We start from the raw sequence: 113,559 nt of genomic DNA, 5'->3' as shown, positions 1-113,559 counted from the left end.
TGCGCCTCCTGCCCATCGCTCCATTGCCCGGCTTCCTTCAACGCCTTCACGGCGCCGGGATGCACGGGCACCACCCAGTTCTTGGTCTGGCGGTCGGCGGCAAGTCCTCCTGCGCCCGGCGCGGAGTCCTTGTAGGCGTCGTAATTGACGATCATCGCCTTGGTGATCGCATAGACCTGGTCCGCCGGTTGCGAGGCATAGGCGACGAAGATCGGGTAGGGGTAGTTGCCGAGCTCGACCGGCTTCTCCGGCGAAATGCCGGCGCCGCAGGTCGCAAGCTGCGGGAAGAAGAATGAGCCGACCTTCTGCATCCGCGCCCAGCCTTCCTTGTCCTTGGCGGGCAGCGGCGGCCAGATCAGCCCGCGCGGCGAGGTCTCGGCTTCCTTGGCGGGGCCGGTGATGGTGGTGCCGAAGGCGGCATCGACGTCGTTGTTGATCAGCCCCTTCCACATCGCGCCGTAGCTGGCGAACTCGACCGCCTTGACGTCCTTCTGCGTCAGCCCGGCGAAGGCGAGCACTGCGAGCGAGTTCTGGTTCAGCGCGGGCGAGCCGACCACGAAGCCGACGCGCTTGCCCTTGAGGTCCTTCAGCTCCTTCACGCCAGTGTCGGCGGCGACCCCGATCGAGGCGCAATTGCAGTCGACGGTCGAGAGCAGGGTCTGGAGCGGCTGCGGACCCCATTCCTTCGAGCCGAACTCGAACACACCTTCCTGCGCGAAGTAGGTGCCTGATCCCATCGCCGACGAGGCCGCGCGCTTGGCGCGCAGCGGCGCGAGGCGGGCGACGTCGTTGCCAGCGGGGAGCACGCGAACGTCAGTGCCGTACTTGTCCTTCATCATCTTGCCGACGCCGACCGCGATGTTGAAGCCGGCGGTTCCGGTGTCATAAGCCGTGAAGGTCAATGTCGCCGGAAGCTTGATGTCTTCGGCGAACGAATAGCGTGTAGACGCAAAAGAAATGCCTGCCACCAAGGCAGGCGCGAGCACGAGCAGCCCACGAAGCATGTTTCCCTCCAATGATCCTCGCTTTGCCGCGAGGATTTTCTTTCTTTGTTTGAAACAACGTTTTGTTTGCAACAGATCATGTCACCGCGATCAAGCGATGGCAACGCCGTACCGTGCATGCAGGAATGCGGCTGACAGATTGTCGCGGAACTAAAGCACTCAACTCGTGACGATCGCTATCGCCTGTCCCTCGGCAACCACGTCGTCGAGCTTCACCAGAAGCGATGTGATCGTGCCGTTCGCCGGTGATGGCACTGGTATCTCCATCTTCATCGCTTCGACGACCACAACGTCATCGCCATCCGCGACGGTTCCTCCAACTTGCACGGGAGTTGCGCAGATGCGTCCCGCGACCTCCGTCACGATCTTAATTTCTGGCATGCCATCGCCTTTTTGTTGTCGTCGCAAAATGCCTGAGGTAGCGTCGTCTGCAAGCGGAATTTAATTCCGCAGAGCGGAACATACGGTAGGGAACATGGGACGACGATCGGAGCGGTTGAGCAGGCAAGGCGCGCTCGCTGGCGATGCCGGTGAGGGTGATGTCATCCAGGTGGTCTCGCGCGCGTTCGACGTGTTGCGATGCTTCGAGGGCCACGAGGCGAGGCTCGGCAATCTCGAGATTTCAAACCGTTGCGGTCTGCCGCGCTCGACGGTATCGCGGCTCACGCACACGCTGACCCGCATGGGGCAGCTCGTGTATCTCCCGCGCGATCAGAAATATCGCATCGGCCCGAGCGCGGTGGCGATGAGCGCCTCGATGATGAAGGGCGCGCAGCTGCGCAGCATGATCCGGCAACGGCTCCAGGAAGTGGCCGAGCAACTGCCGGGCACCGTCGGCTTCGTCGTGCCCGATCGCTTCCATCTCGTCTATCTCCTGTTCGCGCGCTCGGCGAGCGCGCTCGGCCTGCACGAGGGCACCGGCAGCCGCATCTCGATGGCGTCGACCGCCGCGGGCGCGGCCTACACCGCGGCGCTGGCGCCGGAAGTCGGCGATGCCTTCGTCGCTGACATGGAGCGGGAAGCCCCCGAGGCTGCAAAGATCCTCAAGCCCCGCATCGAGGCCAACCGGCAGTCGCTGCGCGAGCGTGGCTATGTCGTGGCCTGCGGCCTGTGGAGCCCGCACATCAACGGCCTCGCGGTGCCGATCTGGTCGCCGCAATACCAGACCTTCGTGGTCATCACGATCGGCCTGCTCTCGGCGATGTACGACGAGCAGCGTCTGCATGACGAAGTCGCTCCGCTGATGCTCGCGCTCGGCCGCTCGCTCGGCAGCCTGATGGAAGGCGCGGAAGGCGACGCCTTCAACAACCGTATCTCGCGTAAGCCGGTCGCGATGGCCGTGCACAACAATAACAAGCCGATCAATTCGGAGGGAGTGAATGAACTGGAAGCCGGAACTCGACGAGCTCGCCCGGCGCGAAGCCTTCGCGCGGGAGATGGGCGGCGTTGACAAGGTCAAGCGACAGCATGACCAGGGCCGGCTGACTGTTCGGGAGCGTATCGACAAGCTGATCGACAAAGGCAGCTTCCACGAGATCGGTGCCGTCTCCGGCATCGGTGAGTACGATTCCAGCGGCGAGCTGCAGAAACTGACCCCGGCGAACTGCGTGTTCGGCCGCGCGCGCGTCGACGGCCGCACCGTGGTCGTGGTCGGCGACGATTTCACCGTGCGCGGCGGCTCGGCCGATGCGTCGATCTCGGCCAAGCCGCTGATGGCCGAGGAGATGGCGCACGATTTTCGTCTGCCCATCATTCGCATCATCGAGGGCTCCGGCGGCGGCGGCTCGGTCAAGACCATCGAGACCAAGGGCGCGGCGAACCTGCCGGGTGGCATCGGCGGCACGCGCTGGTATCGCTTCACGACGGAAAATCTGTCGCGCGTGCCGGTGGTTGCGCTCGGCCTCGGCTCGGTAGCGGGCTTAGGTGCCGCGCGTCTTGCCGCCAGCCACTATTCCATCATGACCCGAAAGTCCGCGATGTTTGTCGCGGGCCCGCCGGTGGTGAAGGCGCTGGGGCAGGATCTTACGAAGGAAGAGCTCGGCGGCGCCGATATCCAGACTCGCGCCGGCGCAATCGATCACGCGGTCGATACCGAGGAGGAGGCGTTCGCCTGCGCGCGCCGCTTCCTCTCTTACCTGCCGTCATCGGTCCACGAGCTGCCGCCGACCTTGCCCCGTACGGACAATCCCGAGCGCAGCGACGAAGCGCTGATGAATGCGGTGCCGCGCAACCGCAAGCAGGTCTACAAGATGCGCCCGATCATCGAGTCCGTCGTCGACAAGGGCTCGTTCTTCGAGGTCGCCAGGAATTTCGGCAAGCCGATCATTGTCGGCCTGGCGCGACTCGAGGGCAGGGCGGTGCTGCTGCTCGCCAGCGACAGTTTTCACTATGGCGGCTCCTGGACGGCGGATGCCTGCCAGAAGGTGGTGCGCTGGGTCGACTTTGCAGAAACCTTCCATCTGCCGATCGTCTATCTCATGGACTGTCCCGGCTTCATGATCGGCCTCGATGCCGAGAAGGCGGCCACCATCCGGCACGGCGTTCGCGCCATGGCGGCGGTGAACCAGACCACCGTGCCCTGGTGTACCGTGATCCTGCGCAACGCGTTTGGTGTTGCGGGTGTCGTGCATCAGCCGGCCGACCGTTTCTCGATCCGCTACGCCTGGCCGTCGGCCTATTGGGGCTCGCTGCCGCTCGAAGGCGGCATCGAAGCCGCCTACCGCGCCGACATCGACGCGGCGGAAGACAAGGCGGGCAAGCTGAAGGAGATCGAGGAGCGCCTCAATAAGCTGCGCTCGCCGTTCCGCTCGGCCGAAAAATTCTGGGTCGAGGAGATCATCGATCCCAGGAAGACGCGGTCGCTCTTGTGCGAGTTCGCGCGCCTGGCCGAGCCGCTGCGCAAGCCGGGGCCGCCGGAGAACTTTTCGATCAGGCCGTAGGCGCGGCTGAGGCACAACTCCATCACCGTCATCCTGAGGCGCTCGTCCTGCAACGCAGGACGAGCCTCGAAGGACGACGGCCCGGCTGCATCGAGGCCGTGCATCCTTCGAGGCTCCCCGCGCGACGCGTTGCGTCCCGCGGCTCGCACCTCAGGATGACGGGTTGATAGCGAGCGTATCGACGTGATCTGGAATCTCTCCCCGTCGACGCAACAACGCGCTAATCTCCTCCAACAAGAACAAGAGGAAGCGCCAATCGTGTACGACTTCATCATCGTGGGCGGCGGCTCGGCGGGGTCCGTGCTGGCCCACCGGCTTTCCGCAAGAAGCGCCAACAAGGTCCTGCTGTGCGAGGCCGGACAGGACACACCACCCGGCAACGAGCCGGCCGAGATCAGGGACAGCTATCCGGGCACGGCCTATTTCGATCCGCGCTTTCACTGGACCGAGCTGAAGGTCACCACCCAGGTCGTCAGCCACAACAATCCGAATGAATCGCGTCCGCCTTTGCGCAAATACGAACAGGCGCGCGTGCTCGGCGGCGGCTCCTCGATCAACGGGCAGATGGCCAATCGCGGTGCGCCGACCGACTACGACGAATGGCAGGCGCGGGGCGCCGAGGGGTGGAGCTGGAACGACGTGCTGCCGTTCTTCAAGAAGGTCGAGCGCGATCTCGACTTCGACGGACCGTATCACGGCAAGGACGGCCGGATCCCGGTCCGCCGCATCCCGCGGGAGCACTGGACGCAGCATTCGGAGGCGTTCGCGCAAGCCTTCCAGCAGGCCGGTCACCAATTCCTGCCGGACCAGAACGGCGAGTTCGTCGACGGCTTCTTCCCGGTGACGCATTCCAACCAGGCCGAGCAGCGCGTCTCCGCCGCCATGGGATATCTGGATCGCGACACGCGCAAGCGGACGAACCTCACGATCTCCACCAACACGCAAGTGCGAGAGCTGCTGTTCGAAGGCACGCGCTGCGTCGGCGTGAAGGCGGTGGTTGACGGACGCGAGCAGGAATTCCGCGGACGCGAGATCATTCTCTCCAGCGGCGCCATCCATTCGCCGGCGCATCTGCTGCGCGCCGGTATCGGTCCGGTCGGTCACCTCAAGGACTTAGGGATTCCCGTGCTGATGGGCTTGCCGGGCGTCGGCCAGCGCCTGATGGATCATCCCTCGATCTCGCTGTCGTCCTTTGTCCGCCGCGGCGCGCGCATGAACGGGCACACCAGGCGTCACATGCAGCTCGGCCTGCGTTACTCGTCCGGGCTGCCTGATGTGCCGAAAGGCGACATGTTCGTCGTCGTCATCAGCAAATCGGCCTGGCACGCCGTCGGCGCGCAGATCGGCTCGCTCCTGACCTTCGTCAACAAGACCTATTCCGAGACGGGGCAGGTCAAGCTTGCCTCGCCCGATCCCTCGGCAGAGCCGATCGTCGAGTTCAACCTTTTGTCCGACCGGCGCGACCTCGATCGCCTGATGAGCGGCTTCCGCAAGATGGCGGCCGTGCAGATGAGCGAAGTGGTCAGGAAGGTGACGGACAAGCCGTTCCCGGCCGCCTACACCGATCGCGTCCGCAAGATCGGCGTGGTCAACACCAGGAACAGGATTCTCACCGCGATCGCCGCGGCCTTGATGGACGGTCCCGCGGCGCTGCGTCACTACATGATCGACAATTTCGTGGTGGAAGGCTTCACCTTCGATCAGGTGATGAACGACGACGAGGCGCTGGAAGCCTTCGTGCGCAAGGCGACGATCGGCGTGTGGCACGCCTCGTGCTCATGCCGCATGGGCCGCGCCGACGATCCGATGGCCGTGGTCGACAATCAGGGCCGCGTCAAGGGCGTGCAGGGCCTGCGCGTCGTCGACGCCTCGATCTTCCCGGTGGTGCCATGCGCCAACACCAACTTCCCGGTCCTGATGTCGGCGGAGAAGATTGCGGCCGCGATGATGCAGTGAGTGGCAGCCGCTTGTGGCGATCCGGGGCAGTGCAGGGAAGCGGAGCGCAGATCCGGGATCCATGTCTGGCGCGAACCGGATTCGATTGCATGCCGCAAGCTTGACGCGCTGAGCGGGCATTCGTGCGCTGCGCGTTAATCATCTCGGTCGCTACGTGTAGGCTATGCGGCGATTGCAGCTCGTGTCGCGCAATGCAGCCATTTTCAGCCGCTCTTTAGGCCCATTTCAGCCAAACTGTTATTGGTTTCTCGCTTTCCGGGGCAGGGTCTCTCATTTGGAGTCCTGCAATGTTCAAGCGAGTATTTTCTGCGTGCGTCTTCGTTGTCCTAAGTTCTGTCGCCTCGGAAGCACGGCCTTATCGCATTCATCAAGCTCCTGAATGCAATGTCACAATGCCCTGCGACTTCTCATATTCGCAGACGCGAGGCGAGCGGACCTCCAGGTCTTCACTGGCGTCCAGATCTTCACTGATTTCCAGGTCCTCACTGCAAGCCTACCGCTCGACACAACTGACAGTGACTGATGCAGGGGGCACCGCCGCGCCGGCGACCATCTCCGGTGTCTCCGGCGCTCGCGTTGTCGGTGGCCGTCCGGCCGGTTGCCCTTCATCCTTCTGCGGCTGCGGCGCGGCTCTGCGTGTGTTCGGCCGTATCGTGCCGGAATTGAATCTTGCGTCCAACTGGCTGCGCTTTCCGCGGACATCACCCGCACCAGGAATGGTTGCTGCGCGACGAGGGCACGTTTTCGTCCTGGAGCAGCACGTCGGGGGTGACGTCTGGATGGCCTATGACGCCAACTCGGGCGGGCGCGCGACGCGAATCCACGCGCGTTCATTGCGAGGGTATACGATCGTCAATCCGCGCGGCGGTTCGATGGCTTGAGGACAGCGGACACCACTCTCGACAAGACCGTGGACGGGTCGCAACATCTTTGCGACCCACCCACGCTGGACCAATTATTGGCGCCGGGCGCGGCATCGGTCACAGCCGCAGTACCTTGCCGGGATTCATGATGTTCTGCGGATCGAGCGCGCGCTTGATGGTGCGCATGATGTCGAGCTCGGTCTTGGATCGGTAGTGGCTGAGCTCGTCGAGCTTGTCGATGCCGATGCCGTGCTCCGCCGAGATCGAGCCGCCCATCGAGGTGATGAGATCGTTCACGGTCCGCGTGATGGCGCCCTTGTATTGGGCCAGCGTCTGCTGATCCATGCCCACCGGCCCCATGAACGAGAAATGCAGATTGCCGTCGCCGATGTGTCCGAGCGGGTAGGGCCTGATGCTCGGGAGAATGTCGAGCACGGCCCTGGTGCCCTTGTCGATGAACTCCGGTATCCGGGAGATCGCCACCGACACGTCGTAGCTCAGCCCGGGTCCTTCGGCCCGCGAGGCCTCGGCGACAGCTTCCCGGATTCGCCACATGTTGCGCGATTGGCCGACGGTCTGAGCGATCGCGGCATCGAGCACGCGGCCGGCCTCGAGCTGATCGGCGAGAAACTGCTCAAGCTTCTCGGCCATGCCCTCGGTCCCGTCCCGGCGTGGGCGCGCAGACGACCATTCCATCAGGAGATACCATGGCGTCTCCGCCTTGAGCGGATCCTGGGTGCCGGGAATATGGCGGAGCACCATGTCGATCGCGCTGCGGCTCATCAGCTCGCAGGAGCCGACATTGTCTTCGGAAGCGCTATGGGCTTCGGACAGGATCTCCAGGGCCGCGCGTGGATCCCGGATCGCCAGCCATGCGGTGCAGACGTCCTTCGGTGCAGGCCATAGCTTGAGCACGGCCTTGGTGATGATGCCGAGCGTCCCTTCGGCGCCCATGAACAGATGCTTGAGGTCGTAGCCGGTGTTGTCCTTCTTCAGCGCGCGCAATCCGTCCCAGACCTCGCCGCTCGGCAAGACGACCTCGAGACCCAGCACGAGGTTGCGGGCATTGCCATAGCGCAGCACCTGCACGCCGCCGGCGTTGGTCGAGAGGTTGCCGCCGATCATGCACGAGCCCTGGGCGCCGAGACTGAGCGGCAGGAACCTGTCGTGCTGGCTTGCTGTCTCCTGCAGCGTCTGCAAGACGCAGCCGGCCTCGACCGTCATCGAATAGCCGACGGGGTCGACCTCCAGCACGCGGTTCATGCGGCCGAGCGACAACACGATGCCGGTGTGCGCAGGCCAGGGCGTCGCCCCGCCCATCAGGCCGGTGTTGCCCCCCTGCGGCACGATCGCGATGCCGTGCTCATGGCAGAGCCGGACCACCTTCGACACTTCCTCGGTGCTCCCGGGACGAACGACGGCGCCGGCACCGCCAACCAGCAATCCCCGCCAATCGGTCACGAACGGCTGCTTGCCGTGCTCGTCCTCGATAAGACCCTTCTCGCCCACGATCGCGCGCAACGCATCGCGCATCTCGGCGGTCAAGGGAGCGGTCGGGATGATGGGTTCGGAGGACGGAGCAGGCATTTGTTTCCCCTGGGTACATCTTGGCGTGTACTCGATGTGCCGATCCCGGCAACGTTCAGGCAATCTTTGCAACATTTCTAGACATCTTCGTCAACATCCCGCGGCTGTTCGAGCCTAGAACGCGCCCAGATTTACGGATCAGGATCGGCAGAATGCTTTTGAAGTTTTCGGCGGCGCGTATCGGCATTGGCGCCGCCTGCCTCGCGCTCGTCGGCATCAGTCCGCTATGCGCAGAGCCGGTGTTCGACAGTTTGGCCGGCGCATGGTCGGGCATCGGCACGATGAAGCCGTCCGACGGTCCGCGCGAGAAGGTCCGCTGCAAAGTGTCATACAACGTCACCAGGCCCGGACGGTCGCTGACGCTCGATCTGCGCTGCGCCAGCGATGCGTACAAGATGGTCCTGTCCGCGAACATCGAGCAGAGCGGGACGGAGCTTTCCGGTAACTGGTTCGAAAGCGAATACCGGCAGGGCGGCAAGGTCTACGGCACGAACAAGGACGGATTGATCGAGGCGCGAATAGAGGGAAACACAGTGGCCGCGCTGGTGACGATCCAGACCAGGAGCAATCATCAATCCTTTCTGATGGAGGCACCGGGGTCCTGGATGTCCGAGGTCGCGATCGAATTGAACAAGGAAGCGAAGTGACCCCGATCTTCGCTCATGCGCAACAATTCTCCATACGCAGCAATTGTTCTTCGCTTGGTGGAGCGGCATCGCAACCGCTATCGTTGCCTTCAGGCCCTAGAACTCCCCAAGTTCTATAGCCTGAGGACCGCCGCCTCGGCCCTGGACGTTGACACTCCCCGAGCAGCCGGCGGCGGTCCTCTCTCCTGTCTCGGCTGCTCTCCGATTTGTAACAGCCGATTGCTGAGCGGGCCGAGCCGAGGCGAACGACCTGCGGACCCGCTAAGTCATTGATCCGCCAAGCCCCGGCTACTGTGCATGGGGTTGTTTTCGCGTTTTTGTTTGAGAGGGGCTGCCTCAGCCCAAGAAATTCGCTTTACAAGAATTCGGATATCCCGTATGCTTTGCCCATCCCGGCCCGCCACAAGGGGCGTTTCGCGATCGTCACGAGACGCGGGCCGGGAGGCGGTGGCCGCGACGGCGTCGTCGCGCGAGGCAGGCTGCAGGGCGGGAAGCCCCCGTGAGCAGCGGTGCGCGCGGTACGACACGGCGCTGACAGCGTCCTCGTTGGGCCGCGGTGGTGAGCGCACGCCAGCTATCGCAGACAGGGGCGGGGATGTGCGCGGAGGCAAAATCGTGTGGTCCTGACGCCCGGGGTCTGTGCGTCAAGTGTTGCGGTGATGTGTGTTGCCCGACCGGGCACGCGCATCAGTCATCCGCAAGGCGACGGGGGCAATAGTGCATCGCTCCCCGGGGAGAGCGCGACATAAGCCGTAAGGCCGGACGATCGGCTTCACCTGTTGTCCACCCGTGCGCGTCTTGTTCGCACACGGGACCGCGGGTGCCAGCCGGCGCCCGGCCTTCCCTGCGCCCTTTCTGAACAAGAGGGGCAACGAAGAGAGCAAAGCTCGGGCGAAACGAGTCGCGAGAATGCGAAAGTGTGTCTACAAGCGGAATGCGAATTGGTGGTGGAGACGACGCAACTTGCTCCGTCATTGCGAGCGCAGCGAAGCAATCCAGCCGGTCTCCGCGGAGGGTTACTGGATTGCTTCGCTGCGCTCGCAATGACGAGGAAGACAGAGTTACGCCCACTCCGTCTCCCGGTGCACGTCGTGCACCACGAGGCCCATGCCTTCGTCCGGCATCTTGATCCAGTCGCGGCGCTTCAGCGTGCGCTTGGTGTCCTCATAACCGCTGGTCCAGTGCTCGCGCATCGAGGTGCCCGAGAACTCGTGGTCCTTGGCGTCGCCCTCGTAGGCCTTCTGCTGGTAGATCAGATGCAGGATCGCGATCTCCGGCATGTTGCGCAGGCTCGTCTTGAGCTTGCGCTCCTCCTCGGAGAGCTGCTCGTCCGGCAGCTTCGCCAGCGCCTTGTGGAGCAGGACCTTGAGGTTGTGCGTGCGGCGGTAGACGTCGGTGTTGTGGCGCGTGCGCGAGGAATACATGATGTCCTTGTGGCGGGCCATCACGTCCTGGATCGAGCGCGGCAGCACGCCGCGTGCGCTGAACAGGTCGACCTGGAACACCAGCGAATTGAGCGAATCCTCCTGGTCGAGCAGATGCTGCAGCGGCGTGTTGGAGACGATGCCGCCGTCCCAGAAATGATCGGTGCCGATCCGCACCATCGGCAGCGCCGGGGGCAGGGCGCCGGAAGCCATCACGTGCTCCGGCCCGATCTCGTCATGGGCGTTGTCGAAATAGATGAAGTTGCCGGAGAGCACGTTGACCGCGCCGACCGCGAAGCGGACCTTCTTCTCGTTGATCAGGTCGAAGTCGACGAGCTCGTTGAGGCTCTCCTTGAGCGGCATCGTGTCGTAATAGCTGGTCGCGGTCCGCGCGCCGACAGGGCTGAACCAGGGATTGACCTGGTGCGGGGTGAAGAAGCCCGGCTGGCCCAGTGCGGACGTCATCCACGCGCTGGTGAGATTGCGCCACTGGCGGAAGACGTCGCCGTCGGGCGTGTAGTGCCAGATCTTGCGGTTGGTGATGCGCTCCCAGAAGATGCGCAGCGCCTCCAGCCGCTTCTCCGGCCTGTTGCCGGCGATGATGGCGGAGTTGATCGCGCCGATCGACACGCCGCAGACCCAGTCCGGCTCGATGCCGGCCTCGTGCAGCGCCTGGTAGACGCCGGCCTGGTAGGCGCCGAGCGCGCCGCCGCCCTGCAGCACCAGTGCGACCCGGTCGCAGCGCTCGGGCCGCCAGCCCCGCAAGGGCGGCTGATGTGTCGAATGCATCGGTTGCGACGTGCGGGCGTCCATGCTGTGCCTCCCTCGCGTATTCCCGAACGATTGCGTCCCGCGGTGACGGCGTGATGACAGAGTTGGCGCCGATGCATCGGCTGCATGCACTGGCTCAGCAGGAATGGCAGCGGTCGCGTGCCTGACGGAAATCCTTCACATCGCAGTCAATGAGGCCGGCTAGCACTTTGCATCACCGCACGACGCTGCCGGGCAGGCACTAGAGACATCACACAGCAGGAGACAACCGATGCGCAGGGAAGACGTGCTGAGACTTCCGTCCATGCCCGCGGCCGGGCCGAGCTATCCCGCCGGGCCCTATCGCTTCGTCAACCGCGAATTCCTCGTCATCACCTACGAGACCGATCCGGAGCTGATCCGCGCCGGCCTGCCCGAGCCGCTGGAGCCGATCGATCAGCCGATCGTGCATTATGAATGGATCAAGATGCCGGACTCCTCCGGCTTCGGCAGCTACACCGAGTCCGGGCTGGTCATCCCGGCGCGCCTCAACGGTGAGGAGGTCAACTTCGTCTCGCAGATGTATCTGGACGACGATCCGCCGATCGCCGCCGGCCGCGAGATCTGGGGCTTCCCCAAGAAGTACGCCCATCCCAAGCTCGAGATCGTCAAGGACACGCTAACGGGCACGCTGGAATATGCCGGCCAGCTCGTCGCCATGGGCACGATGGGCTACAAGCACGAGAGCATGGCCGGCAATGGCGATCTCACCCGCGCCACGCTGTCGAAGACGCAGGTCAACCTGAAGATGATCCCCGGCGTCGACGGCCGGCTCGAAGTCTGCCAGCTCGTCGCTATCAACCTCGTCGACATCGTGCCGAAGGGCTCGTGGATGGGGCCCGGCCGCTTGCATCTGGTACCGCATGTCAATGCGCCGGTCGCAGATTTCCCGGTCCGGCGCTGCCTCGGCGCGCACCATTACATCGCCGACCTGACGCTGCCGTTCGGTCGCGTCGTCCATGACTACATCAGGGAAGCCGAGGCCGCCGCGACCGAGCTGGCGGCGGAGTAGGGGCCAACATCAAACTGTAACACTGGCGTAATTGAGTACCCGCGTGGGTCCGGAAGATGCCGTCAGCCATCTTCCGGATACGGGGCATTGTCGACGGTTGGGGTTGGCCATGGCTGAGCCGGCAAAGCTTGTCAGCGCGATAACGAATGCCGAGCCTGCCATTCCCGGTCTCGTCTGGGCGTTCCGCCTGCATAGCGACGGCAGCGCCGAGGCGCTGCCGATCGACCAGCCGATCGAGTTCAGCCATGACGGCCGGCTCTGGCTGCATTTCAACCTGACGGATGCGCGGGTGCGGCCGTGGATCGCGGCATCAACGCTGCCGCCGCTCGCGCGCGAGCTTTTGCTGTCGAACGACACGTTCCAGCAGCTCCACGTGATCGATCACTGCGTCTACGGCGTGTTCTCCGACCTCGTGCGCGAGATCGATAGTCCGACGGAGGAGGCCGCGTTCCTGCGCTTCGCCATGACCGAGCATCTCCTGGTCAGCGGCCGCCATCACGCCCTGTGCTCGGCGGAAGCGACGCGCCGCGTGCTTGAAGGCGGCTACCGCGTCGACAATGTTGCCCATCTCCTGGAGAAGATCGTCGACGAGGTCGCAGACACGCTTGACAGGATGACCGACAAGCTCGGGCAGGAGATCGACGAGATCGAGGAGCGGATTCTCGCTGACGATACTAGGCCGGAGATGCGCCGCAATCTGGGCCGGCTGCGCCGGACCTGCGTCAGGTTGCATCGTCAGCTCACCGGCCTGCGCGTGCTGTTCCACCGCCTCGACCAGAAGGACACCGATCACCTCGCGCCGGCCTTGCGCATCCACGCCGGCAAGCTGGCGCAGCGGCTGGACGGCCTCGATCACGACATCGTCGAATTGCGCGAACGCAGCCGCCTGCTCGAGGAGGAGCTGCGTTTCAAGAACGAGGAGGAGAGCAATCGCCACCTCCATACGCTGTCGATCGTGACCTCCATGCTGCTGCCGCCGACGCTGGTCACCGGCATCTTCGGCATGAACACCAAGGGCCTGCCGCTCACCGATGTCGAGACCGGATTCCTCTGGGCGGCGGTGCTGATGGCCTCCTCAGTCGGCGCGGCCTACCTGTTCATGCGACGGACGGGCATATTCAAGTAGCGTATCGATCGTGAGTTGGCGTGCCCAGAGATCTCCGTTGCGACGCGCGGCCACGATTGCGCTGGCGTGCACGGCCGGGAGCACCAACGGGTTTGCGGGCGCCAAGGACGAGAACGCGGCCGGATGGCTGTTCCCAAGATGGTTCAACGAGTGGCATGACGGCCTCGCCAACAAGGGCCTGAATTTCGGTGCGATCTATATCGCGGACAATATCGCCAACACTTCCGGCGGCGTGAAGCGCGGCGCCATCCATTTCGGCCGGCTCGATCTGTCGGTTGATGCCGATCTCGACAAGCTGGTCGGCTGGACCGGCGGCCGCTTCTACGCCAATGCCCTCGTGATCTACGGCCGCGGGCTCTCCCGCAACCATGTCATGAACCTCGCCACCATCAGCGAGATCGAGGCGCTGCCCGACCAGCGGCTCTACAATGCCTATTTCGAGCAGAGTTTCTTCAATGATCGGCTGAACATCAGGGCCGGCCAGCAAGCCGCCGATGTCGAGTTCTTCGACAGCCAGACCGACGACCTCTTCGTCAACGGCACCTTTGGCTGGCCGGCGATCAAGGCCTCCAACCTCCCGGCCGGCGGCCCGGCACCGCCGATCGCGGTGCCCGGTATTCGCATCAAGGCTGCGCTATCAGACAGGATCACCGCCTATGGCGCGGTGTTCAACGGCGATCCGTCAGGGCCTGGCGATATCGATCCGCAATTGCGCGACCATCATGGTCTGGCCTTCCGCGTCAACGATCCGCCCTGGGTGATCGGGCAGGTCCGCTTCAACTACCACATCGGTGTCGGCGGCCGTCCGCTCGCCGGCAGCTTCACGCCGGGCGCGTGGAAGCACTATGGCTCGTTCGACAGCCAGCGCTTCACGGCAGAGGGGCAATCGATTGCCGATCCGTCCGGGAGCGGCATCCCCGCAAAGCTTCGCGGCAATTACGGCATCTTCGCCGTGATCGAGCAGGTGCTCTATCGCCCGCCGGAGCTCAGGGGGAACAGCACCTCGGCCTCGCTCCCTGGCATCATCGCCTTTGGCCGCATCGCCTACAGCCCGCCGGATCGCAATCTGATCGATCTGTACATGGACGGCGGCATCAGCTTCGTCGGCTTCACGCCGGGCCGGCCGCTCGACCGCTTCGGCGTGGCGATGGCCTATATGCGGATATCGAACACCGCGCGCAATCTCGATATCGACACCCAGGCTTTCACCGGCATCCAGAGTCCGGTGCGCAGCAACGAGGCCCTGATCGAGATGATCTACGAGGCGCACGTCAAGCCGGGCTGGCTGGTCGCGCCGTACGTCCAATACGTGCTCCGCCCCTCCGGCGGCATCCCGAACCCGAATGATCCGACCGGCGTCTCGCGGATTGGTGACGCCGCGGTGTTCGGCGTCACCACCACGATCAGGTACTAGGCCATTGCCGGCTTCGGCTCGGTCTTCGGCTGCCGTGACAGCGCCAGCACGATCAGGGCCGCGAACACGCAGAGCGCGCCGGCGATGAAGAAGGCGGGGAGATAGCTTTGGTAGACCGTTCGCGAGAAACCGGCGCCGAACGCGGCCGTGCCGGCGCCGAGCTGATGGCCGGCGAAGATCCAGCCGAACACCAGATTGGCGCGCTCGGGCCCGAATTTCTGTGCGGTGAGCCGCACCGTCGGCGGCACTGTCGCGATCCAGTCGAGCCCGTAGAACATCGCGAAGACCGAGAGGCCGTAAAACGAGAAATCGCTGAACGGCAGGAAGATCAGCGACAGCCCGCGCAGGCCGTAGTACCAGAACAAGAGCCAGCGGTTGTCGTAGCGGTCCGACAGCCAGCCCGACATGATCGTGCCGAAGAAGTCGAAGATGCCCATAGCCGCCAGCAGGCTCGCCGCCTGCACCTGCGGAATGCCGAAGTCGAGGCACATCGGAATCAAGTGCACCTGGACGAGGCCATTGGTCGAAGCGCCGCAGACAAAGAAGGTCGCAAACAGGATCCAGAACGCGGTCGACTTCGAGGCATCGCGCAGCGCGCCGAGTGCCACCGCCGTGATCGAGCCGTGGCTCACCGGCGGTGCGAGCAGGGGCGCGGAGCCCTCATCGCCGAACGGCCGCAGGCCGACATCGCTGGGCCGGTCACGCATCGCGAGCAGCACGGCCAGTGCGGAAACGCCGAGCATGACGCAGACGAAGCCGAGCGCGAGCCGCCAGCCGAACCGTTCGGTCAGGCTTGCCAGCAGCGGCAGGAACACGAGCTGGCCGGTGGCGACGCTCGCGGTCATGATGCCGACGACGAGGCCGCGTCTTGCTGCGAACCAGCGCGTGGCAATGGTCGCGCCGAGCACCAGCGCGGTCATGCCGGTGCCGATCCCGATCACGACGCCCCACAGCGCGATGAGCTGCCAGACCTCGGTCATGCCGAGCGAGAGCACGAGTGCCGAGACCACGATCAGCTGGGCGGCCAGCGTGACGTTGCGCAGGCCATAACGGTTGAGCAGGGCGGCCGCGAACGGCGCCATCAGCCCGAACAGGATGAAGCGGATCGACAGCGCGGAGGAAATCTCCGCCGTGCTCCAGCCGAACTCCTTTTGCAGGGGAACGATGAACACGCCGGGCGCGCCGACCGTGCCGGCACTGATCAGCGCGGCGAGGAAGGTCACGCCGACCATCACCCAGCCATAGTGGATGTTGCGGCGGGACAGTGCTGCCGCGAGCCAGTTCGAGATCATTGGGCCTCAACGTTGATCACAGGCTCTTGGGCGGCCTGCGCGAGGTTGCAGAATGGCACGGGATGCGTCTGTCTCAAATGACAGAGTTCCCTCGTTTTCGGACTTTCGTGTCAGTGGGCGAGGCGCTCCACTGCAATGGCCGTGGCTTCGCCGCCGCCGATGCAGAGCGCCGCGATGCCGCGCCTGAGGTTCTGCGCCTCCAGTGCATGCAGCAGCGTCACCATCAGCCGCGCGCCGGTGGCGCCGATGGGATGACCGAGCGCGCAGGCGCCGCCGTTGACGTTGAGCTTGTCGCGGGGAATGCCGAGGTCACGCTGCGCCGCCATTGCCACCACGGCAAAGGCCTCGTTGATCTCGAACAGGTCGACATCGGAGGCGGCCCAGCCGACCTTGTCCAGCAGCTTGCGGATGGCCGGGATCGGCGCCGTCGTGAACCATTGCGGCTCCTGGCTGTGGGTGGCATGGCCCTTGATCTCGGCAAGAACAGGCAGACCGTTGCGGTCGGCCAGCGAGCGCTTGGTCAGCACCAGCGCGGCAGCGCCGTCGGCATTGGCGGAGGAGGCTGCCGGCGTAATCGTGCCGTTGGCACGGAATGCCGGCCTCAATCCGGGGATCTTGGCGGGATCGACCTTCAGCGGATGCTCGTCATTGGCGATCACGCGCGATCCGGCCTTTTCGGTCAGCGTGATCGGCGCGATCTCGGCCTTGAACGCGCCGCCCTCGACGGCCTTGCGGGCGCGGCTGAGCGTCTCCATCGCATACGCGTCCTGATCCTTGCGGGTGAATTGATAGGCTTCCGCCGTCGCCTCGCCGAAATCGCCCATGGAGCGGCCGGTCTCGTAGGCGTCCTCCAGGCCATCCATCATCATGTGGTCGATGATGCGGTCGTGGCCGACGCGATAGCCGCCGCGCGCCTTGGCGAGCAGATAGGGCGCGTTGCTCATGCTCTCCATGCCGCCGGAAACGACGATCTCTGCCGAGCCGGCGCGGATGATGTCGTGCGCCAGCATGGTCGCCTTCATTCCGGAGCCGCAGACCTTGTTGACCGTGGTCGCGCCGGTGGCATCGGGTAGCCCGGCACTTCGCGCCGCCTGCCGCGCCGGCGCCTGGCCTTGTCCGGCCGGCAGCACGCAGCCCATGAAGACCTCGTCGACCTTCTCGGGCGCGAGCTTGGCGCGCTCCAGCGCCGCACCGATCACGTGCGAGCCAAGCTTATGGGAGGGGAGCGGCGACAATTCGCCCATGAAGCGGCCGAGCGGGGTGCGTGCGGCAGAGACGATGACGACGGGATCGGCGGCTTCGGCCATGATGGGACTCCCTGGCGATGACGTGTAAGATTATGATCATCATATGATGCGGCGCAAAAAATGCAACCGCGGCAGGGATGAGAAAATGTCGTGGTTCGGATGAGATTTGGTCGTTCGATTGGGGAGGAGGTGGGCTCCGGCCGTGGGCGCGATGGTCGCCGCAAGACTCTGATTCGGTGTTGCTGGAAGGTATGGAGCCGATCTAAGGTCACTGTTGGTTGAAGGGGACACTGCATGACCGCAAGGATTTCAACCGTGCTGTCCGGCACGCTGGTTGCGACTGCACTGATCCTGACGTTCATCGCGAAGCCTGCCATTGCCTGTTCGCTCGTCAACGTGGAGGGGTCTACCGCAGAGGCCGTCAAGATGGCGAACTACTACTGGGCCGCGTCAGGTCTGCTGGGCGCGGCCCTTGTGATGGTCGCGTTGTACCGCAGGCGATGGAAATTGAACCTCGCGGTCGTGATCGCGCTGCTGGCCTTTCATCCGGCGCGAACAGTCAGGCCGTTCCACGCGCCCGACTGCTCATTTGACAACGTGGTTGCCTCGCAAGCCGTGTTGTGGCTTCTCGGTTTGATGTTCGCATACCAGCTATTTCGCACATGGCGAGACAAGCAAGGCGGAGTCAGCGCTCCTACCGCTTCCGGTTGACAAACGTCTGCATCAGCCGCGTCGGCTCATCCGTCAGGAACGACTCGCCGAATACCTTGACGCTTAGGTTCACCGACTCCGTCAGGGGCAATTCCTCCCATTGCCGCAGCAGCGCCTTCTGCGAGCGCAGCGCCTCGGGACCGCATGCGAGCAATGCCTTCACGACACGCTCGACCTCGGCATCCAGGTCGCCGGGCGCGGCGACTTTGTCGACCAGGCCCCACGCCAGCGCCGTCGGAGCGTCGATGTTCTCCGCCGTCATCACCAGCCACCGCGCGCGGGCCCAGCCGATCAGGCGGGGCAGGAGGGCTGCGTGAATCACCGAGGGAATGCCGACGCGCACCTCGGGCATGCCGAAATGGGCATCATGCGCGGCGATGCGGAAGTCGCAGGCCGCGGCGACTTCGAGCCCGCCGCCGAGGCACCAGCCCGGCATGCGTGCGATGACGGGGGCCGGGAAGGCGCGTACCGCTTCACAGAGATCGCGCAGGCGGCTGATGAAGGCTTCGGCGGATGTCTGGTCGAGCCCGGCCATCTCCTTGATGTCGGCACCCCCGATCAGGCTCTTCTCGCTCTCGCCGCGCAGCACAACGACGCGGATGCTGCGGTCGGAGCTGAGCTGCCGGAGGCCTTCGCGCACGGCGTCGGTCACGGGCGAGCCGAGAATGTTGAGGGGGCCGGCGTTGCAGATTGCGACATGAACGACGCCACGCGTATCGCGCGTCACGCCGCAGTGGTGGTTGAGCATTTCCATCGTGGGATCTCGAAAGGCTTTCGTGGACGCGCAAGGTACGCTGGTCGGGATCACTTCCGAGCCGAAACGACCGGTTTGTCAAGCGGGCAGGAGGGGCGGAGTTGTCAACGCGAAATCCGTGGCATAGTATGACGTAGATCATATAAAGGGGTGACCATGGCCGACATCGATCAACTCGACCTGTTTTCGCCGGCGCAGCGACGTGAGCGCGTGGTGGACTGGCAGGTGCCTGCGCCGGTCGCGAGAGCGGCCATGGCGTTGTCGGGCATGGACGCCATGCTTGGCATTCGCGACGGTCGTCTGCCGCCGCCGCCCTTCGCCAAGCTGATCGGCTTCACCATGGCCGTGGTCGAGCCGGGCCGGATTGTCATGGAACTGGAGCCGCGCGAGGATCTCGAAAATACCATCGGTCTTCTCCATGGCGCCACCGCGGCGGCGCTGCTGGATACGGCCATGGGATGTGCGATCTCGACCCGGCTCGAGGCCGGACAGAGCTCGGTGACCCTCGATCTGAAGCTGGCCTACTTGCGCCCGCTGTCGGATCGCTCGGGACTGATCTCGGCCGAGGGCAAGATCATCAAGTTGGGGCGCCAGACCAGCTACACCGAAGGCTTCGTCCGCGACGGCAAAGGCGCGCTCGCGGTCCATGCAACTGCAACCTTTTCCATGATCGGCAACAACTAAACATGAATTAATGCACCGTTCGGGCCACTTTCGTGTTATGAGATGATCTCCGACATCCAATGAGATCCGCATGCGCTATTCCCGAGAACACAAGCAGGAAACCCACGATCGGATCGTGAAGAAGGCTTCCGTGCGGCTGCGCGAAAAGGGCGCTCATGGCATCGGCGTCGCCGACCTCATGAAGGAGGCGGGCCTGACCCATGGCGGCTTCTACGCGCATTTCGATTCCCGCGAGGCGCTGGTGATCGAGGCCTTTGGCTATGCCATGGACCGCTCGATGGAGCACTGGCGCAAGCTCACCGGCGCGGCCGTTCCTGAAAAGCGGCTGGCGCTGATCGCGGAGAGCTATCTCTCGACGCTGCATCGCGACAATCCCGGCCATGGCTGCTCGATTCCCGCGCTCGGCGCCGAGATCGCCCGCGAGAGCCCAAAGACGCGCAAGGCCTTTGCCGGCAAGCTCGACCAGATGATCGAGACCCTGACCGACACCATCCCCAACCTGCCGCGCAAGGTCGCGCGCAAGCAGGCGATAGCGACCCTCGCCACGATGGCCGGCACCATGCTGCTGGCGCGCATCGCAGGCTCGAGCGAGCTGTCCGACGAGGTGCTGAAGGTGGGCCGGGACAGCGCGCTCGATGGTGCAAAGCGTGAGCCGAAGGTCACGGCAGCAAAGAAGGCGAAGCAGAGTTAGGTGCGAGGGTGGCAAAGGCGCCTTTGCGCCGTGCCGACCATCTCTCTGCGCACGCGACGGCATGGTGGGCACGCCAGGAGCCGCGCCTTGCGCGCCTCGTTGCTTTGCCCCCCTACGAGAGTGGTGTTCACCGCCCCGCAAACAACGCGCGCTCGCGCTCGACGATCTCGGAGATGTAATCCGCCACCGCCCGGATCCGCGCGAGGTCCTTGCTGTCGGCGTGCATCAGCATCCAGAAGGTGCGGGTGATCGAGATCTCCTCCGGCAGCACCGGCACCAGCTGCGGATAGTCGCTGGCCATGAAATGCGGCAGCACCGCGATGCCGAAGCCCGAGAGCGTGGCGTTGAGCTGCGCGATCAGGTTGGCGCTGCGGAAGCGCGCGGAGATCCGCGGCGACACCTGCGGCAGATAGTCGAGCTCCGGCGTGAACAAGAGCTCCTCGATGTAGCCGACGAAGCGGTGCTGCGTCAGGTCCTGCCGCGAAGTGATCTCAGGGAAACGATCGAGATAGACAGGTGCGGCATAGAGCCCGAGCCGGTAGTCGAGCAGCTTGCGGCCGACGATGCGACCCTCCTTCGGCATGGTCAGGCTGATGGCGATGTCGGCCTCGCGCTTGGAGAGGCTGAACAGCCGCGCGGTAGCCACAAGTTGCAGATCGAGATCGGGGTACCGGTCCGCGAACGGCGCCAGCCGTGGCGCCAGGAAGGCGGTGCCGAATCCGTCAGGCGCACCGATCCGCACTGTGCCGGTCAGCCGCGCCACGGAGCCGCCGACCTGCTCCTGATTGGCGACGATGGTTGATTCCATGGCCTCGGCGCTGTCGGCGACGCGCTGTCCGGCCTCGGTGAGCAGGTAGCCGGTCTTGCGCCGGTCAAACAGCTTGGCCGACAGGTGCTTCTCCAGCCGGTCGACCCGGCGGATCACCGTGGCATGGTCGACCCCGAGCTGTTTTGCCGCAGCCGACACCGAGCCGCCCCGCACGATGGCCAGCACGAAGCGAAAGTCGTCCCAGTCGATAGCGCCTTGATCCAGCATTTTCGCACATCTATGGTGCATTATCTCAGACTTGAATCCTATAAAATGCAGGTCAATAGGATTTGTCAAAGCGACCACGCTCGGCCTGAAGGAGATCATTCCATGCGTTCAATCGGACATTTCATCGGTGGCAAGGAGGTCAAGGGCACCTCGGGCCGCACCGCCGACGTTTTCGAGCCGATGACCGGAGACGTCCAGGCCAAGGTGGCGCTGGCGTCCAAGGCCGAGGTCCGCGCCGCCGTCGAGAATGCGCGCGCAGCACAGCCCGAATGGGCCGCGACCAATCCGCAGCGCCGCGCCCGCGTCATGATGAGATTCGTGGAGCTGGTTCAGCGTGACTACGACAAGCTCGCCGAGCTGCTCGCCCGCGAGCACGGCAAGACCGTGCCGGACGCCAAGGGCGACATCCAGCGCGGCCTTGAGGTCGCGGAGTTCGCCTGCGGCATCCCGCATCTGATGAAGGGCGAATACACCGAAGGCGCCGGCCCCGGCATCGATATCTATTCGATGCGCCAGCCGCTCGGCGTCGTCGCCGGCATCACGCCGTTCAATTTCCCGGCGATGATCCCGATGTGGAAGTTCGCGCCCGCCATCGCCTGCGGCAACGCCTTCATCCTCAAGCCCTCCGAGCGCGATCCCGGCGTGCCGATGCTGCTCGCCGAGCTCATGATCGAGGCGGGCCTGCCGGCCGGCATCCTCAACGTCGTCAACGGCGACAAGGAAGCGGTCGACGCCATCCTCGATGACCCCGATATCAAGGCCATCGGCTTCGTCGGCTCCACGCCGATCGCGCAGTACATTTACGAGCGCGCGGCGCAAACCGGCAAGCGCTGCCAGTGCTTCGGCGGCGCCAAGAACCACGCCATCGTGATGCCCGATGCCGACATGGACCAGGCCGTGGACGCGCTGATCGGTGCCGGCTACGGCTCGGCCGGCGAGCGCTGCATGGCCGTCTCCGTCGCGGTGCCCGTCGGCAAGTCCACCGCCGACCGCCTGATGGAAAAGCTGATCCCGCGCGTCGAGAGCCTCAAGATTGGCACCTCGATCGATCCGTCGGCCGATTACGGTCCTCTGGTGACGCGCGAGGCGGTCGAGAAGGTCAAGAGCTACATCGACATCGGCATCAAGGAAGGCGCGACGCTGGCGGTCGACGGCCGCGGCTTCAAGATGCAGGGCTACGAGAACGGCTTCTATCTCGGCGGTTCGCTGTTCGACAACGTCACCAAGGACATGCGAATCTACAAGGAAGAGATCTTTGGCCCGGTGCTCTCGGTCGTGCGCGCGCACGACTACAAGGAAGCGCTGGCGCTGCCCTCGGATCACGACTACGGCAACGGCGTTGCCATCTTCACCCGCGACGGCGACGCCGCGCGCGACTTCGCGGCCAAGGTCAATGTCGGCATGGTCGGCATCAACGTGCCGATCCCGGTGCCGATCGCCTATTACACCTTCGGCGGCTGGAAGAAGTCGGGTTTTGGCGATCTCAACCAGCACGGTCCGGATTCGGTCCGCTTCTACACCAAGACCAAGACGGTGACCTCGCGCTGGCCGTCCGGCGTCAAGGAAGGCGCGGAGTTCTCGATCCCGCTGATGAAGTAAGGCTGTAGCCCAGCCCGTCATTGCGAGCGCAGCGAAGCAATCCAGAATCTTTCCGCGGAGGCAGCCTGGATTGTTTCGTCGCTTCGCTCCTCGCAATGACGAGGAAGGTGAGGAGCCCAGCATGCAGTTCGCTCTGAACGAGGATCAGGTCGCGGTTCGCGACATGGCGCTGGCGTTTGCGGCGGAGAAGATCGCGCCGCACGCGCTGCGCTGGGACGAGGAGAAGCATTTCCCCGTCGACGTGATGCGCGAGGCGGCAATGCTCGGCATGGGCGGCATCTACATCCGCGAGGATGTCGGCGGCTCCGCCATGACGCGGTTCGACGCGGCGCTGATCTTCGAGGCGCTGGCGACGGGCTGTCCGACCACCTCGGCCTTCATCTCCATCCACAACATGGCGAGCTGGATGATTGATGCCTTCGGCAGCGACACCCAGCGCCACACCTGGCTGCCAAAACTGTGCACCATGGAGTTGATCGCGAGCTACTGCCTGACCGAACCGGGCGCCGGCTCCGACGCGGCAGCACTGCGCACCCGCGCGGTGCGCGATGGCGATCACTACGTGCTCAACGGCCAGAAGCAGTTCATCTCCGGCGCTGGCGGCACCGATCTCCTGGTCGCGATGGTCCGGACCGGTGGCGACGGGCCCGGCGGCATCTCGACCCTCGTCATCGACGGCAAGACGCCGGGCGTCTCCTTCGGCGCCAACGAGCGCAAGATGGGCTGGAACGCGCAGCCGACCCGCGCGGTGATGTTCGAGAATGCCCGCGTGCCTGTGGCCAATCGCCTGAGCGAGGAGGGCACAGGCTTCAAGATCGCGATGGCAGGCCTCGACGGCGGCCGCCTCAACATCACGGCCTGCTCGCTGGGTGGTGCGCAGACCGCGCTCGACAAGGCGCGCGCCTACATGAAGGAGCGCAAGGCGTTCGGAAAGCGGCTCGACGAATTTCAGGCGCTGCAATTCCGCCTTGCCGACATGGCGATCGAGCTGGAGGCCGCGCGCACGTTCCTGTGGCGCGCTGCCGCCGCGCTCGATCGCAAGGACCCCGACGCCACCATGCTTTGTGCCATGGCAAAACGCTTCGGCACCGATGTTGGCTTCGAGGTCGCCAACCATGCACTTCAGCTTCACGGCGGCTACGGCTACCTCAGCGAATACGGCATCGAGAAGATCGTGCGCGATTTGCGCGTGCACCAGATCCTCGAAGGCACCAATGAAATCATGCGGCTCATCGTGGCGCGCAAACTGATCGAGGGCGCGCGATGACGGCAGTGGAAGAGGGCGATCTCGTCGCCCGCGTCGAGGGCGCCGCCGGCATCATCAGGCTCAACCGCCCCAAGGCGATCAACGCCGTCACGCTGGAGATGTTTCGCGACGTCGAGAAGGCGCTCGATCGTTTCGAGGCCGATGCCGACGTCAGCGTGATCCTGCTCGAAGGCGCCGGCGAGCGTGGCCTGTGCGCCGGCGGCGACATCCGCACGCTCTGGGAGAGCTCGAAGGTCAATGGCGACCTCGGCAAGATCCTGTGGCGGGAGGAGTACATCCTGAACGCCCGGATCAAGAAGTTTCCGAAGCCGTATGTCGCCTTCATGGACGGCATCGTGATGGGCGGCGGCGTTGGCCTTTCCGCGCATGCGAGCCATCGTGTCGTTACGGATCGCACGAAGCTGGCGATGCCCGAGGTCGGGCTTGGATTCTTCCCCGACGTTGGTGGCACCTACCTATTGTCGCGCTCGCCGGGCGAGATCGGCACCTATTTCGGGCTGACCGGCCAGACCATGAACGGACCGGACGCGATCCACGCCAAGTTCGCCGATTGGGTCGTGCCGGCGGTGAAGTTGCCGGAACTGCGCGATGCCCTGACGAAGTTGCGCTCCGGTGCGACTGCCGCCGATGTCAGCAAGCTCATTGGCGGCTTTGCGACCGGCGAGGCGGCGGGGCCGGTGGCTGCGAAGGAGCCGATCATCGATGCGCTGTTCGGCTTCGATCGCATGGAGGACATCGTCGCGGCACTAAAGCGTGACGGCTCAGAATTCGCGCAGGCCACGCTGAAGACGCTCAACGAAAAATCGCCGCGTGGCATGGTGGTCACGCTAAAACTGCTACGCCTTGCGCGCACCGCGTCGAGCCTCGAAGAGTGTCTGGTGCGAGAATACCGCGCGGCGCTGGAGGTCTTCCGCAGCGACGATTTCCGCGAGGGTGTGCGCGCCGCCGTGATCGACAAGGACCGCAACCCGACCTGGTCGCCGCCGCGGATCGAGGATGTGACGCCGGAGATGCTTGCGCCGTATCTCGCCGAGATCGGTGCCGACGAACTCAAATTCAACTAACAACGCTCACGCGGAGGAAACGACAATGGCCACGATCGCATTCATCGGTCTCGGCAACATGGGCGGCCCGATGGCCGCTAACCTGGTCAAGGCCGGCCACAAGGTGGTGGCGTTCGATCTCGTCGAGGCCTCCCGCAATCAAGCCAAGGCCGATGGCGCCAGCATCGCCGACAGCGCCGCGGGCGCGGTGAAGGGCGCCGATGTCGTCGTCACCATGCTGCCGGCGGGCAAGCACGTGCTCGGCGTCTGGAACGATGTCGTGCCCGCCATGGCCAAGGGCACGCTGATCATCGATAGCTCCACCATCGACGTCGAGAGCGCGCGGCAGGCGCATGCGCTCGCCGCCGAGAATGGCGTACTCTCGGTCGACGCGCCAGTCTCCGGCGGCACCGGCGGCGCCAAGGGGGCGACGCTCACCTTCATGTGCGGCGGTGACGACAAGGCATTTGCGGCGGCAAAGCCCGTGCTCGAAAACATGGGCAAGAAGATCGTGCATTGCGGCGGCGCCGGCGCGGGCCAGGCCGCAAAAATCTGCAACAACATGATCCTCGGCATCTCCATGATCGCCGTCAGCGAGGCCTTCGCGCTCGGCGAGAAGCTCGGTCTTTCGCATCAGGCGCTGTTCGACGTCGCTTCGACCTCGTCAGGCCAGTGCTGGTCGCTGACGACCTATTGCCCGGTGCCGGGCCCGGTGCCTACCTCGCCGGCCAACAACGATTATAAGCCGGGCTTTGCCTCGGCGCTGATGGTGAAGGACCTGACCCTGGCGCAGGACGCCGCGAAAGCCGCGGGCGCGGCGACGCCGCTCGGCAAGCATGCGCAGGAGATCTATCAGGCTTTCGACGCAGCCGGTCAGGGCGGGGTGGATTTTTCCGGAATTATCAAGCACGTTCGCAGCCTCGCTGGAGAATAGCGGGGCTTCGTAGCCCGGATGGAGCGAAGCGAAATCCGGGACAGCGCCTTCCATTGTGGTGACGGCCCCCGGCTTGCGCTTCGTTCCATCCGGGCTACGTTCGAAGCTCAATTCGACGGGCCCGGATCATGACGACATTTCAGGAAGCGCGCGCGTTCCTTCTGCAACACCGCACGGACTACGAGACAGCGGTCAAAGGTTTCCGCTGGCCCGATCAGGCTCCGTTCAACTGGGCGCTCGACTGGTTCGACGCCGAACTGGCGGCGAATGCGGAGAGTAGGGATCGGCCTGCGCTCTGGATCGTCGATGCCGCGCAGGACAAGCAGACAAAGCTCTCCTTCGCGGCGCTCTCGAAACGCTCCAACCAGGTCGCCAACTTCCTCCGCGCGCAGGGTTTGAGGCGCGGCGATCATCTTCTGCTGCTGCTCGGCAATGTAGTACCGCTGTGGGAGACGATGCTCGCCGCGATGAAGCTCGGCGTCGTCGTCATTCCCGCCACCACGCTGCTCACCGCCGACGAACTGCGTGACCGCCTCGATCGCGGCAAGGCGAGGGCGGTGATCGCGGCGCAGGATCAGGTCGCAAAGTTCGCGAGCTTAGGTGCCGAGAGTGTCGTCCGCATCGTGGTCGGCCCTGCATCCGATGGCTGGCTTGCGTATGACGAGGCGGCCAAGGCTTCCGACAGCTTCACGCCGGACGGGCCGACCAATGCGGACGATCCGATGCTGCTCTACTTCACCTCGGGCACCACGGCAAAACCAAAGCTGGTGCGGCACAGCCAGCGCAGCTATCCGGTCGGCCATCTCTCCACGATGTACTGGATCGGGCTGAAGCCCGGCGACATTCACCTCAACATCTCGTCGCCCGGCTGGGCCAAGCACGCCTGGAGCTGTTTTTTCGCGCCGTGGAATGCGGGCGCCACCGTGTTCGTGGTCAACCAGCCACGCTTCGACGCCAAAGCGCTGCTCGCCACCATCGGCCGCTGCGGCGTCACCACGCTCTGCGCGCCGCCGACGGTGTGGCGGCTGTTCATCCAGGAGAACCTCGCCTCGTTCAAGGTGGCCTTGCGCGAGGTCTGCGGCGCCGGCGAGCCGCTCAACCCTGAAGTAATCGACCAGGTGCAGGCCGCCTGGGGACTCACCATCCGCGACGGCTACGGCCAGACCGAGACCACCGCGCTGGCCGGCAACTCGCCGGGCCAGAAGATCAAGATCGGCTCGATGGGCCGGCCATTGCCGGGCTATCGCGTGCAGATCAGCGATGCCGACGGCAATCCGGCGAAGGAAGGCGAGGTGACGCTGGTGCTGGGCGATGACCGCCCCGCGGGCCTGATGCAGGGCTATCAGGGCGACGATGGCAAATTGTCCGGCGCCGAAGGTGCGCTGTATCGCAGCGGCGATGTCGTGTTTGCGGATGAGGACGGCTATCTCACCTTCGTCGGCCGGTCCGACGACGTGTTCAAATCCTCCGACTATCGCATCAGCCCGTTCGAGCTGGAGAGCGTGCTGCTCGAGCACGAGCTGGTCGCGGAAGCCGCTGTGGTGCCGAGCCCGGATCCGATCCGGCTCGCGATTCCCAAGGCCTTCGTGCTGCTGACCTCGGGCGCCGAGCGCACGCCGGAGACGGCGCTATCCATTTTCAAGCACCTGCACACGCGCCTGGCGCCGTTCAAGCGCATCCGCCGCCTCGAAATCGTCACCGAGCTGCCGAAGACGATCTCTGGCAAAATCCGCCGCGTGCAGCTACGACGGCTCGAGCGCGACGACGATCGCAATGATCCGCTGCGCGGCCGGGAATTCCGTGAGGAGGATTTTCCGGAGCTGCCGAAAACACGGAGTGAGACCTAAGTGAACGAAGTCTGGAAGAAGCCGCCGATCATGCTCGAGGCCTATCAGGCCATGGTCGGCAAGGAGATCGGCGTATCGTCGTGGCACCTGATCGATCAGCCCCGCATCGGCACCTATGCCGATGTGATCGAGGATCACCAGTTCATCCATGTCGATCCGGAACGCGCGAAGAAGGAAACCGCTTTCGGCACCACCATCGCGCACGGCTTTCTCACCATGTCGTTGCTGTCGATCATGTCCTACGAGGTGATGCCCGTCATCGCGGGGACCACGATGGGCGTGAACTACGGCTTCGACAAGCTGCGCTTCATTTCCCCGGTGCGCTCGGGCAAGCGCGTCCGCGGCCGTTTCGTGCTGGCCGAGGCCAAGCTGCGCAAGGCAGGCGAATTGCAGTCCCGCACCAATGTCACCGTGGAGATCGAGGGCGAGGACAAGCCCGCGCTGGTCGCCGACTGGCTCGGCCTGATCTATTTCGCGTAGGCCCGTGCCGTCGTTGCCGGGCTTGACCCGGCAACCCATCGCTGCTCAAAAAGAGCAACCCAGAGCGGGGTTTCACCCTCTCCCCTTGTGGGAGAGGGTGCCTCGCGGAACGCGAGGCGGGTGAGGGGTCTCTCTCCGCGAGCGCATGTGCCGAAAGAGACCCCTCATCCGGCGCTTCGCGCCACCTTCTCCCACAAGGGGAGAAGGGAAGACGAATAGAGACTCGCACTCATGGCAATCAGGTTCGACGGACGCGTCGCCATCGTCACCGGCGCCGGCAATGGTCTCGGCAAGGCGCATGCGCTGGGATTGGCCAGCCGCGGCGCCAAGGTCGTCGTCAACGATTTCGGCGGGGCGCGGGACGGCACCGGCGGCTCGCTGTCGCCGGCGGAAGCGGTGGTCGAGGAGATCCGCAAAGCCGGCGGCACCGCGATGGCCGACGGCGCCGACGTCTCGAACTTCGAGCAGGTCACCGCCATGGTCGAGCGCGCCACCAAGGAGTGGGGCAGCGTCGATCTCCTATGCGCCAATGCCGGCATCCTGCGCGACAAGTCGTTCGGCAAGATGGAAGCGGCCGACTTCCAGAAGGTGCTCGACGTGCACCTCGTCGGCACCTTCTATTGCTGCAAGGCGGCCTGGGCTGGCATGCGTGATCGCAATTACGGCCGCATCGTGCTGACGACCTCGTCCTCCGGCCTCTACGGCAATTTCGGCCAGGCCAATTACGGCGCGGCAAAATCCGGCATGGTCGGCCTGATGAACGTGCTGGCCGAGGAAGGCCGCAAGAACAACATCCGCGTCAACATCATCTCGCCGACGGCGGCGACCCGCATGACGGAGGAGCTGCTGCCGCCGCAGGCGTTGCAACTGATGAAACCCAACGCGATCACACCCGCGGTCGAGTACATGCTGAGCGAGGATGCGCCCACCCGCACCATCATGGGGGCCGGCGCCGGCTCGTTTGCGGTGATCAAGATCCTGGAGAGCGAGGGCATCAACCTGCCGGAGTCCGAATGGACGCCCGACGCGGTCGCCGCCCACTTCGCCGAGATCAGCGACATGTCGAAGGCCAAGGCGCTGACGGGAGCGTTCGAGCAGACGCAGAAGTACGTGGCGCAGGCCGCGGCGCGGGCGGGGATCAAGCTTTAGCCCGATCGTCATTCCGGGGCGCCCGAAGGGCGAGCCCGGAATCCATCCTGTCACCCTCTCTGCCGCCCAATGGATTCTCAGGTGCGCAATTGCGCACCATAGCTCGCGCTACGCGCGCCTCGGAATGACGAGCTAGGCGCGAGAATCGGCCCTAAACTCCCGCCATGACATCACCTGACAACCACATCGCCGTCATCGGCGCCGGTCCCGCCGGGCTGATGGCGGCGGAGGTGCTGGCGCAGGGCGGCGCCCGCGTCACGGTCTACGACGCGATGCCGTCCGCCGGCCGCAAGTTTCTGATGGCAGGCCGCGGTGGGCTCAATCTCACCCATAGCGAGGCGCTGCCGCAGTTCATGGCGCGCTATCGCGAGGCGGCACCGAAGCTGCAGGCGGCGATCGAAGCGTTTCCGCCGGACGCACTGCGGGCCTGGAGCGAGGCGTTGGGCGAGCCGACTTTCGTCGGCAGCAGCGGTCGGGTGTTTCCGAAAGCGTTCAAGGCCTCGCCCTTGCTGCGCGCCTGGCTGCGGCGGCTCGATGCTGCCGGCGTGCGCTTTGCCTTCCGTCATCGCTGGATTGGCTGGGACGGCGAGGGGCGGCTGATCTTTCAGACGCCGAAAGGTGTCTCCGCCATAGAAGCGAACGTCACGTTGCTCGCGCTCGGCGGCGCAAGCTGGCCGCGGCTTGGATCGGACGGAAGCTGGGTCGATCTTCTCGCTGCAAAGGGCATTGCCGTCTCGAAGCTGCGGCCGGCCAATTCCGGCTTCACGGTTGCCTGGTCCGATGTGTTTCGCGACCGTTTCGAGGGCCAGCCGCTCAAGGGCGTGGCGCTGACGCTTCGCGCACACACGGTCCGCGGTGAAGCCATGATCACCCGCAGCGGCATCGAGGGCGGGGCGATCTACGCGCTGTCGGCCGAGCTGCGCGAGGCGGTGCTGAATCTCGGACAGGCGACGCTGACCATCGCCTTGCGGCCGGACCTCGACACGGCCACGCTGACGACGCGGCTATCAGGGACGCGCGGCAAGCAATCGCTGGCGAACTTCCTGCGCAAGGCCGCGCAATTGTCGCCGGTCGGCATCGGCCTGATGCAGGAGGCCGCCATCGCGTCCGGCCGGCCACTGGCGTCGTTCTCACCGGCCGAGCTCGCGACGCTGATCAATGCCATTCCGGTTCAGCTCACCGGCGTCGCCCCGATCGATCGTGCGATCTCGACGGCGGGCGGAATCACTTTCGACGAGCTCGACGACCACTTCATGCTGCGCAAACTGCCCGGCGTGTTCGCTTCCGGCGAGATGCTGGACTGGGAGGCGCCGACCGGCGGCTATCTGTTGCAAGCCTCGTTCGCGACGGGAGTTGCAGCGGGCAGGGGTGTGCTGGAGTGGCTGAAGCGCTAACCACCGTCATTGCGAGCGTAGCGAAGCAATCCAGAATCCCTCCGCAGAGACAGCCTGGATTGCTTCGCTGCGCTCGCAATGACGGCCGTGAGAGCGGAGTGTTCTATCGCAGCTTCCCCCGTGCCGCCACCGGCAGCGTGCCGATGATCTCCTCGCCGCGGACCATCACCACCTCGTCCATCATGTTGACCACGACGCAGACATGGTTCGGCACGATGCGGACGACATCGCCGACATTCGGCCGCGTGTTGCTGCGGGACAGGTCGAGGAAGCCGTGCTCCTCGGCGAACTTCGCGATTTTTGCCTCGGGATGCTCCAGGATCAGGCCGTGGCCGTCGAGCCCGCCGGTATCGGTCGTCAGCGTCTTCGAGCCGGCATCGAGGATGCCGCGCTCGGGCGCGGCGCGGCTCACCACCGTCGAATAGATGTGCAGCGCGCAATCGTCCCAGGTCGCCGAGCCCGCAGCGACCTGCATGCGATCGTTGTAGATGTAGGTGCCGAAGCGGTGCTCGGTGCCGCCCTTGAGCTGGCCGAGATTCTTCAGGTTCGGCGTGCCGCCGGTGGAGACGATTCTTGCGTCCAGCCCGTGCGCGCGCACGCCGGCCAGCGCCTCGTCGTAAAACTTCTGCGCCTCGGCCCAGCCCGTCTCGGTCGGATACAGCATGAAGCCCGCGAACTCGAGCCCCTTGGACGCCGCGATCTCGCGCGCCAGGGCGATCGCTTCGGCCGGCGTCTCGACACCAGCACGCTTGCGGCCTGTGTCGCATTCGACCACAACCGAGAGCGGACGCCCTGATGCCGCCGCTGCCTTGGGCAACCCCGCTACGACCGTGGAATTGTCGGCGGCAACCGTCATGTTCGCCTTCGCCTGCAGCGCGCCGAGACGCGCCATCTTTTCCTCGCCCAGCAGATTGTAGCTGATCAGGATCTCGTCGATGCCGGCATTGGCCATGATCTCGGCTTCGCCCAGCTTCTGGCAGGTGATGCCCCTGGCGCCGGCTGCGACCTGCATCTTTGCGATGGTCGGGTTTCTTGTGCGTCTTGATGTGCGGCCGGTTGGCGACGCCGGCGTCGTCGCAGGCCTTCTGGATCCGCGCAATGTTGCGCTCGACCCTGTCCATGTCGATCACGGCGCAGGGCGTGCCGTATTCACGGGCGATTTTTGCGGCGAGGGGAGTGGTCATATGATCTCTCTATCTTCGGCCCTGTAGGATGGATAGAGCGAAGCGAAACCCAGCAGAACCAGTTCCCGTTGGGCGATGGGTTTCGCTTCGCTCTACCCATCCTACGATTCAAGCTTGCTCTATTTCTTCGCGTAGCATTTCAAGTTCGAGCCAGCGCTCTTCGGCAGCAGACAATTCTTCATGCGCCTTGGCGATGGCGGCCGAGGTGTCGTCGAATGTCTTGCGATCTTTCGCATAGAGATTGGGATCGTCGAGCACGCGTTGCAGCTTTGCGATATCCGCCTGCAACGTCTCCATCTTCTTCGGCAGCGTTTCCAGCGCGTGCTTCTCGTTGAAGCTCAGCTTCCGCTTGGAGGTGGAGGCGGGAGCGGCAGCGCGCTCCTCTTTCTTCTCTGCAACCGGTTGCGCTTTCGCCGTCTCGCGCTTCAAGTCCGCGCCGCGCTGCGTGAGCATGTCGCTGTAGCCGCCGGCATATTCGATCCACTTGCCGTTACCTTCGGGCGCGATCACGGAGGTGACGACGCGGTCGAGGAAGTCGCGGTCGTGGCTGATCAGGATGACTGTGCCCTCGTAGTCGCCGAGCATCTCCTCGAGCACGTCGAGGGTTTCGAGATCGAGATCGTTGGTCGGCTCGTCCAGCACCAGAAGGTTCGACGGCTTTGCCAGCGCGCGCGCCAGCATCAGCCGGCCGCGCTCGCCACCCGAGAGCACCTCCAGCGGCGTGCCGCGCTGCTCCTGCGCGAACAGGAAGTCCTTCATATAGCCGACGACGTGCTTCGGCTTGCCGCCGACCATGACGTGATCGCCACGGCCGCCCGTGAGTGCTTCCGCCAGCGTGGACTTGGGATCGAGGCTTTCGCGGTGCTGGTCGAGCGTCGCCATCTCCAGATTGGCGCCAAGACGTAACGTGCCGGAATCCGGCTGCATGCCGCCGGTGAGCAGGTTGACCAGTGTGGTCTTGCCGGCGCCGTTCGGCCCGATGATGCCGAGCCGGTCGCCGCGCTGGATGCGGGTCGAGAAATTCTCGACGATCCTGCGCTCGCCATAGGCCTTGCTGATGCCCTTCGCCTCGATCACCAGCTTCCCAGACTGCTCGGCCTCGGCCGCCGCCAGATTCGCGCTGCCGGCGGTGCCGCGATAGCTGCGCCGCTGGTCGCGCAGGGTATGCAGATTGGCGAGGCGCTTGACGTTGCGCTTGCGGCGGCCCGAGACGCCGTGGCGCAGCCAGTGCTCCTCGTCCACGATCTTGCGGTCGAGCTTGTGCTGGTCGCGTTCCTCTTCCGCAAGCACCTCGTCACGCCAGGTCTCGAACGAGGCAAAGCCGCGGTCGATCTGCTTGATCTTGCCGCGGTCGAGCCAGGCGGTGGAGCGCGAGAGATTGGTGAGGAAGCGGCGGTCGTGGCTGATGAGCACGAGGGCACTGCGGCGGCTGTCGAGCTCCTGTTCCAGCCACTCGATGGTGGAGAGATCGAGATGGTTGGTGGGTTCGTCCAGCAGGAGGATATCGGGCGAGGGCGCCAGCACGCAGGCGAGCGCGGCGCGGCGCGCCTCACCGCCGGAGAGATCATGCGGGTTCTCGTCGCCGGTGAGGCCAAGCTGCTCGAGGAGATAGCGCGCCTGGTGCTGGTCGTCGCCGGGCGCGAGGCCCGCCAGGACATAGGCAAGCGTGGTCTTGTGCGCGCCGAAATCCGGCTCCTGCGGCAGGTAGCGAACCGTGGCGCCCGGCTGCACGAAACGCGTGCCGGAATCGGGCTCGACGAGGCCGGCCGCGATTTTGAGCAGCGTCGATTTGCCGGAGCCGTTGCGGCCGATCAGGCAGACGCGTTCGCCTGGCGCGACATTGAGCTCGACGCCTGACAGCAGCGGCGTGCCGCCAAAGGTCAGCCTGATGTCTTTCAACTGGATCAGCGGCGGCGCCATGATCAACCCTGACTTGTTGCGGCTTGATCGGCGCGGCGGCGCTGGATCCGGCGCAGCGTCTGGTCGAGCGCCGAGAGGAAGGTGGAGCGGTCGCGCGGGGAGAACGAGCGCGGGCCGCCGGTGACTTCGCCGGCCGAGCGCAGATCGGTCATCAGATTGCGGACGGCGAGCGTCATCCCGATCGACTCCTCGGTGAACGGCTTGCCGTTCGGTGCGATCACCTCGGCGCCCGCCTTGACGCAGCGGCTCGCCAGCGGAATGTCCGATGTCACGACGACGTCGCCGGGCTTGGCGCGCTCGGCGATCCAATCGTCGGCGGCGTCCATGCCGGCGCCAGCCGCAACGCGCTCGATCAGCGGGTCCTGCGGCACACGAATAAAGTTGCCGGCGACCACGCTCACGGGCACGCCGTGCCGGATCGCGACACGGTAGATCTCGTCCTTCACCGGACAAGCGTCGGCGTCGACATAGATGCGGGTAGGGGTTTCAGTCATTCGCCGCGTGGTACCCCATTCGGGCCGCAAAGGCGAGGGGATTGACCGCTGTTCCCCGGAGCCTACGATTGCCCCCGAAAGAATAAGAACAGAGAAAGCCAAGCCATGCCGAACCGGCTCGAAACCTACCGCGTCGAGGCCTACAACACCGCAAAACAGTCTGAAAACAAGATGCATGACGACACGGTGGCCCGCCGCTTCGGCTTTTCCGGCGGGCTGGTCCCCGGCGTCGACGTCTTCGCTTACATGATGCACGTGCCGATCGCGCGCTGGGGCCGCGATTTCCTCAGTCGCGGGCTGGTCGAGGCGCGCTTCATCAAGCCGGTCTATGACGGCGAGGCCGCCGATGTCGATGCCACCGAGCACAATGACCTGCTGACGATCGAGGTGTTCAGCCGCACCGAGCTTTGCGCCACCGGAACGGCGTTGCTGCCGGTTGAGGCGCCTGCAGTTTCATTGATCGACTATGTCGCGGTGCCTGTCGTGACCGAGCGCAAGCCGGTCAGCCCGGCAACGTTCGAGATCGGCAAATGGCTCGGGACGACGCCGCGCCGCTGGGCAGGACAGGATGCGGCAGATTACCTCGCTGACATCAGGGAGGCCGATCCGATCTTCGCATGCGAGGGGCTCGGCCATCCCGGCCTGATCCAGCGCGTCATGAACCGCGTGCTGGTGGACAACACGATTTTGGGTCCGTGGATCCACGTCGGCAGTCGCATGCAGCTGCTGTCAGCCGCACGTGTCGGTGACGAGATCACCGCGCGCGCAAAAGTCACCGCGAACTACGAAAAGAAGGGCCACCGCTTCGTCGAGCTCGACGCGCTCGTCGTCGCAAACGGAATCACTCCGCTCGCCCACTGCCAGCACACCGCGATCTATCAGCCGCGCGAGCAGGCGGCGGCGTAGGCTTAAGTGCCTGCTGTGCTCTAGGCTCTCGCCTCAAAACACTGTGTCATGCCCCGCGAAGGCGGGGCATCCAGTACTCCGAGGCAGCGCGGCTAGAATCGAGCCGCCGCGGCGTACTGGATCGCCCGCCTGCGCGGGCGATGACTCCATTGTTGTGGAGACGGAAGAGCGCCCCTTACGCCGCTTTACCCTTCGCATCCTGGATCGCGCGCCACACCCGCTCCGGGGTCAGCGGCATGTCGATGTGCTTGATGCCGTAATCGGAGAGCGCGTCGAGCACCGCGTTCACCACCGTCGACAGGCTGCCGGCGCAGCCGGCTTCGCCGCAGCCCTTACTGCCGAGCGGGTTGGTGGTGGCGGGCACCGGGTGGTCGCCGACCGTCATGTTCGGCACGTCCTCGGCGCGCGGCAGCGCGTAGTCCATCAGCGAGCCCGTGATCGGCTGGCCGCTCTCGTCGTAGCGGATGTGCTCCATCAGCGCTTGCCCGATGCCTTGCACCACGCCGCCATGGAGCTGGCCCGCGACCAGCATCGGGTTGATCACCGTGCCGAAATCGTTGACCGCGCTGTAGCGCACGATCTGCACCACGCCGGTGTCGGGATCGATCTCGACCTCGGCGACGTGGCAGCCGTTCGGGAACGCGGAGGCGACCGGTTCGCTGGTGTGGTCGACGTCGAGTGAGTCAGGCACGCCCTCCGGCATCTTGCCGTCATGCAGCTTCTTGGCGAGCTCCATGATGTCGATGCTGCGGTCGGTGCCGGCGATCGTGAAGCTGCCGCCTTCGAATTCGATGTCGGCTTCGGACGCCTCCAGCATATGCGCTGCTGCACGCTTGCCTTTCTCGATGACGAGCTTGGCAGCCCCCACGATGGCCTGGCCGCTCGCGGTGATCGAGCGCGAGCCGCCGGTGCCGTTGCCGGTGTGGACGATGTCGCTGTCGCCCTGCACGAGCTTCACGCTCTCGAAGGGGACGCCGAGCTGCTCGCATAGCACCTGCGCGAACGGCGTGGCGTGGCCCTGGCCGTAATCGAGCGTGCCGGTGATGAGCTGCACGGTGCCGTCGGGGTCGAACACGATCTTGCCGAGCTCCGGGCTCGGCGGCGCCGTGACCTCGAGATAGGACCCGACGGCGATGCCGCGCAGCTTGCCGGCCTTTTTGCTTTCCTTCTTGCGCCTGGCGAAATTCTCGTGGTCGGAGATTTCCAGCGCCTTGTTGAACACCGCCTGGAAGTCGCCGCTGTCATAGGTGACGCCGGAGGAGGCGGCGAACGGCATCTGGTTCTGCTTGATGAAGTTGCGCTTGCGCAAGGTCAGCCGGTTGATGCCCATCTCGTCGGCGGCGCGGTCGATCAGCCGCTCCATGTAGTAGTTCGCTTCCGGCCGGCCGGCGCCGCGATAGGCGCCCATCAGCGTGGTGTTGGTCAGCACCGTCTTGATGTCGACCGCCATCAGCGGCGTGCGATAGACGCTGGAAAAATTCTTGCCGGTGTTGAGCGAGAGCGGTCCCGGCGCGACGCCGGTGATATAGGCGCCGAGATTGCCGTAACCGGACAGCTTCGCCGCGAGGAAGTGCCCCTCGACATCGAGCGCGAGCTCGGCATGGATCTTCTGCGCGCGGCCATGGCTGTCGGAGAGGAAGCTGGTGGAGCGCTCGTCGAGCCACTTCACCGGCCGTCCCAATTCCTTTGCCGCGTACAGGATGCACATGTATTCGGGATAGTTGATGTTCTTCATGCCGAAGGAGCCGCCGACATTGGCGGTGAGGATGCGTACCTTCTCGTTCGGCACCTTCAGGTTCTTGGCGAGATTGGCGCGGTTGCCGGCGACGCCCTGCGTCGGCACCTGAAGCGTGTAGCGCTCGGTCTTCTTGTCGTAGGAGGCCAGCCCCACGCGCGGCTCCATCGATACCACGGCGACGCGGGTGTTCTCGATGTCGAGCTTGGTCACATGAGCGGCGCTGGCGAATGCCGCGTTGACCTTGTCCATGTCGCCGTAGTGATAGTCGAGCGCGACGTTATCAGGGATGTGGTCGTAAAGCTGCGGCGCGCCTGGCTTGGCGGCTTCCTCGGGATCGGTCACCGCCGGCAGTGGCTCGATGTCGAGCTCGACCGCTTCGGCCGCGTCGCGTGCCTGCGCCAGCGTCTCCGCCACCACGAAGGCGACGGGATCGCCGACGAAGCGGACTTTGTCGGTCGCGAGCGGCTGGCGGTTGGTCTGGAGCAAAGGCGAGCCGTCACGGCTCTTCAGCGGCAGGCCGCAGGTGAAGGGGCCGTAACCGGCGGCATCGAGATCCTTCCCGGTCCACACCCCCAGCACGCCCGGCATCGCCTTGGCGGCATCAAGGCCGATGCCGCGGATGACGCCATGGGCGTGGGTGGAGCGGACGATCACGGCATAGGCCTGGCCGGGCAGGTTGAAATCGTCGGTATAGCGGCCCTTGCCGCGCACCAGCGTGTCGTCCTCCTTGCGGCGGACCGGTTGCCCGACGCCATATTTTTGCAGTGCAATAGCGTTCTCGAGCGTGGACGATTTTGTGTGTTCTTGCATGGAATTGACCTGAAAAGCCGGCATTTGCGCATTTTTCGCGGCAGCGGGGCACCGGACTCCCTCAGATAACCCAGCACCCCGTTCACGACAACGCACGAATGGACATGGTCCCATGTGATGCGTTGTTGCGCAGGCCTGCCGCGCTGCTAATGTTTCAGGCGAAAAATCAATTCCAGACCGGCCCGACCGGCCGCGGAAAGACAGTTTGTATGAATGACCACACGCGGCTCCGCGACGGCCATGTAAGCCAACATGGGCCGCACGGTGAGCTGGAGGGGTCGATGGCGGCGGTGGCGTTGGCCACCGATCCGGCCGTCGGCGCGCAAGCGCCGGGAACCGGCGTCTATGCGGCGCTGGACCTCGGCACCAACAATTGCAGGCTGCTGATCGCCTGTCCGACCCACGACGGCTTCCGCGTGGTCGATTCCTTCTCGCGCATCATCCGACTCGGGGAGGGCGTTTCGGCGACCGGCTCGATCAGCGAGGCCGCGATCGAGCGCGCCATTGCGGCGCTCAGCATCTGTCGCGACAAGATCAATTTGCGGAAGGCGCGGCGGCTGCGGCTGATCGCGACCGAAGCCTGCCGCGCGGCCTCGAACGCGGAGGGATTCCGCAGCCGCGTCGCAGCCGAGACCGGCATCGAGCTCGAGGTGATCGACCGCGAGACCGAGGCCGCGCTCGCCGTGCTCGGCTGCTCGCCCCTTGTCGACCCGAGAGGACGCGGCGCGATCCTGTTCGATATCGGCGGCGGCTCGACCGAGCTGGTGCGGATCGAGCGCGACCCGGCGAATCCGGAACCGCGCATCAAGGCCTGGATGTCGATTCCCTTCGGCGTCGTCACGCTCGCCGAGCAGTTCGGCGGCCGCGACGTGACGGCTGAGATCTATGCCGCGATGGAGCGCGAGGTTGCGAGCCACGTCGCGCCGTTCGCGGAGGAGCACGGCCGCGATCTCACGGACATGCACCTGCTCGGCACATCGGGCACGGTGACGACGCTGGCCGGTATCCACCTCAACCTGCCGCGCTACGACCGCCGCCGCATCGACAGCATCTGGATGAACGATGGCGACATCACCGCGATCATCAACAAGCTGCTCGGCATGAGCTACGAGGAGCGCGCGAACAACAGCTGCATCAGCGTCGAGCGCGCCGACCTCGTGCTGGCCGGCTGCGCCATTCTCGACGCCATCCGCCGCGCCTTTCCGCTGCCGCGCCTGCGCGTCGCCGACCGCGGCCTGCGCGAAGGCATGCTGGTCGAGATGATGCGCGAGGACGGCGCGCTCAGGAGCTGGTGAGAATGGCCAAGGACACCACCGGCCGCTTGCACGTCCAGGTCAAGACCGGCGGCAAGCGCAAGCTGTCGTCGAAGCTGTGGCTGGAGCGGCAGCTCAACGATCCCTATGTCGCCAAGGCCAAGGCGGCGGGCTATCGCTCCCGCGCCGCGTTCAAGCTCTTGGAGATGGACGACAAGTTTCGCCTTCTGAAGCCCGGCATGGCCGTCGTCGATCTCGGCGCGGCACCCGGCGGCTGGAGCCAGATCGCAGCGAAGCGTGTCGGCTCCACGGAAGGCAAAGGCAAGGTCGTCGCGATCGATCTCCTGGAAATGCCGGAGATTCCCGGGGTCGATTTCGCACAGCTCGACTTCATGGACAACGACGCGCCCGAGAAGCTCACCGCGATGCTGGGCGGCGGCGCTGACGTCGTGATGTCCGACATGGCCGCCAACACCACCGGTCACCGCAAGACCGACCAGCTCCGCATCGTCGGGCTGGTCGAGACCGCAGCGGCGTTTGCCTGCGACGTGCTCAAGCCCGGCGGCACGTTCCTGGCAAAGACCTTCCAGAGCGGCGCCGACGCCGATCTGCTCGCCCAGCTCAAGCGCGACTTTGCGACGGTGCGCCATGTCAAGCCGGCCGCGAGCCGGCAGGACTCGTCGGAGCGCTACGTGCTGGCGACGGGATTTCGGGGTGGGGGAGCGGCGTAGCTCGTGCTCCGTCATTGCGAGGAGCTCTTGCGACGAAGCAATCCAGACTTGCGCCGCGGATGCAGTCTGGATTGCTTCGCTGCGCTCGCAATGACGACAGGAAAGACTACCCCAGCCTTTGATCCCGCACGTCCTGCGTATCCTCGCTCGCCGCCTTGACGGCGGCCTTCGCCGCGCCCTTGCCGGCACCCTTGCGGCTTGCGATCTCCACCACCTTGCGGCCGGAGATCTCGTGGCCGGCGTCGGCGGGCATCTGCCAGAAGAACCAGCTCGACGCCGCCGAGGTCAGCGCCACCACGACGAAGGCCGGCGCGAACACGGTGGCGTTGAGCTCGCTGACGTGGCTGAACCACATCGTCGTCTCGACGCAGGCCGCGCCGACGGCGACGCCGGCGGAGACCGCGAGCTGCTGGTTGACGCTGACGAGCGTGGTGGCGCGGCTCATCTGCGCGGTCTCGACGTCGGCATAGGCGACGGTGTTGATCGCGGTGAACTCCAGCGAGCGGAAGAAGCCGCCGACCACCAGGATGACCATGATGATGAGCAGCGGCGTCGTCACCGTGAACAGCGCGCAGACGCCGAGGAAGAACGCGCTGACGATCGCGTTCACCGTCATCAGATTGCGGAAGCCGAAGGTGCGGATGATCCGCGCCGCCAGCGTTTTCATGCCCATGGCCCCGAGCGAGGAGGCAAAGGTGACGAGGCCGGAATGGAACGGCGACAGCCCGAAGCCGATCTGCATCAAGAGCGGTAGCAGGAACGGCAGCGCGCCGATGCCGAGGCGGAACAGGAAGCCGCCGAACACGGCCGCGCGCAGCGTCGGCAGGTTCAGAAGCGAGAAATCCAGCACGGGCGACCCCGTACGCCTCGCGTGGATGACGTAGAGCGTCATCGAGATGGCGCCGCCCGCGATCAACGCGGCAACGGTGCTCCACGGCAGCAGATTGAGGCCGGCAACCGACAGGCCGAAGGCGATGCCGGCGAGCCCCAGCCCAGCGAGCACCATGCCGTAGAGATCGAACGGCTCGCGTTCCTCGCTCTTGATCGGATCGATGAAGCGCATCGCCATGAAGATGCCGAGCAGACCGATCGGAATGTTGATCAGGAAGATCCAGTGCCAGGACGCGTAAGTGGTGATGAAGCCTCCGAGCGGCGGTCCGATGACGGGACCGATCAGGGCAGGGACCGTCACCCAGGCCATGGCGTTGACCAGCGCGCTCTTGTCGACCGAGCGCAGCAGCACGAGCCGCCCGACCGGCGTCATCATCGCGCCGCCCATGCCCTGCAGGATGCGCGCGAACACGAAGTCGGTGACCGAGGTCGACAGCGCGCAGCCGACCGAGCCGACCATGAACACGCCGACCGCGATCGCAAACACCATGCGCGCGCCGAACCGGTCGGCGGTCCAGCCGCTCGCCGGGATGAACACTGCGAGCGACAGCAGGTACGACGTGATTGCGAGCTTCAGCGTCAGCGGGCTGGTTCCGATGTCGGCCGCGATCGCCGGCAGTGAGGTGGCGATCACCGTGGAATCCATGTTCTCCATGAAGAGCGCAGTGGCCACGATCAGCGGAATGACGCGTTGCTTGTCGACCATGACGGATTGGTAAGGGAAATCGGAAGGAAGGGTGGACTTGCGGCTTAACACCGCCGTCCGCCGCCGACCATTGCGGATCGACGCATGGCACCTAAATCCCGCGTAACAACGGTGTGACCCTCTCCCTCGTCATTCCGGGCTCGCGACTTCGTCGCGCCCCGGAATGACGGGGGCAGGTTGCCGCCGGGGCTATCCCCGCCTGAATTGGCCAAAAAAAGCCTGTGCATGGCTGGCCAGCGGCCCGAATTGCTTTGATTCGTCACGCGGCCGTGCTATCGACCCGCGTCAACCCCACCGATGGGCTCCGATTCCTAAGGCGATGCCGCAAGGTACGCCGAGGGCGGCGCTCATCTATTACGCATTTGCGGCAGGGCCGCAGGAAGGAGTTGGCATATGGCCACGGTGCAACTTCAAGGCATCCGCGAAGCCTTTACGTTCGACGACGTGCTGTTGAAGCCGGGCCTGTCCGACGTCATGCCGGGCGAGGCCGACATCCGTTCCCGCGTCACCCGCGCCATTCCGCTCAACATTCCGATCATGGCCTCCGCCATGGACACGGTCACCGAGGCCCGCATGGCGATCGCCATGGCGCAGGCCGGCGGCCTTGGTGTCATCCACCGCAATTTCGATCCCGAGGGGCAGGCTGCCCAGGTGCGGCAGGTCAAGCGCTACGAGTCCGGCATGGTGGTGAACCCGCTCACCATCAGCCCCGAGGCCACGCTCGACGACGCGCTGAAGCTGATGAGCGATCACGGCATTTCCGGCATTCCCGTCGTCACCGGGGCCGGCAAGTCGACGCCCGGCAAGCTGGTCGGCATCCTCACCAACCGTGACGTGCGCTTTGCGACTAATCGCCAGCAAAAGATCTCCGAGCTGATGACGCACGAAAATCTCGTCACGGTCCGTGAGAATGTCAGCCAGGACGAGGCGCGGCGGATGCTGCACCAGCATCGCATCGAGAAGCTGCTTGTCGTCGACGAGCAATATCGCTGCGTCGGTCTCATCACCGTGAAGGACATGGAGAAGGCGGTCGCCCATCCGCTCGCCTGCAAGGACGCGCAGGGGCGCCTGCGCGTCGCCGCCGCCACCACCGTCGGCGACAACGGCTTCGAGCGCACCGAGCGGCTGATCGACGCCGGCGTCGACCTCGTCGTCGTCGACACCGCGCACGGCCATTCCCGCCACGTGCTGCATGCGGTGAACCGCATCAAGCGTCTGTCCAACTCGGTGCAGGTCGTCGCCGGCAACGTCGCCACCACGGAAGGCGCGCAGGCGCTGATCGACGCAGGCGCGGATTGCATCAAGGTCGGCATCGGCCCGGGCTCGATCTGCACCACCCGCATCGTCGCCGGCGTCGGCGTTCCCCAGCTCACCGCGATCATGGATGCGGTGGAAGCGGCGAAGAAGTCCGACATTCCCGTCATCGCCGACGGCGGCATCAAATATTCCGGCGACCTCGCCAAGGCGCTCGCTGCCGGTGCCGACATCGCCATGGTCGGCTCGCTGCTCGCCGGCACCGACGAGACGCCCGGCGAAGTGTTTTTGTGGCAGGGCCGGTCCTACAAGGCCTATCGCGGCATGGGCTCGGTCGGCGCGATGGCGCGGGGATCTGCCGACCGCTATTTCCAGCAGGACATCAAGGACACGCTCAAGCTCGTGCCTGAGGGCATCGAGGGGCAGGTGCCCTACAAGGGCCCGGTCGGCAACGTCATGCACCAGCTCGCCGGCGGCTTGCGCGCCGCGATGGGCTATGTCGGCGCAAAGGACATGAAGGAGCTGCACGACAAGGCCCAGTTCGTCCGCATCACCGGCGCGGGCTTGCGCGAAAGCCACGTCCACGACGTGACGATCACGCGCGAGAGCCCGAACTATCCGGGCGGGGGTTAGTCGCCGGTTTGGTGCCCCGGACGCAGCGCAGCGCTTTTTCAGCGTTGCGCTGCAGAGCCGGGGCCCATGCCTCTGGATCTGTCGTGTTGCCGTGGGTCCCGGCCCTGCGCAGAAGCGCAAGAGCGCTGCAGCGCGTCCGGGACACGAGAGATGCGCGTGACGATACGCCACCACGCTCCCTCGCTTTTGTATTGACGCGCCTCGCTCCCTCCGCTTCCGTTCGCGCCGAAACACAATTCGGAGGAAGCCATGGCCCAAGCCAAACGCATCGTTCTCGCCGCGCGTCCCGTCGGCGAACCCAAGCCGTCTGATTTTCGTCTTGAGGAATTCGCGGTGCCGGCACCCGGCACAGGCGAAGTCCTGCTGCGCACGATCTGGCTGTCGCTCGATCCCTATATGCGCGGGCGCATGAGCGAGGGGCCGTCCTACGCAGCTCCGGTGCCGGTCGGCGGGGTGATGGAAGGCGAAGCGGTCAGCGAGGTCGCGGCCTCCAACAATCCCGACTTCGCGGTCGGCGACATCGTGCGCATCCGCTCGGGCTGGCAGACGCATGCGATCTCGAACGGCAAGGGCCTGATCAAGGTCGATCCCAAGCTCGGTCCCATCTCGACCTCCATCGGCGTGCTCGGCATGCCCGGCATGACCGCCTATACGGGCTTGCTCGACATCGGCAAGCCGCAACCCGGCGAGACCGTGGTCGTTGCCGGCGCCTCCGGCGCGGTTGGTTCGGCGGTGGGGCAGATCGCCAAGATCAAGGGCGCGCGCGCGGTCGGTATCGCCGGCGGCAAGGACAAGTGCGACTACGTCGTCAGGGAGCTCGGCTTCGATGCCTGCATCGATCACCGCGATGCCGATCTTGCCGCCAAACTCAAGGACGCCTGCCCGAAAGGCATCGATGTCTACTTCGAGAATGTCGGCGGTGCCGTGTTCGAGGCAGTGTTCCCGCAGCTCAATCCGTTTGCGCGCGTGCCGGTCTGCGGCCTGATCGCCCATTACAACGACACCGAGGCCAAGCCGCCGAAATGGGCCGCCAGCCTGATGCGCGCGACCCTGACCAAGCGGTTGACCTTCCGCGGCTTCATCGTCTCCGACTTCGCCGCCCGCCATGGCGACTTCCTGCGCGACATGTCGACCTGGGTCCGCGACGGCAAGGTGAAATACAAGGAGTTCGTCACCGAGGGCCTGGAAAGCGCTCCCGGCGCCTTCATCGGCCTGCTGAAAGGCGCCAATTTCGGCAAGCAGCTGGTCCGGGTTGGCCCCGACAAGGCCTGATCTGGCCCCATCCAGCCCCCCATCGGGGCGGTGAATGGTTGAGAAAGAGTCACCAATCGGTCACACCTGCTCGCAAAAGCTGCAGGTGTGACCGCCTGTTCATTGACGGCCCGACGAAGGCATTGAATCATCGCGCATATTTCAGGTGCTGCGATGTTAGAGATTGTTCTTTTCTGCGTAATTCTGCTGGCCGCCGGCTATTGGGCGGCGATGTTCATCATGGGCCGTCGCGACGACGTCATCCATGGCAAGTTCGTTCACACCGAGGACGAGGGCGATTTTGCTCGCGCCCCAATGCCGGCACCACCGCCGCCGTTTCCAAAGCGTCCGCTCAAGGCCGCGCAACCCGCCGGTCAACCGCCTGTCCCTGCCTCAAAGCCGGTGAACAGCGAGGCATTGCAATCGCTGCTGGCCGCGATCCAGCAGGATCTCAAAAGCGTGGCTTAAGTCTCCCGCGAGGCCGCAACTGAAGCAGCAGGCATATGAGCGGCTGAGGTTCAGCCGCTCATATGCGCCATGGTTATGGCAGCGCGCTAGGCTGCGTGCCGCATGCGTTCGATACTCTGAGTAATATGGTTTCCTGCATCGTCAGCCACCTTCAAAGACATGTCCGCCATCCGGCGGCTGGCATCTAGGGCGCTTCTGATCGAATCGCGCATCAGCTCGGTCTGCACAGCCGCCAAATCTTGCGGAGTTCGGCAGCGCCAGAGTTCATTCATGCGGTCCATGGACCGCTCGATCTGCTGACGAACGAAATCGAAGTACTCGCGTGAGACGCCGTTCATTCCCTTGGCGACCGCGGTTGTAGAGTACATGATGGCTTCTGCGTTGCGGACCGAGCGTTCTGTTGCCTGCTGCGCTTCATTGCCCGTCAAACCGAACGTGCGACCAAGCTCATCACTAGAGCGGCCCATCATCGCAGTGGCCATGTCGACGCCGAAGCGCCAACTGTTTTGCAACATCTCGGCATTTTGTTGCAGCAGATGGCTGCTGGCTTGGGCGACCTCTTCGCTGGCCTCGGCGGTAGCTAAGCCGATCCGTCTGGTCTGCTCAGCAGTCCTTTCGGTGGCGCGGCGCATTGTGTCCTCAGGGCTTTGGGTAGACTTTTCCTCCTGGCGTGGATTAGCCATTTGTTGCTCCATCGTTATCGTTGGTGAGGTCGGATCCTATGCTCTCCGTCACAGGTGCGACCCTAAGCGGGCCAACGTGAGCATTTCTCCACCGTTCCGGGGCACGCGATTTTTAATCAATCCTCCGCGATTGCGCGCAGGAACGAGCGCTTCAACTTCCAATTATTTCATGGATTGGTTCATCTGCTTGGCACCGCGGGTCTCGTGTTCTTACCCTCGATCATCAAGGCTCAGTAATGACCACCGCTGAAACCGTATTGCTCATCGCTGCCTTGTTATTAGCACTTCTCGTCGTCGGTAACGTCGCCTTCTCCAAACTGGCCGAGTGGAGGAATCCACCAATCGGCAAGTTCCTCGAGTGCGACGGCGTAGTACTCCACTATGTCGATCGGGGTGATCCGGCCGCTCCTTGCGTCGTGCTGCTCCATGGCAACGGATCCATGATCCAGGACTTCACGATCAGCGGCCTGGTCGATCTCCTTGCCCGCAGCAATCGCGTGGTGTGCTTCGACCGCCCGGGCTTTGGCTACAGTCAGCGGCCCCGGCTCCGAATATGGACCGCAGAAGCTCAAGCCGCTCTGTTGGTGAAGGCGCTCAATCAACTCGGAATCCGGAATCCCGTTGTGCTGGGCCATTCTTGGGGCGCCTTCGTCGCACTCGCTCTCGCCCTGCGAAAGGATTATCCGACCCTGGGTCTTGTGCTTGCGTCCGGGTACTATTTCCCGACCGCCCGATTGGACGTGTGGCTGATGTCAGGTCCAGCCATACCGGTCCTGGGCGACTTGGTCAGTTACACTGTCGCGCCAATCATTTCGTGGGCCGTTCTGCCAGGAGCTCTCCGTAAGATCTTTGCGCCCCGTTCTGTCCCGCAGACGTTCAAGAATGAATTTCCAACGTCTCTGGTGCTCAGGCCCACACAGTTGAGGGCGGCTGCGGAGGAAAGTGCACTCCTCATTCCAACTGCAACACAATTCCAAGCTTATTATTCGACCATAGGCGACCAAGTGCAGATATTCCACGGAACAGAGGACCAGGTGATCGAATTCAAGCAAGCGCGAGATTTACATCAAGCACTGCCTCGGTCCGATCTTCACCTTGTTCCAAATGCCGGTCATATGGTCACGTACGCAGACCCGGCCGCCATCGTGGAGGCCGTCAGTTCAATAGCAAATTCCTAAGGCTGGCAGCTTGTCCGTATCGGCTTGAACCCTCCGGGAGAAGAGCACTCGATCTGCGCAAAGCGAGCCTTGGGGCATCGTTAAGCCAGAAGTGACGTGTGGGGGCACTGGTTGGCGCCCCGGCGGAACCCGGGCTCACCGAAAAGCGCTCTTCTTCAATTCGCCGGCGACGGCGGTCACTGCGCCTTGCGGCGTGCGGGCGCAGCGACCGGCCGCAATTCCATTCTCGATATGCCTGCTGCGATGTTCACACCGGTCTGCGCCTGGACGGACACGGGCTGCAAGGCGATCGTGCGATTCGAGCCGCCCACCAGGAGGTTGGCACCAACTCCGGCGCCGACAGTGCCGCCGGCGGTCGCGCCCGAATAGGTTCCGGCCAAGGCTGCCTGGCGAAGCGTGGTTGGCGCAAACACGGTCCAAACAAGCTGACCGCCGGACGTGGCTCCTATGTCGAGACCAAGCGTGCTGACGGTGCCTTCGTAAGCCTCGCGCGCCCTGCCTCGCGCCGATGCATAGATGCAGCTCAACTGCCGTTGTCCCGCAACAATCATGCCGGCTCCGGGCGATATGTTGCACGTGAGTGTGCCGACTCTCGAGCGCCCTGCCTCCTGCGCCGTTGCCGGAACCATCGCGAGGACGAGTGCCAAGGCCGCGCAAGCCGTTGCCAAATTGGTCAGCCTAGCTTCGTTCAGCGTTGTCCTAATCATGGGGCCTCCATCGACGTATTCTGATCGTCCTTCAATGCGCGCGGAGCTAGCGATGTTCCTGTTGGTCGGAAGGCGAAGCTCCAGAAGCGCAAGCAAACCTCGCTTACGGGCTTGGGATGTGGAGCACGCGTGTCCGCGCCGGTGTCGAGTGACAGGCGGACATCAAGTGCGCCTCCTGCACGCAGCCGATTTTATGAGTGCTCGCCGCCCATCTGGGCGAGAAAGCTCCTCAATGTCGACATCGCGCTGGCCCGCCGCCCTGACGTGGCGGACCTCAAGACTGTCTGGCCGGAAGCGATATTCGACCAGCCCGACTTCCTTGATCGCGATCCGGTCCTGGCGCGTATCGTTGATGACGAAGCCGGCCGATGGCGCCCAGACGTGCCGGGTGTGGCGCCAGGTGAAGTCGCGGCGCTGGTGCACGTGGCCGCTGGCGATGAGACGCAGGTCGACACTCCTGAACATTTCGATCAACCGCGCCCGCGCCGGTTGCGGCACATAGCGGATCGAGGTCTGCGGCGTCTCGGGGTCGTCGGGCAGGTTGAGGAACAGCGGCTTGTGCAGGAATAGCGCGACCGGCCTGCCGCTCGTGCGCGCGATCTCGGAGGCGAGCCAGTCGAACTGCTCAGTCTCGAAGGCGAGCCTCGAATTCATCACGAGTGAATTGAGGCCGATGAAGCGCCAGCCGGCGGCCTCGAACGACCAATGGTCTTCGCCGATGATGTCGCGGAATCGCTGGCGGTGCGTCTCGGTGACCGGCGGCTTCGGCGCCGGCCCGATCGCGGTCGGATTGTCGCCGATGTCGTGATTGCCGGGGAGGTAGCGGCAGGTGACGGGCAGGGCGTCGTGCAGGCCTCTGGCGAATTCGACGTCGTCGCGGTTGGTCGGCCCGTCGAACGAGACATCGCCGGTGTTCACGACGAGATCGGGCCTGCCGGCGTCGATGTGCTCGCTGATGCGGTGGAAGTTGGCGATCAGGCCGGGAAAGCGCCGGCCGAGATGGGTGTCGGAAATCTGGGTCAGGCGAAATTCGGGCATGCGATCATCTTACCCGTCGTCGCGCGTCGGAACGATGACGGCACGGGCATGGATCGCAACGAACAAAGTTTAAAGCACGCGGTAGCGGATCGTGTAGCCGTCCTGCGGGGCGAGCGGGGAGGCGATGCGGTCGGCGAGGTGCCAGGGGCCGAACTGCTCGGAGCGATGCGGCTCGGCCGGCAGGCGGAGGCGGAACTCGAAGGTGCCCCTGCCGGGCAGGTTCACGACCAGAACGCGGTCCGCGGTGCGGTGGTTGAGCACCACTGCGCCGCGCAGCACCGCCCGTCCGTCTGAGAGATCGCGCACCCCGTCGACCAGCGCCAGCGTCTGGTTGCGATCGGTATGCAGCTCGATTTGGCCGTCGGTCACCGCCGTCAGCATCTCCCGGGGCATGCGGATCTCGAACTCGACGGCGGGCTTGGATGGGTTGAGGCCGAGATAGGCAAGCGCAGCGTGGCGCATGTCATAGGCCGCAAAGGCGAACAGGGCGAGCGCGGCGAACGCAGCCAGGCCGTGCCGGGCGATGTCGCGCCAGGTCCTGTAGCTCAAGCGATAATAGACCGTCATCGCCAGCGCGACCGCGAGTGCCGCCGCGATACCTGACAGCGCCGACATCAGGACGCCGAGCTGGCCGTCAGCGGATTCGGTGAACAGGCTGGACAAGGTATTCATGGCGCCATCTCGCCTCGAGCCTAAGGGGGCCGAAATCGCTTTAACTATCGATGCTTGGTCGCGGAAGCGGGAACGCCGGTTCAAGTCCTTCATTGTCAGCGCCAAAAGTCGCGGCTAATGACGGTCGGCGGCATTTCGTCCCCGGGAAAGTTCCGATGTCCGTTCAAATGGTCTTGCTGCCGGTCTTCGTGCAGATCGCTCTCACCTTCGCGCTTTTGATCGGCATGGTCTTGGCGCGCCGCAAGGCGCTGGTTTCCGGCGAGACCAGGATCCGCGACATCGCGCTGGGCGAACCGAACTGGCCGAAGGGCGCCACACAAATCGCCAATTGCTACCGCAACCAGTTCGAGCTGCCGGTGCTGTTCTACGTCCTGATCGCGCTGGCATTGCCCTTGCGCCGCGCCGATCTCTTCATCGTGCTGATGTCCTGGGTGTTCGTCGTGGCACGCTTTGCCCATGCCGGCGTGTTCGTCTCCTCCAACGATCTCGGCCGGCGTTCGACAGTCTGGCTCGCCGGCGTGCTGGTGCTGCTCGCGATGTGGATTTACTTCGCGCTGAAGCTCTTGCTGCTGATCTGATCGCGCATGATCCGGAAAAGTGGATCCCGGTTTTCCGAGAAGATCATGCGCAAAACCGAAAGATTCAAATGACCCCCGCTGCCCGGCTGTCCGCAGCCATCGAACTGATCGACACCATCGAGAAGGACCGCGTGCCCGCGGCCAAGGCGCTGAAGGAGTGGGGCACCGCGCACCGCTTCGCCGGCTCCGGCGACCGCGCGGCGATCGCCGGCCTCGTCTGGGACGTGCTGCGCCGCTACGCCTCGAGCGCCTACCTGATGGATTCCGATACCGCACGGGCGCGCCTGATCGGCATGCTCCGCCTCGAGCGCAGCATGGACACGGCCACAATGGCCGCGCTGTTCGACGGCAGCCGGTTTGCGCCGGCGCCACTGACCGAGGCCGAGCAGGCCGCGCTCGCCTCACGCTCGCTCGCCGATGCCCCGGCCGCGCTCGCCGGGGACTACCCGGAATGGCTCGACCCGCATCTGGCAAAAGTGTTTGGCGAGGACCGCGCCGCAGAAGCCGCTGCGATGGCCAGCCGGGCCCCGCTCGATCTGCGCGTCAACACCCTAAAATCCAATCACGACAAGGTCCTGCGCGCGCTTGCTCATCTTCATGCGAAACCGACGCCCTGGTCGGTAACCGGCCTGCGCATCGAGCTTGCGGCCGATGCGCGCAACCCCGGCATCCAGGCGGAAGAGGACTTCATCAAGGGCGCCATTGAAGTGCAGGATGAAGGATCCCAGCTTGCGGCCCAATTCACCGCGGCAAAACCCGGCGAGCAGGTCATCGATCTCTGCGCCGGCGCCGGCGGCAAGACACTGGCGCTCGCCGCCCTGATGCAGGGCAAGGGGCGGCTGATCGCGACCGACCGCGACAAGCGCCAGCTTGCCCCGATCCATGAGCGGCTGTCGCGCGCCGGCGTCCACAATGCCGATGTCCGCACGCCCAAGGGCGAGGCCGATCCGCTGGCCGACATCCGCGCCTCAGCCGACCTCGTCGTGATCGACGCTCCCTGCACGGGAACCGGCACCTGGCGCCGGAACCCCGATGCCAAATGGCGGATGCGCCCCGGCGCGCTGGAGATCCGCCTGCGCGATCAGGCCGAGGTGCTGGAGCGCGCGGTGCCGCTGGTGAAGGCGGGTGGCCGCATCGCCTACATCACCTGCTCGGTGCTGTCGGAGGAGAACGGCGAGCAGGTGAGGGCGTTCGTCGCGCGCCATCCCGAATTCGCGGTCATCCCGCCTGAGCAGACCGCGAGCGTGCTCTGGGACAAGGCGGAAGCTTTTGGCGAGGCCGCGCTGCAGTCGGCGGAAGGCTGGCTGATGACGCCGCGGCGGACCGGGACGGATGGGTTTTTCGTTTCGGTGCTGAGGAAGACGGCCTGATCCCCGCCTCGCCGTCGTTCCGGGGCTCGCGAAGCGATAACCCGGAATCCATCAAGCCGTGCGCCTTGCCGTTCGATGGATTCTGGGTTCGCCCTGCGGCGCCCCGGAATGACATCAAAAAACAAAAGCCCCGCGGACCGGATCCCGGTCGCGGGGCTCTCTTTTTTAGCGTTCTGCCGGTACGTCCGCGGTCAGAACGGTGCGCGGGCTGTTAGCCGACGCGGAGATTGTCAGCCGAGGACTTGCCGCTGCGACGGTCGGCGACGATGTCGAACGAGACCTTCTGGCCCTCGTTGAGGGTGGAGAGGCCGGCGCGCTCGACGGCGCTGATGTGCACGAACACGTCCTTCTGGCCGTCGTCCGGCTGAATGAAACCATAACCCTTTTGGGTGTTGAACCACTTCACGGTGCCCATAGCCATGGGAATTTCCTTTGTTAGAGAGGGTACGCACGCGGACCGGTACGCGTCGCTGCGCCCATGATCCTGTTCAGTCGATGTTTGGAGAAGTCATCTGAAGCGTGCGCGCCCGTCTGTAACGAAGCGAAGCGGCCCAGTCGTTCGGCCAAGTATCGATGATCACAATATAGCGAGGATTTGGGGCCACTTCAAGGCACCACCCGTGGTTCGGGATGTCGCGCGCCTTTGCTATTTTGCGGTGCAAATGAACCGCGAGGGGCGCATCAGTCCACGATGAAGAGGGTGGCGCCGGTCGTCGTCGAGGACCGGTGCGCGGCGTCGCCGAAATCCGACACCTGGTAGCTCATTCCCGCCGTGAGCTTGAATTTGCGCCCGTCCCGCAACTCGCTGTCGAGCTCGCCATTCAGCACATAGAGCACGTGGCCCCGATCGCACCAATGATCGGCCAAGTAGCCCGGCGAATATTCCACCATGCGCACCCGGAGATCGCCGATATTGAGCGTGCGCCATTTGGCCTCGCCGATCCCCCCGGGATGCGTGGTTGCCTCGATCTGGCTCCAGTCGGTGACGGTAAAGGGGGAGGTTGGGAGTTTCATGGGGGATCCTGTCTCCGGGCCGGCGGACGCAGTATTAGCGCACGTGGTTGCCCCAGTCTCCGTCATTGCGAGCGTAGCGAGTTCGCTGCGCTGGCAATGACGATTGCGGAAGCAGCGCGCTCCCTCTCTGTCCGTCACCCTGAGGCGCTCGTCCTGGAAAGCAGGACGAGCCTCGAAGGGCGACAGCCCGGCTGCCAGCTCGGCCGTGCATCCTTCGAGGCTCGCCCTGCGTCGCTACGCGCCGCAGAACTCGCGCCTCAGGATGACGGGGAGAGGGGCGTCGCTGCGCAAAAAGCTCCAGCCTCAATGCACCAGATGGTTCGCCGACCCCTGCACGATCAGCCCCGCCTCGTTCACCCGCAGATATTCGCAGATCTTCTTGCCCCGTTCGTTCTCGTAGAACACGACGAGGCTGTCCGGGCTGACGAACAGATCGATCAACGAGAAATGCAGCTCCCGCACCAGCCCGAGCGCCTTGCCCCAATAGGCGCGAAGTGCGTCCTTGCCGCGCACCGTGCCGCTGGCGTCGAACCCCAGCATCGGGATGCGGTCCGAGGTCATGATGGCGGCCTCGTCGTACAGCTTGAGCACGCGCTCGAGATCACGCGTATTCCAGGCCTCGACCCAGGTCCGGCCGAGCGCGGCAAGCGTTGATGGCTCATGATGCTGTGACATTGGCGTTCTCCCTGATCAGCCCCTGTTTGAAGGTGGGGCATAATAGGTCAATAATACTTACCTATATCAACATGTCCATGCCCAAAGAAGCATGTGGGCGCGCGGCGAGCGTGGTTGCGGGCAGGGCCGCGCCAGCGTATTGGCTGGCCATGACAGCAGCACAGAACGACCGCTCCGCGTCGACGCCCTCGGTGGCCTCGGCGCACGACAAGATTCTCATCGTCGACTTCGGCAGCCAGGTGACGCAGCTGATCGCGCGCCGCGTGCGCGAGGACGGCGTTTATTGCGAGATCGTCCCGTTCAACAAGGCTGAGGCCGCCTTCGAGGAGATGAAGCCGAAGGCTGTGATCCTCTCCGGCGGCCCGGAATCGGTGCACGAGGCCGGCTCGCCCCGCGCCCCGCAATTGATCTTCGATTCCGGCGTGCCCGTGATGGGCATCTGCTACGGCCAGATGACCATGGCCGCCCAACTCGGCGGCGAGGTCGAAGGCGGCCATCACCGCGAATTCGGCCGCGCCGATGTCGAGGTGAAGGCGCAGAGCCAGCTGTTCGAGGACGTCTGGACATCAGGCAGCAAGAACCAGGTCTGGATGAGCCATGGCGATCGCATCACAAGAATGCCGCCGGGCTTCTCCGTCGCCGGCACCTCGCCGAACGCGCCCTTCGCGATCATCCAGGACGAGAAGCGCAAATATTACGGCCTGATGTTCCACCCCGAAGTGGTGCACACGCCCGACGGCGCAAAGCTCATCCGCAACTTCGTCCGCAAGATCGCCGGCCTCACCGGCGACTGGACCATGCGCGCCTTCCGCGAGGAGGAGATCGCCAAGATCCGCCAGCAGGTCGGCAAGGGCAGGGTGATCTGCGGCCTCTCCGGCGGCGTCGATTCAGCCGTCGCGGCCGTGCTGATCCACGAGGCCATCGGCGACCAGCTCACCTGCGTCTTCGTCGATCACGGCTTGATGCGCCTCAACGAGGCCGAGCAGGTCGTCGACCTCTTTCGCCACCACTACAACATCCCCCTCGTCCACGTGGATGCCTCCAAGCAATTCCTCGGCGAGCTCGAAGGCGTCACTGATCCCGAAGCCAAGCGCAAGACCATCGGCCGCCTCTTCATCGAGGTGTTCGAGCAAGAGGCCAAGAAGATCGGCGGCGCCGATTTCCTGGCGCAAGGCACGCTCTATCCCGACGTGATCGAGAGCGTCTCCTTCACCGGCGGCCCCTCAGTCACCATCAAGTCGCACCACAATGTCGGCGGCCTCCCTGAGCGCATGAACATGAAGCTCGTCGAGCCCTTGCGCGAGCTGTTCAAGGACGAGGTGCGCAAGCTCGGGCGCGAGCTCGGCCTTCCCGAAATCTTCGTCGGCCGCCACCCGTTCCCGGGCCCGGGCCTTGCCATCCGCTGCCCCGGCGAGATCACCCGCGACAAGCTCGACATCCTGCGCAAGGCCGACGCCGTCTACATCGACCAGATCCGCAAGCACGGCCTCTACGACGAGATCTGGCAGGCCTTCGCCGTGCTGCTCCCGGTGAAGACCGTCGGCGTCATGGGCGACGGCCGCACCTATGACTACGTCGTGGGCCTCCGCGCCGTCACCTCCACCGACGGCATGACCGCGGACTTCTACCAGTTCGACATGAAGTTCTTAGGGGAGACCGCGACGCGCATCATCAACGAGGTGAAGGGCGTGAATAGGGTGGTGTATGATGTGACCAGCAAGCCGCCTGGGACGATTGAGTGGGAGTAGCGCGGCTGGTCAAAATCGCGCAGTCCGGCGTAGTTTGGTGAAGTATGCTCGGTTCGTCGCGCCAATAGTCTGAACGAAGAGGGGTGCTTGGGACATATCCCGGCAAAAGCCAGAAATCCATTGCGTCTTCACTTTGGCGTATCGCAGCGCGCTCGATCGTACAGAAAGGACTCTAGAGAAAGGGGGCGCGCGGTACCAGCTGTCCGTTGAAAATCTGCTCTTCAGGAAGGTGCGCACAAAAAAGCGGTCGGCTACAATGCCGACCAGTCTGGGAGGTTCAGTGCAGGTAGCTCCCCCGGGAGCGAGCCTGGTATTGCCGGGCAGCTCCAAAATATGTGCGAGGACCTGTTGGATTGGCTCTTCCGTCGATACGGGCGCCTACTCTGGCTTCACAAGTTCGCGGGCGAGTTCGAGTGGCATGTCCACCATGACATCGTGTCCACAAGGTATCTTGGTAACTCGCCAGCCCGGCAACCCGGCCACCTTCGCTGCGTAATAGCGGAACGGGCTTGGATCCCAACCCTCGGCCAAAATGAAGACACGCTCCTTTATGGCGGAGCCGGCTCCGGTTAGCAGCACTGGCATTTCAAAGGTCGCCAGTGCCTGAGGGACGCACCGTCGATCAACCCACGCGCGCTTCTGCTCGATGACCTTGAAACCTTCGGCCGGAGCAGGTGCCATCAGACCGCTATTGTTCTTGATGGCACTTCCCCGAAATCCCTCAATGAAGGCCTTGAAGTTCTCGCGTGATAAAGCAACTTCGAGGCACTTATTCAGTGACTGCTCATGCTCGGGAATGAAGGCGTCCAGGTACACCAATGTCCGGATTCGCGAAGCCATCCGGTCGGCGACCGCCGTTATCACCATCCCTCCATAAGAGTGGCCACAAAGGATCACGTCGGAGAGTTCCTCGGCCTCGATGACCCCACAGACATCACGAATGTGAGTCTCGAGCGTGACGTCTTGACCGTTGAGGTGCGCGCGTTCTCCCAAGCCCGTGAGGGTAGGGGTAAATACCGTGTGTCCCTTGGAGCGAAGTTCACTGGCAACGTCACGATAACACCAGCCCCCGTGCCACGCTCCGTGCACGAGTACGAACGTAAGCGGCGATCTGGTCTCCGCACTTTTCGCGCTGTTTGAGCTCGTGAGCAGGGAGCTCGTGACAACGGCTCCAGCTACAGCGTTGCCGATCAACTGTCTACGATGCATGCGCGTTCACCTTCTGATTGAATGAAGTTCTCATAAGAGAACTTGTTTGTGTATATGTACATCGTGCCGCAATTTCAATTGGCTTGCACAGGTCGACGCTCGCAGAAGTGATCTTCGCGACGCGTTTGAAAACAGATTTGTCTGGATCGCAGCTTGAGAGTGCTTCTTCTCTCGGCAGCAAACAGGCGAGGTCAATCGTCCGCTGGCGTAAGACAGCGGCGACGAATTGCAATGCAGCGCACTAGCGTCCCTTTTTTCCTGGGAGCTTATCCGGGAGCGAGCTGTGCCCATGCTTTACAAAAATCTAGACCAAATGGTCGTGAAATGCAATGTTGTCGCGTCGGCAGTTCGTGCCACATTGACTTCCTGTCCGGTTGTGCATATAGAGGAACTTGTTTAGATATAGAAACAAGATTTGCGACCGTCCAAGAGCTCCAGAGAGCCGTAAGAAACCAGTGAGGGAGGTAGTTATGTCGCCCAATTCGTTGCGCCATTTGACTAGGATTAATCGCCGAACCTTGATTGGAGGTGCGGGCGGCTTCGCGCTGGCTCACGCTGCGGCTTCGAAGCTTGGGGTGCCCTACATTGGGAGCGCAGCCGCTGCGGATCCGATCAGGATTGGAATGATCTACGCCAAGACCGGAGCCGTGGCGGATCAGGCGGAATACATGGCGCAAGGTAGCTTGTTGGCTCTTGAGACTCGCAACAACACTCTTTTGGGTCGTCAGGCGGAGATCATTTGGCTCGATGAGTCGACGTCACAAGCGGCGCAGCAAAATGCCGAGCGCTTGATCGGAGAGCATAACGTGATCGGCATTGTTGGCGGCTCCCTGAGTTCGAGCGCGCTCGCAATATCCGCGGTCGCAAAAAAGGCGAGAATCCCGTTCGTTGCCGCCAACGCGGGGGCGATCGATCTAACCGGGCGGCTTTGCAACAGATACACTTTCCGCCTGCAGCCCCCGGCGGACGTTCATACCCGCGTTCTCGCGCCGTATTGTGCGGGCCTTGGCAAGAAGTGGTATCTCCTGACTGCAGCTTTTGCTTTCGGGCAAGACATCAAGCGTTCCTTCACCGAATTCAGTGCGGCTAATGGAATTACGCTTGTGGGCACCGACGAGGTCCCGGTCAACACGGCTGACTACAGCTCCTTTATTCTCAAGATCCGTGCCGCCAAGCCGGACGTCGTTGTGGGCGGGGTGCCGGGCAACGATATCTCCACCTTTCTGAAGCAGTGGAACGAACTGGGTATGAAAGGCAAGATTCCGTTCGCGGAAATTGCCGTCGGCGCCACGGATCTCTGGGGCGTGGGTCCAGAAGCGGCGGACGGCCTGTTCACGATCAACTGGTACCACAAGAACCCCAACAATCCGCCCGAAGAGCAGGCGATGGCGGCAACTTATGAGAAAAAATACAAGCGTCCCGCAGCCGACAAGACCTGGATGGGATGGATGGCAATGAACGCATTGCTTGATTCGGTTGAGACTGCGAAAGCCACCGAGCCCGGAGCAATTGTAAACGCGCTCGAAAATTGGGGAGTCCAGCGCGGCGGCGTAAAGGCGGGTTACCGCGCATTTGATCATCAGATGGTCAATCGCTTGCTCGTCGTCGGTATCAAACCCAAAATCACCGACAAATGGGACTACTTCGACATTCTCGCCGAGACGCCTTCGAACGACGCCGAGATCGAGAAGGTCTTCGGCGCGCAGGCCCAAAGCGCGTGCAAGATGGACACGCTCTAGGTCTCGGGTGAGCGACGCCGCAGTTCCGGCTGGAAAGATGCGGCTCCTTCGATGGGAGCACTCTATGTTTGACTTGATCTTATCTCAGGCCGTGAACGGTCTGGTTCTGGGCTTTCTCTACGTTCTCATCGCCGTAGGACTCTCGGTCATTTTTGGAATGCTCGGAATCGTGAATTTTGCGCACGGCGCCTTCTTTGCCATAGGTGCCTATCTTGCGTTGATGTTGAACCGGGATTTCGGATGGGGAGCAGCGTTGCTCGCGCCGGTGTTTACCGGTCTTGTCGGCATGCTCGTCGAATTCGTGCTGATACGACGGCTCTATGGAAAGGAGCCGCTACTCGGCCTGATTCTTACGTTTGCGCTGGCCTTGTTCTTCGAAGCGATCCTTCGTCTGGTGTTCGGCGCTGCTCCGCTGCCTTTCAACCCACCCAAATTCCTTGCGGGGTTCGTCGAATATGGTCCGGTGTTGATCACCAAATACCGTATCGTCGTCCTGGCCGTCACGGTCTTCGCGCTCGTCGCGTTCTGGAGTTTTCTTGAATACACACCGTTCGGGCGGATTATTCGCGCCGGCTCGCGCGATGCGGAGATGGTTGGACTTCTCGGCATCAATCTTCCGATCGTCCTGAGCAGCGTTTTTGGCGTCGGCTGCCTGCTTGCCGGCCTCGCGGGCATGCTTTCCGGTCCGCTCTGGACCGTCAATCCGTCGATGGCCGCGGGCGCGATCATGCCTGCTTTCGTCATAGTCACTATCGGCGGTCTGGGTTCGTATGCCGGTGCGATCATTGCCGGCGTCCTTGTCGGCGTGGTGACGGCGATGACCATTCAGTTTTATCCCGATTGGTCCAGTGCAGCGATGTACGTCCTGATGGCAGTCATCCTGCTGGTTCGTCCGCGCGGCCTCTTCGGCGAAAAGTGGGAAAGGTTCGAATGAAAGTCCGCTCGCTCTTGCGGCGTCCCGTTCTATGGGTCGCCGTCGTTCTCAGTGCTTTAACCGTCCTGTGGCTCGGGCTCGGTGCGCCGGTTTCTCTCGTCACGCAAATTGCGATATATGCGCTCTATGGAGCTGGAGTAAATCTGCTCGTCGGCTATACGGGCCTTGTTCCGTTCGGCGCATCCGTCTTCTTCGGTGGTGCCAGCTACGCGGCAGCGTTTCTTCTGCTCTTCGGGGTAGGTAACGAGTTTGCCGCGCTGGCGTTGTCAATCCTCTTCTCGATCCTGCTCGGCCTGGCCATCGGTGCGATCATCTTGCGCCGCAAGGGCCTGTATTTTTCCTTGCTGACTCTGGCCTTCTCGCAGATCGCGTTCGAGATCGCGTTCAAATGGACTTCGGTAACTGGCGGCGAAAATGGCATTCAGGGCATCCCGCGCGCCAATTTTGCCGGAGATACCTCGTTCCACGTCTTTGTGGTTGTAACCGTGGTTGTCGTCATGTGGCTCATATGGCGACTGGCGCATGCGCCCTTTGGACGCGTCCTCCAAGCTGTGCGCGACAACGAGCAGCGGTCGAGCAGTCTGGGCTATAACGTCTACCTTGTCCGTCTCGGCGCGTTTACTCTCATGGCCGCGGTCGTTGGCTACTCCGGAGCTCTTCTGACCGTCATGCTGCAAGGCGTCTATGCCGACAATCTGAGTTGGCAGCATGCGGGCGACAGTCTTTTGATGACGGTCCTCGGCGGTGTGCACCATTTCCTCGGCCCGCTTTGGGGCGCAATCGCCTTTATTATCCTGGAGAACAGGCTGTCAGCGCTTACTGAGAACTGGTGGCTGATGTTTGCGCCGGTGCTCATCCTGTTCGCCTTGCTGTCGCCTGAGGGCATCCACGGTTTGGCGCAACGGATGACGCGTCGCCAACGTTGGACGCTCACCGACAACGAAATTCCGCCCCGACCTCACGCAATCGAACCTTACGAAAGCGCAGCGTTGGCAATCGATGCGACCAGGCCGCTTCTTGAAACGCGAAAACTTTCGAAGAGTTTCGGTAGCCTCGTCACAGCCAGGGAGATCGATCTCCAGATTCGACCTTTTGTGCTCCACAGTATTATCGGTCCAAACGGAGCTGGAAAGACGACCCTTTACAACATGCTGACCGGAGTGTTGCCGGTAAGTGGTGGCCAGATATTGTTCGAGGATAAGGATATCACGAACCTGCCGATCCACGCGCGCGCGCGTCTCGGAATCAGTCGTTCGTTCCAGCTTCTGTCAATCTTCCCGAACCTGAGTGTCTTTGAAAACGTGCGAGTGGCCGTGCAGGCTCAGCGTCACGGCCTGGGCGGATTGTTCTTCGACGCTCACGGTCTAAAGGCTCTGAACGACAGAACGTGGTCCATTCTTGATGCCGTGGGTTTGGTCGACCGGGCGGCGGATCTTGGCGCCGAACTCCCCCACGGAGCGAAGCGTCTGCTGGAGATTGCCGTGACCCTCGCGATCGACTCGAAGCTACTCTTGCTTGACGAGCCGCTCGCTGGTCTGGCGGAAGCCGATCGGGTCGTTGTCGCCGACTTGATCAAGAAGCTCTCGGAAAAGCACGCGGTGCTGCTCATCGAACATGACATCGACAGAGTATTGGCCATCTCGGACCGTATCTCGGTTCTGCATCAGGGACGCATTATCGCGGATGGCAAGCCGGCAGACGTGGCCAAAAATCCGGAAGTGGTCGCAGCCTATCTGGGCGCTAGCAGAGGAATTGAGGCGCAAGTGCGTCCAACGGTCGAGCGGCTCACCCACGTCCCGGAGTCCAGGCTGCTGGATGCGCAGGGCGTAGCTGCAGGCTATTCCGGAAGCACGGTGCTCTCCGGGGTGAACTTGGCGATCCATGAAGGTGAAGCGGTCGCGCTTCTCGGCCGCAACGGTGTCGGCAAGACGACCCTGCTTCGAGCGCTCACGGGTAGCTTACCGTCGAGCGCGGGTACGGTCAGGTTCAACGGTACGACACTCAACGGACTGAAGCCGTATCAAATCAACAGGCTCGGTATTTCGCTCGTTCCGGAAGGGCGCCGTCTGTTTCCGAACCTGACTGTTTTGGAGAATCTTCAACTCGCGATGCGGCCGGGTGGCATCGGCCTCGCGGAGGTGTTCGAGCTATTTCCGCGCCTTCGGACCCGTCAAAAGGCGAGGGCGGAGAATCTGTCCGGAGGTGAACGCCAGATGGTCGCCATTGCGCGCGCCCTCGTTGTTCCCAGCAAGCTGATCTTGCTCGACGAGCCGTTCGAGGGCCTCGCACCGGCGGTCGTTAATGAAGTGATGGAGGCGCTCGTCAAGCTACGCGGGAAGATTGCGATGATCGTGGTGGAGCATCATGCCGAGACCGTACTGACCATCGTTGACAGGGCGTACGTGCTCGTCAACGGCGCGGTCGCATTCGAAGGAGCGGCCCGGACATTGGCGGAAGACCATGCACTTCAAGCGAGGCTGCTCGGTGTCGTCCAGGACGATGCGTCAGCTGCGGTGGCCAGGCAAGCAATCGCGTAATTAGGTAAGGAGAGGTTAAATGGCTTCAGTTCGTATCGGAATCGTCGGCCTTGGTACGATCGGAAAAGCACATTGGAAGGTAATCCGGGAGTCATCGGAAACGACACTGGTTGCCATTTCTGACCCTACGCCCTCGGCCCTGGAGTTCGCTCGCGCCGAAAGCGTGCCTGCCTATGCGGACTACCGGGATATGCTGGAGAAGGAGAAGCTGGACGGCGTGGTTGTGGCTGTGCCGAACGCGCAGCATGTGCCGGTTTCGCTCGCCTGTATCGAGCGAGGCATTCCAGTTTTGGTCGAGAAGCCTGTGGCCGATGAAGTCGAGGCCGCTCGCGGAATGTGCAGGGCAGCGGAAGCGCAGAATGTGCCAGTTCTGGTCGGCCACCATCGCCGTCACAATACTGCCGTGCAGCGTGTGCGTCAGGCCATTCGTGACGGGCTCATTGGACGACCGGTCACAGCGACAGTCATGTACAATCAACTGAAGACGGCGAGCTATTTTGATCTTGATTGGCGGCGGCAGGCCGGTGGCGGACCCATCCTGATCAACCTCATTCACGAGATTGACCTGATCCGCTTTATATTTGGTGAGATCCGCTCGCTTCAGGCCCTGAGTTCGAATGCGGTGCGTGGGTTTCCCGTTGAGGATACTGCTGCGGTGATTTTGCAGTTCCACAGCGGCGCCATAGCAACCATCAGCGTTTCAGATACCGCTGTCACCCCGTTCTCATGGGATCTCGCCTCGGGCGAATTCGACCTGATGCTAGGAACGTCGGACCGGATGAAGCGGCAGAAGGTCAGTTCGCACGTGTTTGCCGGGACGGAAGGCTCTGTGACGCTTCCGACGCTCCAGTACTACAATTATCACGGCACGGCCGAGCCCGGCTGGCGGAGCGATCTCAATGCAGAGACGCTGATGGCTGAAAGCGGTGACACCTATGTCCGCCAGATCGAACATTTCGCCCGAGTAATACGCCGCGAAGAAGCTCCGCTGGTGTCCTGTCTCGATGGGGTTCGTACACTCCAGGCGACACTGGCCGTGAAGGATGCGGCAGCGTCAGGCCGCACGATTGTTCTGAGCGATTAGCGAGTGAAGCCGTAGCTGGCCGGCTCCCATTCACAAGGATCAAGTATGCCACCTCTTTCTCTGGCTCACTTCACAGTCATTGACGCAGATCCGATCGCGCTGATCGAGGCCGCGCAGATCGGGGGTTACGATGCGGTCGGGCTACGCATCGTGGCGCCGTTTCCGACCGATCATATCGTCCCGGTCGTGGGCGATCCAAACATGATCCGGCGCATCAAAAGCAGGCTCGCGGACACCGGTCTCAGGATATTTGATGTGGAGGCGATCTGGCTTTCGGGTGAAAGTGATGTCACCTCGCTGGAGCCCGCTCTTGATGTCGCAGTCGAATTGAACGCCAGGTCCGTCGTTGTGGCGGGGCGCGACCCTGATCGCGGTCGCTTTGCGGAGAACCTTTCCCGGTTGTGCGCCGCGGCCAACCTCAGGGGGATACGGGTAATGCTGGAATTCCTCCCGTACTCTGAAATCCGCTCACTGGCGGAAGCAGTTGCATTGCTGAAAGACGTTGGGCCCACAAATGCCGGAGTGTTGGTGGATGCCTTGCATCTGAGCCGTTCGGGCGGCAGCCCAGCGGATCTAGCGCAATATGATCCGGCGCTGTTCTCGTACATGCATCTGTGCGATGCGCCAGCCGTCCCCCCGGCGCCTGAACGAGTGCGTTCCGAGGCCCGGGGAGGGCGGCTTTATCCGGGCGAAGGCGGCCTTTGGCTCGCTGATTTTATAAGAGCCTTCCCCCCGGACACACCGATCGCCATCGAGGCGCCTAACGAGCAGCGGAGTGGTTTGGCGCCGGCGGCACGTGCAAGGCTGGCAATGTCAAGGACAAGGCGGTTACTGGAAGAGGCGGGGTTCAAATGACCGCCATCGTCACCCCATCAGCCGTCGGGAAAATCACCGATCTGCGTGCCCGGCTTCTTGCTACACGCTGGCCGTCCTATGATTCTGGTGACGATCGGTCGCTCGGCTTGAGCTCAGATGATGCCGGGCGCCTGGTCCGATATTGGGCCAATGATTTCGACTTCGCCGTCTGGCGGCAGCGCATCGACGCGTTGCCTCATGAGTCCCTCACCATAGAGGATGTGAGCGTCCATCTTGTCCATGTTCGAAGTCCGCATCCCCACGCAGTGCCCGTCATCATAACCCACGGCTGGCCCAGTACCTTCCTGGAGATCGTCCCGTTAATTGAGCGCCTGACCCAACCAGAGCGGTTTGGAGGGCGAGCCGAAGATGCCTGCCATCTGGTTATTCCCTCGCTGCCCGGGTTCGGTTTCTCGTCCCCACCTAGTGCTCTTGGCGGATATACCGGCGCCGCGATTGCCGACCTGTGGGCGCGCGTGATGACTTCACTTGGGTATGAGTGGTTCTTCGCCAGTGGTGGCGATATCGGCGCGCGGGTGACGTCCTGGCTGGGCGTGCGGCATGCGCAACGCGTGCGGGCCATTCATGTCAGTTCGAACGCGCTCCGGGTGGCGCTGCCGGACGAAGCCGCCGCGACGCTGGATGAGCAGGCGTACCTCGACGCACGGAACCAGTGGGTCGCGATGGAAGGCGGCTACATGCATGTTCAGCAAACCAAACCGCTCAGCCTTGCCTATGGCCTGAGCGATTCTCCCGCAGGGCTCGTCGCATGGTTGTGTGAGAAATGGTCTTCTTGGGGCGATCAACTGAATGTCGCCAACCCTGAAGTCATGGACATCATCCTCGGCCATGCCACGCTCTACTGGATCACCAATACGATCGCCACATCGTTCCTGCCATATTTTGTCTACGACTGGCCGCCCGGCGCAAGGGTAGATGGGACTCAGGTCAAGGTGCCCGTTGGCTTCTACCTCTCGGCCGCGGAGATCGGTGGCATTCCGCCCGAATCCTTTGCCCGCCGGCAATTCGAGATCTCACGCTGGAGCGTCCTGCCGCGTGGCGGCCACTTCATGGCGACCGAAGAACCAGAACTGCTAGCGGATGACCTTCTGGCCTTCATTCGTGCATTTCGATGACTTTCTCGGCCGAGGCAAGCCAAAGCGAAAACCTGTTCCAAGCGAGACTGATCAAGATGAGCCGAGCCCCGGATCTGTTCGAAGGCTTTTCACCGCTCGATCGCCAAACTTCGCGCGTGCGCTTTTCGGGTGTAACTGGCGGAGAGGGGCCGCCGCTCCTTCTGCTTCATGGCTATCCGGAAAGCCACGCCACCTGGCATGAGGTCGCGCCGGCGTTGGCGAAGCGCTATACCGTCGTGGCACCCGATCTCCCAGGTTATGGGAAGAGCCGAGTTCTGGATGCGGGGCCGTGGAACAAGCGAGCAGTGGGCGTGGAGCTCGTCGCAATGATGCGCGGCTTCGGTCACGATCGGTTTGCCGTTGTTGGACACGATCGGGGCGCGCGTGTCGGCTATCGGCTTGCGCTCGACCATCCAGACCGTGTGAGTGCTTATTGTTCGCTCGCCGTCGTGCCGACGCTGGATGTCTGGCCCGCGGTCGACCGGCAATTCGCCAAGGGCGCATTTCACTGGTTTCTGTTTCTTCAACCGGGCGATTTGCCGGAGCGGATGCTGGCGGCGGATCCTGATGCCTTTCTTGAGGCCACATTGAACCAGATGGCAGGTGGAATCGAGAAGCTGCATCCCGCTGCCGTGGCCGACTATCGCGAAGCGTTTCGGGAAAAGTCGGTGCGTCAAGCGATGATCGAGGACTATCGCTCCGCCTACGACACTGATCTCGATCATGATGCGGCTGATCGGGCGGCGGGACGCAAGATTGCCTGTCCCGTCATGGTGCTTTGGGCCGACGAACGCCTCGTTGCCAGCGGGATGGAAACCGGGGTGTTGACTGCAGCCGATGTCTGGCGCCGCTGGGCGGGTGACGTGAGCGGGTTCGATATTGCCTGCGGACATCTTTTGCCAGAGCAGGCGCCGGAAGCGGTCATTGAAAAGATCGTGCCGTTTCTCGAGGCTTCCTTAAAGCGCGACACCGCGTAATTGGGCCTCTGTCGACAAATGATGGACTTCGTCGCTCCGTGGGCGCAATGCGCATCGACACTTTGAAAGGTCAGCTTACGTGGAAACTCTTCGTCTTGGCGCCAGTACATGGACCTATCTGCAGACATGTGATCTGGAAGCAGCTCTTCGGCGGCTGAAGGCCCTGGGCTACAGTCGCTTTGACGTCCTCACGATCCCACCACATCTTTGGCCATATGATATCGATCTTGCTCGGCGTCGCGCGCTTCGTACCTTCCTCGACAGCGAAGGCCTGAGCTTTGATTCACTGAATTTGCCGAGCACCGATCAAAATCTGTGCAGTGTTACAGCACAGATGCGCCAATACTCGGTTCAGCAGTTTCTCGACATCATTGACCTTTGCGAAGAGATCGGCGTGCCGATGATCGTTGTAGTTCCGGGCAGACGCGCCAACTTTGTGCCGCCGCCACTCGAAGCGGCGCATGGCTGGTTGAAGGCCGGTCTCGAGACTTTGCTTCCGCATGCGGAGCGGGCGGGCGTGCGCCTGATCCTCGAAAATCATCACATGAGTTCGATGCCAACCGTGAAGCAGATGGTGACGTTTCTGGACGCGTTTGGCAGCGATCATCTCGGAATCGCCTATGACGTTGCCAATGGAGAGTTTGTCGGCGAAGACCAGGCCGAAGCCATCCGGACTGCTGGCCGCTGGTTGCGTCAGGTCCATCTTTCCGATGCGAGCCGCAGCAAATGGGACCACGCCCCGATCGGACGATCTGCCGTCGATTTCGCCGCGGTCGCGGAGGCTCTCCGGGAGATCAACTTCTCGGGGACAAGTATTGTGGAATTGATCTCCGAAACACCAGATGCCGATATGGCCGGCGCTCTGCGAGAGTTGCAGCGCTATGGCTGGCAGTGAGTCCTCGGCCGTGGCATCGGGGCAAACAGGCTCGGATAACGAGTTTCCCAACGGCGAGATGCGCATATTGGGGCTGATCGGCGATCCGGTGTCGCAGGTACGCGCTCCTGCTCCAATGACGCAGCGCCTGCGTCACGCCGGTCTCAATGCAGCCGTGATACCTCTCCATGTGCCGGCCGTCGTCCTGCCGCTGGCGTTTGGCTGCCTGAAGCTGATTAGAAACCTCGACGGTTTGGTCATCACGGTGCCGCACAAGATTCCAATGGCTGAGCTGGTTGATCGTTGCTCCGAGCGCGCGCGCCTTGTCGGAGCGATCAACGTCGCGCGTCGCGAAGCGGATGGCTCCTGGAGTGGCGACATTCTCGATGGAGTGGGCTTCGTGCGGGGGCTTACACACCGTGGTTTCAATCCGGAAGGCCAGAGCGCCTTCGTGATCGGGGCTGGCGGCGCCGGCTGCGCGGTCGCTGCGGAACTGGCTATGGTTGGCGCAGCGGTGCGCGTCTTCGATGTCTCCTCCGACCGCGCCAGCGCGCTTGCCACGCGGTTGAGCCGGGCCGGTTACCCGGTAACCGCGGCCGATACGCCTGATCCCAGCGGGTTTAGCCTGGTGGTGAATGCCACGCCTCTCGGTATGCGACCCGACGACCGTCTGCCGTTGGATCCGGCGCTCCTGTCACCGGAGATGTTGGTTGCCGATGTAGTCATGAAGCCGCGGGTGACGTCATTTCTGGAGCAGGCGAGGGCGCGGGGATGCGAGATCCAGCTCGGTGAAGCCGTGATGCTCTATCAGCTCGACGCCCAAATCGAGTTCTTTCGGGAGAACCTGGTTGTCGGAGCGCCGGCGGCTCGCTAAGGCAGGCGGCAGCCGTCGATGGAGATCATCTTGGTCATCCGCCGCCTGACCGTGGGGAATAGGGGCAGGCGCATATCTTGACCCGTTGGCTCGTTAGAAGGTCCGGGTCGTCGGTGGGCGGGTGCTCCTACCATTCCCATCTTGGCGCCGGCAGCATCGCGTTGACATACAAGGCAGAATGACAGATTAGTTCATATATGTGAACTGGAGATGTCTTTGATGTCTGATACGGGACTGGCGGCAGTCAAGTCTGCCGATCGCGTGCTCGATCTCTTCGAGTTGTTATCCCACGCGGGACGCGAAATGTCGCACAGTGAAATTGCGGACATGTTGCGGATTCCGAAAAGCAGCCTTTCTCAGCTGCTGAAGAATCTGATTGCGCGCGGTTATGTCGAAGTCACGGCGAACGGGCGTGGATACCGGTTAGGCGAAGCATTGCTTCGTCTGGCGCAGGGCGCGGGCCGGATGCGTGACCTGGCGACCCAGTCCGAAGCGTTCCTGGCGGAGCTAACGAACAAGACCGGCGAAAGCAGCGCGCTAAATCTTCTGAGGGGCGATCAGGCCGAGGTCGCGGCGACAGTTCTCGGACCGCACAGATTGGTCACCCATATGCGACTAGGTGATTTGGCGCCGCTTTATGCGACCTCCGGGGGGAAAGCAATTTTGGCCCACATGCCGAGCAGCTTTCAGAAAGAATATCTTGGCCGCGTGCAGTTTGAGCGGGCGACCCCAAAAACAATTCACTCGGTCAAGGTCCTGCGTCAGGAGATCGAAAAAATCCGTGCCAAAGGCATCGCATATTCGCTCGAGGAGTGGACCCCGGGAATCGTCGGCATAGGAGTTCCGGTGCTCGATCCGGCCGGAGAACCGCTGGGCGCAATCAACGTCGCAATTCCGGCCTCGCGATTTAATCCCGAAATGCAGCGTAGAGCAGAACAGGCACTGATCCAGACCCGGGATGATCTGTTGCGGCAACTCCTCGTAAACCCGCGGGCGGCGCGATCAGAACCCGACGTCCGCTAAGATTGACATCCGCCGCTTTGTGCATGTACAAGAACACGTTCACATTTACGAACGTGGTGGCTTGGCATGGATGCGGCAGTGAAATCAGACGAACAGTTGGCAGATCGCCGACAGATCCGTGATTTGCTCGAGAACTGGGTCGTTTGGCGCGACGCTGGCGATTGGGAGCGATTTCGTCAGGTGTGGCATCCTGACGGACGCATGATGGCGACCTGGTTTCAAGGAAGCGGCGACGAGTTCATCCTGGTCAGCCAGGAGGGCTGGGCGCGTGGCGTCAGCATCCTGCATTTCCTCGGTGGAATATCGATTGAGGTCAGCGGAAGCCGCGCTATCTCGCAGACCAAAATGACAATCTCTCAGCGCGGCGATGTTGAAGGTGTCACCTGCGATGTCGTCTGCACCGGCCGCTTTTATGATTTCCTGGAAAAGCGGAACAATCGCTGGGGCATCGTGCTGAGGCAGCCGATCTATGAGAAGGATAGAATCGATCCGGTCTCGCCAGCGGCGAAGCTGGAACTCGACGCCGCCTTGCTCGCTCGCTTTCCCGAAGGCTACCGTCATCTCGCCTATATGCAGACCCGCATTGGATACACCGTTAAACCGGATATGCCCGGCCTCAAGGGCGAAGAGGTAGAACAGCTCTATGGTCGCGGTGCCGCATGGCTTCGCGGGGCAAAGCTCTAGCCGTGACGGGCATCTCTCCTTTCGCCTACGTCTCGAATCCGGCACGTGTGCTGTTCGGTTCCGGGAGGGTACGCGAGGTCGCGCCAGAGTTGGAGCGGTTGGGCTGTCGCCGGGCCTTCGTCGTTTGCACCGCGGACCAAAAGGATATCGCGCTGCGTGTTGCATCGGGTTGCGCAGCCCAAGCGGTGTTCGCGGAAGCGACGATGCACACTCCGCTCGGTGTTACCGAAACGGCGCTCTTACAATTGCGTGCGGCAGAGTGTGACAGTCTGGTCGCTATCGGCGGTGGATCGACCATCGGCCTTGGCAAGGCCCTGGCGCTGCGGACCGATCTTCCACAGATCGCGGTGCCCACTACCTATGCGGGCTCCGAGATGACAACGATCCTGGGGGAGACCAACGAAGGTCGCAAGATGACGCTGCGCTCGCCCAAAGTGTTGCCAGAGGTCGTCATATACGACGTCGATCTGACGATTTCTCTGCCGCCAAGGCTGTCCGCCGTGAGTGGGGTCAACGCGATCGCGCATGCGGTTGAGGCACTCTATGCGCCTGATACCAATCCGATCGTCTCAATCATGGCGGAAGAGGGAATTAGCGCGCTCACGCGCGCGCTCCCACGTATTGTGACCGTACCGAGTGAGGTCGCCGCGCGCGAGGCCGCTCAGTACGGCGCCTGGCTGTCCGGGATTTGTCTGGGCTCTGTTGCAATGGGGCTGCATCACAAGATCTGCCACGTGCTTGGAGGCAGATTCGATCTTCGTCACGCTGAAACGCATGCTGTCATGCTCCCTCACGTTGTCGCCTATAACAGCGCCGCCGCGCTGGCAGCGATGGAACGTGTCGAAAATGCATTGAGGCAGCCGGATGCGGCGGCCGGCCTGTTCGCTCTCAATCGGACGCTGGGCAATCCTCTTTCGCTCTCCGAGCTCGGCATGCCTTACGAGGGGATCGCGCGAGCCGTCGAACAAGTAATGAAAGATCAGTATTCGAACCCTCGACCGCTCGAGGCGGCCGCATTGCATTCGATGCTTGCAAGAGCATGGTCAGGTGAAACCCCGCATGCCGAATGAACTATCCTGGCTTCATATTGAGTGAAAAGAATAAGAGACCGTGATGAGAAACTTCGATGAGACGTCCATAACGGAAGCAGTGCTGGAAAGAGTACGCAATGCACCCAATTCCCGACACCGTATCATCAGCGAGGCGCTGGTTCGCCACCTTCATGATTTCGTGCGGGAGGTAGAGCCAAGCTATGACGAATGGGCGCAGGCAATCTCGTTTCTGACGCGCGTCGGTCAAAAGTGCACTGATACGAGGCAGGAATTCATTCTACTTTCGGACACTCTGGGCGTATCGATGCTGGTGGACGCTATCAATCACCGTTTTCCGGGTCATGCGACGCAAACGACCGTGCTGGGGCCCTTCCATGTTGCCTCCGCACCGGAGTTCGCACTCGGCGACGACATCTCTGGAGGCATGACGGGCGCGCCGCTTCTGGTCGAGGGTAAGGTCGGCGATATCGATGGAAAGCCGATCGCGGGCGCGGTAGTCGAATTCTGGCACGCCGACGCCGAAGGCTTCTATGACGTCCAAAGCGAGACGGGGTTGGCCAAACTCGCAGGGAGGGGCGTTGTGCGCACCGACGCCGATGGTGCGTTCTGGTTTCGAACCGTTATCCCGTCCGCATATCCAATTCCCGACGACGGGCCAGTGGGCGACATGCTCAAGGCGCAAGCGCGTCACCCGTATCGGCCGGCTCACGTGCACTTTATGATCTCAGCTCCGGGATGCGAAACCCTGGTCACCCATCTGTTTCTGGCTGACAGCGAGTACCTCGATTCCGACGTTGTGTTCGGCGTAAAAGATGCTCTGATCTGTGGGCTTCAGACGCAGCATGCCGGGTTGACGGCGCGCGGCAACAGAATCGCCATGGATATGGCCGCCTTGCGCTACGACTTTGTGCTCGCCAATGTCAGCAAATGATACCGCGGAATTCTGCACTTCGCTGCCTTGACTGAAGTCCCGGTACTCCCGCCGACAGCCTCGGCTTCGACGGGAGCCGATCGCCTAAGGCATCATTGGGCGAAGAACTTGAGAAGTGCATCGGCCGTCTCGGCGGGGCGCTCTTCCGCCATCCAGTGGCCGCAATCCCGGATACTTCCGCCCGAGACGTCGCCGGCGAATTCCTCCAGCATGGCGACGATTTTCGGTCCCCACCTGTGATCGCCTCCCAATGCGAGAACAGGTATCGTCAAGGGAGATCGCTTCCAGTCGAGTGCGTTAGCATGGTCAACCGGGAATGCGCGATACCATTCGAGGCCACCTCGCGTGTTGCCAGGCTGAGCCATGGAGCGCGCATAGATTTCCACTTCCTCGACCGGCAGTGCACCGTGGTTGAAGGTACGATCAGCGAAAAAAGTCGAGACGTAGTCGAATTCGCGGCCATAGATGAGGCGTTCCGGCAAATCGCGCTTCATATGGAATGCGAAATGCCAGACCATTGGATCGGCGAAATTGGCCTCCCACTGACTCCATCCGGGCATCGGCGCATCAAGGATGGCAACGCGGGTCACGGATTCGCGGTGGGTGAAGGCCAATGCCAGGGCAACCATTGCCCCGATGTCATGGCCGCAGACGGCGTAGCGGCCAAAACCGAGCGCGACCATCGCCCCGTGCACGTCTTCGGCGAGGCTTGCCTTGTCATAACCGCTCTGGGGGCAGTCGGAATGCCCCGCTCCGCGTAGATCGAGCGCAACCACGGAATGATGCACGGCGAGTACCGGCATGATCCTGCGCCACTCCCACCAGGTTTGTGGCCAGCCATGGAGCAGTACGAGCGGCGGTCCTTTACCCCCTACGACAGCATGGATCTTTACGTCGCCCACCCGTAGTAATTTGTGATGGAAGCCGTCGAGTTCAGAATTCATCTTGACCCCTTTCATTGAAGTTGGCGCTGCGGTGTTGGATGCGTGGCGGATCGCGTGGCCGCCAGAAAATTGGCAATCAAGCGAGCCACCTCGTCCGGACGTTCCTCGGCGGGATAGTGTCCGCAGCGTTCGATGATGGCTCCTTGAACATTCTTGGCGACCCGACGTATCGCCTGCTCGGATGCCGGTCCGTAACCCCAATCAGTCCCGATCGCGAGAACCGGCATTGGAAGCGGCGTTCGCCCCCAGACTGAATTGTCGCTTCGGTCGATCGGCAACGTGCGGTAATGGCTGAACGACGATCTCAGTGCTCCAGGCCGCTGAAGCGCGCGCGCGTAAACCTCAATGTCCGCGTCGCTCACTGAATTGGCATCGAACAGACCGACTTTCTCGCGTCTCATGAAGTGATCGACGAACAATTTCTCTCGTCCCCGGACCAGCTCTTCCGAGATGTCGCCGGCCATGTTGAAGCCGAAGTGCCAGCTTCCGCCTTTCGAGACGTCCATTGCCTCTTCCTGGCCGAAGCTCGGAAGACTGCTCTCGATGAAGATCAGGTGGCTGACCTCTGCAGGCCACTGCGCCGCGTATGCGTATGCGACATGCCCGCCCAGATCGTGCCCGGCAAGAGCGACGCGAGACAAGCCGAGCGCGTGCGCGAATTCTCTAAGGCGACGGGCAATTGTCTTTTTATCGAAACCCGCGTCGGGCTTTGACGTGTGGCCAAAGCCCGGCAGATCCGGAACCACAACGTCATATTCAGAACTGAGGAGCCCCGCCACGCGGCGCCAGGCATGCGATGTCTGTGGCCAGCCATGAAGTAGAATGATCGGGGGACCACCTGAGCCCATCCGATAGTAAGCAAAGCGAATGTCGCCGGCCCGTAGTGATCCATAGGGGTATAACTCAGCGTCCATGGCGCTTCCCCTCGATGGTTGGACGGCAAACGGCTGAAAAAGGAGTGGAGGCAATTTGACGACCATTTGGTCCAAAAATGCGCAAGCGCGTTGGCGACGAAACCATCGAAAATCTCATTTTGCGAAACGATCAAGCAGGGCTTGGACGACGGCTTGCGATGAGCTGCGGTCGGCGTTTGTCTTGCTGACGACGCGCATGCCTTCGAGCAGGCACATAATGAGACGCGCGGCGGTCGAGGGCTCGACCTCATCAGCCAATCGTCGCTCGGACTTCGCGCGTTCCAATGTCGTCGTCAGCCGCGCTTCCATCGCCTTGAAGAAGCGTCGAATGCGCTGTTCCACTTCGACGTCCTGACTTCCCAATTCCATGGCGGTTGCCACAATCAGGCATCCGCGCTTGGCGCCAGCCCCGCTGGTTCGCTCAACGTATCTTGCAAGGCACGCCCGGATGCCGTCCAACACGTCTTTGCGCGGATCAAGGTCGGCATCCAGGCGTGTCAAGGAGTCTGCGATATATCGGTCGAGCGCACGCAAGAACAGCCCGTGCTTGTCGCCGAAGGCGGCGTAGAGACTTCCACGAGAAAGATTCGTCGCCTCAAGCAACTCCGGAAGCGACGTCGCATGATAACCTGATGTCCAGAACACGCCCATGGCGCTTTCGATAGCGTCATCGGGATCGAACTCTCTCGGACGGCCGCGCATCCGCTGCGAAGTCTCTCGTATCATGACCAATATCTAGACTAAGCGGTCGTTAATATCAAGCCCGTTTTCCCGGAATTGCGGAAGCGTGGGCGCGGCAGCACGATGCGGGTTTGCCAAGGCGGCGTTCCGTTCCGGACTTTGCAGCTTAACGGACAGGTCTTGCAAATAGAGACTGAATGGTCCAAAAATAAGAAGTCCAATAACCGGAGTGCACAGATGGCGACGGATACAAACAGGCCTGTGAATGTCGCCGTAGTGACCTACGTGTCCGGGCGCGCAGCAGCGCCTTTTGGCTTTCCAGCCCGCAACGCTGCGGAGCTCATGGTGGAAACCATCAATGCCGGAGGCGAGCTCCCAGAACCTTACGCTGCTTCGGGCTTCGCTGGTCGCAAGCTGTCACTGAGGGTCTACGACGAGAGTGGCTCGGAAGACGAACAGATCGCGCTGTTGCGGCGCATACATGCTGACGGTGCGGATATCGTGGTCGGGTACGCGGGCAGCGCAGTCGCGATGGCCATTGCTCCCGTTGCCGAGGAACTTGGCCTGCTAACGGTTGTTTCCGGCGGCGGCGCCAGTCAGTTGTTTGCACGCCAGTGGGATTGGGTCTTTCGTACCCAGACGACGACAACGGCTGATTCTGTCGGCGCCGCGCGCTACGTGGCGGCCCAACTCGGGGTCTGCGGCTTGGGTTTCGGCGGTATCAACCAAAAATATCTTTGGGGGACGGATAGCTGGAGAGAATTTCGCGCCGCCTTGCAGGTCCTCCAGCCTGATGCGCAGGAGGTCGGAGGTCACTTTGCGCCGCTCTATTCCGGCGCCGTTGTAACCCCGATCCAATTTCTGAAAGAGCAGGGTGCTCAACTCATTCATTCCGGGAACTGGGGAGTTGATCTGTTCCGTCTGGTCGAAGTTGCACGAACAACGGTACCGGATACACGCTTGCTGTTGGTGTCTGGAGAGAGCGGTCTTCATCGGTTGGCCGGAATCATTCCCGACGGCACGATCATTGGGGGTCGTGGTTCGCACGGACTGCTGGCGCATGACACTGAGTTGAATCGTTGGTTCAGCTCTCACTATCGCGATCGATACGAAATTGCGCCGATCTATCCCTCCTATGGCATTGCAAATGCGCTGCTAGGTTTGAAAGCCGCTTGGGACCGCGCCGGGGCAGGGGCGAAGAGATTGATGTTGCGTCGGTCCTGGCTGGCTCGACCTTCGAGGGTGTCGGATCGACAATTTCGATGACGCGTGCGAATGGTCGACAGGCTGTTGCCGAAGCGGTCTATGGGACGGTCCGACGACGAGCAGGAAGCAAAGAATTAGAGTTGACCAATGTCGTGCGGTTCGCACCCAACAAGGTAACTCCTCCGGACGGGATGTCTGGACTTGAATGGATCGAGAGGCGATTTGGTAGCCAGTGATACGAGCGCTATCGTTCTAAAGGAGCGCCCCCGTGGCGAGAACGTCGTCGTCTTTATGAAAGCGCTGCGGCGAGGCGTCGGAGGCGCGGCGGCGGAGAGCAAGGTACCGAGCCGACTTTTCAACGGAATCGGTCACGAACCGAACTGACGGAGAGGGCAGCTTTTGAATGCAGAGCGACCCGTATGGCTGCCGCACAACAGCCGGATGAGCGGCGTCGGGACCGAAGGCCTCTTCCTGATCTCTGACGGTATTTGAAGCTCTGTGCCGTGCGAGCTGAATCGCCTTGACTGCGCACGCGGTGCGCCATCCAGCCGATAGACTCCGAAAGGTACCGGAATTGCCAGCGCTTCGTAAGGGGCAATTTTTTCTGTGAATTCAAGATCAAAAAATTGCGCCGGATATACCGTCGGCATTTGTCCGTCACGCGCGAAGAATTGTGCTTCCAAATCAACGACGAAACGTCGCGCGAAATGATAGAGTGGGAGTAGGGCTAGCGGCGGCCTTCGCGTAGGTTGGCGTATTTCGGGGTGCGTTTTCGTTCTCTTTCCTTGACGTCGCGGTGGTCGGCCGGAGTTGCATGCTTCGATTTAATCCGGCCGAAGCCGATATCCCAATCTTCTTACGCGGACGGCGTACTGCTGCGTATTTCAGCGCGCAGAAAGGCACGGCGTCTTCATCGCGAACTCGATCTGCTCACGGACATCGCGCTAGCTTTGGACAAGGCGTAGCCCCATTCGTTGCGTCCAGGTGCCTCAGACGCGAAACCTGGGCTGTCAGACTGGTCTTTTTGCTCATCGACCAGGGGTTTCCTCGGATATGTCGAGGACGACGTTTCCTACGACATCTCCGCGTTCTATCATGTCGTGGGCTTCGGCGATCGCTTCGAGTGGCAAGTGGCGCGCTATGGCGTGGACCAACCGTCCTTCGCTCAGGATATTGGTCAGTTCGGCGATGCCGGCCAGTCGATCCGCGTCAGAAATATCATAGATCAGGAACAGGCGCAGCGTGATCGAGTTCTGCATCAGCCAGAGGCTGGGCAGAGCCGACTCGTTGGCCGACATGCCATACACCACGACCGTGCCGTGAGGACGAAGCAGGAGGGGATACAGCTTCGCGTTCGACGTCAGGTCGAGCTCAATGATTGTGTCGACGCCGCGCCCCTGGGTGATGTCTCTGACGCGCGCGCCGACATCCTCGGTCCTGTAGTTGACGACGTGATCCGCCCCGCCGCGCCTTGCATGCTCCGCCTTGGCGTCCCCGCTGACCGTTGTGATGACCGTGGCGCCGCGCAGCTTGGCCAACTGGATAGCATAGTGGGCGACCGATCCCGCGCCGCCGGCAACCAGCACGGTCGCGTGTTGATCGATGTTGGCAAGGCGAACGGCCTGGACCGCGGTCAGGGCAGGGATGCCGAGGCAGGCACCCTCGTCGTAGCCGACATTGGCTGGCAGCGGCACGGCCTGCGCGCTCGGCAGCACGATGTATTCGGCCGCGGTGCCGTGCGGACGCTTCCATTGGCCGTTCCAGACCCAGACGCGTTCGCCGACGCGATCGGCAACGCCGGGACCGACGGCGTCGATATCCCCGGCGCCGTCGCTATGCGGAATCACCAGCGGCGCGGCGAGCCCGCGGCCAAATCCGCCACGGCGAACCTTCCAGTCGGAAGGGTTAACGCCTGAGGTCCGCAGCTTGACGCGGACTTCTCCCGGTCCCGGTGCTGGGGTCGGCTGTTCGCCGATCTGGAGGACCTCATGCGCCGGACCCTGCCGTGTATAGAACACTGCGCGCATCGCTAGTACCTTTCAGTTGGATGATTCAAAGGCGAAAGCACGCCTCATTGCGCCGTCGCGCCGCCGTCGACTTTGAGGCTGGTGCCGGTGACGAGCCGGGCGGCGGGTGAGGCGAGGTAGATGACCGCTTCGGCGACGTCTTGCGGCTCGGCGACCCGCTTCAGCGGAATGGTGTCCATCGCAAACTGCCGATACGACGCATCTTGCAGGAATGGCGCCCTCATCGATGTCTCGACAATGGTCGGGGCGACGGCATTGACCCGGATGTCATGTGCGGCGAGCTCGATGGCCAGAGCCTTGGTCAAGCCTTCGATGGCATGCTTGGTCATGCAATAGACGCTGCGTTTGGCGGCTCCGACGTGACCCATCTGAGACGAGATGTGGATGATCGCGCCACCGCGTCGCCGTGCAATCATGGACCTGGCGACCGCCTGCGAAGTCTTGAACGCCGAGCGGACGTTGAGCATGAGAAGCAGGTCGAGTGTCGCATCGTCGACTTCGTCGATGGCCTGAAGCCGATTGGTACCGGCATTGTTGACGAGTACGTCGATGTTGGAGTTCGACTCCAGCTCGCGCCAGAACGCCTGCTCGGTGACATCGGCCTGTCGGGTCTCGAGCCGGGGGCCTGCTTCCTCCTTGAGATCGTCGAGGTCGCGCCGGTTCCGGGCAACGGCCACGACGCGGGCGCCGGCCTGCGCGCTGGACAGCGCGCAGGCGCGGCCGATGCCGCGGCCGGCGCCGGTTACCAGCACAGTCAGGCCATTGAGTGGTGATGCACGGTCCATCACAGATCTCCTTGGTTCATTCGGGTGAGTGCGCAGGCGTCTGTTGCTTGCCGCACCGCGCTAGAACGCCACGCGCGCCGCACCTTTGAGCGCGAGCATGTCCCTGGCTTCGTCGGCGCTTGCGACCTCCAGTCCGAGGCCCTCGATGATCTTGCGGGCGAGGGTGACCTGCTCGGCATTGGATCGCGCCAGGCGGCCTTTGCCGGACCAAAGCGAATCCTCAAGCCCTACGCGGACGTGACCGCCCATGGCGGCGGCCATTGCCGCAAGGCGCATTTGTGCGGATCCGGCACCCAGCACCGACCAACGATACTGAGCGCCAAACAGCCGGTCGGCTGTCCGCTTCATGTGCATCACGTCTTCGGGGTGGGTGCCGATGCCGCCGAGAATGCCGAACACCGACTGCACGAACAGCGGCGGACGCACCAGCCCACGGTCAAGAAAATGCGCCAGATTGTAGAGATGCCCGATGTCGTAGCACTCGAACTCGAACCTTGTGTCGCTGCCGTAGCAAGTCTCGAGGATGTATTCGATATCTTTGAACGAATTGCGGAACACGAGATCGCGCGTTGCTTCCAGATGCTGGCGTTCCCATTCGAATTTGAAGTCGTTGTAACGGTCAAGCAGCTGAAAGAGTCCGAAATTGATGGAGCCCATGTTGAGCGAGGCGACTTCCGGCTTGAAGCGGGCCGCGGGTTGTACCCGCTCCTCGACCTTCATGTAGGGGCTGCCGCCCGTGGTGAGGTTGATCACCGCACCGCAGCGCTGCTTGAGGCGGGGCAGGAACCTGGCAAAGCCTTCCGGGGTCTGATCGGGCTTTCCGGTTTCGGGATCGCGCGCATGCAGATGCAGGATGGCGGCTCCCGCCTCGCTGGCGGCGACCGCCTCGTCGATGATCTGATCCGGCGTGATCGGCAAATGGGGCGACATGGAAGGGGTGTGGATCGCCCCGGTGATGGCGCAGGTGATGATGACTTTTGATGTCATGGCGCGGTGTTCGTTCTGGTTGGCACGATCGGAACGAGCAGGTGTGAAGGGCAGGCGGGGCCAGTGTGCAAAGTCACCCTGCCGCCGAAGATGGAGGCCGGCCGATCGCGGGGATCGTCGTGCAGGAACGGTCCGCAGCCGCGCATCTCGTTGCGGATATTGGAAAGGCGGGCCGATGGGCCGGAATATTCGTAGTCCTTGCCGCGCACGGTGAGCGCCAGCCGGTAACCCGCCGGCACGACGATCGAGGTCGGCCAGATCTCGATGTCGAGCTCGTAGATGCGGCCGGATTGAAGAGGCTCGATCTCGTAATGCGGATGATACGGCCGATAGATTGTCGATTGCCGTGGATCGAGCTTGCGATGCGAGGCGCGCAGCCAGCCTTGCGCGATCGGCGTGTGCGGATCGAGCGCGCCCTGGAATACCACCTCTTTCATGTCGGGCGAGAACAGCCGGAGAACCAGGAACAGGTCGGCGTCGGTGGTCTCAGAAGAGACGAACAGCTTTGCCGCAAGCGGTCCGGTGATCTCCAGCTCGCGATCCTGCGCCGGGAGCAGGAATGTGGCGCCATCGCCCAGCCCGTCGTAGCTGTGGCTTGCCTGCAGCTCGGGTTGATAGGGGAGCAGGACCAGGTTGCTGCAATTGAGGAACAGCTTGCGCCACTCGGTGCGCGCGATCGGCCATTGCTGTTCGCTGCGCGGCTCGAAGCGATCGACGTGGCGCACCCAGAGCTGGACCGGCGGCTCCTTGTCCCATCCATTGGCTTCGCCCTTGAGGAAATGGTCGAAGAAGCGCTTTTGAACGTCCACGCCGTAGTTCGAGTAGAACTCGGTCCAGTGCTCGCGGCCGTGGATTTCCAGCCATTTGTGTTTGGACGCAGCGCGGAGGAATCCCTCGATATTGCCGCGCAGGTGCAACCCGTTGCCGCCCCAATTGGCTGCGGACAGCAAGGGCACATCGATCTGGTCCCACTGCGCGGACCGCTCCTGGTAAAACGGATCCCAGAGCGGACGGGAATAGACGTCTTCACCGAGATCGCTACAGCTTGCCGCGAGTTCATCGGCGTCCAGCGTCTCCGGACCGCAGACCAGATCGCCCGTGACGACGCTGCGTGGGCCGCGGCGCCCGAGGCCATGCTGGACCGACGTGACCTGCTGGCGGTACCAGTTGGCGAGGAACGTGCAATAGATCCCGCCGTGATGGCTGACATCGCGATAGAAATCGGCCGCACCTTCCCAGACGCAGATCGCCGCGAGGTGAGGCGGGCGCAGCGACGCCACCTGCCATTGGTTCATGCCGTAGTAGGAAATGCCGTTGAGGCCGACCTTGCCGTTTGACCAGGGCCGCGCCGCGGCCCACTCGATGCAGGCGTAGAAGTCGCGGCTCTCGCGTCCTGACCAGGGCTCGATGTGACCTGGCGACCGCCCGGCACCGCGTCCGTCGACCCTCACGCAGGCGTAGCCATCCGGCACCCAGCGTTCGGGATCGACGACTTCCCAGTTTTGATAGAGGCCGCTCGATCCATGCGTGACCTCCGGGAATTGCTCGACCATCTGCTGCCACGCCGAGGGATAGCCCTGCTGAAACGACAAGCCCTTGGCGTAAGGCCCGTAGCTCATGATGACCGGGCAGGCGGCGCTACCCGGCGGGCGAAACACATCTGCCCGCAGCACGACCCCGTCATCCATCGCGATCGGCACGTCCCACTCGACGATCATGCCGTCCCGCCGCTCGACCCGGTGAGGATCGGCTGCAACGGGCTGCTCCATCAGCGACATCTCTTCACTCCCTCGCATTCGATTGTCCTTTCCGGTCTATTGCGGCAGCGCGTCGTCCCTGGTCTCGCGGCCGATGGTGACCGCGAGCAGGCTGAGCAGCGCAAAGCAGGTCATCACGCCGGCCGCCTTGCTGAAATTTCCGCCGAACGGCGCGACCAGCAGGCCCGCGACAAGCGGTCCGAAGCTCGTAATGATGCGTCCGGTCCCGTTGCAGAACGACAATGCAGTGGCTCGAACGTGCGTCGGGAAGAGCTCCGGCACATAGATGGCGTGGCCGGAGAACACGCCCCAGACGAAGTAGCCGAACAGCGGCAGCAGGTAGGGATAGAGGGCGTGGTGGTCGACACCGAAGTAGAGGTAGAGGCCGACGGCCAGCGTTCCGAGGTTGTAGAAGGCAATGGTGGCGCGGCGTCCGATCCGGTCGGCAATAAAGCCGAATGTCGCGTAACCGAGGATGCCCCCGATGCTCCAGAGCTGCATATTATGGCTGACGATCGCGATCGCCTCGGCGCCGTTGATCGCGTCCTTCTCCAGCATCAGGCTCTGGATCGTGGGCAGCCAGATCAGGCTCGTCCAGATCGACAGTAGCGTGCCGAGGCAAAACATCAGTCCGATGACGGTGTTGAAGATCAGCTTGCGTCCAAAGAGCTGCATCGGAACGAACCGAAGAAATTCGCGATCCGCATCCGACACACCGGCTCCGGCGAGCCTGGCGCGCGAGCGCCGCGCCTGCACCGCGGCAAACGACTCCGGTTCGGCCACGCCGCGGCGGAGCAGGAACAGCAGCAGTGCTGGTGCGATGCCCGCTGCGAACACGTAGCGCCAGCCGAGAGGCGCGAGCAGGCCGTACACGGATGCCCCGAGCAGGCTGCCGAACGCGCCGCCGGTCATCATGATCCCGGTGACCTTGGCGCGGTGAGGCCCGGACAGCGCCTCCGCGAGCAGCGGGATTCCGACGATAATCTCGGCGCCTGCGCCGACGCCGGCGAGAAAGCGGTAGATACCGAGCTGTAGCGGTGTCTGTGCGAACCCTTGCAGGCCGGTGAACACGCTGAAGATCAGGATGCTAATGGCCAATGTCCGCAGCCGGCCGGCATAGTCAGCCACGATCCCGAACACGAAGCCGCCAAGGGCCCAACCCAACAGGCCGACCATGCTGAGCAGACCGCCGATCCGGCCAAGCTCGGCAAGGTTCGCCTGGTTGCCGAGCAGCTCAGAGAGCGCCGGGCGCAACACGAAGGAGAACAGCCCGAAATCGGTGGAATCGAGAATCCAGCCCAGCCACACCACCGCAAAGACGCGCCATTGATACGGGGTGATGTCGCGGACCCAGTCCAGCGGGCGCGCATCTACCGTGGTCGTCTCAGCTGCCGAAGGCTGCTTCATGGCCGGTCTCCCTGTCGGACGAATTTCTTGACGTCGTCTCGAGCGAGGGGATACCGGTCCGCAGCTTGCCGCAGGAAATACTATCTCGGCATGACGGTCATAACGCGATGCTGACCACGGCGGTCAGGGCAGCAGCTTCGCCATTGTCCAGCTGCCGGAGGCGATCTGGGTGGCGATGGTCTCGCGCAGAGTCGCCTTGAGCTGCTCTCCGGCCGCCGACAAGGGCTGTTCGCGCGACTGGACGAGCGCCCACGACACATCGAGGTGCCGGATCGGTGCGAGGCTGACGCGCCCCTCGCGGAGGAAGCGGTAGGCCGAGCAAAACGGCAGAGTGGCGAAGCCGAGCCCGGCTTCGACCGCGAGCATGATCAGGGTCGGAGAGTTTCCCTCGAACGCGACATCAAGCGGGATTTTCCGCTCGGCCATCGCTGTTTCAAGGATCAGCCGAAGGCTGTTTGGTCGTCCGGGGACGATCAACGACTTCGTCGCCATCTCCTTGAGCGCAACCGGCGCAGCCGGATCGAGACCGGCGGATCTAGGGCCAATCAGGCACAGCGGCTCACGCAGGAACTCGATGCTCTCGAGTGTTGCCAACGGCTCGACATTGGTCACGACCGCCAGGTCAGCCTTTCCGAGGTGAACCATCGACCAGGCATTCAGGACGCCGCTGATGCCCTCGATGACGCGCAGCAGCACGCCCGGGTGACGCTCCCGATATCGCGCGACCGACGGTAATGTCACGAGTTCGAGCATGGACGGCGGCATCGCCACCGTCACCTCGCCGCTCGGCTCGTTGAATTCGTCGCGCACCTCCTGCCGCACCCGGTCAACGTGCTGCAGGAGGCCAACGGCGCGATCGCGCAACAGCATCCCGGCGCTGGTCAAGGCAACTCCGCGATCGGAGCGCTGGAACAGCGCAACTCCGAGTTCTTCCTCAAGCTGGCGCACATGACGGGACAGCGCAGGCTGTGCGATGTGCAGCAAGGTCGCCGCACGCGTCACACTTCCAAGCTCGGCGATCTGAAGAAAAAAGCGAAGCTGCTTGATGTTCATGATCAGGAAGGCGTGTCACTATCCAGTCATCGACCCATGGCGGATGGACCCCGAGAGTTGCTCATATGATCCGTTCCTGGCCCCTGCCGCGTACCTCCTACAGCTTCGGCGTTTCGCTTGAAAATGTCTACTTGTTATGATCGGAAACGCGCCAACATTGGCCTTCGGTCTCGCCATCTCAGACGGTATCAGCTTGGGATTATCGGCGAGTGACGACATTTCACCGAAGAATTTGATGAAGCAAGCCACTACGATGAAAGATGTGGCCCTTCCTGGGCTGATTTCCGGTATCACCGTCAGCTCAAGCCCTGACGACTATCGCCTGATCAAGGCGCTGAGGCCGCAACGTTTCGACGGCGAGCGCTGGATTCCGATGTCAGGCGCGATGGGGGCTCGATAGGGACGCCGCAATTCCCTGGGGCCCATGTCGGAGGTCCTCGGCCGCGCGTCGGAGGATTTCATGAAGCCAGTCGTGCGACGGTTCACCCTCGACGCGTTCATGCCACAACAGCCGGGCTTCGACAGGGGTTGTGGTGTAGGGGAGCTCGTAGGTCGCAATCGAATGATTTTGCTCGAGCGCCCTTGCCAGCGGACGCGGGACAATGGCTGCCAGTTCGGAATCCTGGAGCAGCGCGGGGAGCGCAAGAAAATGCGGCAATGAAACCGCGATCCGTGGCGGCCGGTCGCTTTCCGAGAGCGCCCGCTCGAGCGCCGCGCGGTCATACATCTCCGAGCGCCGGGCGAGACCTCGCTCCGAGATGAATCCGCCGATGGCGCCCTCCTGCTCGCCGCCAAAGGAGACGACGACCAGCGACAGGCGCGCAAGCTTTGCTTTGTCAAGCCGGCCGAGTTTACGCTTTCCGCCTACAATGAGCACGTCGTCATATTCGAATAACAGCGACGTGCGGAAGCGGCTCGGAGGGACCGAGAAGACGCCGATAGCCACGTCGATGCGACCGAGATCGATCTGCTCGGCAAGGTCGATTCGGGTCACGGGCTTGATGGTCAGGTCAATGGACGGCGCCTCTCGGCCGAGTAGTTTCAGGAGCGGAGATGCCAGGACCATCGTCGTGAAGTCGTTGGCGGCGAGCGTGAACTGCTTGGTGGACGTTGCCGGGACGAAGGTCGGAAGCTCGACCGCGGCCTCAAGGGTTCGCAGAGCCTCACGAACCTGCGGCGCCATCATCAGCGCGCGCGCCGTGGGTTGCATGCCCGTGGCCGTGCGCACGAACAGTTCGTCCTCCAGCATCTCGCGAAGTCGGGCAAGTGAATGACTAACGGCGGACTGGGTCAGCGCAACCTTCTGGCTGGCGCGCAGCACGCTGCGTTCCTCCATAACGGCGTCGAACACCTTGAGGAGGTTTAAGTCCAATGTCTTGAAAGAAACGGGCACGACGAGGATCCTGTTGGCAGCCAGCCGCGTGCGCGCATGCCGCGGTGGAATCCAGTTAAAGCCAGGCACACGCTGGACGCAACCGCGGAGCTAACGGAGACATGCTGTCGCCGGTGCGACCAATCTGAAGCCGGTTCAGGACAGATCTGCGAAGGTTTCACTTCCGTCGCTGTCCAATCCCGTCATTATTCTCGTCGCCTGTCTGGAGGAGGGTCGCAATGAGATCTAGCGAGATGTCGGGTGTCAAACGCAAGATGGTCGTTGCGATGGTTGCGTCGGCGCTACTTGGAACATCGGCAGTTGCGCAGGATCCTCCTGTCAAGCTCGGTGTCCTGACCGACATGTCCTCCCTTTACGCCGACAACGGCGGCCAGGGGTCAGTGGTCGCGGCGCAGATGGCTGTTGACGATTTTGGGGGCAAGGTGCTCGAGCGATCGATCCAAATCGTCGCCAGCGACCACCAGAACAAGGCGGACGTCGGTGCGGCGATCGCACGGCGCTGGCTCGACAACGAGGGCGTCGAGGCGATCCTTGACGTGCCGAATTCCGCTGTTGCGCTCGCCGTCCAAGGCATTGCGCGTGACAAGAAAAAGCTGTTTCTCGCCACAGGCGCGGCAACGTCGCGCCTGACAGGTGACGAGTGCTCGCTGACGGGTATTCACTGGACCTACGATACCTATGCTCTGTCGCAGGGCACGGCCAAGGCGATCTCACGTCTTGGCGACACGCCCGATTTCTCTTCCTTCCTGCTGCAGGCGCAGTCTTCAAACGCGGACGTGATCGCATTCGCCGATGCTGGGGGTGATTTCATCAACGCGGTCAAGCAGGCCGGAGAGTTCGGAATCACGCGTCAACAAAAGCTTGCCGGCCTGATCGTCTTCATTGCCGACATCCATAGTCTTGGATTGCAGAATGCCAAGGGCCTGATGCTCAGTTCGGCATTCTATTGGGATCTCAACGATGGGACGCGGGCGTGGTCGAAGCGTTTCATCGAGAAGACGCAGAAGGTCCCGACCATGATCCACGCCGGCACCTATGGTGCGGTGATGCACTATCTGCGGGCAATCGAAGCGGCAGACACGCTGGATGGACCGACGGTGGCCGCCAAGATGCGCGAAATGCCGGTGAACGATTTCATGACGAGGACCGGCCGCATTCGCGAGGACGGACGGCTGATCCGCGATATGTATCTTTTCCGCGTCAAGTCGCCGGAAGAGTCGAAATACAGGTTCGATTACTACGAGTTACTCGCGACCATTCCTGGGGAAGAAGCGTTCAGGCCGATGGAGGAGGGAGGATGTCCGCTCCTGAAGAAGCCGTGACCGGCGAAACCGTAGTGCCCCTTGCCCATAGAAGCATCGACGAGATCATGATGGGCCGAACCGCGTGCCGCGAATTCTGCGACGATCCGGTCCCGCGGCGGACCGTCGAGCAGATTCTCAGCGCAGCCCGGTTCGCACCAAGCGGAGCGAACATCCAGCCCTGGCACGTCTATGTGCTCACGGGCGCGGTCAAGGACAGGGTGTCGGCGGCGCTGTTGGAGGCGCACCAGACGTCGCGCGACGAGCACGTGTCGGAATACAAATATTACGCCAGCGACTTGCCCGAGCCGTACCTCAGGCGGCGACAGCAGTTCGGTCAATTGTTCTACGGCGCACTCGGGATCGCGCAGGCCGATTCCGTGGCCCGGGCACGGCAGACCGCGAAAAACTACACATTCTTCGGCGCGCCGGTAGGACTGATCGTAACCATCGACCGTCGTCTGGAAGTCGGAAGCTGGCTCGACCTCGGAATGTTCGTGCAGAACGTAATGCTGGCAGCGGCAGGGCGTGGGCTTCAGTCCTGCCCGCAGGAGACGTTCTCGAAGTATCACCGGATCCTCCGTCCGCTGCTGTCGATCCCGGCGGAGCAAATGGTGGTGTGCGGCGTTTCGATCGGCCGTGCCAGGGTTGTGGGGGCGGAAAGATTGATGCCGCGTGCGGACGTCGACGAGTTCGCCACGTTTGCGGGATTCGAAGCGTGAGATCCAATCGAGAAGGAGGACAGGACCATGGGAAGCCGGGAAGAGCTAATTCAGGGCAGTATTCCGTTCTTGCGGGAGATCAAGGATATGACGCCCGGCGCCGAGATGGAGCGCTGGCTCAACGAGAAATATGGCGAGCAAAGCTCGCTCTACCAGGATCTGAGCCGGCTCATCAAAATCGGAGTTGAGGAGGGCTGGGCGGCGAACCAGGAGGTCGAGGGCCCGAATTACCGGCGCAGCCGTATCCTGGAGCCAACTCCCGAGACGTTCCAGTTCAGCATCACCGCCGTGTACATGAACAGCGCCGATCCGCGTCGCTTCAAGGACGAGGATGATAGCAACGTGCTCCGTGGCCAGTATCACGGCCACCCCTATGGCGAGCTCAACCTCGTCGTGCCCCTGAACAAAGGCGCGGAGTTGAAGGGATTGCAGGGTTGGCAAGGGCCAGGCTGGACGGCGCCCGACCCTGGCAGCCGGCACTATCCGGAGGTGAGATGTGGCGCTGTCATCGCTCTGTTCTATCTGCCAGCCGGACGCATCTCGTACGATTTCGAGGCTCCGGCCTGACGGCCGAGCCATCGTTCGCTGCCGGTGTACGACAAGGATGGCCGCGGTGCCGAACACGCTCGTCTGGATCTGCCAACCGAAAGTCCATGGACGCTACGTGGATGTTTGGGACCAGTATCCGATTCCGCGCGATCCGAATTCTAGCCAGCCGGCCGTCCGAAAGCGGCCGCGGGCTCGGTCAGAGCCGGGCCCATCGACCGGCGTTGTCAGGAAACGACGTACGCCTGTCCTGATCCAAAGGATGCTGTTTGTTGTCCCAAGCAGGATCGATTGCGACATATGGGGCAGAGCCATGCGCCAATCCGATTGGCGATAGGCTCCGCCCATTGCACTCTTCAGGACTAGCGCGGGCGGTAGTCATGGCGAGCGGAAGGGAGCGAGTGAGATGACACCCGGCATCGTCAATCCTCAGGCCAGTCACGAGCGAGCTCGTTCAACAATGATGGCCTGGCGTGTCCACGAGTTTGGGCCACCTGAGGTCATGAAATTGGAGCACGTCCCGCGGCCGGCACCCGGCCCTGGCGAAGTGCTGGTTATGGTTGAAGCCGCAGGGGTCGGGCCGTGGGATGGATGGATCCGGGCCGGAAAGAGCGCTTTGCCGCAACCGCTCCCTCTCACGTTGGGCTCTGACCTTTCGGGTGAAGTCGTCGGCGTGGGCCCAGGCGTTTCCGATCTGCGCGTGGGAGATCAGGTTTATGGCGTTACAAATTCGAGGTTTGTCGGGGCCTACGCCGAATACGCTTTGGCTTCTGCCGGAATGGTCTCCAACAAGCCCGCTTCGCTGACCCACGTTGAAGCCGCTTCTGTTCCTGTCATTGCCGTCACCGCATGGCAGGCGCTGTTTGATCAGGCCCAGCTTAAGGGAGGCCAAAAGGTGGTCATCCACGGAGCGGCAGGGAACGTCGGGTCCTATGCGGTTCAATTGGCGCGGCGCGCGGGTCTCCAGACCATCGCGACCGCCGCAGCTCATGATATTCCATTAGTGCGCGAGCTGGGCGCAGATGCCGTGATCGACTATCGCGCTCAGCGGTTTGAGGAGCAGGTTCGCGAGGCGGACGCCGTCATCGATCTGGTCGGCGGTGAAACGCAAAGCCGTTCGTTCGAGGTCCTCCGCCGCGGCGGCAAGCTGATCTCCGCGGTTTCCAACCCGAATCAGGATCTTGCAAAGCGCTACGGGGTTGAAGCGAGGTTCTTCCTCGTCAACATCACGAGCCGATATCTGATGCAGATCGCCCGTCTTGTTGATGATGGAAAGCTGCGAACAAAGGTAGGGGCTGTCCTGCCCCTCGCGGACGCGCGTGAAGCTCATTTGATGCTGGAGCGCGTACGGTCCCAGCCGAAAGGAAAAATCGTGCTCGCGGTTACTTCGAGTTGAACCACCAGGCGTTGGGCTCGCGAGCCATTGTGTGTCGCCTGCACTTCGGCCGCTCTTGAAAGGAAACATCAAATGACCACGCGAAATCTCGCCCGTGCTCCCCTCATTCCCGATTCCTTTCTCGCGAAAGAGGCGACAGATGTCCTACGTGAGAATTCAACCGATCTGCTGTTTAATCACTCGATCCGCGTCTATCTGTTCGCGGCTGAGCAGGGGCATCAGAGAAAGCTCCGCTTTGACCCTGAGCTCCTTTACATCGCCGCAGCATTTCACGATCTCGGTCTCATCAAGAAGTTCTCGAGCCCGGACGAGCGCTTCGAAGTTGATGGCGCAAATGCCGCCCGTCAGTTCCTCAGCACCCACAATATCCCTGAAGATCAGGTGCAGACCGTCTGGGAGGCAATCGCGCTGCACACCACGCCCGGCATCCCGAAGTATATGGGCCCGGAAGTTGCGCTCCTCAATTCAGGTGTTCTTCTCGATGTGATCGGGGTGGGCTTCGAGCATTTTCCCGCGGATATCCTTCAGGACATCATCGCCAGGTACCCGCGAACGAACTTCAAAAACGGCTTTATTCAGGAGTATTTCGCGGGCTTTGCGCATAAGCCAGCGACCACCTACGGCACGGTCAATGCCGCCGTCTGCGAGCGTTTCATCCCGGAGTTCAAGAGCCCCAACGCGTGCGATCTGATTGCTGCATCTCCCTTGCCGGATTCTCCATGACGAAGTTCAACATCTCAAAAGAGGAAAGTGCCATGCTCCTAGAACTCATATCCGCGTACGGGCGAATTGCCAGCGGCGAAGCACTTGCCTTTCTTCGCGAGCTAATTCTGAACGCGCTTTCTATCGACACAAAGGGTCACAAGATCACCGGGCTGCTGGCCAGAAGCGCAGTGCGAGCCGCCGCCGTTCCGTTGCTAGCAGCGATCGCTTTGGCAGCCTCTCCCGCTGTCGCTCAGGACCGGGAGCAAGTGAAGGTAGTCTTCGAGCACGCACTGCCAAATGTCGAAGGAAAGAGATTGGTTTCCGTTGTTGTGATCTATCCGCCCGGGGGCTAAATCGCTGCCTCATCACCACGCGGCATCGGCATTCATCTACGCTTATGTACTGTCGGGGACGATCCGCAGTCAGGTCGACAATGACGCGCCGAAGGTCTACCATCAAGGCGAAGCGTTTTACGAGATGCCGGGCTCACATCACAGGATGAGTGAAAACGCGAGCGAAACGGAGCCCTCTAGTTTACTCGCGGTCTTCGTCGTCGATGCCAAGGACGATGTCTTGACGACGCCAGACAGCGCACCAGGATCGCGATAGGGCGGCTCAAGCGGGTCTGTCCCGGATCGCACCAGACCCTTTGCAGTGTGCGGACGACATGCATAATGAGGCGCCAGACTGGAGAGGCAGTAAGGAGTGCCGGTACAAGCTGTCGCGATCGTCGTCTACGAGGGGGTCCAGGCTTTGGACGTGGCCGGGCCGCTCGATGTGTTCAGCGAGGCGAACACGTTTCTCGACGATTCCGATCGCTATGAAACAGTGTTGATCGCCGCTCACCGCAATCCGCTGCGGGCATCGAATGGCCTAAGGCTAATGGCGGACCTGACCTTCGAGGAGGCGACAGGCGGTTTCGACATCATACTGGTGGCGGGTGCGCCGACGCCCCCGGAAACGGAACCAGAGCCCTCCCTGGTCGAGTGGGTCAAGCAATTGCCGTGGCGCTCAAGCGTTTATGGATCGATCTGCACCGGGGCCTTCGTGCTTGGCTATGCCGGTCTGCTCGACGATCGGCGTGTCACAACCCATTGGCAGGATGCGCAGTCGCTAGCCGCGAGATTTCCCAAGGCAAGAGTCGAACCTGACTTGATCTATGTGCGGGATGGACGGTTGATCACCGCGGCCGGTGTGACTGCCGGGATAGATCTGGGTTTGGCGCTCGTGTTGCAGCGGCACGGCCCGGAAACTGCGCTCAAGGTCGCCAAGCGGCTGGTCGTTGTGGCCCAGCGCCAGGGCGGACAGTCGCAGTTCAGTCCCTATCTGACGGCCACCGCCGATCCGGAATCACCAATCGCACGCATCCAGGACCATGTCATGGCCAGAATCGGGGATCGTCACACGCTGGAGTCGCTTGCTACTGTCGTCGGGATGAGTCCCCGGAATCTGGCCCGGCATTTTGTGCAGGTGACCGGTATCACACCGCACGAGTTCGTCGAGCGCGCACGTGTCGACGCGGCTCGCATGATGCTGGAAGGAAGCGACCGGCCGCTGAAGGCAGTCGCCTTCGATTGCGGCTTCGGGTCGGCGGACCGGATGAGAATCGTCTTCAGCACCCGCCTTGGCGTCACACCGGTGCAATATCGCGCGAGCTTCCGACGGACAGAGACGGCATAGAGCGTGACCGCTCCGAGGAAGCCGCTGCCGTTGCAGATGGTCTGACCGCTTGTTGGCAGCAAACAAGGTGCGGCTGTCCTGATCCATAGGATCGTGTGCGTTGTCCGCCGCGAGGCTCCTCCGCAAAATACGCATAACCAGGGCGCTCGGACTTACGTCGATGGACGTCGCCGCCGAATAGCGACACCACCCATCCTCGATCCGTAACCATCACCTGGCGATTTACGCCACCCGATTCTGATCCAACGAAGGAGAACATCAATGTCGGAGATCATTGCCGGTATTCGCGTGCCGGACAGCGCCATCGCCCGCGCGGCGACCCAGCTTGTGCGCGACACAGAAGACGATCTGCTCTACAATCACAGCCGCCGCGTCTTCTTTTGGGGGGCGCTCACAGGCGCGCGCCGAGGCCTGAAATACGACCCGGAGCTGCTCTATCTTGGCGCCATGTTCCACGACATGGGGTTGACCGAGAAGTATTCGAGCCCCGACCTGCGCTTCGAGGTAGACGGGGCCAACGCCGCACGCGACTTCATGAAGAGCTACGGCGTGCCGGAACGCGACGTCGAGGATGTCTGGACCGCCATCGCGCTGCACACGACGCCCGGCATCCCTGAGCACATGCGTCCCACCATCGCGCTGGTGACCGCCGGCGTGGAAATGGACGTGCTCGGTATCGCCTACCACGACTTCACGCACGAGCAGCGGGAGCATGTCTGTGTCCATCATCCGCGGGAGGCCAACTTCAAGGAGAACATCATCGATCACTTCGCCAACGCCATCGTCAAGAAGCCTCTTACAACGTTCGGAAACGTCAAAGCCGACGTACTGGCGCTGAAGGACATGAACTATGTGCGCGGAAACTTCTGCTCGATCATTCTCGGCTCGGCATGGCCGAACTGAAGGTCGTAGCTGGAGCGCAGCAAGGTTGCAGATCGCAGCTCGAGCTTCGATTTAAAGATGGCGGCCTCTGCCGCAGCCGGTATCCGGGTTGAGCGTCAATTCGACGTGCCAAGCGCAGGAGTCGAGGCTGCTCTTGGCGCAACACCGGGCCATCGATACTCGAGTCGACCGGCTACTCATGGTGTCTGGCGCGGGAGAGGGGAAGTTGCTGCCGTTGGCAAGGAACCGGTCGTCATGCAGCGCGCCACCGGACCTCCTGCACATGTCCTGAGCACCCATATCCAACGTGGGGATTGGTGATGTACTCACGGCCGATATGGAGACAATCAGCAAGTGAGCGTCCCGGCCTTCAGCGCCGCGATCAATGAGGACGGAACGTCAAGCCCTTCGCCGAACGCGTCGCTAATTTGATATCCTCCGTCGGCGATTCACGTTCTCGAGGTCTCATGTCTCAAGTCGACTGGTTGAGTCATCTCCTGCAAATCATGACCGTTACTGGCCAACTTGAGGTGCGCTGCGCGTACGGCGCACCCTGGCGTGTGATCTGGCCTACGGCGGGGGCGAACGAGATCCCCTACCACGTCATAGTCAAGGGTCGGGCCATTTTCGAGGACCCTGATTCGAGAACGGTGCAGGAGCTTGAAAGCGGAGATGTCGTATTGCTCCCTCACGGTTCGGCGCACGTGCTGCACGACGGCAGCGGCAAAAAGCCAATTGCCACGCACCAGAGCAGGGGCTCCGCAGGATGGATGTTGAGCGAGAACGATGGACCGGGTGAGCGACTGGATCTCCTGTGCGGACGGTTTTTCGTGGTGCCGCCCCATGACCGGCTGGTCCGCAACTACCTGCCGGCAAAACTGGTGGTTCGGGCTATGAAAAACGATGGAGGAGAGGACACCGCGTCGGCATCGAGTCAGCTTTCCGGACTGGTGGGCCTGATGCGAATGGAGTCCGCCGCTGACCGAGCGGGAGGACGCGCCATTCTCAACGCGCTCTCGACGGTCTTGTTCACGCTAGTGCTGCGCGCTGCGAGTGAAGCCGGAAAATCCTCCGACGGCTTGTTGGCCCTTACTGGCCATCCGAGATTGGCATCGGCTATGGCGGCGATGTTCGCTGATCCGGCGCGACAGTGGAAGATTCCCGAGTTGGCCGGCTTATGCGGCATGTCACGCGCTACATTCATGCGCCACTTTCAGGACAAGTTAGGTCGCTCCGCCCTCGACCTGCTGACCGATCTTCGCATGAGTATGGCCGCGAACGAGCTCAAGAAGCCAAAGATCAGCACGGAAGCTGTGGCCGAGGCGGTTGGGTATCAATCGATATCGGCTTTTCGACGTGTCTTTGCTGAGAGGATGGGGATGACACCAGGGGAATGGCGCCATCTGGCGCACGCCGCCGAGCAGTCGACGAGTAACGCCACAGCGCCAAAATGATCCTTTCGAGCATCATTTTGAGCAAATAGAGGCTCGAAATAATCAAATTCATCAGTAGGTTGGGCTCCGTACTCACTTGATGAGGGAGCCACCCAATGAACAACACCGCTACCACAGCTGCCGCTGCCGATCCCCAAACGTCCCGTTCGCTTGCACGGCCGCTGCCGACAAACGCCGTGATCGACACCATTCTGGCCCGCAGTGCTGCGAAATATTACGACACGACGGCCGTGCTCAGCGACGATCAGATCCGTGACCTCGTGCGGATCGGTACATCGGCGCCGACGCCCTTCCATCTGCAGAACTGGCGATTCATCGCCGTGCGCTCACCCGAAGCAAAGGCGCGGTTGCGTCCGATCGCCTGGAATCAGCCCGCGATCACCGAAGCAGCCGTTACGTTCATCATCATCGGCCAGTTGGCCGATGCCAGCACTGTCCCTGACCGTCTCGCGCCAGTCGTGGAAGCCGGAATCATGTCGGCACATCTAGTGCCGGAATGGGAGGGGCCTGCGCGCGGCCTGTACGATAATCAACCGCAGCGGCAGCGCGACGAAGCCGTCCGCTCCGCGACCTTCGGCGCCGCAGCCATCATCTATGCGGCCCGCTCGCTTGGCCTGGGTTCGACTCCGATGATCGGTTTCGATGCGGAGACCGTCCACAGAGAGTTCGCTCTGGCCGAAGACGAGATCCCGGTCATGCTGCTGACGGTCGGGCCGGAGCGGCCTGGCAACTGGCCTCAGAAGCCGCGTCTGCCCGTGGCCGATGTGCTGCACTTCGCATAACCAACCCCGAAGCCTATCATTCAAGGAGAAAATATCATGGCCAGAGCTGCTGCTCTGAAGCCGGAACACGTTCCGGCTGCTTCGAAACCGACCCTCGACATGTTCACCAAGAACATCGGGTTCACGCCCAACATGATGGCGACCTTCGCGCAAAGCCCGATCGCATTCAACGCATGGGCCGCTCTGCTCGGCTCCTTGAGCAAGGCGCTCGACGTCAAGACGCGCGACAGCATCGGCCTTGCGGTCTCCGAAGTGAACGTCTGCGACTACTGCCTGACGGTGCACAGCTTCACAGCGGAGCATATGGCCGGGCTGCCGGCCGAGGACATTGTTCTCGCCCGAAAGGGGCATGCCAGAGATCCAAAGCGGGATGCCGCCGTCCAGTTTGCACGCAAGATCATCGAGAGCCGTGGCCACGTCACGGACGCCGATCTGCAACCCGTCCGCGATGCGGGCTACACGGATGCGAACATCATGGAGATCGTCGCGCTTGTGGCCATGTACTCGCTGACGAACTTCTTCAACAACGTGTTTCATCCCGACAAGGACTTCCCCGCGGTGACACCGGCCGGCTCGATCTGAGCACGGTCGGGAAGTTCGGAATCTGAAAAACACCACACATAAAGGAGTCGAAGATGAAAGCGATTATCGTGACGGACCAGGCTGCCGGGTTTGCCGGGATGAAGCTGGTGGAACGGCCCGAACCACAACCAGCGATAAATGACGTGATCGTAGAGGTTCACGCATCGGGCTTCGTTCCGACCGAATTGGAATGGCCCTCGACGTGGACGGATCGTCGCGAACAGAGCCGAGCTCCGTCAATCCTCGGGCACGAATTTGCCGGCGTCGTCGCGGCTCTTGGCTACGGCACTACGGGACTGTCGGTGGGACAGCGTGTGTTCGGCCTTGCCGACTGGTATCGGGACGGCTCTCTCGCCGAGTACATCGCTATCGAGGCGCGCGATCTTGCGCCCTTGCCGGGTGACGTCGACTTCAAGATCGGCGCGAGCCTGCCGATCTCCGGCTTGACCGCGTGGCAGGGGCTTTTTCAGCACGGCCGTCTTCAGGCGGGTCAGAGCGTGCTTGCGCATGGCGCGGCGGGCGCGGTCGGTTCTATGGTGGTTCAGCTCGCGCGAGAGGCCGGCGCCTATGTCATCGGAACAGGACGCGCGGCTGACCGGCAGAAAGCGCTCGACTTCGGTGCTAATGAATTCGTCGACCTGGAGAACGATGCGCTCAAAGATATCGGTGGCGTCGATCTCGCATTCGACGTCATCGGCGGCGACATCCAGCGGCAGTCTGCAGCCCTCGTCAGGGCCGGAGGGACGCTGGTGAGTGTCGTCGGCCCAGCGGAGGCTCAAACGCTCGACGGTCTGGCCATCGACTTCGTCGTGGAGGCCGATCGCGGCCAATTGAACGAGATCGTTCAGAGGGTGCGGGACGGCAGGGTGCGGACGAACATTGGAAAGGTCTCCTCCCTCGACGATGCCGTGGCCACCTTCAACTCGACCGAGCGACGCCAAGGCAAGACGATCATTCAGGTCCGGTCGTAAAAGCTTGGGTAGGAGGAGGGTTCAGCTCTCCCCAACGACTTCGTTCCGCTTCCGGATCGTGCCGAGTGTCTTGGCACGATCCAGGCGATGTATGCGATGCGGTAGTCAGTCCGTGAAGGCAGGACCATTCTGAGTCGCGCAAAGGCGAGCGAAGGGGAAGTACCAGCGTGTTGATGATCTATGACGGTACTGAAGGGACATAGCATCGGAGCGGCCCTAACAGTTTCGTCTACCAAGCAACGGCAATCAGTCGATTGATTCCGATAGTTGGCGGAATCGCCAACATTGCCGGCGACTGAAATTTTCCTGTGAATTCAAGACCGACAAAATGCGGCGGGCATGCCGGCGGCATTTGTCCGTCAGATGTGAAAAATTATGCTGGCAGATCAACGGCGAAGCGCTGTTCGAAATGATAGAGTGGGGGTAGTATGGGCGGCGGCTGTCTCGCAATTTGGCGTGGTTTGGTGGGGAGGTTCTCACTTCCCTTCGTATTCGAGCGTTGACCCCACTTAACCTCGATCGGTGCGTGAATTCCACGTGCTTCCAAGAGCAGAGTACCGTGGCGCATTATAGCGTGCAGAATAGCAAGAGCCACAAGAGGCGGAGCCTCGGAGTTACATCGGCTCGATGCCGATTTTCTTGATGATCCTCGCCCATTTCGCGGCTTCCGAGGCCATAAATTCCTTCAGGCCGTGCGGGTCCATCACCAGCGGCTCCGCGCCCTGTTCGACGAAGAGGGCGCGCACTTTCGGGTCGTTCGCGGCTTCGGCCATCGCTTTATACAGCCTTTCGACGACGGCTCTCTCGGTATTCGCCGGCGCAAGCAGCGCGAGCCAGGCCGCGCTCTCGTAATTTTTAAGGCCGGCCTCGGCCGCGGTCGGCACATCCGGCAGCGCCGTCATGCGCTTATCGCTGGCAACCGCGAGCGGACGTGCATCACCGCTTTTGATCAGACCGAGGACGTTCGGCAGGAGTTGGAAGCCGAGCGGGACCTGTCCGGCAATGAAGTCCGGCGTGTAGGCGGCGATGTTGCGGTAGGGCACGTGCGTCAGTTCGGCGCCCGTGAGCTGCTCGAAGTAGGCAGCCGACAGGTGCTGCGAGGAGCCGACGCCGACGGTTCCGTAGTTTAGCTCGCGCGGATGCGTCTTGGCGTAGTCGATCAGCTCGGCCAGCGATTTTGGAGGCAGCTTCGAGTTGATCACGATGACATTCGGCAGCGTCGCAAACAGACCGATCGGGGCGAGATCTTTCAGCGGATCGTAGGGGAGGTCCTTGTAGAGCGACTTGTTCGCGGCCAGCGGACCGGAGGTGCTCATCAACAAGGTGTAACCGTCAGGCGATGCATGAGCCGCCGCGGCGGTGCCGATATTGCCGCCGGCGCCGGGGCGGTTGTCGACCACGAAGGCCTGCCCGAGCGATGTGGACATTCGGTTGAGCAGGATGCGCGTGACGACGTCGCTGGCGCTGCCGCCGGCAAAGGGCACGAGCACTTGCACCGGCCGGGCGGGATACTCCTGTGCTCGTACAGTACGAAGTCCCGTGGCGGCGAGCGCTGCGCCCGCGCCAAACGACAGCAAGGACCTACGGTTGAGGCGAAAGCCGTTGGCGCACGGCGCCGTGCTGTCCGTGATCTTGCTGCGACCGAACCGTGTCATCTCGGACTGGACCTCCCTGTGTCTTGTTCTGCAAGACCTGGAATCGTCCGGGACAGGAGTCATCGGGATGAGCGCCAGGTTCGCGAGCTTCTGCGCTTGGACTGTAGTTAGCAGGCCATTCCGGCCGTGATGTCGGCTGGTCTCAAAACTTACCAGCGCGTCTCATTTTGCAGCGGGCGTGACATCTTGTCCGCGCGGAATTCTGCATTCAGGAGATCGCCTTCCGAATCGGTTTCCTGCGCTCCTTACGAGAGGGCGAAGTTGCGTTACCCGAGGCAGGCTCCACGAACCCGCTCGCCACGACGGCGGCCTGCGCAAGATCCTGGCTGATGACATCGAGCACGGCCTTGGCTGCGACTGAGACGGCGCGCCTTGGGTGATGCACCCATGCAATCGAGCGCACGATCCTCTGCTCGTCGAAGCGATGCGCCCGAATGCTGCCGCTGGCGAGCGATTGCCGGAGCGCGATGGTCGGCAGCACCGTCGCAAAGTCAGTGGTCGCGATCACGTCGCAAAGCGCGGGCAGGGTGTCGAGCTCCAGCCGCGGGCGCAGGTCGATGCCGATTGCGGCGGCGTGCTCGTCGAGAATCAGTCGCAGGCCGTGGCGCTTGGAGGGCAGCACGAGGTCGACATTCGCGATGTGGTCGAAACGCAGTTTTGCCGGCGGCCTGATCGGGCCGTCCTTGCGGCAGGCGAACACCATCTCCTCGTCCATCACATGATGCGCGGCCAGTGGCGTCTTGCGGCGCGGCACGTTGATGAGCGCGAGATCGAGTTGGCCGGTGTTGACCCAGTCGACCAGCGTCTCGGTGTAGCCCTCGCAGGCTGACAGCGTGATTTCGGGGTAGCGGCTCGCGACCGTCGCCGACGAGCTCGCCATGGTGCTCTGCGCCACCGAGGTGATGAGGCCGACCGAAACGCGGCCCGAGATGCGCCCGCCGAGCTGCGCCATCTCCTGCCGCGCATATTCGGCATCGCGCACGATCGGCGCCGTCAGCCGCACCAGCGCTTCGCCGGCGCTGGTCAGAGTCATGCCCTGGACGCTGCGGTCGAACAGTTTCTGGCCGAGCTCGGCCTCGAGCTTGGCGATCTGCATGCTCAGCGCCGGCTGCACGATGTTGAGCTGGCGCGCAGCCCTTGTGACGTTCTTCTCCTCGGCCAGGCACAGGAAATATTGCATTTGCCTGAGTTCCACGGGGCTGTCCTTTGTTCGCCGGTCCTGTCCTTTGTTATCATTTCAGATGATTGATTACATAATCAATCATTATTTGTTCTGATGGATGCGATTGCCTAGTCTGGTTATGGACCGCAGCCTCAAGGGCGCGTGCCCGAGGGAGCGAAACCAGACCTATGCAGGACTCAACGCCCAAGCGGATGATCATCGGCATTTCCGGCGCCTCCGGCGTCACCTATGGCGTGCGCCTGCTCCAGCTCCTGCGCAATGCCGGCGTCGAGACGCATCTGGTGATGTCGAAGACCGCCGAGCTGACCTTTGCCTACGAGACCGATCTGAAGATCGCGGAGGTGAGGGATCTCGCCAATGTCTGCCATGGGATCGACGACATGGCGTCCGCCATCTCCAGCGGCTCGTTCCGGACCGCCGGCATGATCGTGGCGCCGTGCTCGATGCGCTCGATGTCCGAGATCGCCTCCGGCGTGACCACGACGCTTTTGACCCGCGCCGCCGACGTCGTGCTCAAGGAGCGCCGGCGCCTGGTGCTGATGGTGCGCGAGACCCCGCTGCACACCGGGCATCTCAGAACGATGACGGCGCTCTCCGAGATGGGCGCGATCATCGCGCCGCCGGTGCCGGCCTTCTACGCCAAGCCCGAGAACCTCGAAGACATGGTGGAGCACACCGTCGGCCGCGTGCTCGACCTGTTCGACATCGATATCGGCGTCGTGCGCCGCTGGGGCGAGGACGAGGCGCTCAAGCGCCGCCCGCCGCAGCTGCGCAAGATCGCGCCCTGACCGTTAGACGCTAAGGATAAAGTTCATGCAAATGGAAAATCCGGCTAGGAAGAGCGCCACGGCGCAAGCCGATCTGCGCGGCTGGCTCGCTTACCTCGCTGAACGCGGCAAGCTCGCGATTGCCCGCGAGGGCATTGGCCTCGCCGATGAGCTCGCTGCCGTCGCCAAGCGGCTGGAGCGCGACAGCGCCGTGCTGTTTCCGCGCCCCGACGGGCACGAGATTCCCGTTGTCGCCAACCTGTTCGCCGGCCGCGACTGGGTGGCCGATTCCATCGGTGTGACCGAGGACCAGTTGTTGCCGGGGTTCCTCGCTGCCGCGAACCATCCGTTGCCGACGCATGAGGTGCCTACCGGGCCGGTGCAGGACGTCGTCCACGAGGACGTCGATCTGCTCCGCCAGCTTCCGGTGCCCAAGCACAATGAGCGCGACAGCGGTCCCTATATCACGGCCGGCCTGCTGATCGCGCGCAATCCCAAGACGGGCGTTCAGAACGTCTCGATCCATCGTTGTCAGATCAGCAGCAGGAACCGCATCGGCGTGTTGCTGCTGCCGCGGCATACTTTCTCCTATTATCGTCTCGCCGAAGAGCTGGGCCAGGCGCTGGAGATCGCGATCGTGATCGGCGCGCATCCGGCCTTGATGCTGGCCTCACAGGCGATCGCCGCGCTGGACGAGGACGAGATGGCGATTGCCGGTGCGCTGTTAGGTGCGCCCGTCGATGTCGTGAAGTGCCGGACCAATTCGGTCCGCGTGCCCGCCCATGCGGAGATCGTGATCGAGGGGCGCATTCTCCAGGGCGTGCGTGAGCCCGAGGGCCCGTTCGGCGAATTCCCTCAATATTACGGTCCGCGCGCCAATCGCGAGGTGATCGAGGTCGATGCGATCACGCATCGCGCCAAGCCGATCTTCCACACCATCGTCGGCGGCGGTTTCGAACATCTCATCCTCGGCGGCGTGCCGCGTGAGGCGACGCTGCTGCAGCATCTGCGCCGCAGCTTTCCCAATGTGCTCGACGTCCGCCTGACGCGCGGCGGCACCTGCCGCTATCATCTCGCGATCATGATCGACAAGGCCAATGACGGTGAGCCCAAGAACATCATGATGTGCGCCTTCGGCGCGCATTACGACATCAAGCAGGTGATCGTGGTGGACAAGGATGTCGACATCTCCTCGTCCGACGAGATCGAATGGGCGGTGGCCACGCGCTTCCAGGCCGACCGCGACCTCATGGTCGTCGCCGGTGCGCTCGGCTCGAAGCTCGATCCGACCACCGACAACGGCATCAGCGCCAAGATGGGGCTCGATGCGACCGCGCCGGTCAGCGCGCCCGAGCTCGCCTTCAGGCGCATCCGCGTCAAGGGCGAGGAGGACGTCGATCTCGCCACCGCGTTGCAGGCCGACCCCAGTGCAGCGGTCGCGCGTCTGCTTGCGGAGGCGCGCGCATGAGCGGAGTACCACCCGCCTGCAACTTGCGTCTTTGTGCGCGGTTGGAATATGAAGCGGGTGCCGCTAATAGTGCCGCGCCAATGAAGCGATCATTTTGCAGCGCAATGCTGCCGGGAGGATGGAACTGATGTCGACGGCCCTGCGCATCGCTCATGGCGCTTTCGGCAGGGTCGCGCTGCTCGACATGGACCGTTCGCTGGTCCGCCACGCCCATCATCACTGTCACGTCCTGCTCAAGGTCGAGGGCGCGGACACGCAGTTCATGGTCGGCGACCAGGTGACGCCGCTGACTGATACAGCGGCCGTGCTGGTCGACGGCTGGAAACCGCATGCCTATGTGCATGACGCCAATCGTCCGCGCACGCTGATCATGGCGCTCTATATCGAGCCGGAATGGCTGAAGGAGTTCCGTCCCGGCTGGGCCGCAAGCGGCGCGCCCGGCTTCTTCGAGCGGCCCTCGGGCGAGGTGTCGCCGCGCATCCGCCAGCTCACGCTGCATCTGGCGGCTGAAATGATGGCGAATCCAGACGCCGTGCGCACCCACGTGCAGACGCTGTCCGACCTGATGATCGCGGTGATCGAGCGCTTCACGCCGTGGCGGAGCTTTCCGATTTCGATCCGCGGCATGAGCGCTGTGAGCTGCGACTGGCGCATCCGCCGCGCGATGGACGCGATGCGCGTGCAGGACTCTTACGGCAATGTCGATCAGTTCGTGAAGGGCGCAGGGCTCTCGCGCGCGCAATTCTTTCGCCTGTTCGAGACCTCACTCGGTGTCTCGCCAAAGATCTATCTCAACGTCGTCCGCATGGAACGCGCGCTCGAAGCGGTCATGCGCGAGGACACGCCGCTCGGCGAACTCAGCGAGCGCTTTGGCTTTCCGGAGCCGGCGCATTTCACGCGCTTCTTTCGCGATCATGCCGGCGTCAGCCCGCGCGAGTTTCGCAACGTCTCGCGTCTTGCTGGTTGAGCCTCGCAGGCTGATATTGCGCTGCACGCTCTCGAATGAGACGATTTGGTAAGTCGTGAGAGCGGGCGGTATGGCCCGCGCCGCCGCCGTCCTGACATCTGTCACCGCCGCGTCAAAGAGCGCGTCGGGAGGTATGCCGGGACATGTTGCAGGCGGTCAAATCCGCAAATCCGGAACGAGGCGATGAGCCGTGGGTCGGGCGTTCGATCGAGCGCGTCGAGGACGCAGCGCTGCTCACGGGCCGCGGCCGCTTCATCGACGATCTCGGTGTCCAGCCCGGAACGCTGCATGCGACGATCCTGCGCTCGCCGCATGCCCATGCCGATATTCTCTCGATCGATGCTGACGCTGCAAAGCGCCTGCCGGGCGTCGCCGCGGTTCTGACCGGCAGCGACGTCAAGACCGTCACCACGAGCCTCGTCGTCGGCGTGAAGGCAGCGGTCGAGTGCTGGCCGATCGCCATGGACCGCGTGCGCTATGTCGGGGAACCCGTCGTTGTGGTGGTCGCAACCGATCGTGCGCGTGCCGAGGATGCGGCCGAGCTGATCAATATCGAATATCGTCCGCGCGCTGCGGTCGTCGATCCGCTCGGGACTCTCGCGCCCGGCGTGCCCATTCTCCATGACGGCTTTCCCGGCAATCTCGCCAGCGATCGCCACTTCCGTTATGGCGATCCCGAGAAGGCCTTCGCGGATGCGCCGCATCGCTTCTCCATCGACATCCGCTATCCCCGCAATTCCTGCACCCCGATCGAAACCTACGGCGTCGTCGCCTCGCACGATGCCGGCGAGGACGCCTATGAGGTGCTCGCCAATTTCCAGGGCCCGTTCAGCATCCACACGGTCATTGCGCGGGCACTGAAGGTGCCGGGCAACCGGTTGCGGCTGCGTACGCCGCCGGATTCCGGCGGCAGCTTTGGCGTCAAGCAGGGCGTATTTCCCTATATCGTGCTGATCGCGGCCGCAGCACGCATCACTGGCAAGCCGGTGAAGTGGATCGAGGACCGGCTCGAGCATCTCACCGCATCGGTGTCGGCGACCAACCGCGCGACGAAATTGTCGGCGGCGGTAGCCGCGGACGGGAAGATCCTCGCGCTGGACTGGGACCAGGTCGAGGATTGCGGCGCGCATCTGCGGGCGCCCGAGCCGGCGACGCTGTATCGCATGCATGGCAATTTGACCGGCGCCTACGACATTCCCCACGTCAAGATCCGCAACCGCGTCGTCGTCACCAACAAGACACCGACCGGTCTCAACCGCGGTTTTGGCGGCCCGCAAGTCTATTTCGCGCTGGAGCGATTGGTCCAGAGGATCGCAGCCGGCCTTGGCCTCGATCCGCTCGATGTCATCAAGCGCAACCTGATCGACGCCGGCGCATTTCCCTATCGCACCGCGACCGGCGCGCTGCTCGATTCCGGCAATTACCAGGAAGCCGTCGCGCGCGCGGTGGAGCAGGGCAGACTTGCCGAGCTGAAGGCGAAGCGCGACGCGGCGCGGGCGCAGGGCCGTCTCTATGGCATCGGCTTCACCGCGGTGGTCGAGCCCAGCGTCTCCAACATGGGTTACATCACGACCGTGCTGACAGCGGCTGAGCGCCGCAAGGCCGGTCCCAAGAACGGCGCGCAGGCGACGGCCACGGTCGGGCTCGATCCGGTCGGCAGCGTCACCGTTCATGTTGCGTCGGTGCCGCAGGGGCAGGGCCATCGCACCGTGCTATCACAGGTCGTCGCCGATGTGTTTGGCCTCCAGCCGAAAGACATCCGCGTCAACACCGAGATCGACACCGCCAAGGACGCCTGGTCGATCGCATCGGGCAATTACGCCAGCCGCTTTGCGGCGGCGGTGGCGGGCACCACAAAGCTCGCGGCCGAGCGCGTCGCCAGCAGGCTCGCCCGCATCGCCGCCAGCCAGCTTAACGTCGAAGCCGCCGACATCGTCTTCGCAAAGGGCTTCGTCGCCTCGAAGCATAATCCGGAGAATCGCATTGCGTTCTCGCGCGTGGCCGCGCTCAGCCACTGGTCGCCTGGCTCGCTGCCTGACGATGTCGGCCAGACCATCCGCGAGACCGTGTTCTGGACGCCGCCGGAGCTGACGCCGCCCGACGAGGACGACCGTATCAACTCCTCGCTCTGCCACGGCTTCATCTTCGACTTCTGCGGCGTCGAGATCGATCCCGTCACCATGGAGACGCGGATCGACCGCTACGTCACCATGCACGATTGCGGCACCATCTTGCATCCCGGCATGGTCAACGGCCAGATCCGCGGCGGCTTTACCCAGGCGCTCGGTGCCGCGCTGCTCGAGGAATATGCCTACGCCGAAGACGGCAGTTTTCTAACGGGAACGCTCGCCGACTATTTGCTGCCGACCACGACAGAGGTGCCGGAGCCCGAGATCTTCCACATGGAGACGCCGTCGCCGTTCACGCCGCTTGGCGCGAAGGGCGTCGGTGAAGGAAACTGCATGTCGACGCCGGTGTGCCTCGCCAATGCGGTCGCGGATGCGCTCGGCGTGGAGGACCTCACTTTGCCGCTGGTGCCGGCGCGGCTTGCCGAACTGGTGCGCGGTGCCGAGCCGCCGCCGCCCGCTGGCGGTGCGACTGCTGCGCCGGTGCGCGAGGGTGACCGGCGGCTGCGCGGCGAGGGGCAGGCCTCGGTGAAGGGCGCGCCAGAGCAGGTCTGGGCGATGCTGCTCGATCCCGCCACGTTGCAATCGGTCATTCCCAGCTGCCAGAGCGTCGACAGGATCACCGACACGCATTTCCACGCCGACGTCACGCTCGGCATCGGCCCCGTCAGCGGTCGCTATCGCGCCGATGTCGAGCTGTTTGATCTCGATCCGCCACGCGCGGTCACCCTGCGCGGCGGCGCCACCGGCGCGCTCGGCTTTGGCAATGCTGAAGGACGCATCACGCTCGCGCCCGACGGCAATGGCGGAACCAGGCTGACCTACAGCTTTGACGCTGCGATCGGCGGCAAGGTCGCCAGCATCGGCGGCCGTCTGCTCGATGGCGCGACGCGCGTGATCATCGGCCAATTCTTCACCGCGCTTGCTCGTAAAGCCGGCGGTGGTCGCGCGGAGGGCGGCGGCTTCTCGTTGTTCGCCGTGTTGGCGAAGCTCGCCAGCCTGTTCGGGGGGCGCCGATGAAGCCGCCCGCATTCGACTATCTCCGCGCCGAGAGCGTTGGCGATGTCCTCGAAGGCCTCGCGCAGCAGGGCGGCGATGCCCGCGTGCTCGCCGGCGGGCAGTCGTTGATGGCGATGCTCAACATGCGCCTCGCCAAGCCAAAGCTGCTGATCGACATCATGCGGCTCAGGGAGCTGCGTCAGATGGAGCGGAAGGGCGATGCCGTCGTCATCGGCGCCGGGGTGCGCCAAGCCGATCTGCTGGCATGGCCTGATCTGGCCGAAACGCTGCCGCTGGTGTCGCTGGCGCTGCCTTGGGTCGGGCACGTGCAGACCCGCAGCCGCGGCACGATCTGCGGCTCGCTCGCACATGCCGATCCCAGCGCCGAGATGCCGCTCGCGCTGGTCGCGCTCGGCGGCGAGGTGTTTTTGCGCAACGCCAAGCGACGGCGCCGGGTCGCTGCCAAAGACTTCTTTGCCGGCATGATGCTGACCGCGCGTGCTGATGACGAGCTGATTGAGGGCATCTCGCTGCCTGTGGTCAAAGGAGCGCGCGTCGCCTTCCGCGAGGTCGCGCGCCGTCACGGCGATTTTGCCATCGTCGCCTGCGCCGCGATGAAAACGTCAACGGGCGTGCGCCTCGCTGTTGGTGGTGTCGCCGACGTGCCAACCGCGCGCGACTGGCCGCGGCTGGAGGGCAGCGCGCTCGACGATGCGCTGAATGCCTTCGCCTACGAACTCGGCGCCCGCGATGACGTCCACGCCACCGCGCGTTACCGCCGCGACCTCGTGCGCAGGATCGGCCGCGACCTGATCGGCGAGGTGCTGCAATGACCCGTCTCAAGGCCGATCAGCGCCATGCGGTTCGCTTCACGCTCAACGGCAAGCCGGTCGAGGCAGAAGCCGAGCCGCGCATGCTGCTGTCTGACTTCCTGCGTCACCAGTTGGGTGCGACCGGCACCCATGTCGGCTGCGAGCACGGCGTCTGCGGCGCCTGCACAATCGTCGTCGACGGCATGCTGACGCGCTCTTGTCTTACGCTCGCGGCTCAGGTCGAGGGTTGCGAGCTGGAGACGGTGGAAGGGCTCGCACCTTCTGCCGACCGGCTCGGCGTGCTGCAGCAAGCCTTTCGCCGCAACCACGCGCTCCAGTGCGGCTTCTGCACCGCCGGCATATTGATGTCGCTCGATCATTACCTCGCGAAGAATCCGGCGCCGACGGAGGTCGAGATCCGCGATCTCCTCAGCGGGCATATCTGCCGCTGCACCGGCTACACCCCGATCATCCAGGCGGCGTTAGATGCTGCTGCTGAGCTTGCTTCATCCAAAAAAGAGACGTCGAATGCTTGATCTCGCCAGGAGCTTTATCGCCAGTGCCGCGCGCGATCCCCACGCGATTGCCCTGGCCGACGGCGACCTCCGTCTGACTTACCGGCAATGGTACGACAAGATCTCCGCGCTCGTGGCCTCGTTCGACCGTCTCGGCCTCAAGCCGGGCGACCACGTCGTCACGCTGCTGCAGAACCGCTGGGAAGCGGCGACGCTGCACTGGGCGTGCCAGTTCGCCGGCCTCGTGATCACGCCGATCAACTGGCGCGCCAAGGCGGATGAGCTCGATTACTGCATCGAGAACGCCGAAACTTGCGCGATCGTCTATCAGGACATTTCCGCTGAGGCGGTGCAGGGCTCGGCGCTGGCGGGCAAGCTGCTGCGCGTGTCCGTCGATCCCGGCACCGGCGAGGCGACGAGCTTTGCCGATTTGATCAAAAACAGTGCGCCGGACGCCGCGCCGCGTGTCGGCACCGACGCCTGGTCGATCATGCTCTATACGTCAGGCACGACCTCGCGCCCGAAGGGCGTGCCGCGCCGGCATCGCGCCGAACGCGCCGCGGCGATCGCCCATGTCGCGCAAAATCTCTACGGCCGCGGCGAGCGCACGCTCGGCGTCATGCCGCTCTACCACACCATGGGCGTCCGCTCGCTGCTGGCGATGTCGCTGATCGGCGGCACGTTCATCTGCCTGCCGCGCTATGACAGCCGCCAGGCGCTGGCGCTGATCGAGCAGGAAGCGATCACCAACCTCTATCTTGTGCCCACGCTCTATCATGACCTCGTCCATCACGAGGCCTTTGCCAAAACCGACGTCTCCAGCGTGCGCAAGCTCGGCTTTGCCGGCGCCTCGATGACCGATGGTTTGCTGAAGAAGCTCAACGAGGCGTTCAAGCCGGAGTTGTTCGTCAATCACTACGGCAGCTCCGAGATCTACACCTTCACGATCGACCAGAACGCCGCTGCAAAACCCGGCTCGGCCGGCAAGGCCGGGCTGAACCAGCACGTCAAGGTCGTGCGTATCGGCGCAAATTCGATCGCGGATCTCGCCGCCGTCGGCGAGGAGGGCGAGATCATCGCGACCCTCGCCGGCGACGAAGCTTTCGAAGGTTACTGGCGCCGCCCCGAGGCCGACGCCAAATCGCTGCGGGAGGGTTGGTACTTTACCGGCGATACCGGCCTCATTGATCCCGACGGCGATCTCTTCGTCACCGGCCGCGTCGACGACATGATCATCACCGGCGGCGAGAACGTCTCGCCGGTCGAGATCGAGAGCTGCCTGTCGCTGCATCCCGCTGTTGACGAGGTCGCGGTGGTCGGCGTCGCCGACGAGAAATGGGGCAAGGTCGTCGCCGCCTTCGTCAAGCGCAATCGCGCGGTGTCGGAAGGAGAGCTAGAACAGTTTTGCCGCACCTCTGGCCTTGCCAATTTCAAGCGGCCGCGCCGCTACGTCTTCGTCGACGCGATCCCGAAATCGCCGGTCGGCAAGCTGCTGCGGCGACTGCTCGTCGCCGGAGAATACGAGGCCGAGCGCCTGCCGCCGTCGGACGCGGCCTGATCATCAACCATCAACAATCAACAGAAGGAAGACAACATGGCGTCACCCTATTCATTCACCGATCCCCGGCTCGCCAAGCTCGACGGGTTCAAGGTCGAGATCGACGAGGCGCGTGAGCGCGCCGACATCATCCTGGGGAGGCCGCCCTACAACGTCGTGGCGATGCCTCAGCGCGACCAGCTGCGCCTGACTTTCGAGACGCTGGACGAGGATCCGCGCGTGCGCGTCATCGTGCTGCGCGGCGAGGGCGAGCACTTCTCCAGCGGCGGCAATATCGGCGGCTTTATGGAGGCGAGCCCGGAGCACGTCTCCAAGCTCGCCTGGAACATCGCCGCGCCCGCGCGCTGCGCCAAGCCCGTCATCGTCGCCAACCGCGGCTATTGCTTCGGCGTCGGCTTCGAGCTGTCGCTGGCCTGCGATTTCCGTATCGCCTCGGAGACCACGCAATACGCGTTGCCGGAGCAGAAGCTCGGCCAGATCCCGGGCTCGGGCGGCTCGGCACGGCTCCAGAAGATGGTCGGCATCACCCGCACCAAGGACATCGTGATGCGCTCCAAGCGCATCTCGGCCAAGCAGGCCTATGACTGGGGCATCGCCACCGATTGCGTGCCGGATGCCGAGCTGGAGACGGCGACCGACAAGCTCGTCGATGAGCTCCGCACCTTCTCGCCGCTGGCGCAGCGCACCGCCAAGAAGCTCCTCAACGACACCGAGGATTCGACGCTCGCCATCGCCATCGAGCTCGAAGGCCATTGCTACAGCCGCCTGCGGCAGTCGGAAGACTTCAAGGAAGGCGTCGAGGCCTTCAACGCCAAGCGTCCGCCGAAGTTCACCGGCCGCTGAGACGCGACGAAACTGCCGCGGTTCGCAATGGTGCGAACCGCGGTGTCATTCAAAACGGGGGAGGTCAAACAACATGGCTGAGATGGATATGCCGGTCGCGGGTGCACAAGCATCGGCCGATAACAAGCAGATGGTCAACGCGATCATCGCCTCGGTGCTCGGATGGGCACTCGATCTGTTCGATTTGTTCATTCTGCTCTACGTGGCGCCGGTTGTCGGCGCGCTGTTCTTTCCGTCGAGCAATCCGGCACTGTCGCTGGCCGCGGTCTACGGCTCGTTCGCCGTCACGCTGCTGATGCGGCCGCTCGGCTCGGCGATCTTCGGCCATTATGCCGACGTGCACGGCCGCAAGCAGGCGATGCTGATCGCCATCATCGGCGTCGGCGTCAGCACGGCGGCGTTCGGCCTGCTGCCGACCATCGCGCAGGTCGGTGTGATCGCGCCGGTCATCTTCCTGATCCTGCGCCTGGTGCAGGGCATCTTCGTCGGCGGCGTCGTGGCGTCCACCCACACCATCGGCACCGAGTCCGTGCCGCCGCAATGGCGCGGTGCGATGTCCGGTCTGGTCGGCGGCGGCGGTGCCGGCATCGGCGCGCTGCTGGCGTCCTTCATCTTCCTGATCACGTCCTCGGTCTTCCCCGGCGATGCCTTCGCGGTGTGGGGCTGGCGCTTCATGTTCTTTTCGGGACTGCTGAGCTCGCTGCTCGGCTGGTTCATCTTCCGCAACCTCGAGGAGTCGCCATACTTCAAGGAGCTCAAGCGCCAGCAGGGCAACAAGCAGGCGAAAGTCTCGAAAGCGCCGGTCAAGGACGTGTTCTCCGGCCAATATCGCGGCGTGCTGCTAGTCAATCTGCTCATCACCTTCGGTGGCGGCGCGGGCTACTACCTGACCTCGGGCTATCTGCCGAGCTTCCTGAAGGTCATCAACGCGGTCCCGAATCAGACCTCGTCGCTGATCCTGATGGGCGCGAGCGTGTCGGCGTTCTTCTCCGCGGTGCTGGTCGGCGCGCTCAGCGACCAGATCGGCCGCAAGAAGACGTTTTTGCTGATCGGCGTGCTGGCTGCGGTATTGCTGCCGCTGTGCTATCTCAGCCTCGCAGCGACAACGGACACGACGCAGATCACGCTCTATGCGCTCGCCATCGCCTTCATCGGCAATGCCGGTTACGCCCCGGTGCTGATCTTCCTCAACGAACGTTTTCCAACGGCGCTGCGCGCGAGCGGCACCGGCCTGTCCTGGAATATCGGCTTTGCGCTGGGCGGCATGATGCCGACCTTCGTCTCGCTGGTAAGCGGCAGCCCCGCGGAAATTCCGATGTCGCTGGCCTACTTCGCGGTCGGTGTGTTCGTGATCTATCTGATCGGTGCGATCGTGATCCCCGAGACCAAAGGCGACTTCCGCTGAAGCAAACCGGCGCGGCCACGACGGCCGCGCCGATCCATCGCATTGCACGACGAGACAGGAATGGATGAGCTGCATTTCGACGATGTGATCGTCGGCGGCGGGTCGGCGGGCTGCGTGCTCGCCAATCGGCTTTCCGCGGATGGGGGGCGTCGCGTGCTTCTGATCGAAGCCGGGATGGATACGCCGCCGGAGGCGACGCCGCCCGAAATCCTCGACAGCTATCCGATGACGCTGTTCTTCGGCGACACGTACATCTGGCCCGGCCTGTCGGCGGCGGCCGGCCGTAATGCCGAAGGCAAGCCTGTTATCCGCGCCTATGAGCAGGGACGGGTGATGGGCGGCGGCTCCAGCATCAACGTGCAGTCGGCCAATCGCGGCCTGCCGCGCGACTATGATGAATGGCGCGATCTCGGTGCGCGGGGCTGGGGCTGGGCGGATGTGCTGCCATATTTCCTCAAGCTAGAATCCGATCTCGATTTCGACGGACCGCTGCACGGCAAGCACGGTCCAATCCCGATCCGACGCATCGCGCGCGAAGCGATGCCGCCGTTCGGCCACGCCGTCGGCGAGGCCTTGTCCGCAACTGGCCTGCCATTCCGAAAGGACCAGAACGGCGAGTTCGAGGACGGCATTTTTCCGCCGGCGTTTTCGAACCGCAATGACCAGCGTGTCTCCACGGCCGCCGGCTACCTCGATGCGGCGACGCGGGCGCGGCCGAATCTGACCATCTGGGCCGACAGCGAGGTCGAGCAACTTCGGCTTGACGGCCGCCGCGCAACGGGTGTGATGGTCGCTCGCGGCGGCGAGCGGCTCACCGTCGGTGCCCGCCGCGTAATCCTCACGGCAGGCGCGCTGCAATCGCCGGCGATCCTGATGCGGGCGGGCATCGGCCCCGGTGCGGCGCTGCAAGCTCTGGGCATTCCCGTGGCGATCGATTTGCCCGCGGTCGGCAGCAATCTGCGCGACCATCCCGCGCTGACGTTCTGCCAATATCTGCCGAGGCAGCTACGGCTGCCGCTGACCCGGCGGCGCCCAAACCTTGCCGCGATGCGCTTCTCCTCCAAACATCGAGGCTGCGATGCTTCCGACATGTACATCACGGCCTCGGCGCGCGGAGGCTGGCACGCGCTGGGCACGCGGCTCGGTCTCTATTTCCTCTGGTGCAACCGGCCGTATTCGAGCGGATCGCTGAAGCTGGCGACGCCCGATCCCGAGACTTTTCCGGTTGTCGATTTCAACCTGTTGTCCGATCCGCGTGATCTCGAACGGATGATTGCGTCCGTCCGCCTGCTTGCGAGCCTAGTCGTCCATCCCGCGGTCAATCCTGAGGCCGGTGATTTCTTCCCGGCCTCGTATTCCCCGCGCATCAAGCGGCTGAGCCGGTATGGCACGGTCAATCGCATCGTCGCATCCATCCTCGGGCCGATGCTCGACGTGCCTGCGGTCCTCCGGCAACTCCTGATCCGGCTGGTCCTGCTCAACGGCACCGCCTTCCGGGCGACGCTGGCGGACGACCGTGCCCTTGAAGCCTTTGTGCGACAGAGCGTGTTCGGCGTCTGGCACCCCGTGGGGACATGCCGCATGGGCGATTCCGCCGACCCCACGGCGGTAGTCGATCCCGAGGGCAGGGTGATCGGCAGCGACAATATTTTCGTGGCGGATGCCTCGATTATGCCGCGGTTGCCGACGGCCAATACCAACATCCCCGTGATCATGGCGGCCGAGAAGATCAGCGATGCGCTTTTGCCCCGAAGTTAGAGTGGGATGCCCCGACCGCAGGCGCGCGCAAGGATGGCCGAAATCGCCCGACACATCACCGAACTTCCGGATCAGCTAGACTGGACACCGACCGAAGCTGACTATCAATGGGGTTGTGCGCCAATGACCGCTGACGGTATTGGCTGACAGTCGGCCAAAGCCCAAGAGGAGTCCGTTTCGGCTTAGTGTACGTCTATGTTCGTCGACCGATACCGATAGTTGCTGAAAGTGCCGACCCTCAGAGCCTCGGAAATTTTCCTGTGAATTCAAGACCAAAAATTTGGGGGGTATACCGTCGGCATTAGACCGTCAGCTTTGAGGATTTATGCTTGTTAATCAACGCGAAAACGGCTTCCTGAATCATTGAGTGGGAGCAGTGCTGCCGGTTGATATCGCGCGGTATAGCGTGGTTTTGGCGAGGCTGTTCTCACGTCCTCTAATATTCCAGGCGCTGACCGAGTTGTGGCCTCGACTTAACCGCGATCGCTGGCTGAATTCCACCGCGCTTCTGCAAACGGAGTACTGTGGCGTATTCCAGCGTGCAGAACGGCTGAAGTTGCATGAAAGCGAGCGCCTGGTTGTTGCGGCGTCAGCCATCCCATTCGTAAACGAGAGCGTCGAAAAGCGCTGCTCGCACGCTCGCGTAGAGCTTCTCGCGCGAGCCCTGCGGCTTGGGATTTGAGTACCATTCCTGCCGCTCAAGCCAGTGCAGGAGGTCAAGATAGGACTTCCCCCTGTTTCGGGGGGCTTTGGCCAAGCTGGTTGGTGGCAAGCCTGTCAAGGCTGCGAGTTTTGTGCTCGATCCCCTGTTGACGGACACCGCTCGATCAGGGCGGGCGAGGGCAAGAAATCTGGTCGCAAGCGCTCCCGCGAAACCGTCAATCGAGCTGACTTCTTCGATGAAATCGCACGCGACTTCCGCGAAGCGGCTATCACTTGCGGTTATGCAGGGTTGAAGCGCGTTTCTGATTCGGCGGCGGATCTGCAGATTTTCGGGGCTGTCTACCCGGAAGATGTTGTTGGCGAGGCCTGCTCCGCGCATCGAACCCAATTGTCCATAAGGGTCACGACCGAGCAGGAGGTAACGATCTTCCTTGGAAAGGCTGCTCCAGTCCTCTCGTCCCGGCAGGGACATGCTCCCCCCGTAAGTCGGCGGGATTTCGATAGTCTTATGCCGTTTGGTCGGCAGTTTCCTTTGATGACTATCGGTGCCATCAACCCCACTACTTCAGATAGCAACCCAACGAGCTGCCCGCGACACGCACCGTGGCTGTGACGAGCTCGATCATGGTTCGCTCCCATTTTGCTGTAACCGCTGAAGGCAGACGAGAACTAATGCGTCAACTCTATTCGACGAACAGCGTTGCTCGTTACTGTCGAGCTAGCCAAGGAGTTGTTGGCTGTTGCCGCAGACCAAGAGTGATCCAGTAGCTCAATACCAGCACAGATGGGTTTGATCTTTTGGTAACCTCATTACTTGAGTAACGCCCTTCGACGGCCCGCAGAAAGTGACAATTTGGATGGTTGCAACCCGCGCCAAGTTGGCGCACCATGGGGACCGTGGGGCAAGCCATGAGCTCGCCCTTGGGCATCACCTACTCTGGCCGGGCCAGGTTAATCGGATCGATGAGGAAGGCACTCTTACGGGTTGCAAACAGCCACCATCGGCCACGCGGGGACATTGGCTGACGGTCTCCAGGAGCGACACAGCAAAGCTGCTTGTTGTCGAGGGGGAGGGACGATGCAAATCAAGTCCCAACCAAACGTCGAAACACCCGAAGTCATTTCGCTCGACGACCCGCGGCGGGCCGGAATCGAAGCGACAGTCAGTTTGCGCGTTCTGGTCCTCAGCGATCTTCAGCTTTGCCGGGAAGGGCTCGCCCTCATCCTGACCCGGCGCTGCCATGCCGACGTCATCGGCTCGGCTTCGTCGCGGTCCGATCCGGATGAGATCGCTGCTTCGCGACCCGACGTGGTGCTGCTCGACGTCTCGAACGCCGGCGCTCTGACGCTCGCCAAACAGCTGAACGCTGCCGTCCCCGACACCAAGATTATCGCCTTCGCCCTGGGCGATATCGACCGGGAGATCATGGCCTGCGCTGAAGCCGGAATTTCTGCCTACCTGACCCGGGACAGCTCTGCCGAGAAGCTAGTCGAGGTCGTTTATCAGTCGTTGCGTGGCGAATTCGCATGTCCGCCGCGGATCACCGGCTTACTTTTCCGGCGGCTGGCTAGCTTGTCGGCAGCCGCGCGCCCGGATTTTTCTGTTGGTAACGACCCCGATTCCCGGCCGCCGTTCACCTTACGGGAGCGGCAAATTATCCCGCTGATCGAACAGGGGCTGTCGAACAAGGAAATCGCCCGGAGCCTGAACATCGAGGCTGCGACCATCAAGAACCACGTCCACAACATCCTGAGAAAGATGAACTTGCGCCGTCGCGGCGAAATCGCCGCCCAGATACGGTGGAGCCGGAGATAGCCGGAAGCAGACGATCCTTTGACTGAACTCAAGCCGATGGAGCGATGACCGGCATGGCGGGCGGGAAGATGCACGCGACCCCGGAGGCTTCGGAGGCGTGGCCTGGCCCTTTCTTGGGAATTTCGGCA

The 113,559-nt window shown here is 63.1% G+C and carries 100 protein-coding genes and 1 pseudogene (1 of these 101 only partly in view); 67 read left to right on the top strand and 34 right to left on the bottom strand.

The features are described from left to right. Both ACVIIV_RS28855 and ACVIIV_RS28850 read right to left on the bottom strand, forming a co-directional pair. A protein-coding gene (locus tag ACVIIV_RS28855; protein WP_456747180.1) for a TAXI family TRAP transporter solute-binding subunit crosses the window boundary here: on the bottom strand, nt 1-1,004 show its 5' portion. It extends 163 nt beyond the left edge of the window; the window shows 1,004 of its 1,167 coding nt (coding positions 1-1,004); its start codon is at nt 1,002-1,004; its stop codon lies beyond the left edge, outside the window. 159 nt (nt 1,005-1,163) lie between these two features. Further along, nucleotides 1,164-1,385 carry a biotin/lipoyl-containing protein gene (locus ACVIIV_RS28850; protein ID WP_456747179.1) on the bottom strand — a complete coding sequence of 74 codons (222 nt, stop codon included), beginning with the start codon at nt 1,383-1,385 and terminating at the stop codon, nt 1,164-1,166. Nucleotides 1,386-1,479: 94 nt separating this feature from the next. Here ACVIIV_RS28850 and ACVIIV_RS28845 point away from each other — a divergent pair, with 94 nt between their 5' ends. From ACVIIV_RS28845 to ACVIIV_RS28835, 3 genes are all read left to right on the top strand, one after another. Continuing rightward, nucleotides 1,480-2,454 (top strand): IclR family transcriptional regulator, encoded by a 975-nt coding sequence (locus ACVIIV_RS28845; protein WP_456747178.1) that lies wholly within the window; start codon nt 1,480-1,482, stop codon nt 2,452-2,454. Continuing rightward, on the top strand, nt 2,384-3,943 hold the full coding sequence (locus ACVIIV_RS28840; RefSeq protein ID WP_456747177.1) for an acyl-CoA carboxylase subunit beta: 1,560 nt from the start codon (nt 2,384-2,386) through the stop codon (nt 3,941-3,943). Before ACVIIV_RS28845 ends, ACVIIV_RS28840 begins: the two co-directional genes overlap by 71 nt. Before the next feature lie 258 nt (nt 3,944-4,201). Beyond that, nucleotides 4,202-5,899: a GMC family oxidoreductase gene (locus tag ACVIIV_RS28835; RefSeq protein ID WP_456747176.1), complete on the top strand. Its 1,698-nt coding sequence runs from the start codon at nt 4,202-4,204 to the stop codon at nt 5,897-5,899. Nucleotides 5,900-6,879: 980 nt separating this feature from the next. Here the strand turns inward: ACVIIV_RS28835 and ACVIIV_RS28830 are convergent. Continuing rightward, complete coding sequence (locus tag ACVIIV_RS28830) at nt 6,880-8,349, bottom strand: FAD-binding oxidoreductase (RefSeq protein ID WP_456747175.1); 1,470 nt, start codon at nt 8,347-8,349, stop codon at nt 6,880-6,882. Nucleotides 8,350-8,501: 152 nt separating this feature from the next. On the opposite strand from ACVIIV_RS28830, the gene ACVIIV_RS28825 reads away from it, so the two are divergent. After that, nucleotides 8,502-8,996: a hypothetical protein gene (locus ACVIIV_RS28825; RefSeq protein WP_456747174.1), complete on the top strand. Its 495-nt coding sequence runs from the start codon at nt 8,502-8,504 to the stop codon at nt 8,994-8,996. 1,061 nt (nt 8,997-10,057) lie between these two features. On the opposite strand, the gene ACVIIV_RS28820 is transcribed toward ACVIIV_RS28825, so the two are convergent. Next, entirely contained in the window at nt 10,058-11,233 is a 1,176-nt protein-coding gene (locus tag ACVIIV_RS28820; RefSeq protein WP_456747173.1) for a patatin-like phospholipase family protein, read from the bottom strand. A 229-nt stretch (nt 11,234-11,462) separates the two neighbouring features. On the opposite strand from ACVIIV_RS28820, the gene ACVIIV_RS28815 reads away from it, so the two are divergent. The 3 genes from ACVIIV_RS28815 to ACVIIV_RS28805 all read left to right on the top strand — a co-directional run bounded on the left by ACVIIV_RS28815 (nt 11,463) and on the right by ACVIIV_RS28805 (nt 14,782). After that, nucleotides 11,463-12,242, top strand: coding sequence for an acetoacetate decarboxylase (locus ACVIIV_RS28815; protein ID WP_456747172.1), 780 nt, complete (start codon nt 11,463-11,465; stop codon nt 12,240-12,242). A gap of 109 nt (nt 12,243-12,351) precedes the next feature. After that, nucleotides 12,352-13,368: a transporter gene (locus ACVIIV_RS28810; RefSeq protein WP_456747171.1), complete on the top strand. Its 1,017-nt coding sequence runs from the start codon at nt 12,352-12,354 to the stop codon at nt 13,366-13,368. Between the two features lie 37 nt (nt 13,369-13,405). Beyond that, nucleotides 13,406-14,782, top strand: coding sequence for a carbohydrate porin (locus ACVIIV_RS28805; RefSeq protein WP_456747170.1), 1,377 nt, complete (start codon nt 13,406-13,408; stop codon nt 14,780-14,782). On the opposite strand, the gene ACVIIV_RS28800 is transcribed toward ACVIIV_RS28805, so the two are convergent. Together ACVIIV_RS28800 and ACVIIV_RS28795 are read right to left on the bottom strand one after the other, a co-directional pair. Then, complete coding sequence (locus ACVIIV_RS28800) at nt 14,779-16,074, bottom strand: MFS transporter (protein ID WP_456747169.1); 1,296 nt, start codon at nt 16,072-16,074, stop codon at nt 14,779-14,781. The two genes, ACVIIV_RS28805 and ACVIIV_RS28800, sit on opposite strands and share 4 nt — an antisense overlap. Nucleotides 16,075-16,184: 110 nt before the next feature. Then, nucleotides 16,185-17,381: an acetyl-CoA C-acyltransferase gene (locus ACVIIV_RS28795; protein ID WP_456747168.1), complete on the bottom strand. Its 1,197-nt coding sequence runs from the start codon at nt 17,379-17,381 to the stop codon at nt 16,185-16,187. A gap of 234 nt (nt 17,382-17,615) precedes the next feature. On the opposite strand from ACVIIV_RS28795, the gene ACVIIV_RS28790 reads away from it, so the two are divergent. Further along, a complete protein-coding gene (locus ACVIIV_RS28790) occupies nt 17,616-18,032 on the top strand; it encodes a hypothetical protein (RefSeq protein ID WP_456747167.1) in 417 nt (138 codons plus the stop codon). Here the strand turns inward: ACVIIV_RS28790 and ACVIIV_RS28785 are convergent. Continuing rightward, on the bottom strand, nt 18,016-18,786 hold the full coding sequence (locus ACVIIV_RS28785) for an enoyl-CoA hydratase (protein ID WP_456747166.1): 771 nt from the start codon (nt 18,784-18,786) through the stop codon (nt 18,016-18,018). The two genes, ACVIIV_RS28790 and ACVIIV_RS28785, sit on opposite strands and share 17 nt — an antisense overlap. Before the next feature lie 156 nt (nt 18,787-18,942). Between ACVIIV_RS28785 and ACVIIV_RS28780 the strand changes: the two genes are divergently transcribed. Then, nucleotides 18,943-19,470, top strand: coding sequence for a PaaI family thioesterase (locus ACVIIV_RS28780; RefSeq protein WP_456747165.1), 528 nt, complete (start codon nt 18,943-18,945; stop codon nt 19,468-19,470). 70 nt (nt 19,471-19,540) lie between these two features. Further along, nucleotides 19,541-20,161, top strand: a complete 621-nt coding sequence (locus ACVIIV_RS28775; protein ID WP_456747164.1) for a TetR/AcrR family transcriptional regulator — start codon at nt 19,541-19,543, stop codon at nt 20,159-20,161. A gap of 127 nt (nt 20,162-20,288) precedes the next feature. Here ACVIIV_RS28775 and ACVIIV_RS28770 read toward each other — a convergent pair whose 3' ends face one another. Next, on the bottom strand, nt 20,289-21,197 hold the full coding sequence (locus tag ACVIIV_RS28770) for a LysR family transcriptional regulator (RefSeq protein ID WP_456747163.1): 909 nt from the start codon (nt 21,195-21,197) through the stop codon (nt 20,289-20,291). Nucleotides 21,198-21,299: 102 nt separating this feature from the next. Between ACVIIV_RS28770 and ACVIIV_RS28765 the strand changes: the two genes are divergently transcribed. From ACVIIV_RS28765 to ACVIIV_RS28730, 8 genes are all read left to right on the top strand, one after another. Then, nucleotides 21,300-22,796 carry a CoA-acylating methylmalonate-semialdehyde dehydrogenase gene (locus tag ACVIIV_RS28765; protein ID WP_456747162.1) on the top strand — a complete coding sequence of 499 codons (1,497 nt, stop codon included), beginning with the start codon at nt 21,300-21,302 and terminating at the stop codon, nt 22,794-22,796. A gap of 121 nt (nt 22,797-22,917) precedes the next feature. After that, entirely contained in the window at nt 22,918-24,063 is a 1,146-nt protein-coding gene (locus tag ACVIIV_RS28760) for an isobutyryl-CoA dehydrogenase (protein ID WP_456747161.1), read from the top strand. Next, nucleotides 24,060-25,127 (top strand): enoyl-CoA hydratase/isomerase family protein, encoded by a 1,068-nt coding sequence (locus tag ACVIIV_RS28755; RefSeq protein ID WP_456747160.1) that lies wholly within the window; start codon nt 24,060-24,062, stop codon nt 25,125-25,127. Before ACVIIV_RS28760 ends, ACVIIV_RS28755 begins: the two co-directional genes overlap by 4 nt. Before the next feature lie 25 nt (nt 25,128-25,152). Further along, the gene (gene mmsB / locus ACVIIV_RS28750) at nt 25,153-26,040 is read left to right on the top strand and encodes a 3-hydroxyisobutyrate dehydrogenase (protein ID WP_456747159.1); all 888 of its coding nucleotides are present in this window, start codon (nt 25,153-25,155) and stop codon (nt 26,038-26,040) included. A 128-nt stretch (nt 26,041-26,168) separates the two neighbouring features. Then, a complete protein-coding gene (locus ACVIIV_RS28745) occupies nt 26,169-27,887 on the top strand; it encodes an AMP-binding protein (RefSeq protein ID WP_456747158.1) in 1,719 nt (572 codons plus the stop codon). Further along, entirely contained in the window at nt 27,888-28,367 is a 480-nt protein-coding gene (locus tag ACVIIV_RS28740; protein WP_456747157.1) for a MaoC family dehydratase, read from the top strand. It begins immediately after the preceding gene. Nucleotides 28,368-28,598: 231 nt separating this feature from the next. After that, nucleotides 28,599-29,516 (top strand): SDR family NAD(P)-dependent oxidoreductase, encoded by a 918-nt coding sequence (locus ACVIIV_RS28735; protein WP_456747156.1) that lies wholly within the window; start codon nt 28,599-28,601, stop codon nt 29,514-29,516. A 164-nt stretch (nt 29,517-29,680) separates the two neighbouring features. After that, complete coding sequence (locus ACVIIV_RS28730) at nt 29,681-30,910, top strand: NAD(P)/FAD-dependent oxidoreductase (protein WP_456747155.1); 1,230 nt, start codon at nt 29,681-29,683, stop codon at nt 30,908-30,910. Between the two features lie 103 nt (nt 30,911-31,013). Here the strand turns inward: ACVIIV_RS28730 and ACVIIV_RS28725 are convergent. The 3 genes and pseudogenes from ACVIIV_RS28725 to ACVIIV_RS28715 all read right to left on the bottom strand — a co-directional run bounded on the left by ACVIIV_RS28725 (nt 31,014) and on the right by ACVIIV_RS28715 (nt 34,508). Further along, a pseudogene (locus ACVIIV_RS28725) lies at nt 31,014-32,094 on the bottom strand (D-TA family PLP-dependent enzyme). A 108-nt stretch (nt 32,095-32,202) separates the two neighbouring features. Further along, on the bottom strand, nt 32,203-34,014 hold the full coding sequence (locus ACVIIV_RS28720; RefSeq protein ID WP_456747154.1) for an ABC-F family ATP-binding cassette domain-containing protein: 1,812 nt from the start codon (nt 34,012-34,014) through the stop codon (nt 32,203-32,205). 2 nt (nt 34,015-34,016) lie between these two features. Next, complete coding sequence (locus tag ACVIIV_RS28715) at nt 34,017-34,508, bottom strand: YaiI/YqxD family protein (RefSeq protein ID WP_456747153.1); 492 nt, start codon at nt 34,506-34,508, stop codon at nt 34,017-34,019. 105 nt (nt 34,509-34,613) lie between these two features. Between ACVIIV_RS28715 and ACVIIV_RS28710 the strand changes: the two genes are divergently transcribed. Next, nucleotides 34,614-35,414, top strand: coding sequence for a hypothetical protein (locus ACVIIV_RS28710; protein ID WP_456747152.1), 801 nt, complete (start codon nt 34,614-34,616; stop codon nt 35,412-35,414). Nucleotides 35,415-35,589: 175 nt separating this feature from the next. Here ACVIIV_RS28710 and ACVIIV_RS28705 read toward each other — a convergent pair whose 3' ends face one another. Then, nucleotides 35,590-37,962 carry a xanthine dehydrogenase family protein molybdopterin-binding subunit gene (locus ACVIIV_RS28705; RefSeq protein WP_456747151.1) on the bottom strand — a complete coding sequence of 791 codons (2,373 nt, stop codon included), beginning with the start codon at nt 37,960-37,962 and terminating at the stop codon, nt 35,590-35,592. 209 nt (nt 37,963-38,171) lie between these two features. On the opposite strand from ACVIIV_RS28705, the gene ACVIIV_RS28700 reads away from it, so the two are divergent. Beyond that, nucleotides 38,172-39,257: a Ppx/GppA phosphatase family protein gene (locus tag ACVIIV_RS28700; RefSeq protein ID WP_456747150.1), complete on the top strand. Its 1,086-nt coding sequence runs from the start codon at nt 38,172-38,174 to the stop codon at nt 39,255-39,257. 2 nt (nt 39,258-39,259) lie between these two features. Further along, a complete protein-coding gene (locus tag ACVIIV_RS28695; protein ID WP_456747149.1) occupies nt 39,260-39,946 on the top strand; it encodes an RlmE family RNA methyltransferase in 687 nt (228 codons plus the stop codon). Between the two features lie 106 nt (nt 39,947-40,052). Here the strand turns inward: ACVIIV_RS28695 and ACVIIV_RS28690 are convergent, their stop codons facing one another. After that, a complete protein-coding gene (locus ACVIIV_RS28690; RefSeq protein ID WP_456747148.1) occupies nt 40,053-41,543 on the bottom strand; it encodes an MFS transporter in 1,491 nt (496 codons plus the stop codon). 393 nt (nt 41,544-41,936) lie between these two features. Between ACVIIV_RS28690 and guaB the strand changes: the two genes are divergently transcribed. From guaB to ACVIIV_RS28675, 3 genes are all read left to right on the top strand, one after another. After that, nucleotides 41,937-43,430 carry an IMP dehydrogenase gene (gene guaB, locus ACVIIV_RS28685; RefSeq protein ID WP_456747147.1) on the top strand — a complete coding sequence of 498 codons (1,494 nt, stop codon included), beginning with the start codon at nt 41,937-41,939 and terminating at the stop codon, nt 43,428-43,430. 249 nt (nt 43,431-43,679) lie between these two features. Continuing rightward, nucleotides 43,680-44,702 (top strand): NADP-dependent oxidoreductase, encoded by a 1,023-nt coding sequence (locus ACVIIV_RS28680; protein ID WP_456747146.1) that lies wholly within the window; start codon nt 43,680-43,682, stop codon nt 44,700-44,702. 153 nt (nt 44,703-44,855) lie between these two features. Further along, entirely contained in the window at nt 44,856-45,149 is a 294-nt protein-coding gene (locus tag ACVIIV_RS28675) for a hypothetical protein (RefSeq protein WP_456747145.1), read from the top strand. Between the two features lie 86 nt (nt 45,150-45,235). Here ACVIIV_RS28675 and ACVIIV_RS28670 read toward each other — a convergent pair whose 3' ends face one another. Further along, a complete protein-coding gene (locus tag ACVIIV_RS28670; protein WP_456747144.1) occupies nt 45,236-45,832 on the bottom strand; it encodes a phasin family protein in 597 nt (198 codons plus the stop codon). Nucleotides 45,833-46,068: 236 nt separating this feature from the next. Between ACVIIV_RS28670 and ACVIIV_RS28665 the strand changes: the two genes are divergently transcribed. Next, a complete protein-coding gene (locus tag ACVIIV_RS28665) occupies nt 46,069-47,010 on the top strand; it encodes an alpha/beta fold hydrolase (RefSeq protein ID WP_456747143.1) in 942 nt (313 codons plus the stop codon). A gap of 176 nt (nt 47,011-47,186) precedes the next feature. Here the strand turns inward: ACVIIV_RS28665 and ACVIIV_RS28660 are convergent, their stop codons facing one another. The 3 genes from ACVIIV_RS28660 to ACVIIV_RS28650 all read right to left on the bottom strand — a co-directional run bounded on the left by ACVIIV_RS28660 (nt 47,187) and on the right by ACVIIV_RS28650 (nt 49,427). After that, nucleotides 47,187-47,639, bottom strand: a complete 453-nt coding sequence (locus tag ACVIIV_RS28660; RefSeq protein WP_456748854.1) for a DUF992 domain-containing protein — start codon at nt 47,637-47,639, stop codon at nt 47,187-47,189. A gap of 240 nt (nt 47,640-47,879) precedes the next feature. Next, nucleotides 47,880-48,755: a metallophosphoesterase family protein gene (locus ACVIIV_RS28655; protein WP_456747142.1), complete on the bottom strand. Its 876-nt coding sequence runs from the start codon at nt 48,753-48,755 to the stop codon at nt 47,880-47,882. 69 nt (nt 48,756-48,824) lie between these two features. Then, nucleotides 48,825-49,427, bottom strand: coding sequence for an acriflavin resistance protein (locus ACVIIV_RS28650; RefSeq protein WP_456747141.1), 603 nt, complete (start codon nt 49,425-49,427; stop codon nt 48,825-48,827). Nucleotides 49,428-49,582: 155 nt separating this feature from the next. Between ACVIIV_RS28650 and ACVIIV_RS28645 the strand changes: the two genes are divergently transcribed. Together ACVIIV_RS28645 and ACVIIV_RS28640 are read left to right on the top strand one after the other, a co-directional pair. Beyond that, nucleotides 49,583-50,005, top strand: coding sequence for an MAPEG family protein (locus ACVIIV_RS28645; protein WP_456747140.1), 423 nt, complete (start codon nt 49,583-49,585; stop codon nt 50,003-50,005). A 68-nt stretch (nt 50,006-50,073) separates the two neighbouring features. Then, complete coding sequence (locus tag ACVIIV_RS28640) at nt 50,074-51,375, top strand: RsmB/NOP family class I SAM-dependent RNA methyltransferase (protein ID WP_456747139.1); 1,302 nt, start codon at nt 50,074-50,076, stop codon at nt 51,373-51,375. 211 nt (nt 51,376-51,586) lie between these two features. Here the strand turns inward: ACVIIV_RS28640 and ACVIIV_RS28635 are convergent, their stop codons facing one another. The 3 genes from ACVIIV_RS28635 to ACVIIV_RS28625 all read right to left on the bottom strand — a co-directional run bounded on the left by ACVIIV_RS28635 (nt 51,587) and on the right by ACVIIV_RS28625 (nt 53,064). Beyond that, nucleotides 51,587-51,796: a cold-shock protein gene (locus ACVIIV_RS28635; RefSeq protein ID WP_015686739.1), complete on the bottom strand. Its 210-nt coding sequence runs from the start codon at nt 51,794-51,796 to the stop codon at nt 51,587-51,589. Between the two features lie 260 nt (nt 51,797-52,056). After that, nucleotides 52,057-52,389 (bottom strand): DHCW motif cupin fold protein, encoded by a 333-nt coding sequence (locus tag ACVIIV_RS28630; RefSeq protein ID WP_456747138.1) that lies wholly within the window; start codon nt 52,387-52,389, stop codon nt 52,057-52,059. A gap of 303 nt (nt 52,390-52,692) precedes the next feature. Next, a complete protein-coding gene (locus ACVIIV_RS28625; RefSeq protein WP_456747137.1) occupies nt 52,693-53,064 on the bottom strand; it encodes a nuclear transport factor 2 family protein in 372 nt (123 codons plus the stop codon). Nucleotides 53,065-53,213: 149 nt separating this feature from the next. On the opposite strand from ACVIIV_RS28625, the gene guaA reads away from it, so the two are divergent. Next, nucleotides 53,214-54,812, top strand: a complete 1,599-nt coding sequence (guaA, locus tag ACVIIV_RS28620; RefSeq protein WP_456747136.1) for a glutamine-hydrolyzing GMP synthase — start codon at nt 53,214-53,216, stop codon at nt 54,810-54,812. A gap of 378 nt (nt 54,813-55,190) precedes the next feature. On the opposite strand, the gene ACVIIV_RS28615 is transcribed toward guaA, so the two are convergent. Continuing rightward, the gene (locus ACVIIV_RS28615) at nt 55,191-56,021 is read right to left on the bottom strand and encodes an alpha/beta fold hydrolase (RefSeq protein WP_456747135.1); all 831 of its coding nucleotides are present in this window, start codon (nt 56,019-56,021) and stop codon (nt 55,191-55,193) included. Between the two features lie 470 nt (nt 56,022-56,491). On the opposite strand from ACVIIV_RS28615, the gene ACVIIV_RS28610 reads away from it, so the two are divergent. The 13 genes from ACVIIV_RS28610 (at nt 56,492) to ACVIIV_RS28550 (ending at nt 70,721) form a co-directional block, all read left to right on the top strand. Continuing rightward, entirely contained in the window at nt 56,492-57,760 is a 1,269-nt protein-coding gene (locus tag ACVIIV_RS28610) for an ABC transporter substrate-binding protein (RefSeq protein ID WP_456747134.1), read from the top strand. A gap of 64 nt (nt 57,761-57,824) precedes the next feature. Then, complete coding sequence (locus ACVIIV_RS28605; protein WP_456747133.1) at nt 57,825-58,694, top strand: branched-chain amino acid ABC transporter permease; 870 nt, start codon at nt 57,825-57,827, stop codon at nt 58,692-58,694. Then, the gene (locus tag ACVIIV_RS28600; RefSeq protein WP_456747132.1) at nt 58,691-61,231 is read left to right on the top strand and encodes a branched-chain amino acid ABC transporter ATP-binding protein/permease; all 2,541 of its coding nucleotides are present in this window, start codon (nt 58,691-58,693) and stop codon (nt 61,229-61,231) included. Before ACVIIV_RS28605 ends, ACVIIV_RS28600 begins: the two co-directional genes overlap by 4 nt. Before the next feature lie 19 nt (nt 61,232-61,250). Then, the gene (locus tag ACVIIV_RS28595; RefSeq protein WP_456747131.1) at nt 61,251-62,315 is read left to right on the top strand and encodes a Gfo/Idh/MocA family protein; all 1,065 of its coding nucleotides are present in this window, start codon (nt 61,251-61,253) and stop codon (nt 62,313-62,315) included. Between the two features lie 45 nt (nt 62,316-62,360). After that, the gene (locus ACVIIV_RS28590; RefSeq protein ID WP_456747130.1) at nt 62,361-63,170 is read left to right on the top strand and encodes a sugar phosphate isomerase/epimerase family protein; all 810 of its coding nucleotides are present in this window, start codon (nt 62,361-62,363) and stop codon (nt 63,168-63,170) included. Further along, a complete protein-coding gene (locus ACVIIV_RS28585; protein WP_456747129.1) occupies nt 63,167-64,306 on the top strand; it encodes an epoxide hydrolase family protein in 1,140 nt (379 codons plus the stop codon). The genes ACVIIV_RS28590 and ACVIIV_RS28585 overlap by 4 nt, the downstream gene beginning before the upstream one ends. Then, a complete protein-coding gene (locus ACVIIV_RS28580) occupies nt 64,303-65,283 on the top strand; it encodes an alpha/beta fold hydrolase (protein ID WP_456747128.1) in 981 nt (326 codons plus the stop codon). The genes ACVIIV_RS28585 and ACVIIV_RS28580 overlap by 4 nt, the downstream gene beginning before the upstream one ends. 79 nt (nt 65,284-65,362) lie before the next feature. After that, the gene (locus tag ACVIIV_RS28575; protein WP_456747127.1) at nt 65,363-66,178 is read left to right on the top strand and encodes a sugar phosphate isomerase/epimerase family protein; all 816 of its coding nucleotides are present in this window, start codon (nt 65,363-65,365) and stop codon (nt 66,176-66,178) included. After that, a complete protein-coding gene (locus ACVIIV_RS28570) occupies nt 66,165-67,031 on the top strand; it encodes a shikimate dehydrogenase family protein (protein WP_456747126.1) in 867 nt (288 codons plus the stop codon). Before ACVIIV_RS28575 ends, ACVIIV_RS28570 begins: the two co-directional genes overlap by 14 nt. Before the next feature lie 219 nt (nt 67,032-67,250). Next, complete coding sequence (locus tag ACVIIV_RS28565) at nt 67,251-68,054, top strand: IclR family transcriptional regulator (protein WP_456747125.1); 804 nt, start codon at nt 67,251-67,253, stop codon at nt 68,052-68,054. 66 nt (nt 68,055-68,120) lie between these two features. Next, nucleotides 68,121-68,738, top strand: coding sequence for a nuclear transport factor 2 family protein (locus tag ACVIIV_RS28560; protein WP_304552467.1), 618 nt, complete (start codon nt 68,121-68,123; stop codon nt 68,736-68,738). A gap of 11 nt (nt 68,739-68,749) precedes the next feature. After that, nucleotides 68,750-69,808, top strand: coding sequence for a maleylacetate reductase (locus ACVIIV_RS28555; RefSeq protein WP_456748853.1), 1,059 nt, complete (start codon nt 68,750-68,752; stop codon nt 69,806-69,808). A 43-nt stretch (nt 69,809-69,851) separates the two neighbouring features. Then, nucleotides 69,852-70,721: an intradiol ring-cleavage dioxygenase gene (locus ACVIIV_RS28550; protein WP_456747124.1), complete on the top strand. Its 870-nt coding sequence runs from the start codon at nt 69,852-69,854 to the stop codon at nt 70,719-70,721. 92 nt (nt 70,722-70,813) lie between these two features. Here the strand turns inward: ACVIIV_RS28550 and ACVIIV_RS28545 are convergent, their stop codons facing one another. The 3 genes from ACVIIV_RS28545 to ACVIIV_RS28535 form a co-directional block, all read right to left on the bottom strand. After that, nucleotides 70,814-71,665: an alpha/beta fold hydrolase gene (locus ACVIIV_RS28545; RefSeq protein WP_456747123.1), complete on the bottom strand. Its 852-nt coding sequence runs from the start codon at nt 71,663-71,665 to the stop codon at nt 70,814-70,816. Between the two features lie 11 nt (nt 71,666-71,676). Then, complete coding sequence (locus ACVIIV_RS28540; protein ID WP_456747122.1) at nt 71,677-72,579, bottom strand: alpha/beta fold hydrolase; 903 nt, start codon at nt 72,577-72,579, stop codon at nt 71,677-71,679. 114 nt (nt 72,580-72,693) lie between these two features. Continuing rightward, nucleotides 72,694-73,305 (bottom strand): TetR/AcrR family transcriptional regulator, encoded by a 612-nt coding sequence (locus ACVIIV_RS28535; RefSeq protein WP_456747121.1) that lies wholly within the window; start codon nt 73,303-73,305, stop codon nt 72,694-72,696. Nucleotides 73,306-73,497: 192 nt separating this feature from the next. On the opposite strand from ACVIIV_RS28535, the gene ACVIIV_RS28530 reads away from it, so the two are divergent. Next, nucleotides 73,498-74,526 (top strand): ABC transporter substrate-binding protein, encoded by a 1,029-nt coding sequence (locus ACVIIV_RS28530; protein ID WP_456747120.1) that lies wholly within the window; start codon nt 73,498-73,500, stop codon nt 74,524-74,526. A gap of 968 nt (nt 74,527-75,494) precedes the next feature. Here the strand turns inward: ACVIIV_RS28530 and ACVIIV_RS28525 are convergent. The 6 genes from ACVIIV_RS28525 to ACVIIV_RS28500 form a co-directional block, all read right to left on the bottom strand. Next, nucleotides 75,495-76,493 (bottom strand): NADPH:quinone reductase, encoded by a 999-nt coding sequence (locus ACVIIV_RS28525; protein ID WP_456747119.1) that lies wholly within the window; start codon nt 76,491-76,493, stop codon nt 75,495-75,497. 44 nt (nt 76,494-76,537) lie between these two features. Continuing rightward, complete coding sequence (locus ACVIIV_RS28520) at nt 76,538-77,278, bottom strand: SDR family NAD(P)-dependent oxidoreductase (protein ID WP_456747118.1); 741 nt, start codon at nt 77,276-77,278, stop codon at nt 76,538-76,540. A 60-nt stretch (nt 77,279-77,338) separates the two neighbouring features. Further along, on the bottom strand, nt 77,339-78,265 hold the full coding sequence (locus ACVIIV_RS28515) for a 3-keto-5-aminohexanoate cleavage protein (RefSeq protein WP_456747117.1): 927 nt from the start codon (nt 78,263-78,265) through the stop codon (nt 77,339-77,341). Then, a complete protein-coding gene (locus ACVIIV_RS28510) occupies nt 78,262-80,061 on the bottom strand; it encodes a CocE/NonD family hydrolase (RefSeq protein ID WP_456747116.1) in 1,800 nt (599 codons plus the stop codon). Before ACVIIV_RS28510 ends, ACVIIV_RS28515 begins: the two co-directional genes overlap by 4 nt. Nucleotides 80,062-80,079: 18 nt before the next feature. Continuing rightward, on the bottom strand, nt 80,080-81,429 hold the full coding sequence (locus ACVIIV_RS28505) for an MFS transporter (protein WP_456747115.1): 1,350 nt from the start codon (nt 81,427-81,429) through the stop codon (nt 80,080-80,082). Between the two features lie 123 nt (nt 81,430-81,552). Continuing rightward, complete coding sequence (locus ACVIIV_RS28500; RefSeq protein ID WP_456747114.1) at nt 81,553-82,482, bottom strand: LysR family transcriptional regulator; 930 nt, start codon at nt 82,480-82,482, stop codon at nt 81,553-81,555. Between the two features lie 157 nt (nt 82,483-82,639). On the opposite strand from ACVIIV_RS28500, the gene ACVIIV_RS28495 reads away from it, so the two are divergent. Then, complete coding sequence (locus ACVIIV_RS28495) at nt 82,640-82,882, top strand: hypothetical protein (protein WP_456747113.1); 243 nt, start codon at nt 82,640-82,642, stop codon at nt 82,880-82,882. Here the strand turns inward: ACVIIV_RS28495 and ACVIIV_RS28490 are convergent. Next, the gene (locus ACVIIV_RS28490) at nt 82,859-83,875 is read right to left on the bottom strand and encodes a LysR family transcriptional regulator (protein ID WP_456747112.1); all 1,017 of its coding nucleotides are present in this window, start codon (nt 83,873-83,875) and stop codon (nt 82,859-82,861) included. The two genes, ACVIIV_RS28495 and ACVIIV_RS28490, sit on opposite strands and share 24 nt — an antisense overlap. Nucleotides 83,876-84,129: 254 nt before the next feature. On the opposite strand from ACVIIV_RS28490, the gene ACVIIV_RS28485 reads away from it, so the two are divergent. The 13 genes from ACVIIV_RS28485 (at nt 84,130) to ACVIIV_RS28425 (ending at nt 94,896) form a co-directional block, all read left to right on the top strand. Further along, nucleotides 84,130-85,197 (top strand): ABC transporter substrate-binding protein, encoded by a 1,068-nt coding sequence (locus ACVIIV_RS28485; RefSeq protein WP_456747111.1) that lies wholly within the window; start codon nt 84,130-84,132, stop codon nt 85,195-85,197. Further along, on the top strand, nt 85,194-85,898 hold the full coding sequence (locus ACVIIV_RS28480; protein WP_456747110.1) for a nitroreductase: 705 nt from the start codon (nt 85,194-85,196) through the stop codon (nt 85,896-85,898). Before ACVIIV_RS28485 ends, ACVIIV_RS28480 begins: the two co-directional genes overlap by 4 nt. Nucleotides 85,899-85,925: 27 nt before the next feature. Beyond that, the gene (locus ACVIIV_RS28475) at nt 85,926-86,465 is read left to right on the top strand and encodes a 4-hydroxylaminobenzoate lyase (protein WP_456747109.1); all 540 of its coding nucleotides are present in this window, start codon (nt 85,926-85,928) and stop codon (nt 86,463-86,465) included. A gap of 439 nt (nt 86,466-86,904) precedes the next feature. Beyond that, the gene (locus ACVIIV_RS28470; protein WP_456748852.1) at nt 86,905-87,840 is read left to right on the top strand and encodes an NADP-dependent oxidoreductase; all 936 of its coding nucleotides are present in this window, start codon (nt 86,905-86,907) and stop codon (nt 87,838-87,840) included. A 72-nt stretch (nt 87,841-87,912) separates the two neighbouring features. Then, nucleotides 87,913-88,563: an HD domain-containing protein gene (locus tag ACVIIV_RS28465; RefSeq protein WP_456747108.1), complete on the top strand. Its 651-nt coding sequence runs from the start codon at nt 87,913-87,915 to the stop codon at nt 88,561-88,563. Next, entirely contained in the window at nt 88,560-88,898 is a 339-nt protein-coding gene (locus ACVIIV_RS28460) for a hypothetical protein (protein WP_456747107.1), read from the top strand. Before ACVIIV_RS28465 ends, ACVIIV_RS28460 begins: the two co-directional genes overlap by 4 nt. Further along, on the top strand, nt 88,882-89,154 hold the full coding sequence (locus tag ACVIIV_RS28455) for a cupin domain-containing protein (protein WP_456748851.1): 273 nt from the start codon (nt 88,882-88,884) through the stop codon (nt 89,152-89,154). Before ACVIIV_RS28460 ends, ACVIIV_RS28455 begins: the two co-directional genes overlap by 17 nt. A gap of 96 nt (nt 89,155-89,250) precedes the next feature. Next, entirely contained in the window at nt 89,251-90,225 is a 975-nt protein-coding gene (locus ACVIIV_RS28450; RefSeq protein WP_456747106.1) for a GlxA family transcriptional regulator, read from the top strand. A 261-nt stretch (nt 90,226-90,486) separates the two neighbouring features. After that, nucleotides 90,487-91,128, top strand: a complete 642-nt coding sequence (locus ACVIIV_RS28445) for an HD domain-containing protein (RefSeq protein WP_456747105.1) — start codon at nt 90,487-90,489, stop codon at nt 91,126-91,128. A 446-nt stretch (nt 91,129-91,574) separates the two neighbouring features. After that, nucleotides 91,575-92,561, top strand: a complete 987-nt coding sequence (locus ACVIIV_RS28440) for an AraC family transcriptional regulator (RefSeq protein WP_456747104.1) — start codon at nt 91,575-91,577, stop codon at nt 92,559-92,561. A 95-nt stretch (nt 92,562-92,656) separates the two neighbouring features. Continuing rightward, entirely contained in the window at nt 92,657-93,343 is a 687-nt protein-coding gene (locus tag ACVIIV_RS28435) for a nitroreductase family protein (protein ID WP_456747103.1), read from the top strand. Between the two features lie 36 nt (nt 93,344-93,379). Then, a complete protein-coding gene (locus ACVIIV_RS28430) occupies nt 93,380-93,925 on the top strand; it encodes a carboxymuconolactone decarboxylase family protein (protein WP_456747102.1) in 546 nt (181 codons plus the stop codon). A gap of 53 nt (nt 93,926-93,978) precedes the next feature. Next, on the top strand, nt 93,979-94,896 hold the full coding sequence (locus ACVIIV_RS28425; RefSeq protein WP_456747101.1) for an NADP-dependent oxidoreductase: 918 nt from the start codon (nt 93,979-93,981) through the stop codon (nt 94,894-94,896). A 614-nt stretch (nt 94,897-95,510) separates the two neighbouring features. Here the strand turns inward: ACVIIV_RS28425 and ACVIIV_RS28420 are convergent. Together ACVIIV_RS28420 and ACVIIV_RS28415 are read right to left on the bottom strand one after the other, a co-directional pair. After that, the gene (locus ACVIIV_RS28420; RefSeq protein WP_456747100.1) at nt 95,511-96,551 is read right to left on the bottom strand and encodes a Bug family tripartite tricarboxylate transporter substrate binding protein; all 1,041 of its coding nucleotides are present in this window, start codon (nt 96,549-96,551) and stop codon (nt 95,511-95,513) included. 208 nt (nt 96,552-96,759) lie between these two features. Beyond that, nucleotides 96,760-97,731 (bottom strand): LysR family transcriptional regulator, encoded by a 972-nt coding sequence (locus tag ACVIIV_RS28415; RefSeq protein ID WP_456748850.1) that lies wholly within the window; start codon nt 97,729-97,731, stop codon nt 96,760-96,762. A 170-nt stretch (nt 97,732-97,901) separates the two neighbouring features. On the opposite strand from ACVIIV_RS28415, the gene ACVIIV_RS28410 reads away from it, so the two are divergent. The 10 genes from ACVIIV_RS28410 to ACVIIV_RS28365 all read left to right on the top strand — a co-directional run bounded on the left by ACVIIV_RS28410 (nt 97,902) and on the right by ACVIIV_RS28365 (nt 110,952). After that, nucleotides 97,902-98,522 carry a UbiX family flavin prenyltransferase gene (locus tag ACVIIV_RS28410; protein ID WP_456747099.1) on the top strand — a complete coding sequence of 207 codons (621 nt, stop codon included), beginning with the start codon at nt 97,902-97,904 and terminating at the stop codon, nt 98,520-98,522. A 25-nt stretch (nt 98,523-98,547) separates the two neighbouring features. After that, nucleotides 98,548-99,969, top strand: coding sequence for a UbiD family decarboxylase (locus ACVIIV_RS28405; protein WP_456747098.1), 1,422 nt, complete (start codon nt 98,548-98,550; stop codon nt 99,967-99,969). Between the two features lie 127 nt (nt 99,970-100,096). Beyond that, on the top strand, nt 100,097-100,936 hold the full coding sequence (locus ACVIIV_RS28400; protein WP_456747097.1) for a helix-turn-helix transcriptional regulator: 840 nt from the start codon (nt 100,097-100,099) through the stop codon (nt 100,934-100,936). A 143-nt stretch (nt 100,937-101,079) separates the two neighbouring features. Then, nucleotides 101,080-104,082: a xanthine dehydrogenase family protein molybdopterin-binding subunit gene (locus ACVIIV_RS28395; protein ID WP_456747096.1), complete on the top strand. Its 3,003-nt coding sequence runs from the start codon at nt 101,080-101,082 to the stop codon at nt 104,080-104,082. After that, nucleotides 104,079-104,894 (top strand): FAD binding domain-containing protein, encoded by an 816-nt coding sequence (locus ACVIIV_RS28390; protein WP_247279447.1) that lies wholly within the window; start codon nt 104,079-104,081, stop codon nt 104,892-104,894. Before ACVIIV_RS28395 ends, ACVIIV_RS28390 begins: the two co-directional genes overlap by 4 nt. Further along, nucleotides 104,891-105,409: a (2Fe-2S)-binding protein gene (locus ACVIIV_RS28385; RefSeq protein WP_456747095.1), complete on the top strand. Its 519-nt coding sequence runs from the start codon at nt 104,891-104,893 to the stop codon at nt 105,407-105,409. The genes ACVIIV_RS28390 and ACVIIV_RS28385 overlap by 4 nt, the downstream gene beginning before the upstream one ends. Beyond that, nucleotides 105,402-106,946, top strand: coding sequence for an AMP-binding protein (locus ACVIIV_RS28380; protein WP_456747094.1), 1,545 nt, complete (start codon nt 105,402-105,404; stop codon nt 106,944-106,946). The genes ACVIIV_RS28385 and ACVIIV_RS28380 overlap by 8 nt, the downstream gene beginning before the upstream one ends. Before the next feature lie 36 nt (nt 106,947-106,982). Then, complete coding sequence (locus ACVIIV_RS28375) at nt 106,983-107,789, top strand: enoyl-CoA hydratase/isomerase family protein (protein WP_247279444.1); 807 nt, start codon at nt 106,983-106,985, stop codon at nt 107,787-107,789. Between the two features lie 73 nt (nt 107,790-107,862). After that, on the top strand, nt 107,863-109,194 hold the full coding sequence (locus tag ACVIIV_RS28370) for an MFS transporter (RefSeq protein ID WP_456747093.1): 1,332 nt from the start codon (nt 107,863-107,865) through the stop codon (nt 109,192-109,194). A gap of 60 nt (nt 109,195-109,254) precedes the next feature. Continuing rightward, nucleotides 109,255-110,952 carry a GMC family oxidoreductase gene (locus ACVIIV_RS28365; protein ID WP_456747092.1) on the top strand — a complete coding sequence of 566 codons (1,698 nt, stop codon included), beginning with the start codon at nt 109,255-109,257 and terminating at the stop codon, nt 110,950-110,952. A gap of 589 nt (nt 110,953-111,541) precedes the next feature. Here ACVIIV_RS28365 and ACVIIV_RS28360 read toward each other — a convergent pair. After that, nucleotides 111,542-112,087: a hypothetical protein gene (locus ACVIIV_RS28360; RefSeq protein WP_456747091.1), complete on the bottom strand. Its 546-nt coding sequence runs from the start codon at nt 112,085-112,087 to the stop codon at nt 111,542-111,544. A gap of 606 nt (nt 112,088-112,693) precedes the next feature. Here ACVIIV_RS28360 and ACVIIV_RS28355 point away from each other — a divergent pair. Beyond that, nucleotides 112,694-113,431, top strand: coding sequence for a LuxR C-terminal-related transcriptional regulator (locus ACVIIV_RS28355; RefSeq protein WP_456747090.1), 738 nt, complete (start codon nt 112,694-112,696; stop codon nt 113,429-113,431). Nucleotides 113,432-113,559 lie beyond the last annotated feature (128 nt).

The organism is Bradyrhizobium sp. USDA 4354, assembly GCF_054060315.1.
The sequence above is the reverse complement of the archived record's forward strand: the minus strand, read 5'-3'. Positions and strand labels throughout refer to the sequence as shown.

What these genes read in the sequence shown, in the direction of transcription:
- ACVIIV_RS28850 (WP_456747179.1), bottom strand. Translation starts at nt 1,385, where the DNA reads ATGCCAGAAATTAAGATCGTGACGGAGGTCGCGGGACGCATCTGCGCA.
- ACVIIV_RS28845 (WP_456747178.1), top strand. Translation starts at nt 1,480, where the DNA reads ATGGGACGACGATCGGAGCGGTTGAGCAGGCAAGGCGCGCTCGCTGGC.
- ACVIIV_RS28840 (WP_456747177.1), top strand. Translation starts at nt 2,384, where the DNA reads ATGAACTGGAAGCCGGAACTCGACGAGCTCGCCCGGCGCGAAGCCTTC.
- ACVIIV_RS28830 (WP_456747175.1), bottom strand. Translation starts at nt 8,349, where the DNA reads ATGCCTGCTCCGTCCTCCGAACCCATCATCCCGACCGCTCCCTTGACC.
- ACVIIV_RS28825 (WP_456747174.1), top strand. Translation starts at nt 8,502, where the DNA reads ATGCTTTTGAAGTTTTCGGCGGCGCGTATCGGCATTGGCGCCGCCTGC.
- ACVIIV_RS28820 (WP_456747173.1), bottom strand. Translation starts at nt 11,233, where the DNA reads ATGGACGCCCGCACGTCGCAACCGATGCATTCGACACATCAGCCGCCC.
- ACVIIV_RS28815 (WP_456747172.1), top strand. Translation starts at nt 11,463, where the DNA reads ATGCGCAGGGAAGACGTGCTGAGACTTCCGTCCATGCCCGCGGCCGGG.
- ACVIIV_RS28810 (WP_456747171.1), top strand. Translation starts at nt 12,352, where the DNA reads ATGGCTGAGCCGGCAAAGCTTGTCAGCGCGATAACGAATGCCGAGCCT.
- ACVIIV_RS28800 (WP_456747169.1), bottom strand. Translation starts at nt 16,074, where the DNA reads ATGATCTCGAACTGGCTCGCGGCAGCACTGTCCCGCCGCAACATCCAC.
- ACVIIV_RS28795 (WP_456747168.1), bottom strand. Translation starts at nt 17,381, where the DNA reads ATGGCCGAAGCCGCCGATCCCGTCGTCATCGTCTCTGCCGCACGCACC.
- ACVIIV_RS28790 (WP_456747167.1), top strand. Translation starts at nt 17,616, where the DNA reads ATGACCGCAAGGATTTCAACCGTGCTGTCCGGCACGCTGGTTGCGACT.
- ACVIIV_RS28785 (WP_456747166.1), bottom strand. Translation starts at nt 18,786, where the DNA reads ATGGAAATGCTCAACCACCACTGCGGCGTGACGCGCGATACGCGTGGC.
- ACVIIV_RS28780 (WP_456747165.1), top strand. Translation starts at nt 18,943, where the DNA reads ATGGCCGACATCGATCAACTCGACCTGTTTTCGCCGGCGCAGCGACGT.
- ACVIIV_RS28775 (WP_456747164.1), top strand. Translation starts at nt 19,541, where the DNA reads ATGCGCTATTCCCGAGAACACAAGCAGGAAACCCACGATCGGATCGTG.
- ACVIIV_RS28770 (WP_456747163.1), bottom strand. Translation starts at nt 21,197, where the DNA reads ATGCTGGATCAAGGCGCTATCGACTGGGACGACTTTCGCTTCGTGCTG.
- ACVIIV_RS28765 (WP_456747162.1), top strand. Translation starts at nt 21,300, where the DNA reads ATGCGTTCAATCGGACATTTCATCGGTGGCAAGGAGGTCAAGGGCACC.
- ACVIIV_RS28760 (WP_456747161.1), top strand. Translation starts at nt 22,918, where the DNA reads ATGCAGTTCGCTCTGAACGAGGATCAGGTCGCGGTTCGCGACATGGCG.
- ACVIIV_RS28755 (WP_456747160.1), top strand. Translation starts at nt 24,060, where the DNA reads ATGACGGCAGTGGAAGAGGGCGATCTCGTCGCCCGCGTCGAGGGCGCC.
- mmsB (WP_456747159.1), top strand. Translation starts at nt 25,153, where the DNA reads ATGGCCACGATCGCATTCATCGGTCTCGGCAACATGGGCGGCCCGATG.
- ACVIIV_RS28745 (WP_456747158.1), top strand. Translation starts at nt 26,169, where the DNA reads ATGACGACATTTCAGGAAGCGCGCGCGTTCCTTCTGCAACACCGCACG.
- ACVIIV_RS28735 (WP_456747156.1), top strand. Translation starts at nt 28,599, where the DNA reads ATGGCAATCAGGTTCGACGGACGCGTCGCCATCGTCACCGGCGCCGGC.
- ACVIIV_RS28730 (WP_456747155.1), top strand. Translation starts at nt 29,681, where the DNA reads ATGACATCACCTGACAACCACATCGCCGTCATCGGCGCCGGTCCCGCC.
- ACVIIV_RS28720 (WP_456747154.1), bottom strand. Translation starts at nt 34,014, where the DNA reads ATGGCGCCGCCGCTGATCCAGTTGAAAGACATCAGGCTGACCTTTGGC.
- ACVIIV_RS28715 (WP_456747153.1), bottom strand. Translation starts at nt 34,508, where the DNA reads ATGACTGAAACCCCTACCCGCATCTATGTCGACGCCGACGCTTGTCCG.
- ACVIIV_RS28710 (WP_456747152.1), top strand. Translation starts at nt 34,614, where the DNA reads ATGCCGAACCGGCTCGAAACCTACCGCGTCGAGGCCTACAACACCGCA.
- ACVIIV_RS28705 (WP_456747151.1), bottom strand. Translation starts at nt 37,962, where the DNA reads ATGCAAGAACACACAAAATCGTCCACGCTCGAGAACGCTATTGCACTG.
- ACVIIV_RS28700 (WP_456747150.1), top strand. Translation starts at nt 38,172, where the DNA reads ATGAATGACCACACGCGGCTCCGCGACGGCCATGTAAGCCAACATGGG.
- ACVIIV_RS28695 (WP_456747149.1), top strand. Translation starts at nt 39,260, where the DNA reads ATGGCCAAGGACACCACCGGCCGCTTGCACGTCCAGGTCAAGACCGGC.
- ACVIIV_RS28690 (WP_456747148.1), bottom strand. Translation starts at nt 41,543, where the DNA reads ATGGTCGACAAGCAACGCGTCATTCCGCTGATCGTGGCCACTGCGCTC.
- guaB (WP_456747147.1), top strand. Translation starts at nt 41,937, where the DNA reads ATGGCCACGGTGCAACTTCAAGGCATCCGCGAAGCCTTTACGTTCGAC.
- ACVIIV_RS28680 (WP_456747146.1), top strand. Translation starts at nt 43,680, where the DNA reads ATGGCCCAAGCCAAACGCATCGTTCTCGCCGCGCGTCCCGTCGGCGAA.
- ACVIIV_RS28675 (WP_456747145.1), top strand. Translation starts at nt 44,856, where the DNA reads ATGTTAGAGATTGTTCTTTTCTGCGTAATTCTGCTGGCCGCCGGCTAT.
- ACVIIV_RS28670 (WP_456747144.1), bottom strand. Translation starts at nt 45,832, where the DNA reads ATGGCTAATCCACGCCAGGAGGAAAAGTCTACCCAAAGCCCTGAGGAC.
- ACVIIV_RS28665 (WP_456747143.1), top strand. Translation starts at nt 46,069, where the DNA reads ATGACCACCGCTGAAACCGTATTGCTCATCGCTGCCTTGTTATTAGCA.
- ACVIIV_RS28660 (WP_456748854.1), bottom strand. Translation starts at nt 47,639, where the DNA reads ATGGTTCCGGCAACGGCGCAGGAGGCAGGGCGCTCGAGAGTCGGCACA.
- ACVIIV_RS28655 (WP_456747142.1), bottom strand. Translation starts at nt 48,755, where the DNA reads ATGCCCGAATTTCGCCTGACCCAGATTTCCGACACCCATCTCGGCCGG.
- ACVIIV_RS28650 (WP_456747141.1), bottom strand. Translation starts at nt 49,427, where the DNA reads ATGAATACCTTGTCCAGCCTGTTCACCGAATCCGCTGACGGCCAGCTC.
- ACVIIV_RS28645 (WP_456747140.1), top strand. Translation starts at nt 49,583, where the DNA reads ATGTCCGTTCAAATGGTCTTGCTGCCGGTCTTCGTGCAGATCGCTCTC.
- ACVIIV_RS28640 (WP_456747139.1), top strand. Translation starts at nt 50,074, where the DNA reads ATGACCCCCGCTGCCCGGCTGTCCGCAGCCATCGAACTGATCGACACC.
- ACVIIV_RS28635 (WP_015686739.1), bottom strand. Translation starts at nt 51,796, where the DNA reads ATGGCTATGGGCACCGTGAAGTGGTTCAACACCCAAAAGGGTTATGGT.
- ACVIIV_RS28630 (WP_456747138.1), bottom strand. Translation starts at nt 52,389, where the DNA reads ATGAAACTCCCAACCTCCCCCTTTACCGTCACCGACTGGAGCCAGATC.
- ACVIIV_RS28625 (WP_456747137.1), bottom strand. Translation starts at nt 53,064, where the DNA reads ATGTCACAGCATCATGAGCCATCAACGCTTGCCGCGCTCGGCCGGACC.
- guaA (WP_456747136.1), top strand. Translation starts at nt 53,214, where the DNA reads ATGACAGCAGCACAGAACGACCGCTCCGCGTCGACGCCCTCGGTGGCC.
- ACVIIV_RS28615 (WP_456747135.1), bottom strand. Translation starts at nt 56,021, where the DNA reads ATGCATCGTAGACAGTTGATCGGCAACGCTGTAGCTGGAGCCGTTGTC.
- ACVIIV_RS28610 (WP_456747134.1), top strand. Translation starts at nt 56,492, where the DNA reads ATGTCGCCCAATTCGTTGCGCCATTTGACTAGGATTAATCGCCGAACC.
- ACVIIV_RS28605 (WP_456747133.1), top strand. Translation starts at nt 57,825, where the DNA reads ATGTTTGACTTGATCTTATCTCAGGCCGTGAACGGTCTGGTTCTGGGC.
- ACVIIV_RS28600 (WP_456747132.1), top strand. Translation starts at nt 58,691, where the DNA reads ATGAAAGTCCGCTCGCTCTTGCGGCGTCCCGTTCTATGGGTCGCCGTC.
- ACVIIV_RS28595 (WP_456747131.1), top strand. Translation starts at nt 61,251, where the DNA reads ATGGCTTCAGTTCGTATCGGAATCGTCGGCCTTGGTACGATCGGAAAA.
- ACVIIV_RS28590 (WP_456747130.1), top strand. Translation starts at nt 62,361, where the DNA reads ATGCCACCTCTTTCTCTGGCTCACTTCACAGTCATTGACGCAGATCCG.
- ACVIIV_RS28585 (WP_456747129.1), top strand. Translation starts at nt 63,167, where the DNA reads ATGACCGCCATCGTCACCCCATCAGCCGTCGGGAAAATCACCGATCTG.
- ACVIIV_RS28580 (WP_456747128.1), top strand. Translation starts at nt 64,303, where the DNA reads ATGACTTTCTCGGCCGAGGCAAGCCAAAGCGAAAACCTGTTCCAAGCG.
- ACVIIV_RS28570 (WP_456747126.1), top strand. Translation starts at nt 66,165, where the DNA reads ATGGCTGGCAGTGAGTCCTCGGCCGTGGCATCGGGGCAAACAGGCTCG.
- ACVIIV_RS28565 (WP_456747125.1), top strand. Translation starts at nt 67,251, where the DNA reads ATGTCTGATACGGGACTGGCGGCAGTCAAGTCTGCCGATCGCGTGCTC.
- ACVIIV_RS28560 (WP_304552467.1), top strand. Translation starts at nt 68,121, where the DNA reads ATGGATGCGGCAGTGAAATCAGACGAACAGTTGGCAGATCGCCGACAG.
- ACVIIV_RS28550 (WP_456747124.1), top strand. Translation starts at nt 69,852, where the DNA reads ATGAGAAACTTCGATGAGACGTCCATAACGGAAGCAGTGCTGGAAAGA.
- ACVIIV_RS28545 (WP_456747123.1), bottom strand. Translation starts at nt 71,665, where the DNA reads ATGAATTCTGAACTCGACGGCTTCCATCACAAATTACTACGGGTGGGC.
- ACVIIV_RS28540 (WP_456747122.1), bottom strand. Translation starts at nt 72,579, where the DNA reads ATGGACGCTGAGTTATACCCCTATGGATCACTACGGGCCGGCGACATT.
- ACVIIV_RS28535 (WP_456747121.1), bottom strand. Translation starts at nt 73,305, where the DNA reads ATGATACGAGAGACTTCGCAGCGGATGCGCGGCCGTCCGAGAGAGTTC.
- ACVIIV_RS28530 (WP_456747120.1), top strand. Translation starts at nt 73,498, where the DNA reads ATGGCGACGGATACAAACAGGCCTGTGAATGTCGCCGTAGTGACCTAC.
- ACVIIV_RS28525 (WP_456747119.1), bottom strand. Translation starts at nt 76,493, where the DNA reads ATGCGCGCAGTGTTCTATACACGGCAGGGTCCGGCGCATGAGGTCCTC.
- ACVIIV_RS28520 (WP_456747118.1), bottom strand. Translation starts at nt 77,278, where the DNA reads ATGGACCGTGCATCACCACTCAATGGCCTGACTGTGCTGGTAACCGGC.
- ACVIIV_RS28515 (WP_456747117.1), bottom strand. Translation starts at nt 78,265, where the DNA reads ATGACATCAAAAGTCATCATCACCTGCGCCATCACCGGGGCGATCCAC.
- ACVIIV_RS28510 (WP_456747116.1), bottom strand. Translation starts at nt 80,061, where the DNA reads ATGCGAGGGAGTGAAGAGATGTCGCTGATGGAGCAGCCCGTTGCAGCC.
- ACVIIV_RS28505 (WP_456747115.1), bottom strand. Translation starts at nt 81,429, where the DNA reads ATGAAGCAGCCTTCGGCAGCTGAGACGACCACGGTAGATGCGCGCCCG.
- ACVIIV_RS28500 (WP_456747114.1), bottom strand. Translation starts at nt 82,482, where the DNA reads ATGAACATCAAGCAGCTTCGCTTTTTTCTTCAGATCGCCGAGCTTGGA.
- ACVIIV_RS28485 (WP_456747111.1), top strand. Translation starts at nt 84,130, where the DNA reads ATGGTCGTTGCGATGGTTGCGTCGGCGCTACTTGGAACATCGGCAGTT.
- ACVIIV_RS28475 (WP_456747109.1), top strand. Translation starts at nt 85,926, where the DNA reads ATGGGAAGCCGGGAAGAGCTAATTCAGGGCAGTATTCCGTTCTTGCGG.
- ACVIIV_RS28470 (WP_456748852.1), top strand. Translation starts at nt 86,905, where the DNA reads ATGATGGCCTGGCGTGTCCACGAGTTTGGGCCACCTGAGGTCATGAAA.
- ACVIIV_RS28465 (WP_456747108.1), top strand. Translation starts at nt 87,913, where the DNA reads ATGACCACGCGAAATCTCGCCCGTGCTCCCCTCATTCCCGATTCCTTT.
- ACVIIV_RS28460 (WP_456747107.1), top strand. Translation starts at nt 88,560, where the DNA reads ATGACGAAGTTCAACATCTCAAAAGAGGAAAGTGCCATGCTCCTAGAA.
- ACVIIV_RS28445 (WP_456747105.1), top strand. Translation starts at nt 90,487, where the DNA reads ATGTCGGAGATCATTGCCGGTATTCGCGTGCCGGACAGCGCCATCGCC.
- ACVIIV_RS28440 (WP_456747104.1), top strand. Translation starts at nt 91,575, where the DNA reads ATGTCTCAAGTCGACTGGTTGAGTCATCTCCTGCAAATCATGACCGTT.
- ACVIIV_RS28435 (WP_456747103.1), top strand. Translation starts at nt 92,657, where the DNA reads ATGAACAACACCGCTACCACAGCTGCCGCTGCCGATCCCCAAACGTCC.
- ACVIIV_RS28430 (WP_456747102.1), top strand. Translation starts at nt 93,380, where the DNA reads ATGGCCAGAGCTGCTGCTCTGAAGCCGGAACACGTTCCGGCTGCTTCG.
- ACVIIV_RS28425 (WP_456747101.1), top strand. Translation starts at nt 93,979, where the DNA reads ATGAAAGCGATTATCGTGACGGACCAGGCTGCCGGGTTTGCCGGGATG.
- ACVIIV_RS28420 (WP_456747100.1), bottom strand. Translation starts at nt 96,551, where the DNA reads ATGACACGGTTCGGTCGCAGCAAGATCACGGACAGCACGGCGCCGTGC.
- ACVIIV_RS28415 (WP_456748850.1), bottom strand. Translation starts at nt 97,731, where the DNA reads ATGCAATATTTCCTGTGCCTGGCCGAGGAGAAGAACGTCACAAGGGCT.
- ACVIIV_RS28410 (WP_456747099.1), top strand. Translation starts at nt 97,902, where the DNA reads ATGCAGGACTCAACGCCCAAGCGGATGATCATCGGCATTTCCGGCGCC.
- ACVIIV_RS28405 (WP_456747098.1), top strand. Translation starts at nt 98,548, where the DNA reads ATGCAAATGGAAAATCCGGCTAGGAAGAGCGCCACGGCGCAAGCCGAT.
- ACVIIV_RS28400 (WP_456747097.1), top strand. Translation starts at nt 100,097, where the DNA reads ATGTCGACGGCCCTGCGCATCGCTCATGGCGCTTTCGGCAGGGTCGCG.
- ACVIIV_RS28395 (WP_456747096.1), top strand. Translation starts at nt 101,080, where the DNA reads ATGTTGCAGGCGGTCAAATCCGCAAATCCGGAACGAGGCGATGAGCCG.
- ACVIIV_RS28390 (WP_247279447.1), top strand. Translation starts at nt 104,079, where the DNA reads ATGAAGCCGCCCGCATTCGACTATCTCCGCGCCGAGAGCGTTGGCGAT.
- ACVIIV_RS28385 (WP_456747095.1), top strand. Translation starts at nt 104,891, where the DNA reads ATGACCCGTCTCAAGGCCGATCAGCGCCATGCGGTTCGCTTCACGCTC.
- ACVIIV_RS28380 (WP_456747094.1), top strand. Translation starts at nt 105,402, where the DNA reads ATGCTTGATCTCGCCAGGAGCTTTATCGCCAGTGCCGCGCGCGATCCC.
- ACVIIV_RS28375 (WP_247279444.1), top strand. Translation starts at nt 106,983, where the DNA reads ATGGCGTCACCCTATTCATTCACCGATCCCCGGCTCGCCAAGCTCGAC.
- ACVIIV_RS28370 (WP_456747093.1), top strand. Translation starts at nt 107,863, where the DNA reads ATGGCTGAGATGGATATGCCGGTCGCGGGTGCACAAGCATCGGCCGAT.
- ACVIIV_RS28365 (WP_456747092.1), top strand. Translation starts at nt 109,255, where the DNA reads ATGGATGAGCTGCATTTCGACGATGTGATCGTCGGCGGCGGGTCGGCG.
- ACVIIV_RS28360 (WP_456747091.1), bottom strand. Translation starts at nt 112,087, where the DNA reads ATGTCCCTGCCGGGACGAGAGGACTGGAGCAGCCTTTCCAAGGAAGAT.
- ACVIIV_RS28355 (WP_456747090.1), top strand. Translation starts at nt 112,694, where the DNA reads ATGCAAATCAAGTCCCAACCAAACGTCGAAACACCCGAAGTCATTTCG.